The organism is Bradyrhizobium sp. USDA 3256 (assembly GCF_054058275.1).
On record NZ_JBSSAE010000002.1, the window covers coordinates 390,608 to 501,079 of the forward strand.

Sequence of the window (110,472 nt, forward strand, 5' to 3'; positions counted from 1 at the left end):
ATCTAGGGCGGAAACGCGCTGTCGTCTGACGGCTGTACGGGCAGGTCGCGAACGTCGGAATCTGTGGATGCGACCTTGCGCGAGAAATCATAGGGCCACGGCAGGATGTCCTGGCCGGCCAAGCTCTGGCGCAACACAAGGGCAGCTTCCGCAAAGCGCGCGCCGTCAGGCAGGCGGAACTGGCGGCTCCAGGCGGATGGCAGCGGTTCGGCGGCATCGCGCATCTCGAATGCCGGCCCCCACCACCAGGCCGGCGCGGGCGGCCGTTCCGGTTCCGGAATGGCGCGCCAGCGCACGAACTCGTCGACGATGCGGGCAAATTGCAGCTTGGCGGCGGGATGCATCGAAGGCCCTTCCTTGGGCCGGGATGATAGCATCGCTCCCACCTCGCGCAACGCGGCTATTGGCGGCCGTGCTGCCAATGCGCCGTCACATCGGAGCCCGATTTGTTGAGGTGGACATGCTGGTCGACATGATCGACCCAGGACAGCGGAATGAAGTGGTGGTGCTGACCGTCAGGCGAGCTTTGCTTGGTCAGCTTGATCTTGTCGGTGCCTTCCATGTGGTCGACCTTGCCGACCGTTTTCTTGTCCGACGAGATCACATCCATATGTTCCCGAATGTCGGCAGCGTTTGCCATGCGTCATCTCCTCGTCATGCTGATGAGGATGAAACGCCGCCTGGATGCAAAGGTTGCTAGCCGGTTCCGGCTACTTCTGCTCGACCTCGGTCGCGGTGGCCGGGCCTTCGCCCATGATCAGCAGCACGGCGTCCTCGTCCTTGGCGCCGTCCCAGTGCACCTGCTTGCCGAAATGGGTGACGAAGCTGCCGGCCGGCATCGCCACGGTGCCGTGATCGGGATCGAATTTCGGACCCGAGCCCACCCACCAGGTGCCCTTGAGCACCACAATGTAACGGTCGTTGGGATGGACGTGCGGACGGCTGAAGTGATTGCCCTTGGTCCATTTGGTGTAGACCATGTAGAAGCCGGGCTTCGAGGGATCGCCGACCACGACCGCATTCTGCGCGCCGCGTGCGTCGACCGGGCTCCAGGGAATCTGATCCGGCAGCTTGTAGGTGACGGCGGCCGGATTGAGCTCAGCCGCGGAGCTGACGCTCAGCATCCCGGCGAAGGCCAGCGGCATCATCAGGTATCGCCATGATCGGTTCGACGCCGTCATCGGTATGCTCCCAGATCGGATTTCTCGGGCGACTGCCGCGCCCGTATGCCGCGCAAGCTAGTCGCCCTCGCTTCCGCCGGGCAAGACGCGTCCGTGCATGTCTGATCTCAGGATTGCGACAGCGATCCGTGACACAACGCAGTTGCAATATGAAAAAGCATTTACGCCGCCGCAGACGATGATAGGTTGCGCGCCAACCAAAAGACGGGAGGATAACCTTGAAGAAGCATCTGTCGATACTGGCGGCGGGACTTGTGATCGGTGCGGCCGCGCTGCAATTTTCCACCGCCGCCTCGGGGGACGACGGCTGGGTCACGCTGCTCGACAGCTCCAAGAAGGGTGACTGGGACGAGGTCGGCAAGGCCAATTGGGCGATGAAGGACGGCGCGCTGGTCGCCGACAAGCTCGACGGCAAGGATCTCTCCTATCTCGTCAGCAAAAACCAATACAAGGATTTCCAGATCCGGGCGGAGTTCTGGACCGACGAGGATGCCAACAGCGGCATCTTCATCCGCTGCGAAGGCAACAAGGTGATCGACTCCAAGGTCTGCTACGAGGTGAACATCTTCGACAAGCGGCCGGACCCGACCTACGGTACCGGCGCGATTGTCGACGTCGGCAAGGTCGATCCGATGCCGAAGGCGGCCGGCAAGTGGAACGTCTACGAGATCACGGCGCAGGGGCCGCATTTCGTCGTGACGCTGAACGGCCAGAAGACCGTCGACGCCCAGGATTCCAAGCACGCCAACGGCTATATCGCGCTCCAGTATGGTTCGGGCGTGGTCAAGTTCCGCAAGGTGCAGATCAAGCCGCTCTGACGGCGTCGGTTGAGCGGGGCCTCGATCGCACTGCGACGAGGCCCCTCCTTATTGAGGAGCACTGTCGGTCGTAGAGACCTTCCGATCGTCGCCTTGCGTGCGCAGATGATGGCCGATCACGAGCCCGGTCAGGCACAGCAACAGCCCAAGTGCCGGCGGCGCAAACAGCGCCTCTTCCTGGAAGATGCCGTTCACCAGCACGACCATCGTGCCGAAGGCGGCGAGCCCCTGAATGAGGATTCCCGACGAGGCGTAGAGCCGCCAGGCCTTCAGCGCCATCGCCAGGAAGTAGCCAAGCGGCACCAGCGAGCCGATCCCCATCTGGTACAGCAGCACGCCGACGGCGCTCTCCACCGCGCCGTCCATCGTGCCGGCCGCCTGCGCGGCGTTCCAGTCGATCGAGAAATAACCTTCGGAGAGGTTGCCGCCGACGCCAAGTCCGCGGCCGATGGGATTCTGCCGAAAGCCGTCCCATCCGCCCATGAAGCCGATCACGTGGAAGTCGCCGATCTGGAGTCCGATATAGATCGCCGCGATGGCGTACAGCACGAGCCCGACCAGCGCGACGGCAAGGGTGACGGTTGCGCCGAGCAGCCACGTTGCCGTCCAGCCCAAGGCGACGAAGATGACCAGGATGAGCGCGCCTTTCACGCTGCAGCAAATCAGCAGCGGGATCGCAGCCAGCGCCAGCCAGCGATATCCGACCGCGAACAGGAACAGGATGGAGAAGGCGATTCCGTAACCGAAGCTGATCGGGCTCATATTCGGTCCGAAGATGCGCAGCAACGACGAGAGGCCGAGGTCCTCGAACAACGGGCTGTTGAGAAAACTGAAACGGAAGCGATCGATCAGATCCACCGGCACCCTGCCGGTTGCGCGCATCTCGGCTTCCCAGGATCCGGAGCGGCTCGCCTTGAGTTCGTCGAAGTGCCAGAACGTGTAGCCGTTGGTGATGGAGAGCCAGAAATCGCGGAACAGCAGTTCGACATATCCGCAGACGATCAACAGCGCGGCAACCGTCACCAGGAAGGACGTGATGCGGATCTCGAAGGTTGCGGCCGTCAGCAGCGATAGCTGAAACAGAAACAGCGGCAGCGCTATGTTGCGCAGATAGACGAGGGCCGCGTGCGAATCCTGCGTGGCGCCGAGCAGGAAATACGCCGTCACGGTTGCGAGCGTGATCAACCCCCATTTCATGATCCGGTCGATCTCGGCGGAATGTTTCCGCTCGTGCAGCGCATAGAGCGCCAGCGTGACCAGCCACATCACCGCGATGACCAGGAAATTATAGCCCTTGACGAAATCCATCTCCTGCTCGGTCGTCATGTAGGACGACAGGATCGAGACGAAGAGGTTCTGGAAGAAGATGATGAAGATGGCGATCGACGGCGCGTAGGCCGGCACCGCGAGCACGATGGCGCAGCCGATCAGACTTTCGACGACGATCGCGAGCCCGGCGTTGGCCGCCTGCATGATCGGCGCGAATGCGATCGATGCCACGGCGATGCCGAGTGCAGGAATCAGATCGCCGGCCAACAGCGGCCGCGGGGCTATCTCTGCTCGCACAGGCTCTGACCTAATGTGACCGGACGTGTGGGTGCCACACCGCATCGTCGATCTAGCCGCGCATTGTGTAAGAACCGGTTAACCAGATGGGTCAGCGTGTCCCGAGCAGGGCCCTCAGCGCCTCGCGGTCGACCTTGCCAGTGACCGGGTCGGCGAGGCCGAAGCCTTGCGACAGCTCCCAATGGGTCCAGCCCCAGCATTGTTGCCGGGCGTAGGCCGTCACGCCGGCGAGCCAGCGCAGCCGGCTGTCGCGCGGCGCTCCGGCCTTGAGCACACCGAATTCATTGATGATGATCGGCCGCGAATATTGCCGTTGCCAGGCGGCGGCAGGCTCGAGCCATTTGTCGATGCCGCGGTCGGGAATGGCGCGGTCCACCATCGCGAGCGCCTTGCGCTTGTCCAGCGCGGTGAGCTGATCCCGCAGCTGCTCAACCCTGGGATCGTCGGCGCGGACCGGATAGGGCAATCCGGTGACGTCGTGCAGCGGCTCACTCGGATCCCAATGGGCCTGATGGGTGAACACCATCGGATCATAGAAGTGGATGGCATAGACGACATTCGGATCGTCGAGCGGAGTGAAATCCGGCAGCGAATCCGCGCGCTGCCAGTTGACCGGACCGGTGACCAGCGTGGTCTGCGGCAGCAGGCCGCGAATGAAGCCGGCCAGTTCCCGGACTTCGCCCTGCCATTGCGCGGCCTCGACATCCGGCTCGTTCAACAGTTCCGCAAACACGCGGTCGGACGGATTGCGCTGCATGACCCGTGCGAGCTCGGTCCAGGCGCGCTTCATTTCGATCATCGCGCCGGGCGGATCGTCCTTGTGCAGCGCGTTGAAGCGCTCGCCGGAATGCAGATCGATCGACACCGCATAACCGAGCGCGAGCAGGGTCTTGAGCGCCGCATCGACGGTGCGCAGGCGGCTGTCGATCTCCGCTTTCGCGGCGAAGCGCGGCATGACGAAGTCGGCGGGCACCGGCAGCCGGATGTGGGTCATGCCGGCCTTGCGCAGCTCGAGCAGCAGGCCGCGGGGCGGCGCCGACCGCGGATCGGCGATCCAGCCGTCGGCATTGACGCCGCGTGACAGCGCCTCGAGCCGTTCGGCCGGGACACCTTCGATCAAGGCGGGGCAGGCCCGCGCGGCGACCGACAGCAGAATCGACGCGCTGACCGCGAAGGCAAGGATCGATGGCCGCGTCATGACCGATCAGCGTGCGATGGCTGTCGCGGGATCGTGACGGGTTGCGGGGCGCTCACGAATATACTGCCTGTTGTGTTCGAGTCGGCCGGGGTTGCGGGCGTCGTCTGAAAGATAGCTCGGCCAAGCAGCGATGCAGTAAAGACGTAACACGAAAGTTTAACTTATGCGCCTTCGGCGACTGTCCACGAGAATCGCAAATGCAGTGTTTGGTCGCGACCGCGCCGTGCTGGCGCTGCGTCACTCCGAAATTCTCAGCGCGGCTGAAGCAGGCGCTCGGCAAGGCGACCCCGTCGCGCGAAGAGGATTGAGCCGCCGGTGCGGCGCGCCGCTAAAGCGCGATGAGATTAGGTTGAATCGTCATCGCGCCTTAGCTCTTTGTTTGAGCATGATCTTTTCGGAAAACCGCTTCGCACTTTTCCGGATCATGCTTTAGATCCCTCGGACCATGCCCGGCTGGCCCGGTGCGCATTCCAGCGCAGCACGGTCCCAGTTCGCGTTGATGGCCGCGGCCTCATAGCTCGATTGCAGGAATTCGAGCAGCGCCTTGTCGGGGTCGGCAGCCGTCCGCACGGCGTCGTAGGGCAGGATGAATTCGCCAAGCGCCTCGCTGAAGAACGCAGCATCGGGCCGTACCGGCGTGCTGCGATAGCCCGCGGGTTCCGGATAGGCGTAGGAATAGAACGCGGGATAATCGATCGCGCCGCCGCCCGGCCAGAAGCCGGCGCTGCTGACCTCGTGCGAATAGGCTTCGTGCGCCACCTCATCGGGCAAATGGGGCACGCCGCCGGGATGCCGCGGAGCGGTTCTGCCGGAGAAGCGCGTCACCGCGAGATCGAAGCTGCCCCAGAAGAAATGCACCGGACTCGCCTTGCCGAGGAAGCCGGTCCGGAATTGCTTGAATACGCGGTCGCAGTTCACGAGGATCTGGTGAAACCTGTGCACGGCATCCGCGTCGTAGGACGCATGCTGCGTATCCTGCGAGAACCGGATCGGATCGGCGACTTCGTTCGGTATCTCGTCAATGGCGATGTCGATGCCGAGGTCCTTCAGATTGGTCATGACCGCCGCGTAGAAGCTTGCGACCGATTGACCGGCCAGCGTGAATTGCCGTTCGGTGCCGTCGCTGGTCGAGATGCGCAGCATGTGATCGATGAAATCGAAGTCGATCTGGAACGTGCGATCGCCGTCGGGGATCGGCGAGGTCGTCAGCCCGCGCGCCGTGACATAGAGCGTGACGTGCCAGGAGTGATTGAGCCAGGGCGACTTCACCAGCCGGATCTTGCCGGCGATCTGGGTGAAGAGCTGGAGCGTGGCACAGCTGTCGCGCCACGCCGCGGTCGGCAGTTCCGGCCAGCGGGTCTTCTGTGTGTTGGTCATGACAAAACCTCTGGGCTGCGCGACGTACAGTGTTTCTGCTATCACGACTTGATCGCGATGACCTTGGGGAACCGATCCTCTCGTTCCGCGCGACGTGCTCTGGTCGGCGAAGCGCACGAACGCGCTTTGCCGTCAAACCGCATGTAGGTTAGTTCGCGGCCCAAGCTCCGTGGCCCTCACCGGCGGCATATCGTCGAGGGCGGCAATCCGGCGGTCAATCTCACGGATCACGTGTTTCGAGAATGGCCCGAAATGCAAATACAGCGCCATCAACATCACGATGTAGCGAAGCGCGCCCGGATTGGACTTGGCGACCTCGACGAAGGTCTTCCAGAACGGTTCGCGGACCTCCGGCAAGGCACGCATGATCGTGTGCACGCCCTCGAGGCCGCCAAGCCTCTTGCGTATGTCGCCATCCGGCAGGTCGCGGCGCCGGTCGGACCGGTCGAGCATGGCGGCGAGCCGCGACAGCCGTCCTGCATAGGCCGTCGGGTTGAACACGTGCCCGAGCACGGCCTTGTAGTCCTCGAGGATGTCACGCAGCGGACGTATGGTGTCGAAATTGCAGCCGAGCGTGCATTGGTCGCCCGCCTGCTCGACCTTCATGAGATCATGGCCTTCGTGCAGGCGGCCTTCCTTCGCCAGCCGCCGCGTCAGCTGCGTGCCCGGCAGTGCATAGAGCAGTCCAACCATGCAGACTGGAATGCTCGCCTCCTCGATGAAGTCGATCATCGCGTGCCCCATCGAGGCTTTCTCGGTATCGAACCCGACGATGAAGCCCGCGGTGACGAACATGCCGTAGCCATAGATCTTGTGAATGCATTCGGCGATGTCGCGCCGGGTGTTCTGCTTCTTCTTCATCTGCACGAGGGTCTCCGGATCCGGGCTCTCAATGCCGACGAAAATCCCGAAGAAGTTCGCGTCCTTCATCGCCTGCAACAGCTCGCTGTCGTCAGCGATATTGATCGAGGCTTCCGTCGAAAACTCGAACGGATAGTCTCGCTCCTCCAGCCACGCTTTGAGCTGCGGCAGCAGGATGCGGAGGTTTTTCTTGTTCCCGATGAAGTTGTCGTCGACGAAATCGACATGTCCGCGATAACCGCGATCGTAGAGCGCTTGCAACTCAGCGAGAATTTGATCGGGGGTCTTGGTGCGCGGCACACGACCATACAGCTCGATAATATCGCAGAACTCGCAGGTGAACGGGCAGCCACGCGAATATTGCACGCCAATGAAGAGATAGTGGTCGAAATTGATCAGGTCATAGCGGGGCATCGGGCTTAGCGTGACGTCGATCTTGAATTTCTCGGCGACGAACACGCCCTTGCGCTCTCCACTTTCCCAGGCGGCGACAAATTGCTGAATGATTTGTTCTGCCTCACCGATCACCTGGAAGTCCGCGTCGGCGTAAAGATGCGGGCTGGAGGAGACGTCAGGTCCGCCGACACATACCGGCTTGCCGTGCCGGTGTGCGAGATCGATCAGGTGGAGAAAATCAGGCTGCTGGTTGAGCATGCCGCCGATCATGACAAGATCGGCCGAGTCGAGATCGGCGTCCGTCAAGGGCTCGGTGTTACGGTTGACGAGGCGAATATCCCAATGCTTCGGCAGCATGGCGGCGACGGTGATCAGTCCGAGTGGCGCCGCCGGATACTTCGCATCGACGAGTTCACAAGCTTCCGTGTAGTTCCAGAAGGAGTCTTGAACGAACTTCGGATAGATCATTAGGACGCGACAGGGAACCGTCATGTTGCTCCGGCCTGGATATTGACGCGCACGATGACACGCGGCTTGTCGCCGCTCAAGGGCTCGATTCGCGGCCAATTGTCAGGCGATCTTGGGCATGGACGCCTATTACGTCGATTATCGGCCTTTCTTGGCGTCTCTTGGCGTCTCTCGGCGTTCGAGCAGCGATCGCTCTTGCGCCGTTGTCCGGCAACGACGTCGCGACTTAGGTAGGGGCGGCAATCGCGAACGAGAATGCCGCCCCCATCGCATCAGCCGTGAAGTTTCCTCGCGGTCTCCGCGACCGCGCGGCCCTGATAGCGGGCGCCGGCGAGTTCGTTCTCGCTCGGCTGGCGGCTGCCGTCGCCGCCGGTGATCGTGGTTGCGCCGTAGGGCGCGCCGCCGGTGACCTCGTCGAGCTTCATCTGGCCGGCGAAGCCGTAGTTCAGCCCGACCACCGTCATGCCGAAATGCAGGAGGTTGGTGATGATCGAGAACAGCGTGGTCTCCTGGCCGCCATGCTGGGTCGCGCTCGAGGTGAAGGCGCCGCCGACCTTGCCGTGCAGCGCGCCCTTTGCCCAGAGGCCGCCGGCCTGGTCGAGGAAGTTGGCCATCTGCGAGGCCATGCGGCCGAAGCGGGTGCCGGTGCCGACGATGATCGCATCGTAATTGGCGAGATCGTCGATCTTGGCGATCGGCGCGGCCTGGTCGAGCTTGTAGTGCGAGGCCTTGGCGACTTCGGCCGGCACCAGCTCGGGGACGCGCTTGATGTCGACGGTGGCGCCGGCTTCGCGCGCGCCTTCCGCGACGGCATTCGCCATGGCTTCGATGTGACCGTAGGCGGAGTAATAGAGAACGAGAACCTTGGCCATGATGGCCTCCTTTGGGTTTGAGGTAGGGGAAGATGATTTGGGGAGGGGCATGCGCGGACGTCGGTCCGCGCATGCAGGGTGAGTGGTGATCAGGCCGCGTCGACCAGCACGAGCTCGGCATCCTCGAGCGCGGTGATCTTCAGCGTGGCTTCGTCGCGGATCGCGGCGCCGTCGCGCGCATTGACGCGCACGCCGTTGACCTCGATGCTGCCGGCCGCCGGCACCAGATAGAGGTGACGGGCCTTGTCGGCAGCGTATTCCGCGCTCTCGCCGGCCTTCAGCGTGGTGGCGAGCACCCGCGCATTGGCGCGGATCGGCAGCGCGTCATTGTCGCCGTCGATGCCCGAGGCGATGGTGACGAGCTTGCCCGAACGGTCCGCCTTCGGGAACGGCTTGGAGCCCCAGGTCGGCTGGCCGCCCGTCGTCGTCGGCTCGATCCAGATCTGGAAGATCTTGGTCTTCGCCGGCTCCAGATTGTACTCGGAGTGACGGATGCCGCTGCCGGCGCTCATCACCTGGACGTCGCCGGCTTCGGTACGTCCCTTGTTGCCGAGCGAATCCTGGTGCGTGATCGCGCCTTCGCGAACATAGGTGATGATCTCCATGTTGGCGTGCGGATGCGCCGGGAAGCCGGAGTTGGGCGCGATCTCATCGTCGTTCCACACGCGCAGCGCGCCGTGGCTGACATTGTCGGGATCGTAGTAGCTCGCGAACGAGAAGTGGTGCTTGGCCTTCAGCCAGCCGTGGTCGGCACCGCCGAGCTTTGCGAATGGTCTGAGTTCGATCATGGTCATTCCCCTTGATGTCGATGTTGAGGAGCGGGCCGGGCGCTCTGCGCCCGGCGTCTCCAGAAAATTTTGCGATCAGGCGCCGAAGCCGCCGTCGACGTTGAGCACGGTGCCGGTCACGAACGACGCTTCCGGGCTCGCCAGGAACACGACGCCTGCCGCGACTTCTTCGGGGCGGCCGAAGCGCTGCAGCGCATGCTGCAGGCGTTGCGTCTCGGCAAACTCGCCACCGTCCTTCGGGTTCATGTCGGTGTCGATCGAGCCGGGCTGCACCACATTTACCGTGATGCCGCGTGGTCCGAGGTCGCGCGCCGCGCCCTTGGTGTAGCCGACGACGGCCGCCTTGGTGGCGACGTAGTCGGCAAGGCCTGGGAACGAGGCGCGATCCGCCAGCATGGAGCCGACGGTGACGATGCGGCCGCCTTCGCCCATCAGCTTGGAGGCGGCGCGGATCGCGGTGATCACGCCGTCGATGTTGATCGCCTCCTGGCGGGCGAGCGTCGCAGTGTCGGCCTCGGGATCGTCGACCGCGCCGCCCGATGCGACACCCGCATTGTTGACCAGGATGTCAAGCCGGCCAAAATCCTTGGCGACAGTCTTCACCAGCTGATCGACATCGGATGACGAGGCCTGGTCGGCCTTGTAGGCGCGGGCGTTGACGCCCTTGCCCTTCAACTCGGCGACGACGGCCTCGGCCTTCTCGGGAGAGGCGACGTAGCTGATCGCGACGCTCGCACCTTCCGCGGCGAGTGCACGCGCGCTGGCTGCGCCGATGCCGCGCGAACCGCCGGTGACGAGGGCAACCTTGCCTGTGAGCTTCTTGGTCATTGGATTTCTCCATTGATTGAATTTCGATGACCCTTGGATATGCCTCCGGCTGTGGTATAGAAATAGAAACTATTGAAACTCATTGTTTCCAGTATTGAGCAATCAGGACAGCGGCCCATGTCGAAACTGCCGGACTTCGAGGCGCTCGCGATCTTCGCAAAAGTCGTGGAATTACGTTCATTTGCGGCGGCCGCGACCGAGCTCTCGCTGTCCAAGGCGACGGTGTCCAAGGCGGTCAGCCGGCTGGAGGAGCGGCTCGGCGCCCGGCTGTTCAACCGCACCTCGCGGCGGCTGGCGCTGACCGATGCCGGCCAGAAATTGTCGGAGCGCGCCGCGCGCCTGCTCGCCGATGGCGAGGCCGCCGAGAACGAGGCGCTGGCGCAATCGACCACGCCGCGCGGCCTGGTGCGGCTCGCGGTGCCGATGAGTTTCGGCATCAAGACGGTGGCGCCGCTGCTGCCGGAATTCATGGAGGCCTATCCGGAGGTTTCGATCGACCTGCACCTGAGCGATGCCACGGTCGACCTGATCGGCGAGGGCTTCGACGCCGGCCTGCGCATCGCGCGGCTGCCGGATTCATCGCTGATCGCGCGGCGGCTGTGCGGCATGCCGCGCTACACGGTGGCCGCGCCGTCCTATCTGAAGCGCCACGGCCGGCCGACCCATCCGATGCATCTCGCCGAGCACAAATGCTTCGGCTACGCCTATCTCTCGACCCAGGGCGTCTGGCACTACACCAATGCGTCAGGCGAGCAGGCGAGCGTGCGTCCCGCCGGCCAGCTCCGGGTCAACAACGGCGAGGCGGTGATGCCCGCGCTGCTCGCCGGTCTCGGCATCGCCGATCTGCCCGACTTCATCGTCGGCGATGCGATCGCGCGCGGCGAGGTCGAGGTGATCCTGAAGGGCTGGAAGCAGCCCGAGGGCGCCGTGCATCTCGTCACCCCGCCCGGCGGCCCGCGGCCCGCCCGCGTCGAGGTGCTGGCGGATTTCCTGGCGAAGCATTTCGCCAAAGGCCGCGCGCAGCGGAAATAGAAATCCGCACGCGGACCGGTGGAAGGACATCCGCCCCGCCCCGTCACATTCGTGTCATCCCTTTTAAATTGTATAACTTATGTGAACTAACCCATGATCGTGGGCTGCCGCGATCGTCTATTTCTGCGTCCTGGACCGGTGTTGCCGCAAAGCGCATTTTCGGAGGAACCAGATGATTGATCTGACCAAGCACGATTTCACGTCATTGTCGGTGAAGGACCTGCTCGATGCCCGCGAGGCCTATCACGTGCATCTGGCACATCTGCAATCGGTCTATGCCACGGCGATCGGCCGCTATCTGATCCGGGACAACGACCGCAACGCGACGGAAAGAAAGGCGCACTCCAAGCCGCAGGCGCTCGGTCCGCGCACGCTGTTCAATTCGTCGGTCAAGGATTGGTCGTGGCCCTGCATCCTCGTCTTCGTCCGCGACTGGATGAAGCGCTCCGAGCTGAAAAACCATCCCGAGAAGCAGGACCAGCTGGTACCTCCGTTCCTCTATCTGCCGGACGGTCGCGTCGTGCCCACCTGCGTCGTCAAGGTCGATCCGAACGAGGGCAGCCCCGGCACCGTCGATCCGCCGGTGTTCAGGAGCGATCTGGTCGGCGGCGGCTTTCCGGTACAGACCATGATCCAGGGCAAGATCCACCGCGGCTCGATCGGCTGTCTCGTCACCAACGGCGAGACGGTGTTTGCGCTCTCCAACCGTCACGTGGTCGGCGCCGCCGGCCGCGAGATCTTCGCCGGCTTCAAGAACACCGATCGCCGCCTCGGCGTCAGTGATGCGCTGCAACTCGGCAAGCGCGCCTTCAGCGAGGTCTATCCCGGCTGGCCCGGCTCGCGCGTGGTGGCCAATCTCGATGCCGGCCTGATCCGCGTCGATGACGTCAAGGGCTGGACCGCGCAGGTTTACGGCGTCGGCCAGGTCGGCGACGTCGTCGACCTCAATGTCGGCACCTTCCGTCTCGACATCATCAACCAGCCGCTGATCGCGTTCGGTGCGACCAGCGGATTGATGAAGGGCAAGATCCTCGGCCTGTTCTATCGCTACAAGACCGTCGGCGGCATGGAATATGTCAGCGATTTCGTGATCGGCCCGCGCGACGGCGACACGCCGCTCAACAATTATCCCGGCGACTCCGGCACGGTCTGGTTTGTCGACGATCCGGACGCCAAGAAGAACGCCAGCGGCGCGCGGATCCTCAGCCCCCTGGCGCTCGAATGGGGCGGCCAGGAATTGTTCGGATCGAGCGGCAAGGTCCCGATGCAGGTCGCGCTCGGCATCTGCATGTCGACACTGTGCCGCGAGCTCGATGTCGAGTTGATCGGCGACTGGAATGCCGGTCACACCGAGTATTGGGGCGAATGGGGCCACGTCAAGATCGGTGCCTACGCGACCGGTCTGATCGATGCGAAGCTGCCCAAGCTCGCCACCATGATGGACGCCAATTCCGACAATATCGGCCTCGACGACAAGCTGCTCGCCGACCTCAAGCCGCATCAGCGAGGCACATTCTCGCCGCTGGCCGATGTCGCCGACCTGGTCTGGCGTTTCACCCGGCACACCGACGAAAGCAACCACTTCGCCGACATGGACAAGCCGGGCAGGAACGGCAAGACGCTGCTCGATCTTTGCGCGGAGTCGACGCGCAACGTCGATCCGAAGGTCTGGAACGACTATTACGAAGGGATCGGCGAGGACCGGCGCGGCGCGCTGCCGTTCCGGGTCTGGCAGATTTTCGACGAGATGGTCGAGTACGCCGCCGCCAACAAGAAGCTGGAGTTCGTGTGCGCCGCGGGCATCGTCGCACATTACATCGGCGATGCCTGCCAGCCGCTGCACATCTCGCAATTCCACCATGGCCTCGATCCGAACGACAAGGCGCACGCCAAGGTGCACAGCGTGTACGAGACCACGATGATCGGCCGCCACGGCAAGGATCTCATCAAGATGATCCCTGACGCCAGGACCAGCGACGTCGCGGAGATTGCTCCGGGCGGCACGCCGACCGGCCGCGACGCAGCGGTTGCCGTGGTCGCACTGATGCAGCGAACCGTGAAGCGGCTGCCGCCGATGACCATCGTCAACCTGTTCAATTCGCATATGGGCAGCGGACAGGTCGAGGCGCTGTGGTCGAAGCTGAAGGACGCCACCGCGGCCTGCATGCAGGACGGTGCCAAGACCCTGGCCCGGGTCTGGGAAGCGGCCTGGCGCGCCGGCGCGGGCGAGGACCGCGGGCAGGGCGGCAAGTTCGATCAGGACAGTTTGAGCAAGCTCTACAACGACCCCAGCTTCCTGCCGGCGTTCCCGCTCCAGCAGCTCACACTGGATGCCGACGACCACCTCGTTCCGATCGGAGGCAGCAGCGGCGCCGCAGCGCGACAACCGCGCGACGCGCGCGTCCGCAAGCAGCGAAGAAGGCCGCCAGGAAAGCTGCGAGGGAAACGGCCAGGAAGGCGCCGAAGAAGGCGGTGGCGCGCAAGCGGCCGGCCGCAGCTGCTCCGGTCCGACGCGCAGCCGCCAGCAAGAAGACCGCGACCAAGCGCGGCGCGGCCAGCAAGCGGTCGGTCGGAAAGACCCGCAAGGCGGCGCGCAAGCGTTAGAGCAAGATGATTTACACCGCATCGCGCAGCGGATTCAGCTTTACCTCGCCCCGTGTGCGGGGAGAGATCGGAACGCATCGTTAGATGCGTTCCGGGTGAGGGGGAGCCTCCACAAGTCCAGCTGTCGCCGTTTACGCGGAGGCAGCCCCTCACCCCAACCCTCTCCCTGTAAGAACAGGGAGAGGGAGCACAGCGCCGTCGTTATTCGATCGAATCTCAGCATGCACTCGGCCCGACCCGCCCGGCTCGATCTTCCCCATAAGTCAGCCCGCGTCGGACGCGGCAGCGGGACGCTTGAGATCAGAGCTCCGCTCCTGCACGATGCGACCAAGCCGCGGCTCTGACCCCGGTATCGCGATCGGTTGCGATCGCCAAAAAAGATGATTGGGGAGAAACTCTCGATGAATCGCCGCGAACTCCTGCGCGCCGTTGCCGCATTGCCGCTTGCGCAGGCTGCGCTCGCCAAGCCAGCGTTTGCGCAAGGCGCCTATCCCAACCGCAACATCACGATGATCGTGCCGTTTCCGGCCGGCGGCCAGGCCGACCTTGCGGCGCGGCCGGTGGCGCTCGCGCTGGAGCGTATCCTCGGCAAGCCCGTGATCGTCGACAATCGCGCCGGCGGAGCAGGCGGATCGATCGGCAATGCGCAGGCAGCGCGCGCCGAGCCCGATGGCTACACGCTGCTGATGACGCTGTCCTCGCTCGCAGTGCTGCCGGAGGCCGACCGGCTGTTCGATCGTCCGGTGGCTTATGAGGTGTCGCAGTTCGCGCCGATCGCGCGCGTGCTTGCCGACCCGACGCTGCTGGCGGTGCCGGCCTCGGCGCCGTGGAAGACGCTGCAGGAATTCGTCGACGACGCGAAGAAACGCCCGGGACAGATCCCCTACGGCTCGTCCGGTCCGTACGGCACGCTGCATGTCGCGATGGAGATGTTCGCGGCGAGCGCAGGAATAAAGCTGCTGCACGTGCCGTTCCGCGGCGCAGGCCCGGCGCTCACCGCGCTGCTCTCCGGCACCGTGCAGGCATTGGCGTCGGCCCCGGGCACGCTCAAGCAGCAGGTCGAGGACGGCAAGATGCGCGTTCTCGCCAATTGGGGCGCCGAGCGGATCGCGAGCTTCCCCAATCTGCCGACCTTCAAGGAACTCGGCTACAAGGACGTCGAGTTCTACATCTGGGCGGGACTGTTCGCGCAGTCAGCGCTGCCGATGCCGATCATGGACCGGTTGCGCGCGGCGATGGCCGATGCCGTGAAGGCGCCGCAGGTAATCAAGACCTTCGAAACCGCGGGCAGTCCTGTCGCTTATATGGACGCGCCGGCGTTCTCAAAATTTGTTGCAGACGACAGCGCGCGGTTGATCGCGGCGGTGAAGAAGATCGGCAAGGTCGAGTAGGGAACTCCCGGGACAAACTCTCTTCACTTTTAGTTGTCCGCGCGAACGATCCTTGGCCGCATTCATTGGGCAGCTTTGGAGCAAATCGCGGCGCGGGAACATGCGCGCGCGGGCCAGTATCTGGAACAACGGGAGCCCGACATGCGATCGCAGCGGATCGTCATGAGCCTTGCAATAGCGATCGGCGGAGCTGTCACGGCAACGGCCGCCATCGCCGAGGAGTATCGGGGAACCTGGGAACAGCAGATGGCGTGCACACCGGACGTGTGGCGGCTCTGCAGCGACCAGGTGCCCGACGTGCAGCGCATCGTGGCATGCCTGCGGCAGAACACGCCGCAACTTTCCAACAGTTGTCGTGCCGTGTTCGAATCAAACGCGCAACAGTCGCAGACACAGGGGCGAGCCCAACAGCCGCAAGCGCAGGGCCGCGCGCCGCAGCAGCCGCAGATGCAGCAGCGGCCGCGCGCACCACAGCCGATGCAGCCGGCGCCATCGCGGCCGCCGTTCGACGATGAAGACTAGTCCCCAGGTCTGACTTCGCAGACGTCGACCCATTCGGCCGCAGTCAGCTCCGCCATCCTGTCGGGCGTGATGCGGACCGCGCTGTGGGTCGAGCCTGCCGCCGGCACCACGACATCGAACGCCTTCAGCGATACGTCGCAATAGACCGGCAGCGGCGTCTTCAGCCCGAACGGGCAGACGCCGCCGACCTCGTGGCCGGTGATGTCGGCGACCTCGTCGAGGCCGAGCATCTTCGGCTTGCCGCCGAACGCCGCCTTCACCTTCTTGTTGTCCATTCGCGCCGTCCCGGCGGCGACGATCAGCACTACGCGGTCGCCGACCCGCAGGCTCAGCGTCTTGGCGATCCGCGCCGGCTCGACGCCATAGGCCTCCGCCGCCAGCACGACGGTCGCGGAGCTCGTGGTGGATTCGATCACGGAGATTTCGGGCGCCTTCTCGGCGAAGAAGGCGCGGACGGACTCGAGGCTCATGTCGTTCAGGACCTTGCAGACACCAGGGCGGGAAGTTCGGAGAGACCGTGGATCCGGTGATCGGGCACGACGCCGAGCTCGTCCATCTGGGTACGTAGCGTCTTGAACATCGTCAATGGGGCGACCGTCTCGCTTTCGACGCAGGCCAGCGCCATCGCCTGCGGCGTCACCCGCTCGATCCATGCGACGTTGAGGCCGAACGACTTGGCACCGCAGGCGTCCCACGGATTGGAGGAGATGAACAGCACCTCCGCCGGCGGTACTTTCAGCACCTCCTCGATCAGCGTGTAGGCCTCGGGCGCCGGCTTGAACACCTTGTGGGCGTCGACGCTGATGGTCGCGTCGAGCACGCGGTCGAGCCCTGAATTGCGCACCAGCGCATTCAGCATGTCAGGGCTGCCGTTGGACAGGATCGCGAGCTTCTTGTCCTTCATCGCCTCGAGCGCGCCGACCGCATCCGGATACAGCGCCAGATGCTGATATTTGTCGATGATGCGGGCGAAGGTCGCCGCGTCGTATTGCAGGCCGAGGCAGCGCAGCGTGTAGGCGAGGGAATCGCGAGTCACGATGGCGAAATCCTGGTAGCGCCGCATCAGCGAACGCAGCCAGGAGTATTCGAGCTGCTTGATGCGCCAGATCTGAGTGATGATGTCGCCGTAGCCGGGAAACGCATCCTCGGTGACGTCGGCCACCGACTGGACGTCGTAGAGCGTGCCGTAGGCGTCGAAGACGATTGCCTTGATGGTCATTGTGATCTCTCTTGCCCGCCGATTGTCGCATACAGGAATTTCCTGAGTGCGTCGATGGATTGATCCCTGGCCACCTCGTTGAATTCGAGGTGATGACCCAGCATCTGCACCGGCGTGCTGTAATGCGGCACGTCGAAACCGTGATAGGCGCCGGGATAGACAATCAGCTCGATCGGGTGTCCCGCACTATTCTGCCGGGAGATGCCGTAGTCGTCGCGGCCCTCGGCCAGGGTCCGGCACTCCTTGGCCGGCGTCCAGTCGTCGAGCTCGCCGACCATGATCAGCGTCGGCACCGTCATGTCGCCCTTGATGCTGAGGCAGGGTGGGTAGAACGCGACGGCCGCGCGGAATTTCTCTGCCGCGTTATGTTCGATCGCGCCACGCTCGACCGAGAGCAGGGCGAGCCAGGCGCCTTGCGAGAACCCGACCACCGCGACGCGATCTGGATCGACCGCCGATTGCCGCGCGAGATAGCTCAGCGCACGATAGGCGTCATGGACGGTTGCGGCCGGCGCGCCGCCCGTGCAGGCGCTGGTGATGCCGCGCGGCCCAAACCGGTCGACCGTGAGCGTGACATAGCCCCAGGCCGCCAGCCGCTTGCCCCAGCGCTCGTCGAGTTGCTTGAAGAAGCCGCCGCAGCCGTGCAGCAGCACCACGGCGGGTGAGGGGCCCGGTCCATCGGGTGTTCGCAGATAGCCTTGCAGCGGCTGCGCACTTGCAAGCGGGCTCTCGAATTCGACGAACGCGGGCGGCTGCCCGCCGCGTGCCGCGCAGTAGAGCCCTGCGCTTCCGATCAGGAGTGCGGAGAGGGTGGCAAGTCCGGTGAAGTTCGTCATGAACCACCTCCGAAGCTTGCCGCCGACAATACTCCCTTAGATCCCCAAAATCTTCCGCGCGTTGGCCTTCAGGACCTTCGGCCGGATCTCCTCGCGGATGTCGAGCTTGGCGAAGTCGGCGAGCCAGCGGTCCGGCGTGATCACCGGCCAGTCTGAGCCGAACAGCATCTTGTCCTGCAGGATCGAGTTGATGTAGCGCACCAGGATCGGCGGGAAGTATTTCGGCGACCAGCCGGACAGGTCGATATAGACGTTCGGCTTGTGGGTCGCGACCGACAGCGCCTCTTCCTGCCAGGGGAAGGAAGGATGTGCGAGGATGATCTTGAGGTCGGGGAAATCGGCCGCGACGTCGTCCATGTACATCGGGTTGGAATATTTCAGCCGCATCCCCATGCCGCCCGGCATGCCCGAGCCGACGCCGGTCTGGCCGGTGTGGAACAGCGCGATCGCGCCGCCGTCATTGATGGCTTCATAGAGCGGATAGGCCATGCGGTCATTGGCGTAGAAGCCCTGCATGGTCGGGTGGAATTTGAAGCCGCGGACACCGTATTCCTCGATCAGCTTGCGTGCCTCGCGGACGCCGAGCTTGCCCTTGTGCGGGTCGATCGAGACGAACGGGATCAGCACGTCGAGATGGTCGGAGGCGACCTCGAGCATTTCGTAATTGTTGTAGCGGCGGAAGCCGGTCTCGCGCTCGGCGTCGACCGGGAAGATCACGGCGGCGATGTTCTTGGCGCGGTAGTAGGCGGCGGTCTCCGGCACGGTCGGCGGATGCTTGTGCGGCGACTTGAAGTAGTCGGCCATCTGCGCCTGGAAATCGTCATAGCCGTCGTCGCCATGCATGCCGCACGGCTCCTCGGCGTGGGTGTGGATGTCGATCGCTGTGACCTTTTCGATATCGGGCAGTTTGAGCTTGGGCATTCGGCTTCCCCGGCGGCGTGTTCATTGGTGATGGAAAATAATTATATGATATAACGATTTTCGCAAGCGCCGAGGGGATATGGTCGCGCGCCGAGCTCAAAACGACACGAGGTCCGGTCATGGGCGGGCGCGAGGAGGACGAAAGCGCGATTCGGCGGCCGTGACGCCATGGTCAAAGAGAGATGGCGGGTCGCGTCGTTGGTCCGGATAATTGTGGTCGTCGCCGTTTCCGAAGCGATCTCAATGGCGTGGCGCGGTGCCTTGGGCGGGTTCCCGGCCAGAACAGGCCCGAAAATCGGCCCGTCTCGGTTGACATTTAACGGTCCGATGGCTTAGAACGCGGCCGTCCCGGGCGGCAGGCCGCTTATCGGGATAAATCCCATTTTGCCAAATATTGGCATTGATCAGGTACGGCCTCCAACACGGGCCTTTCGAAGTAACAGGATTGTCCCATGAAGGTCCGTAACTCGCTCAAGTCGCTGCGCGGCCGCCATCGCAACAACCGTCTGGTTCGCCGCAAGGGCCGCGTCTACGTGATCAACAAGGTCCAGCGCCGCTTCAAGGCGCGCCAGGGTTGATCCGACAAATCTGATCGACAAGGCTGATCCCGCCCGGATCGCCGGCCGATTCCGATCACTCCTTCACAGGTCTTTGACGCCGCGCTGCTTTGCAGTGCGGCGTTGTGCGTCTAGACTTCGGCCATGGGATTAAAGCTCGGATTCAAGTTCCTGGGACCCACCAACCGCTGGCTGGCGATCCTGATCGCCGCGCTTCTGGCCATGCCTGTTGCAGCCGTCGCGCAGGACGATCCGCGGGTGGTCCCGCCGCCCAGGGCCCAGAAAAAACTACCTGAGGCTCCGACCAAGCTGCCGAAGGTGCCGGCCGACCGGACCCGCGGGCTGGATTTCCTGTTCGGCGCGCTGAAGGCCGCGCCCGACGAGGATAGTGCCCGGCATGTCGAGGCGCGGATCTGGGCGCTGTGGCTGCAAACCCCGAGCGATACCGCGGCGCTGTTGATGGTGCGTGCCAAGGCGGCGATCGACGCCCAGAATGTCGATGTCGCGCTGAAGCTGCTGGACGCGGTGATCAAGCTCCGCCCCGACTATGTCGAGGCCTGGAACCGGCGTGCGACGATCTACTACTTGAAGAACGATTACGTTCGTTCGCTGGGAGACCTGCAGCAGGTGCTGACCCGCGAACCCCGCCATTTCGGCGCGCTGGCGGGCGTCGGCATGATCATGCAGGACATGGGCGACGACAAGCGTGCGCTCGACGCCTTCCGCAAGGCGCTGGCTGTCGATCCCTACCTCGAGAAGGTGCCGCAGATCGTCAAGCAGCTGACCGAAAAGGTCGAAGGCCGCGATATCTGATTGCGTGCGATTGATCGCGATCGTGGGGCGATGGCCGCGAATGGGCACGTTGCGCGCGAGCCTGATGCTTGCTCGCGGTACGGTCCGGCGCAGGAGGCTAGTGCAAGAACTTGCCGCGGGACGCGGTGTCCTGGGCTACGGCAGCATAGAATTGCTGAAGCTCCGCCTCCAGGTGCTCATTCACCAGCAACAGTGCCTTCAGGGCGCCGCGCAGGTCGCCATTGCAGCTCGCCACGATCTGATCGATGGCCGCATCGCTAGGGTCGGAAATCATGGTACTCCTCCGATTACTTCCCGTTGAACTCGTCATGCGGACGCCGGTTCCTGTGGATACTGTGTACAAACCAGGAAGCGTTCCAGTGGCGTCCCGGTTTCGATGAAGCCTCGCGTCTGATGGCGAAATTGCCACCGCCAATCTATGAAATGACTAATGACGCAGGTATGAACCCGCTATCCACAGGCTGGGCGCATTGTGGACAACTCCGCGCCGGGACGCGAGCCGGAAAATCGACAATTGGCTTTCCATACAAGAGCATGCCCGGGCAGGGGGCACATCCGCGCGAAACCTGATTTCGGCTTCGTCGTAATTGTCAGGTGCCCAATCAGGTGCCTAAGACCTTTCGGATCTCCTCGATGTTGACCGCAATCATTGCGCTGGCGGCCGCAGGGCTCGCCCTGGCGCTGGCGACGCAAATCGGCACTCTGCTGATCCAGCGCGCCTTCCGGCCTCAGGGGCGGATGATCGATGTGGCCGGGGCGCGGCTGCATGTCGTCGAACTCGGCCCGCACGACGCGGTCGGGCCGCCGGTCGTGATGCTGCATGGTGCAAGCTCCAATCTGCGCGCGATGCAGCCGCTCGGCGATCGCGTTGCCAAAGCGCGCCGGGTGGTCCTAATCGACCGGCCGGGTCACGGCTGGAGCACGCGCGAGCGCGTCGCGGATTCAACACCCGCGATCCAGGCCCGGATGATCGTGGAGGCGCTGACCAGGCTCGGCGTCGAGCGGGCGATCGTGGTGGCGCATTCCTGGGCCGGCGCGCTCGCCTTGCGCATTGCACTGGATCATCCGGACCGCGTCGCCGGCCTCGTGCTGCTCGCCCCTGTCGCCTATCCGTGGCGCGGCGGCGCCGGCCGTTACAATGATGTGATCTCGACGCCGCTGATCGGGCCGTTGCTCGCGCACACGATCACGCTGCCGCTCGGTCTCCTCGTCGCCAATTCGGCCACGCGTGGCGTGTTCGCGCCGCAGCCGGTCCCGGCCGATTTCGTCCGCGACAGCGAGTCATTGCTCCTGCTGCGCCCGCGCGAGTTCATCGCCAATGCGCGCGACCTCGTCACGCTGAAGGCCGCCGTCATCGAGCAGGCGCCGCGCTATGCCGAGATCAGGGCGCCGCTGTCAATCATTTCGGGCGACATCGACAAGACGGTCTCGACCGGCATCCATTCGCGGCCGCTCGCCGCCACGGCGCTGAACGCCAAGCTCATCGTGCTGCCGGGCACAGGTCACATGGTGCAGTACGTCGTGCCCGACCTCGTGGCGTCCGAGATCGAGACGATGGCCGACCTGATGGTGCCGGACGTGGTGACGGCGCAATAGCTGCCGCGCGTTTGCGCCGCGCGAATGTGATCCGGCAAGGCTTGCGCCGCCGCGTGGCGCCGAACATCATGCGGCCCACGCGGTTTCGGATTGCATTAAAGGACACATCTCATGCGGATCGACAACATTGCCGACCTCATCGCTGAAACCCTTGCCCAGGCCGGCGTCAAACGCATCTACGGTGTCGTCGGCGACAGCCTCAACGGCCTGACCGAGGCGTTGCGCAAGCGCGGCACGATCGATTGGCTGCATGTGCGTCACGAGGAGGTGGCCGCGTTCGCCGCCGCCGCCGAATCCCAGATCACGGGCGCGCTCGCGGTGTGCGCGGGCTCCTGCGGTCCCGGCAATCTCCACCTCATCAACGGCCTGTTCGATGCGCATCGCAGCCGCACGCCGGTGCTGGCGCTGGCGGCGCAGATCCCGTCGGCCGAGATCGGCGGCGGCTATTTTCAGGAAACCCATCCGCAGGACCTGTTCCGCGAATGCAGCCATTATTGCGAACTGGTGTCGGATCCGGCGCAACTGCCCTACATGCTGGAGAACGCGATCCGCGCCGCGGTCGGCAAGCGCGGCGTCGCCGTATTGGTGCTGCCGGGCGACGTCGCGATGCGGACAGCGCCGAAGCGCGACATCGCGCCGAATGCCGGCCTGCTGCCGCCGGCGCCGGTCGTGCGTCCGGCCGATAACGAGTTGAATGCGCTGGCGGCGCTGCTCAATGGCGCGCGGCGCGTCACGCTGTTCTGCGGCCGCGGCTGCGCCGGCGCGCATGACGGCTTGATCAAGCTTGCCGAGACGCTGAAGAGCCCGATCGTGCACGCACTCGGCGGCAAGGAATATGTCGAATACGACAACCCCTACGACGTCGGCATGACCGGCTTCATCGGCTTCTCGTCCGGCTATGCCGCCATGCATGGCTGCGACGTGCTGCTGATGCTGGGCACCGATTTTCCCTACAAGCAGTTCTTCCCGACCGGCATCAACATCGCGCAGGTCGATATCCGCCCCGAAAATCTCGGCCGCCGCTGCAAGCTCGATCTCGGCATCGTCGGCGACGTCGGCGAGACCATCGCCGCGCTGCTGCCGAAGCTCCATGTGAAGACCGACCGCAAGCATCTCGATGCCGGCCTCGCGCATTACAAGGACGCCCGCGCCGGGCTCGACGATCTCGCCCGCGGCAAGCCGGGCCAGAAGCCGATCCATCCGCAATATCTAGCCCGTCTGCTCAGCGAGCAGGCGAGCGACGACGCGGTGTTCACCGCCGATGTCGGCACGCCGACGATCTGGGCCGCGCGTTATCTGAAAATGAACGGCCGCCGCCGTCTGGTTGGCTCCTGGGTGCACGGCTCGATGGCCAATGCAATGGCGCATGCGATCGGGGCGCAGGCGGCGCAACCCGGCCGGCAGGTGGTGTCGATGTCCGGCGACGGCGGCTTTGCCATGCTGATGGGCGATTTGATCACGCTGACGCAGGCCAAGCTGCCGGTGAAAGTCGTGATCTTCAACAACAGCGTGCTCGGGTTCGTCGCGCTCGAGATGAAGGCCGCCGGCTTCATCGAGACCGGGGTCGATCTGAAGAATCCGGATTTCGCTGCGATGGCCCGCGCCATGGGCATTCACGGCGTCAGGGTGGAGGATCCCGGCGAGCTCGAGGGCGCGATCCGCGACGTGCTCGCGCATGACGGCCCGGCCGTGCTCGACGTCGTGACCGCGACGCAGGAGCTGTCGATGCCGCCGACCATTACGCTGGAGCAGGTGAAGGGATTCAGCCTGTGGGTGCTGCGCGCGGTGATGAGCGGCCGCGGCGACGAGGTGGTCGATCTCGCCAAGACCAATCTGTTGCCGCGCTGATCGCGGTGGCGAGCATGATCCGGAAAAGTGCGTAGCGGTTTTCCTTCGCGACAAACGCGGAACGCGTTTGGGCGGAGATCATGCTTAAATCAGAGAGCCCGAAGGGGATGGCATTCGAAGAAAGGCCATCCCCTTCTGGCGTCCGCCCTGGCTTGCGCGCAGGACGGACGACGTCCGATACCGCCGATTACTGCTTCTGCTTGCCGTCCTTGTCGAACGACGAGACGTAGGCCCAGAGATTGTTGGCTTCGTTCTCGTTCTTGATCCCGGCGAAGGCCATCTTGGTCCCGGGGATCTTGGCCTTCGGATCCTTGATGTATTCGAGGAAGGTGGCCTTGTTCCAGGTGATGCCGGAATTCTTGTTGGCATCGGAATAATTGTAGTCCGGTGCGGAGCCGGAATGGCGGCCGTCGAGGCCGTTGAGCTCGGGGCCGACCTTGTTCTTGGCGCCTTCGCCGATTGCGTGGCAGGCGAGGCATTTATTGAACGAGGTCTTGCCGGCGGCGGCATCCTGCGCCAGCGCGGAGGATGCGGAAGCCAGCGATGTGACGACCGCCAGCGCGCTCAAGGTCTTTAGGTTCATGGGGTTCTCTTCGTTTCGTCCCGGGAGGTAGTGATCGTTTGTGGCATGTCCGGCTTGGACAGGACAAGCCACGAAACTTTGACAGGTTTCGCGGCCGCCCGCTTGTCCGAGAGAGAACTCGCCATTGCGGGGTGGGGCAATCCGACCTTCGGCCGGTGCACTGAAACAGGTGCAGACGTGATTGATTTGTCGTAACAAATCGGCGAAGGGCAAAAAGCCCACCGAGGGAACAACGATGTCCATCATGATGCCGGCGGCCGACCAGGCCGTCCTCGCTCGCCGCGCCGAAATCGTGGCCGCCTTGCGCGCGATCGTCCCTGGCGAGGGCGTGATCGACAGTGCCGCCGAGATGCTGGCCTATGAATCCGATGGCCTGACCGCCTATCGGCAGCCGCCGATGGTCGTGGTGCTGCCCGATACCACCGAGCAGGTGTCGAAGGTCCTCAAATATTGCCAGGGCCAGGGCATCAAGGTGGTGCCGCGCGGCTCCGGCACCTCGCTGTCCGGCGGCGCTCTGCCGCTTGCCGACGGCGTGCTGCTCGGGCTCGGTAAGTTCAAGCGGATTCGCGAGATCGACTTCGACAACCGCGTCGTTGTCACCGAGCCCGGCGTCACCAACCTCGCGATCAGCCAGGCCGTCGCCCATGCCGGCTTCTACTACGCGCCCGATCCGTCGTCGCAGATCGCCTGCTCGATCGGCGGCAATGTCGCGGAAAATTCCGGCGGCGTGCACTGCCTGAAATACGGCATGACCACCAACAACGTGCTCGGCTGCGAGATCGTGCTGATGTCGGGCGAGATCCTGCGCATCGGCGGCAAGTCGGCCGAGAATGCCGGCTATGATTTGATGGGAATCATCACCGGCTCGGAAGGGCTGCTCGGCGTCATCACCGAGATCACGGTGCGCATCCTGCAGAAGCCGGAGACGGCGCGTGCGCTGATGGTCGGTTTCGCCGAGGTCGAGGCGGCCGGCGAATGCGTCGCCCGGATCATCGGCGCCGGCATCATCCCGGGCGGCATGGAGATGATGGACAAGCCCGCGATCCACGCCGCGGAGGCGTTCGTTCACGCCGGCTATCCGCTCGACGTCGAGGCGCTGTTGATCATCGAGCTCGACGGCCCCCAGGTCGAGGTCGACGAGCTGATCAAGCGGGTCGAGGCGATCGCGCAGGGCTGCGGCTCGACCTCCTGCCAGATCTCGACTTCGGAGGCCGAGCGCAATCTGTTCTGGGCCGGCCGCAAGGCGGCGTTCCCCGCGGTCGGCCGCATCTCGCCGGACTATCTGTGCATGGACGGCACCATCCCGCGCGGCGCCTTGCCGAAGGCCCTGGCGCGGATCCGCGACCTCTCGGAGAAATACGGCCTCGGCGTCGCCAACGTGTTCCACGCCGGCGACGGCAATCTGCACCCGTTGATCCTCTACGATGCCAACAAGCCGGGCGAGATCGAGAAGGCGGAGGCGTTCGGCGCCGACATCCTGCGCTGCTGCGTCGAGCTCGGCGGCGTGCTCACCGGCGAGCACGGGGTCGGCATCGAGAAGCGCGACCTGATGCCGGACATGTTCACCGAGATCGACCTCAACCAGCAGCAGCGGCTGAAATGCGCCTTCGATGCCGGGGGCCTGCTCAACCCCGGCAAGGTGTTTCCGACCCTGCACCGCTGCGCCGAGCTCGGCCGCGTGCATGTCCACGCCGGCAAGCTGGCGTTCCCGGACATCCCGCGGTTCTAGAGCGTGATCCGGAAAAGTGCGAAGCGGTTTTCCGAAAAGATCATGCTCAAACAAAGAGCTAAGGCGCGATGACGATTCAACCTAATCTCATCGCGCTTTAGTACCGTCTGAGCAGCCCCGACGCCGCGCCGCTATCGCCATAGGCGGCGCAGGCCCCTTCCGGGTCTGTGATCAACGCCTCGCGGACGCGCATGAAGGTCCTGCCGGCCGCTTCGGATACCTCGGGGCGGAATTTGCGCGGATCGTAGTCATTGCCGTCGTGAGCCTTGATGGCCGCGTCGAACGCATTGATCATCGCCATCGCGGCGTCGGGGCTGCCGAGAAGTCTGGCGCCCGTTTGAACGCCGCCGGCACCATTGGCCTCATAGCCGGTGCATCGTTGTTCGAGCACCGCGGGCTGCGGTAGCGAGCTGGTCGAGGAACGATGCCTCGGCGTCGCTGAGCATGGCGGCACCCGCCTGTCCCGGCGCGATCACGGCGAGCAGCGCGATGGCTGTCAGTTTGATGTGCATCGTGGTGGTTCCTCCTGGCGGAGCCGCGATCAAAGCAACGGTTGCCGAATGACGATACCAAGTCTGCTTCTAGGGCATCAGGAGCCACGCCAGCTATTGGCCCCGACGCCAACATACGTGAGCGTGCGCCCAGGGCCACCAACGCGCGAGGACCAGTCGATACAATTCGACGCATCGCCCTAGCCGGCCGATAACCTTAACCGATCGTTGCGCGGTGGCTGCCGTCGCGCGTCGCTGCAATTACAGCGCGGACCCATTTACACGGCCTTAGACTGTTGCTCGGTATTTTCCGCAGATGCATGTCTTCGGGAGCACATCGATGCCCAGCCTGGCCGATCAGCTGGCGCTTTCGCGCAATCGGCCCGCGGGTTTCGACTACATGCGGATCGCGCTGGCGGCGTCGATCATTGGCCTGCACAGCACGAACGTGACGCTCGGGCTCGGCCGCGCGCTGGAAATCCAGAGCACGCTGCGCATCGGCGTCGCGATGATCCTTGCGCTGTTCTTTGCCCTGAGCGGCTTTTTGGTGACCGCAAGCCTGCTCCGGTGCAAGAGCCTGATTTCCTTCCTCGGCCTGCGCGTGCTGCGGATCGGGCCGGCGCTCGCGGTCGAAACCACGCTATCGGCAATCATCATCGGCTCGGTCTTCACCGAGCTGCCGTTGGCGCAATATGTCGCCGATCCGAAATTCCACGCCTATTTTCTCAATATCGTCGGCGACATCCATTACGAGCTGCCGGGCGTGTTCCTGCACAATCCGCTGCCGGATCTGGTGAACGCCCAGCTCTGGACCGTGCCGTATGAGCTGTGGTGCTACGTCATCCTGGCGCTGCTCGCCGTGCTCACGATTTGCTTCAACCGGGTGGCGTTCCTGGGCTTCATGGTGATCGCCCAGATCGGGCTCATCGCCTACGACATCTGGCGCTGGGACGAGGTACCGATCCAGCTTCGCCCGCACCTTCTGGTGTTCTGCTTCCTTGCCGGCGTCGGCTTCTACCTCTGGCGCGACAGGGTGCCGTTCAACCGCACTGTGTGCCTGCTGGCGCTGGTGCTGTGCGCCGCCGGCATGGCGACCGGACGCGGCGACGCGCTGGCTCCCGTGCCGGCCGCCTACGTCGCCTGCTATCTCGGCCTGATGAACCCGCCTCGGAGCTGGATTGTCTCGTCAGGCGATTACTCCTACGGGCTTTATCTCTACGGCTTCGTCATCCAGCAATGCGTCGCCACCTTCGGCCCGCCGGTTCAGCACTGGTATCTGAACCTCCTGATCAGCCTGCCGCTCGCCTTCGGCGTTGCCGTCGCGTCGTGGCATCTCGTCGAGAAACGCGCGCTTCGGCTCCGAACCCGGGTCGAGAGCCTCGAGGCGGCGGTGCTGTCGCGGATCTCGATCGTCGGGTTCTGGCGCAGGCCGCCCGAGCGGGCCGGCTTGCGCGCAACGCTCGGCAACAGCGGCGCGTCGATCTGACCCGCGCCGGCGGGAAGGATTTGCATCCTCCCCGCCGCGCTTTTCTTCACAGCAGCGCGTATTGCGACCGCTCGCGCTTGGCGAGCAGCGGCAGCGCTTGCTCCGCGATGTAGGTCTTGAAAGCCGCGCTGTCCTGATGTGCCTTGAACGCGGCTTCGTCCTGGAACAATTCGTAGAACAGGAATTGCGCCGGATTGTCCTTGCCGCGGCCGATCAGGAACAGCTTGGTGCCGGGGTCCTTCTGCGCCTCTGGCAGGAAGCCGTCGAGGATTTCCGCGACCTTGTCGGCCTGTCCCTCCTTGGCTTCCCATTGCGCCACAACCAGAAGGCCTGATGTGTTGATCGCGTCGCTGATGGTTCTCGTGCTCATCGCATAGTGCTTCATTGGCATTCCTCCGTTGCTGTGCTCCGATCGAGCTTGCGATCCGGCCCAGGGCGAGACGCCGGCGATCGCCATGATCGCGAACGAGCCGATGGCCGATCGTCGGGTGAGGATCATCGTCGTGGTCGAAACTTCCGAACGTTTCATGTTCGCCTCCAGATGATTCGCGCCAACCGTCCTGCCGGCCGAACCGCAACGCGAGAGATAATGGATCGTTCGGCGAACCGAGTTCGGTGATGATCGAAATGTCGATGTCGTGAACATTTCGATCATGATCGAAGCGTTGCAGCGGCGTGACGTGCGACAAGCGCAAGGGGCATATTTCGATCGATAGCGGAGCCGGCCATGCAGACCATCGCACCGGAGCTTGCCGAACTCGCCGGGCTGATCGCCGATCCCGGCCGCGCCAGCATCCTGTCGCGGCTGATGGACGGGCGGGCGCAGACTGCGAGCGAGCTGGCGCTGGTCGCGGGCGTGACGCCGCAGACGGCGAGCTGGCACCTTTCGCGGCTTGTCGAACGGGCGCTGCTCAAGGTCGAGCGGCGCGGCCCGCGGCGCTTCTACCGGCTGGCCACCCCGCTGGTTGCGCAGATGCTCGAGGGCATGATGACGGTTGCCGCGATCAATCCGGACCCGTCCCGGCCACCGCCGCGCATCGATCCCGAGATGCGCCGGGCCCGGACCTGCTACGACCACCTTGCCGGCGAGCTCGGCGTCGCCGTCACCGACGCGATGCTGGACCGCGGCCATCTCAATCTCGACCAGGAGGCCGGCGAGCTGACTGCTTCCGGCCGTGCTTTTCTCGGCGATCTCGGCATCGACCTGCGTTCGCCGGCGCGGAGCCGGCGGGTCCTGTGCCGGCCGTGTCTCGACTGGAGCGAGCGGCGTCCGCATCTGGCCGGGCGGGCAGGGGCAGCGGTTGCCGACCTTGCATTGCAACGGGACTGGATCCGGCGCCGGCCGCAGGGCCGCTCCGTCGAAATCACCGACGCCGGACTCCTCGCATTCAGAAATTTGTTCGGCGCGCGCATTTGATTTCGGAGCCAAATTTGGCTACCGGCTAGGGCGTGGATACGCTCAAGGTCAGAGACGCAAAAGACGTCGAGGAAGTGGTGCGCGCGGCGGTCGCCGGCGAGCAGCCGCTTGAGGTCATTGGACATGGATCGAAGCGCGCCATCGGCCATCCGATGGCAACCAATGCGCTGCTCGACGTCTCGGCGCTGAATGCGGTCACCTCCTATGAGCCGAACGAGCTGATCATCACCGTACAGGCCGGCGCGCCGCTCGCCGACGTGCAATCCCTGATCGATGCCAAGAACCAGCAATTCGCCTTCGAGCCGATGGACACGTCTGTGCTGTTCGGCACCGCGGGTGCCGGCACGATCGGCGGCATGATCGGCGCCGGACTGGCCGGTCCCCGCCGCATCAAGGCCGGCGGTATCAGGGATCATCTGCTCGGGGCGCACGCAGTGTCCGGGTTCGGCGACAGCTTCAAGACCGGCGGGCGGGTGGTGAAGAACGTCACCGGCTACGATCTCTGCAAGCTGCTGACGGGTTCCTGGGGCACGCTCGCGGTCATGACCGAGGTCACGCTTAAGGTCATGCCGAAGCCGGAAGCAGAGCGGACGCTGCTGCTGCGCGGGCTCGACGACGTCACCGCCAACAAGGCGATGACGGCGGCGCTGGGTTCGCCCTTCGACGTCTCCGGCGCCGCGCATCTGCCGGGTTCGGCGTTGCGGTCCGGGGGCGGTGCGCTGGCCGGCCTCGCAGCCTCAGGCCAGCCGGTCACGCTGGTGCGGCTCGAGGGGATTTCGGCGTCGGCGGCACATCGGGCGGCCTCGCTGAGCCAGACGCTCTCGTCCTATGGCACGGTCGACAGCCTCGCCGACGATGCGTCGGCCGCAATCTGGAGCGCGCTGCGCGACGTGGTGCCGTTCGCGGCGAACGGCGCGCTCGGGGCCTGGCCGGTGTGGCGTATCGTTTGCCCGCCGGCCTCTGGCGGCACGCTGGGCCAGGCGTTGTCGCGCGCCACCGGTGGCGACGTGATCTACGATTGGGGCGGGGGGCTGATCTGGGCCGCGGTGCCGCCGGGCGCCGACGCCCAGGCCACGCTGGTCCGCGGCCAGGTCGAGGCGATCGGCGGGCACGCTACCCTGATCCGCGCCACCGAGGATGTGCGCCGGGCGGTCGATGTGTTCCAGCCGCAGGCGGCCGGGCTTGCCGCGCTCGGTGAACGGGTCCGGGCGAGCTTCGATCCGAGGTCCGTCCTCAACCGCGGCCGGATGATGCGAGGCGGGGCTGCATGAAGACCGAGTTTTCCCTGGCGCAGCTCGCCGATCCCGACATCAAGGAAGCCGACAAGATCCTGCGCGCCTGCGTGCATTGCGGCTTCTGCACCGCGACCTGCCCGACCTATGTGCTGCTCGGCGACGAGCTCGATAGCCCGCGCGGCCGCATCTACCTGATCAAGGAGATGCTGGAGAAGGACAAGCCGCCGACGGCCGACGTGGTCAAGCATATCGACCGCTGCCTGTCGTGCCTTGCCTGCATGACCACCTGTCCGTCGGGCGTGAACTACATGCACCTCGTCGACCAGGCCCGGGTCCGGATCGAGCGGGATTACCGGAGACCGCTGACCGAGCGGCTGCTGCGGTCGGTTCTCGCCCTTGTGCTGCCGCGGCCGGGCCTGTTCCGAATCAGCATGATCCTGGCCGGGCTCGCACGTCCGTTCGCCGCACTGCTGCCGACGCCGTCGGTCGGAGCGTCGAGTCCGGGTCTGCTGCGGCGGATCAAGGCGATGCTGGCGCTCGCGCCGCGCGGCCTGCCGCAGCCGGGGCCGGCTGCGGGAACCGTGTTTGCGCCGATCGGCCGGCGGCGCGGCAGGGTCGCGCTGCTGCAGGGCTGCGCCCAGCAGGTGCTGGCGCCACGCATCAATCAGGCCGCGATCAATGTCCTGACCAGGCACGGCGTCGAGGTGGTGCTGGTCAAGGACGAGCAATGCTGCGGCGCGTTGACCCATCACATGGGACAGGACGGCGACGCGCTGGCGCGCGCGCGGGCCAACATCACGGTGTGGCAAAGGGAAGCGGACAGAGAAGGGCTCGACGCCATCCTGGTGACGACCTCGGGCTGTGGGACAGTTGTCAAAGACTACGGCTACCTGCTGCGCGAGGACAAAACATTCGCGGAGCCGGCCAAGCGAATCTCGGCGCTGGCAAAGGATATCACCGAGTATCTTGCTGGCCTCGAGCTCGCGCCTTCAACGCAGAAAGGCGACATCACCGTCGCCTATCACTCCGCTTGTTCGTTGCAGCATGGACAGAAAATCACTCAACTTCCGAAAGAATTGCTTTCCAAGAATGGATTCGTGGTGAAAGATGTGCCCGAGAGCCATTTGTGTTGCGGTTCGGCGGGGACCTACAACATTCTCCAGCCCGACATTGCGAGCAGATTGCGCGATCGCAAGGTCGCCAATATTGCGCTTGTCAAACCGGACATGATCGCTGCGGGCAATATTGGCTGCATGGTTCAGATTGCCGGCGGTACGTCAGTTCCTGTGGTGCACACGATTGAGCTTCTCGATTGGGCGACAGGAGGTCCCCGGCCAGGATTGAATTGATCGACTGCCACTCGAGCATGATCCGGACCTCAGCCTTGCCCTGACGCAACGTGAAAGGACCGGCGCTTCCTTGCCACAGACGCGAAGCGATCGCGCGGCCATCATGCCCGACAAGCGAAGTGGAGAGTGCCTCTCCTCGAGGTGCAGCCAACGTCCGGCAAGCGATCAGTTCAATACGCCCGGTGGACTCAGATAGCGGCAACAGGAGGACCACGATGGCGAAGTCGAAGAAGGCGAAGAAAAGCAAGAAGGCCAAAAAGGCCAAGAAGGTGGTAGCGGCGAAGAAGAGGTCCGCGAAGAAGTCGGCCAAGAAGGCTGCGAAGAAATCCGCCAGGAAGACTGCAAAGAAATCGGCGAAGAAGTCGGCCAAGAAAGCTGCAAAGAAAACGGCAAAGAAAGCTGCCAAGAAGGCTGCACCGAAGAAGGCCGCCAAGAGGGCTGCCAAGAAAGCCGCCGCCAAGAAGAGCGCGCCGAAGAAGGCCGCTGCTCCGAAGAAGGCTGCTGCGTCGAAGCCGGCTGCCCCGGTCGCGGCACCCCCGGCGCCCGAGCCCGAGCCGCAGCCGGCTCCGAGCTGGGCCACACCGAGCCACGAACCGGCGCCGGGCTGGATTGCCGGGTCGGCCGACGGGGGCGAGCACCACTAAGCCGCTGCCACATTGCCGAGGTTCAACTGATCGAAGCCGCAGCGCGCCACGCTGCGGCTTCTTCCGTAGATGCGATGACCATCCGTGCTTTTGCGGGCACGGCGATTCGCGCCGATGCTCTTCCGCCGAGCCGACTGTTGCTGTTTCCCTGTCCTGGTGACCCATTCAACCGGTGCGGGAGCAGAGGTCTTGTGGTGCAAATGCAACACCCGCAAATCAACATGCGGCAATATGGCTAGAACGCCTAAAAAGGCGGCACATGCATGTCTTTTTGGCTTCACGGTACCGTGCACGAGCCTCAGATTGGCCACACGCGATTTAGTTGCAGTCCGTTATCGCGCGCCCTGGGGGCCACCGGAGCCGGGCTGTCTGAACAAGTAGATGGGGATCGTCATGAAGAAACTGGCTTTGTTAGCAACGGCGCTAGCAATGATTTCGAGCTCGGCAATGGCAGCTGACATGGCGGTGAAGGCCGTCAAGGCGCCGCCGCCGGCTCCCTTCGATCCCTGGGATGTCGCCTTCGGCAGCGCCATCATGAGCGACTACATCTTCCGCGGCGTCACCCAGTCCAACCACAATCCTTCGGTCTCGGCCTATTTCGAGCCGCGCTACAACGTCAACAAGGACCTGCAGCTCTATGTCGGCGTGGCCGGCGAGAGCATTTCGTTCCCGAACCGCGCCGCGGCCGAAATCGACGTCTACGGCGGTATCCGCCCGACCTTCGGCGCGTTCGCCTTCGACATCGGTGTCTGGGGCTACCTGTATCCGGGCGGAACCTGCTACTACGGCGGCGGTGCGGTGGCCGACTTCGCCGGCAATCCGCTGAGCCCGGACTGCCAGGCCAACACCCTGACCAACCTCAACGTGATGAAGAAGGACGTCTCGTTCTTCGAAGTCTACGGCAAGGTGACCTACACCGTGAACGACAACTGGGCGTTCACCCTGAACGAGTACTACTCGCCGAACTTCCTCAACACCGGCGCCTGGGGCAACTACTCCTCGATCATCGGCAAGTACACCGCGCCGAGCACCGTGTTCGGCACCAGCGGCGTCGGCATGTACGTGTCGGGCGAGTTCGGCCGGCAGTGGTTCGGCACCTCGGACAGCTTCTACGGCGTTCCGGCATTCCCGGGCGGCATCAAATATGCCGACTACAACACCTGGAACATCGGCATCGGCTTCACCTACAAGGTGTTCACGCTCGATCTGCGCTACTCCGACACGGATATGTCGAAGGGTGATTGCAACGCCTTCACCAGCGACTACACCGCGGGCGGGACCGCCAATGTCACCCCGATCAATCCGTCGGGCCTCGGCTCCAACTGGTGCGGCGCGGCCGGCATCGCCAAGCTCTCGGTCGACCTGACCGCGATGTCCAACCTGAAGTAATCTCTCCTTCCGGGGATCGAGGGGCGGTAGAGCAATCTGCCGTCCCTTTTGTTTTTGCGGATAGGTCTGATCGGCGCAGAGCAGACAATAGCGAAAGGCGTTCGCGAAACCTGTGCCCCCGCCGGGGTCAGCCGCAAGCCGTGGCGGCTGACCTGTCATGCTGCTTACGACGCGGCGACCTTGGCCGCGTCGCGCAGGGTGAAGCGGTCGCCGTCGCGGACCAGCGTGACATTGCGCTGATGGAAGGTGTCGAGCGTCGAGCGGTGGCCGATCGAAACCACCGTGGTGCCGGGCAGCTTCTCGGCAATCAGCCTGTACAGCGCGGCTTCCGACGGCTCGTCGAGCGAGGCCGTCGCCTCGTCCAGGAACAGGAACTGCGGCGCATGCAGCAGCGCCCGCGCGATGCCGAGCCGCTGCTGCTCGCCGAGCGACAGCATCCGGTTCCAATGCGCCTGCTCCTCGAGCCGCGACGCAAGCTGCGGCAATCCGACGGCGGTGAGAACCTCGCGGACCCGTCCCGCATCGAATTGCGTGGCCTCGCCCGGATAGACGACGGCGTCATGCAGCGAGCCGATCGGCAGATAGGGACGTTGCGGCAGCATCATCAGGCTGGCATTGGCCGGGATATCGACCGCGCCGTCGCCGAACGGCCAGATGCCGGCGATCGCGCGGAATAGCGTCGACTTGCCGGCGCCGGAGGGGCCGGTCATCAGCGTGCGCTCGCCCTTGCGGAAGCCGAACCGGTCCGCGTTCAGCAGCGGCGTGCCGTCCGGCAGCCGCAGCACCAGATCCTGCAGGCTGACGGCGCCGTCGCCCGGCGTCGCCGTGACATGAATTCGGTCGTCGCGTTTGGCGAGCTTTGATGCCGCCGCGATCCCTGCCTCGAATCCATCGAGCCGGTTCACCACCGCCTGCCATTCGGCCAGTTGACGATAGATGGTGACGAAGTACGAGAACGCGCCCTGGACGTTCGAAAACGCCGATGCGGTCTGCATCATGCCGCCGAGCTGGATCTTTTGCGCAAAGTAGGCCGGCGCCACCAGCACATAGGGGAAGATCACCGAGGCCTGATTATAGCTCGCCGTGAACGCCGTGATCTTCTTGGTCCGGTTCATGAGGGCGATCCAGTTCTCCACCACGCGTCCGAAGCGAACGCGCAGGCGCTCGCGCTCGGCCGGTTCGCCCTGCAGCAGCGCGATCTGCTCGGAGTTTTCCCGCACGCGCACCAGGTTGAAGCGGAAATCGGCCTCGTATTGCTGCTGCTTGAAATCGATGCCGACCAGCGGCCAGCCGATCAGATGGGTCAGCACGGTGCCGAGCACCGAGTAGATCAGCGCGCACCAGACAAGGTAGCCGGGAATTGAATATTCCGTGCCGAACAAATGCAGCGGTGCCTCATTGGAAAGGCCCCACAACAGGGTGAGAAAAGACGCCAGCGTGACGACCGAGCTCAACAGGCCGAGGCCGAGCGTGAGCGTGCGATCGACGAACAGCTTGACGTCGTCGGTCATGCGCTGGTCGGGGTTGTCGGCAGCGTCGCCCTGGAGCTGCATCCTGTAGTGATTGGCCTGATGCAGCCAGTCCCCGAGATAGTGTGTCGTCATCCATTGCCGCCAGCGGATCTGCAGCCATTGATTGAGGTAGAGCTGGTAGACCGCCAGCAGGATGAAGAACGCGACGACGACGCAGAAATAGATGATCTCGCTGACGAAGGAGTCCCAATTGCGTTCCTGCAGCGCGTTGTAGAAGCGGTTGTTCCACTGCGTGATCAGAACGTTGATGCCCACGATCGCCAGTTCGATCGCGATGACCGCCGCAAGCAGCCCGCGGCCCGCCCATTTGTCCTCGGAGTTGAAGTAAGGCGAGGCGATGCGCCACACCGTCGCGAGCGTCGAGCGAATGTTGTTCACAGATTATCGTCTCCGGGGAAGGGGCCGCAAAGGCCTGAAGAATCGGGACAATCGGGGTAATCCTCGACTAAAGTCGTAGGTCTGGCATGCAAGCGTTGGCTTGTCCCGGCAATCGAGTCAACCCTAGCATGAGGACAACGGCGAGGGGCGGGGGACCTTCGATTTTTCGCGAGGATGTGAGCGATCCTTACCGATCGTTCATTCGCGAGCCGGGGCTGCAGCTTTTCCGACGGACTCCCGCAATCGCACCAGTCGCGCCTGCCCGCATGCAGGCCGGCGCGCTGCATAAAAATGTGGGAAGGATCCCGAGATGAACACCTGGAATCAAATCTACAACCCGCTGGGCAATGCGGCGCTGTCGACGGTCGCGGCTGCCATTCCCGTGGTCACGCTGCTGGTGCTGATCGCCAGCGGCAAGGTGAAGGCGCACATTGCGGCCATCATCGCCGTGATCGTGACCAACCTGATCACGATCTTCGTCTTCACCATGCCGGCCAACATGTCGATCCGCGCCACCCTGCTCGGCGTGATCACCGGGTTCTTCCCGATCGGCTGGATCGTGCTCAACGTCATCTTCCTCTACCAGGTCACGGTGAGGTGCGGGAAGTTCGAGCTGCTCAAGCGCGCGGTCGGCGGCGTCACCGAGGACCGGCGGTTGCAGCTGCTGTTGATCGCGTTCTCGTTCGGCGCCTTCTTCGAGGGCGCCTCGGGCTTCGGCACGCCGGTCGCGATCACCGGCGCGGTGCTGATCGGGCTCGGCTTCTCGCCGCTCGCCGCTTCCGGCCTGTCGCTGATCGCCAACACGGCACCCGTTGCCTACGGTGCGCTCGGCACGCCGATCCAGGGCCTCGCCTCGGTCACCGGGCTCGACCCCTATATCCTCGGCGCGATGGTCGGCCGGCAGCTGCCGCTGTTCTCGCTGATCGTGCCGTTCTGGGTGGTGTGGGCGTTTGCCGGCTGGCGCGGCATGAAGGAGGTGTGGCCGGCGATCCTGGTCACCGGCGTGTCGTTTGCGGTCCCGCAATTCGTGATCTCGAACTACATCAACCCCTGGATCGTCGACATCGGCGCCTCGCTGATCTCGATGGGCGCGCTGATCCTGTTCCTGAAGGTCTGGCAGCCGCGGCAGCTCTGGCTGTCGCCGGCGCTGCGCGGCCGCGATGAATCGGCGGCGACGATGGCCGCCGCACCGCCGCTCGACAAGACGCCGCTGACCCAGGGCGAAATGTGGAGCGCGCTGCTGCCGTGGATCATCGTCTGCATCCTGATGCTGATCTGGGGCAACGGTGCCTTCAAGGCTTGGGCGAACGCCAACTTCGTCTGGAACTATCCGGTCCCCGAGCTCGACAAGCTGATCTTCAAGGTGCCGCCGGTGGCCGCCAAGCCGACGCCGGAAGGCGCCGTGTTCGGCTTCACCTATCTGTCGTTCACCGGCACCGGCATGCTGATCGCCGCGATCATCTCGGGTTTGTTGATGGGCTTCTCGCCGCTCAAGCTGATCGCCGAGTATGGCCGCACCATCCGCATCTGCGCGATCTCGCTGATCACGATCTCGGCGATGCTGGCGATCGGCACGCTGACCCGGCTGTCCGGCGTCGACGCCACGCTCGGCCTCGCCTTCGCGGCGACCGGCGTGCTCTATCCGTTCTTCGGCACCTTGCTCGGCTGGCTGGGCGTGGCGCTGACCGGATCGGATACCGCGTCGAACGTGCTGTTCGGCAATCTGCAGAAGATCACCTCCGAGCAGCTCGGCCTGTCGCCGATCCTGATGGCGGCGGCGAACTCCTCGGGCGGCGTGATGGGCAAGATGATCGACGCGCAATCGATCGTGGTCGCCTCGACCGCGACCAACTGGTACGGCCACGAGGGCTCGATCCTGCGCTACGTGTTCCTGCACTCGATCGTGCTGGCGTGTCTGGTCGGCCTGTTCGTGACCCTGCAGGCCTATGTCTATCCGTTCACGACGATGGTGCTGAAATAGCGCCACGACGTGTCCGTCGAACCAGGGATCCCCGCGGGCGAACGGCTCGCGGGGATTTGCTTTTCAAGCCCATTTTCCGGCGATGCCAATCTGGCCAATCGAGTGCTGTTCCCATAGAAGGGGCCCGCAGTTGCGCGTCGCATTTCGAGGATTGGCATGATTTCGATGAGGCGAAATTGGAACGGCGGCATCGCCGCGTTGACGCTGGTTGCCGCGACTCTCGGCGCGGATGCGGCGCGGGCCCAGGAGGAATTCCCGTTCGGCTTCGTGATGACGCTCGATGCCGCGCGCATGCCGGGCTCCAAGCGGATTCCTTCGATCGAGGTCGGCGACAATGGCGAGGTGATCCTCGAGCTGTGGTGCGACGGCGGCAAGGGCCAGTTCTCGGTGGCCGGCAACACCATCGTCTTCGTTCCCGGCGCGATGGAGAATCGCACCTGCACGCCGGAGCGGGCGCAAGCGGACAAGGATCTGCTGGCGGCGCTCGGCGACGTGACGAGCTGGCGGCGGCACGGTGACGAGGTGACCTTCACCGGCAGCAAGTCGCTGCGTTTCGTGATCAACAGCAACTAAAGCGTTATCGAGCGAAGCAGACGGCGGTTCGCGTCAAGGAAACGCGTCAAGACAAAACGCTCAGGGCGTTGCGACCAACCCGCTCGCGGTGGCAACGATCCAGCGGTTGCCCCAGCGCACGATGGAATCGACCCGTCCAAGGCCGGGCACGACGTCGCCGCGCGCGGCCATCTTGACGCCCTCCGGCCCCTCGAGCACGGCGGTGCCGTCGCGGACTTCGACCACCGACCATCCCGGGATGGTGCTCGGCCGCGTTTCCGGCGCCGCCGCCGGCGGCTGCTTCGGCCCCAATGCGGCGGCCTGTGCATTCAAGGTCGTCGGCGCGGCGCCCAGGGCGAGCGGGCGCGGGCTGGCCGGCGCGGTCCTCGGAATGCTGCCGGTGACGAGGGGGTCGGCGTTGGACGCGGCCCGGCGCGGGCTCTCCTTTCGGCTCGGCGCCACCTCCGCAATGTGCGGGGCCGGCGCTTCCTTCTGGGCCACCGGGACCGGGGCGGGAGCTGCAAGGTCGTGCCAGTTGGCTCCGCCGGTCCATCCCAGTACGAAGCTTGCGGCGAGTGCGGTCGCTGCCAGGAGCGCGGTGCCGATGCGGTCGGCAAACGGCTCCCGCAGCAGCAGGGCGGCGTCGTGGTTCTCGCCGGTGACATCCCAGAGGTCCGCCGTCTGTGCCGGCGAATGACCCTCCGTCACATCTGTCGGCCAGATGCTCGCAGCGTTGATCGGCTCGCGGTCTTGCATGGCGTGACCTGTGTTCGATGGCGCGAAGCATGACCCTCGAAACTAAATCGAGCCTTAATTTTCGGTGACCGAACTGCGGCGGCACGAAGTCTTTTGGTCGCAGGCCCCCGTAGATGCCCGGGTATCTTCCGCATGCAGCGGTCGTTTTCGGACGTCGTCTCCGCAAAGCGGGTCGTCGCGGCGCGCGGGCGGGGCTATAGCGGTCGCATGCTCGAATTCGCCGCACAATATGCAGCCTTTCAGCGCCGCGACCCGGCCTGGGACGGCGTCGTGTTCGTCGCGGTCAAGACGACCGGCGTGTATTGCCGCCCGGTCTGCCGGGCGCGCACGCCGCTCGCGCGCAATGTGCGGTTCTATGGCAGCGCGGCGTCGGCCGAGCGTGCCGGCTTCAGGCCCTGCCTGCGCTGCCGTCCCGAGGCGGCGCCGTTCTGCCCGGCCTGGAAAGGCACCAGGACCACCGTCGAGCGCGCCCTGGCGCTGATCGAGGAAGGCGCGCTCGAGCGCGGCAATGTCGAAGCGTTGGCGGTGCGGCTCGGCGTCGGCGCGCGGCATCTGTCGCGTCTGTTCGCCGAGCATCTCGACGCCTCGCCGCTCCAGGTCGCGCTGTCGCTGCGCGTGCCGCGCGCCAAGCGCCTGATCGACGGCAGCGAGCTGCCGCTTGCGCTGGTGGCGCAGCGCGCCGGCTTCTCCAGCGCGCGGCGCATGAATGCCGCATTCGCAAAACTCTACGGCCGTTCTGCCGCGTCGCTGCGGCGCAAGCGGCCTGCCGTCACGATGCAATAAACCCCGGTGGAGATCGGCAATGGCCAAGAGCTACGGCACCGTCAGTGCGGAACAGAAGCTTAAGATGAGCGGCCTCGCATTCGTGCAGGGCCTCGCCAGCGGCGCATTGCCGCTCAACACGATCGCGCGGACACTCGGTTATGACGTCACCGAAGCCGAGCGCGGCCGCGTCGTCGTCACGCTGGTGCCGACCGACGCGCATCTCAATCCGGCAGGCACCGTGCATGGCGGCCTCACCGCGACGCTGCTCGATAGCTGCATGGGGCTTGCGGTGCAGTCGACGCTCGATGCCGGCACCAGCCAGACAACTCTCGAGTTCAAGATCTCGCTGGTGCGTCCGATCACGCCCGACACTGGTCCGATCAGGGCCGAGGGCCAGGTGCTCAATTGCGGCCGCCGCATCGGCACCGCCGAAGGCAGGGTCACCGACGGGAAGGGAAGATTGCTCGCGCACGGCACGACGACGTGCCTGATCTTTCCGGCTTGATACTGAGTTGCTGTGGAGAGAATCCGCCGGCACCGCCTCGCGAGATGCCGTGCGGGCGCGGCTACATTGGAATCTGTCCAGCGAGCCTGCGCGTTAGAGAGCTTCGATTTCACTGAGCTGTTCGATTGCGTTACCCGAACGCACGAAACGTGCGTTCGGGTAACCGTGATGCGATCGTCGATGAAGCCGCCGGTCAACCGGCGTAGCCGCTCTGTTCAGGCAAGCGAATGAGGCCGAGCTGAAACATGGCGGTCAGCGCATCTTCCTGGCCGAGCTCCTCGGCGATCCGTCCGTCCCGCACGCGTAGCACGGTGGTGCCGGCGAACGTCATCTTGCGTCCGGAGGCCGCCGGCAGCGAGCCGAGCCGGAAGTCGCTGAACGCAGGCCCGGTGTGGGTGCCGCCGCCTTCCCAGCGCGGCCGACCACGAGGTCGCCTTCCGCGACGAGATCGCCGACGCCCCAGAAATTCAGATCCGGAAACGCCTCGCGAAACTCGGTGATGAATTGCGTGACCGCGGCGCGGCCCTTCTTCGGTTCATGCATCGGGTAGTGCACGACAATGTCTGGCGTCGCGAGCTCTTCGATGATGCGCGGATTCCACGGGTTTCCCCAAAAGCCCTCGAACCAGCGGCCTACAACCTTCTTGTTTTCCTCTGACATCTCTTCGTCTCCATTTGCATGTTGCCGGCATCGCGACCGGCGTTGTGTCGATGCGCGCATTAGGCATTTTGAGACGCGTGTCGGACCACCCGATTCCAGATCGGGCGTGCAGCCGGCTTTCGGACGAGATTCCGCTTTGTCGATATGGCGCTTAGCGCCGCTTCTCGAACGTCGTCGCGCTATCGGGAAGCGGGTGGCCCGCGCAACACGCTCGCGAAAACCTGTTCGCGATCACACAGGAGACCATCATGCGCAACTTCGATGCGATCGCCGCGCTGCGCGGCGACGGACTTCGTCCCGAACTGCGGGCGTTGCTCGATCGTGCCGCGACCGATCCTCGTTCCGAACTGTTCGTCAGGAGCGACGGGATGCTTCAGTCCGGCCCGGACGCTGCTCCACAGCCAGTACGTGACAACGTCGTGCTGCTGAAGACGCGGGCGGCATGAAGCACCCCGGCGCAGGCCTTACCGCCACACCGACTTGTCGGCGTCCCAGCGCTGGCCCTTGAATTCCTTGAGCAGCGCGTCGATCGCGCCATTGTCGTCCCTGGTCTCGCTGCCTTCCTCGTCGCTGCTGGAATCGTCGGACAGGTTCAGCTTGGCGCCGGCGCTGTCGTCCGATGTCGAGACGGTGGGGCTCGAGACCCACAGCATCAGCCGGTCAGAGCTTCCGGGCTTGTCGGGCGAGACCAGGGCAGTGACCTCGTAATTCTGGGTGAGGCCGAGTGCCGGGTAGATCGTGCTGGGCCGCTTCAGCACCAGCTTGAGCTTGCCGGTGTTCGCGTTCCATGTCGCCGAGCCGGGCTTTGCGGCAAGCGTCTTCGCCAGCACGCCCGCGATCGCCGATGCCAGCTTGTCCTTGTTGATCTTGTCGCCCTCGCGCCAATCGGCGGCGGCAAAGCGGATGGTGCGGTCCATCTCGACCACGCCGCTGGTCCAGCCGGCAGCGGTGACGCCGGGCGCCGATTTCGCCTTGGCGAGCAGCGCGCCGGCGCGCTCGGGATCGACGGTGAGGTTGATGGTCTGCTCGCCGGAGCGCATCGCATCGCAGGTCACCGCGAGGCTGGAGGTGCCGATCTCGACGGCCTCGCCCTTCAGGCTCTTGAGGAAATCCGCCGCCGCATCGAGCTTCACCCGCACACCGATCGATTCCGGCGAAACGTCGGTGAAATCCTTCGGCTGCGGAGTGATGCCGTCCTCGGTGGCCTGGTTGTCCTGGAATTCCTTCTCGCTGAGATCGGAATTGTCCGTCGAGGCGACCTCGGTCACGGTCTGGCCGATCGTGATCTGGCCGCGGAACTCAAAGCCGTCGCCGGTTTGCTTGCGGTTCAGTTTGACGGTGACCGGCTGCTTGTCGGCGACGCTCTGGGCGGTGCCGGAAAGCGTCTGGCCGCTGACGGTCAAGTTGGCGACGAAGCGGTCTTTGCGGTCGGAGCTCTTGTCGGCGGGATAGCAGACGTCGAGCACGGCCGCGGTCACGGTCTTGCCCTGGCGGGTTTCCTTCAGGACGACGTCGGCATTGCCGTCCATCAGGCCGTCGATCGAGATGAAATAGCGCGTCTCGGGGCCGCTGGCGGGCGCCGCCTTCGATTGCAGCTTCATCTGGGCGAAAGCAGGCGCCGAGGCGACAGCAAGACCGAGCAGCAGGAGCGGGAGCGCGCGCATACGATAAGTCCTCGAAGGGCAGAATCGGTTCCGTCGTAACTAGCAAACCTCCATGTCATTGGCCAAAAAAGAAGGCCGCCTAACGGCGGCCTCGCGCCGCGATCGCGGTCATGTGCGTTGGTCAGGTTCCTCGCCGCTCTCCAGCCGGCCGCGCAGCACCGTCACGACCCGGCTCACGGTTTCGAGGTCCTTCATCGACAGCCCGTCGGCGAGGCCGTTCACCCAGGGCAGCTGCAGGCGCATGGCCGCGTCGAAGCTTTGCCGCCCCTTGGCGGTCAGCACCACGAGCTGGGCACGGCGGTGATGCGGGTTGGTCTCGAAGGCGACGAGCCCGTCCCGTTCGAGGTCGTTGACGATCCGCTGCACGTTCTGTCTGGCCGCGCCAAGGTCGCGTGCCAGCCAGGCGACCGGCTGTGGGCGCTCGGCGGCGACGATCGCGCCGAGGATCTGCCAGCGCGCGCTGGTCAGCCCGAGCCCGGCCACCAGCCGGTCGCCTGATGTGAACAGCAGGCTGTTGAGCCTGAACAGGTCGGGAATCAGGGAGCTCAGGGCTTCGCCCGCCGGCGTTCGTCTTGCATTAGGCATTTGTCACCATGTAAACGTGTTGACATCATAATGTCAATATCTATATGTATCGCATCAGCGCGAAATGACATCATAACACCATATCGAACGGAGCCAACCATGCCGCAGATGCGCCCCCTGGACCCCGCTTTCCCGATCGACCGCCAGCTCGCGGTCGATGCCAGCAACGTCGTGCTCGTCAACCTCTTCACCCTCGATGCGGCCGACGAGGACACCTTTCTCAAGGCCTGGCAGGACGACGCCGCCATCATGAAGCGGCAGCCGGGTTTCATCTCGACCCAGCTGCACCGCGCGATTGGCGACAGCCCGGCCTATCTGAACTACGCGGTCTGGGAATCCACCGCCGCCTTCCGCGCCGCCTTCATGAACCCCGAGTTCAGGGCCAAGCTCTCGGCCTATCCCGCCTCGGCGGCGGCCTCGCCGCACCTGTTCCAGAAGGTCGCGGTCCCGGGTGTTTGCGTGGGGTAACAGCCTGTCAGGCCGTCGCGTCAAGGATCGCTCAGCTGCGGACCAGCATGCCGACCCCGAGCGTGGCGGCAGCGGCCAGAAACGAGATGTCCAGAAACCGCAGCGGCGCCTTTGGACGATGACCGACAGAACCGGAAATGACGTAATAGACGCCATAACCCGCGCCGAGGACGGCGAACGTCAACGTTTGCTTGATCCAGAACGTCAGAACGACCGCAAAATCATCGATGCTGTTCGAGGAATAGGTGCCTAACGCAAGCAACGCGCCGATCGCGTAGAACAGCACAAGCGTCAACGTCAGTGATTTGGCGTCGCGGGACATCAGATGATCCTTGCACCCCGATCGTAATCAAACTGCAAAAAAGAAGGCCGCCCGGAGGCGGCCTTCGATTGCGATGCGGATTGCGCGGGTAAGGCTTAGAAGCCGCCCATGCCGCCCATTCCACCCATGCCGCCGCCGCCCGGCATTGCCGGCGCTGCGTCCTTCGGCAGTTCGGCGACCATGGCCTCGGTGGTCACGAGCAGACCGGCCACGGAGGAGGCGTCCTGCAAGGCGGTGCGCACCACCTTGGCGGGGTCGATGATGCCCTTGTCGACCATGTCGACATAGTCCTCGGTCTGCGCGTCGAAGCCGAAGGTCTCCGACTTGTTTTCGAGGATCTTGCCGACCACGATCGAGCCCTCGACACCGGCGTTCTCCGAGATCTGGCGGACCGGAGCTTCGAGCGCCTTGAGCACGATGTTGATGCCGGCTTGGACGTCGGCATTCGGGTTGGTGAGCCGGCCGACCGCCTTCTTGGCGCGCAGCAGCGCGACGCCGCCGCCGGGCACGATGCCTTCCTGCACCGCGGCGCGGGTCGCGTTCAGCGCGTCCTCGACACGGTCCTTCTTCTCCTTGACCTCGACCTCGGTCGCACCGCCGACCTTGATCACCGCAACGCCGCCCGCGAGCTTGGCAAGGCGCTCCTGCAGCTTCTCGCGGTCGTAGTCCGAGGTGGTCTCCTCGATCTGCGCCTTGATCTGGCCAACGCGGGCGTCGATGTCCTTCTTCTTGCCGGCGCCCTTGACGATCGTGGTGTTCTCCTTGTCGATCACGATCTTGCCGGCGCGGCCGAGCATGTTCACCGTGACGTTCTCGAGCTTCATGCCGAGGTCGTCGGAGATCAGCTGACCGCCGGTCAGGATCGCGATGTCCTCCAGCATCGCCTTGCGGCGATCGCCGAAGCCCGGCGCCTTGACGGCGGCGACCTTGAGCCCGCCGCGCAGGCGGTTGACGACCAGGGTCGCCAGCGCCTCGCCCTCGACGTCCTCGGCGAGGATCAAGAGCGGACGGCCCGACTGCACCACGGCTTCCAGCACCGGCAGCATGGCCTGCAGACCGGACAGCTTCTTCTCGTGCAGCAGGATGTAGGCATCCTCGAGTTCGGCAGTCATCTTCTCGGCGTTGGTGATGAAGTAGGGGCTGAGGTAGCCGCGGTCGAACTTCATGCCCTCGACGATATCGACCTCGGTCTCGAGCGACTTGTTCTCCTCGACGGTGATCACGCCCTCGTTGCCGACCTTCTGCATTGCCTGCGCGATCATCTTGCCGATCGCGGCATCGCCATTGGCCGAGATGGTGCCGACCTGGGCGACTTCGGACGAGGAGGCGACCGGCTTGGCGCGCTTCTCGATGTCCTTGATCACGGCCGATACTGCCGTGTCGATGCCGCGCTTGAGGTCCATCGGGTTCATGCCGGCGGCGACCGACTTGGCGCCCTCGCGGACGATGGCCTGCGCCAGCACGGTCGCGGTGGTGGTGCCGTCACCGGCGGTGTCGTTGGTCTTGGAAGCAACCTCGCGCAGCATCTGCGCGCCCATGTTCTCGAACTTGTCGTCGAGCTCGATCTCCTTGGCGACGGTGACGCCGTCCTTGGTGATGCGGGGAGCGCCGAAGCTCTTCTCGATGACGACGTTGCGGCCCTTGGGGCCGAGCGTCACCTTCACGGCGTTGGCGAGCACGTCGACACCGCGCAGCATGCGGTCGCGGGCGTCTCCGGCGAATTTTACGTCCTTGGCAGCCATTGATTTGAACTCCTGGAATGTTTCGGTGCGGGTGCCGGCATCTGCGATCGTCGTTGCCGGGCTTGACCCGGCAATCCATCGTCCTTGCGAGAATCTTGCGAAGATTGATGGATGCCCGGGTCAAGCCCGGGCATGACAGCTAGAGGGTGCGGCGGGTTCTGGAATTGCCGGCCTTATTACGCCAGCACGCCCATGATGTCGGACTCCTTCATGATCAGGAGCTCCTGGTTGTCGAGCTTGACCTCGGTGCCCGACCATTTGCCGAACAGCACGCGGTCGCCGACCTTGAGGTCGATCGGGATCAGCTTGCCGGCCTCGTCGCGGCCACCCGGGCCGACGGCGACGATCTCGCCCTGGGACGGCTTCTCCTTCGCCGAGTCCGGAATGATGATGCCGCCCTTGGATTTCTCCTCGGCATCGATACGCTTGACCACGACGCGGTCGTGCAGGGGGCGGAAGGTGGATTTAGCCATGACGTTCCCTCTTGGAGGCTCGGTTTCAGGTCCGGTTCATCGGGACCGGCGTTGGATGCCGGCCCGGTCGGCGCTGGGCAGGACGCCCGACGCTTTTAGCAATCGTGGTGCAAGAGTGCTAATTGTGGGCCGGGAAATATGGCTTGGCGCAGTTTCTGTCAAGCAAACGGGTTAAGGCCTTGGTGAGGCCAATATAGGATGGTGGACCAGAAACCAAATCGTAGCGATGACGTAATTTTGTCAGACGTCATTGCTCCGTCTTAAGTTTTACGCTTGGCTGCGGGACGGGTGCGGCCGGGACATAGTCGGGGGATGCATATGATCAGGTCATTCAACGCGCGATTGGTCGCACGGTTCGCGGCTGTTTCGGCGCTGACGACACTCTTGGGGGCGTGCGGCAGCATGAGCCTGCCGTCGTTGTCGTCGAACCCTGAGCCGGCGCCGGCCGAGCCGGGGGTCGCCCCCGAAATGCCCGCGAGCATCCGCGCCGACGAGATCGTCGGCCGCTGGGGTCTCGCCTCGTTCCAGAATCCCGCCGATCGCGCCCGCACCGAGGCCGCCGCGCGCGGCCAGTGCAAGCAGCCTTACGTGATCGGCGCCGGCCAGAACGGCGGCGTGATCATGCATCTGGCCGACCAGGCCACCCCGCAGGAACTGCGGCTGAAGGGTTCCCCGAGCGGCAAGAACTATATCGGCCCGCCAGGACCGACGCCCGGCGAGCAGGACCGCGAGATCGTCTCGTTCGACGGCCGCGTCATGATCACCCGCTTCGTCGACAAGGACGCCGGGGTCCGCTACGGCAACATGGTCTATGTCCGCTGCGCCCCGAGGGCGTGAAAGCGAGCGATCAGTTTTCGACCGATCTACGGCCGCACAGCCGGTTCGCCTCTTCCCTTGTGGGAGAGGCCGGATTGCATCGTCAGATGCAAAGCGGGTGAGGGTCTTCCTCCGCGCGTGACCCTCTCTCATTTGCTGGCTCGCGGATAGAACCCCTCATCCGGCGCGGATTGCGTCCGCGCCACCTTCTCCCACAAGGGGAGAAGGCAAGGAGACCCGCAACACTACCTTATCGCCGCACGCCAACCCGATTGACGCCGCCATTCAAATTGCCGCCCGCATTGTGGCGGACCGCAGCGCGCGCCACCGGACGAGGCCTGAGCACAACGCCTGCCCGCGCCACGCAGCCTGCCGGATAACCGACATACGTGCAGTAGATCACCGCGTTGGCCGGTGCTGGACTGAGAGCGGCGCCTGCAAACCCCAACATCAGGCTCGCTGCTATTCCCGCAAACGTCACTGACTTGGTCGAAACAATGTTCGTCCGACGCATGGTGATCCTCCTCATCGCACGTGAACCGAAGGTGATGGAGCCCGCTTCAGATGCGGCCCAAGGTATCGTCAGTGGCAAGGGGGGAGGCGATGTTGACGTAGATCAACGCCGCGCGCGACCCGTCGCCGCGTGAGATCGATCTGCTTCATCGTGAAAGAGGGCGGCTCGTTGAGCCGCCCTCTTGCGGTGGCGTTGCGCCGGTTTCACTGACAGACGTACATGCGGCCGTCAGCCATCTTGGTCATCGTGCCAGGCTCGCAGCCGATACCATTGGCTGCCTTGTACTCCGTCCATCCGGCATAGCCGTAATACGGGCTTATCCTTTGGTAGGCTCGTGCCGGATAGTAGGGCTGGCCAAAGTAGGGATCCGTCTGGGCGGCATACGAATTGGTCCAATCGTTTGTGCCCCAGCCGGAATAGGCCGGCGCAGTAGCGGCAGCCGCAGCGACAGCTGCCGTAGCGGCGACGCCCGCGCCAACCCCGTATCCGTAGGCGGCGCGCCGGGTTTGACGACGCGCAACGCCCGCGACGCTCACGGGCGTCAGCGGTCGGCCCACACGCGCCTGGGCGCTTTCGACCGAAGCCGAAATGCCGCCCTGCTCAGACCAGGTGACGGAGAACAGTGTCGCACAAACGAAAGTCGAGAGCGCAATTGCAGTATTCCTGACAATTCCTTGCGTCATGTTCAATCTCCGGTGTTGAGTACTCCAGTGGCTCCCCCCAAAATCAGTGATCTGATAACAAGGCGTACGCGATCGGCGCGAATGAAAGAGATCCGCCGCTGATCGTCACAGCTGCAAAAGGCGGCCTCGCGCTTCGGCAGCGTGCGAAAGATGGCAGTCCGCCCTCGTTGGATACGCACGGCGAATGGCTGCGAACCTGCGATTGTGTGATGAGTGGACGTGCAAGCCCCGCGCGGGGACGACCGGATTTACTCCGGAAGTCCCATGCAACCGGCACCCAATGTTGGCTCCCGGCATACGCATGACAATTTCCCCTCACGCACAGTATGCGTCAGCGATGCCAAAGCTGCCAGTAACTTTCCAATTGTCGCAATTGGCACAAACTGCATGTGGTGGCCGCAATTTGGTTGGTTCGTCTATCTCCGGTGACTCGCTGCGAGCGCTGGCCCATGGCTCAAACAAAAACGCCGGCCTGAGGGCCGGCGTTTTGTATTCTGCCGATGCGATCGCTCAGTTGAACATCGCGTCGATGTCGTCCTGCGAGGCGTGGCCGGCGTCGCCGTCGAGCTTCGGACCGTTGAGCAGGCGGGCATCGCCCTCGCGGGTGTCGACGATCGCCGGAACGTGCGACTTGATCGCGTCGACGCCGCCCCAGATGTTCATCATCTCGTTGATGTGCTGTTCGATGAACTTCATCGTCTGCATCACCTTGCTGATGCGCTGGCCGGTGAGGTCCTGGAAGTTGCAGGCCTCGAAGATCGAGACCACGCGCTCCTGAATATCTTCGCTGAGCCGCTTTTGCTGGTCGGGCGTGACGTTGTTGGCCAGCGCGGTCGCGGCCTGGTCGATCGCCTCCACCGCCTCGAGGATCTGCTGGGTGGCCTGCTCGGTGCCGCCGACCACGGCGCCGAGCTCGCCATTGACCTTGGCCATCTCCTCGCCGTTGAAGCTCTTGCCGTGCAGCACGGCGATCTCGCGCTTGGTGCGGCTGATCGCGTCGTGGATCAGGTCGAGCTCGACCTTGAGCTTCTCGCACTGTTCGACCTGCGCACGGTAGGTCTCGAGCAGCGCGTGGGTCTCGGCGACTTCGCGGGCGACCGCGGCATCGACGCTGTCGCCGGTGCGCTGTGCCGGTGCTGCGGCCATCTGGGCGCGGATCGAGCGAAGCTCGGCCATGATCTCGCGATGCATCGGACCGAGATCGGGGCCGCTGGAAACATCCGGCTCCGGCATCACAACCTCGCCCATCGCCTGCTCGACACGAAAACGCTTGCGCTTCACTGACATGATTTCATTCCCGCCCCTTCACTGAAGTCCGTTCTAGACGGAGCGGATTTAACGTCAGGTTCACGCCGGAACTGTTGGCGCGGATAGCGCGCAAGCGCGGCGCTACCGGCGATTAACCATGTCGCCGCGCCGTTCACGCAAAATAAACGCTGTCGGGGAAAACCGCGCTCCATTGCCGATGTGGTGAATCGAAACGGCCGATCCGTTTACCAAACCGATGCGGTTTTCATTGCTTATTGACCACGTGCAACGGCGCAAAGTCGGCGCCTCGCGCATCACGTCACGACGAAACCAGTACAGAGTACGTCGATGTTCAGGAAAACCACGCTTGCGCTGCTCGCCGGCGCGTCTTCGCTTATTGCCGTTCCCCATCACGCCATGGCGATCGACGCGGCAGCGCCCGCCGGGCCCGCCGTCATCTACGCCAATCAGGGCGCTCCGCAGCCGCCGATGCGCACCGCCTATGTGCAGCCGCAGCGCTCCAACATGGGCGGCGGCTTCATCGAATTCCTGTTCGGCGATGCGCCGTCGTCGCAGGGTTATTCGCCGCAGCCGATGTATCAGCAGCAGCCGGGCTATTACGGCAACCGTCAGCTGCCGCCGATGGATCCGCAGCAGCAGATGCTCCGGCAGCAGGAGGAGGCCGCGGGCGATCCGGCGCAGCGTCCGTTCGATCCGAGATACGAGAAGCAGCTGGTCGACTATAGCGGCAAGGAAAGCGCCGGCACCATCGTCGTCGATACGCCGAACAAGTTTCTCTATCTGGTGCAGGGCGACGGCCGCGCGCTGCGCTACGGCATCGGCGTCGGACGGCCCGGCTTTACCTGGGCCGGCGTGAAGACGATCTCGGCCAAGAAGGAGTGGCCGGCCTGGACGCCGCCGCCGGAAATGCTGGCGCGCCGTCCCGACCTGCCGCGGCACATGGAGGGCGGCCCGGAAAATCCGCTCGGCGCCCGCGCGATGTATCTGGGCTCCTCGCTCTACCGCATCCACGGCTCCAACGAGCCCTGGACGATCGGCACCAACGTCTCGTCCGGCTGCATCCGGATGCGCAACGAGGACGTCATCGACCTCTACGGCCGCGTCAATGTCGGCGCCAGGGTCGTCGTGATGTGAAGTTGTAGCCGAGCGCGAAGCGGGTACGACGATTACGAAATCTGCGTCGTCCCGGCGCAGGCCGGGACCCATACGCCGCGGCTTCTCGGCTCGAGGCGGTGTGGGTTGCCGATCGTGCGCAACAATCGAGATCGGTGGTTATGGGTCCCGGCCGGCGCCGGGACGACGTCGGAATCAAAACGGCCGCTCGATGAGAGCGGCCGTCTGTGTTTCAGGTGGGACGCTTACGCGTAATTGCTGTCGTCACCGTCTCCGCCGCCGTCGAAGCCGCCGTCATCGTCATCATTATCGAAGTCGTCGGAATCGTGGTCGTTGTCGTAATTGTCGTCGTTGTTGTTGTCGTTGTTGTTGTTGTTCTCATTGTTGTTGTTCGACGCCTGGTCGAACAAGCTGGAGCGCGAGCCGCTGTCGCGGTTGGAGCCGATGTCGTTGACCCCGGCGTCACGCGCGAGGTCGCTCGACGACTGGTCGCCGCCCCAAGGACGCGACCCGCCACCGAGGCTGCCGGAATCGGCCAGCGACTGGTGGCTGCCGCCACCCATCATGCCGCGTATGCTGGAGAGCAACAGTCCGCCGCCGACCACGCCGGCCGCGGCCGCCGCCGCGGTGCCGAGGAACGAGCCGCCACCGCCGCCCGGCGCGCCGCCGAACGCCGGCGGCTGCGGGCCGCCATAGCCCTGGCCGTAGGGTTGCGCGGGCTGGCCGTAAGGCTGGCCGTAGCCGCCGCCGGCCTGTTGCATCGCCTGGCCCGAGTTCCAGACCGGGCGGCTGCCCGGATCGCGGCCGCCCATGTCGGGCGCCCGCACCGGCGGCACCGAACCATGCTGCTGGCCCTGTCCGCCGAAGATCGCATCGCGCATCGAGTCGAGGAAACCGCCGCCCTGCTGCTGGGCTCCCTGCTGCTGGCCGACCGCGGCCTCGAGTTCCTGGATCCGGTCGTGGGCGCGCTTCAGCGCCTCGTCCTGCACCAGCGCGGTCTGCACCAGCGCGTAGACCGCATTCGGCGCGCTGCGCAGGCCCTGTATGATCGCGGACATGGCCTCGCCGTCGCGCGGGGCATTCTCCAGCTTGGCGAGCCGGTCGAAGAGATCGTCGATCAGTTGGCGTTCTTGCGGTGTCATGGCGTTCTCCATCGCGTCGATCGAATCGGCGCGTCCGAGATGTAGGACGGGGTTTGTGGCGCAAGGAGTGGGGGTCAGAATTAAATTTATGTATGCGACAATACGACCGGCGGCTTTTCGTGAACCTTGAGGGTTTTCGAGCGAAGCGGGGGGCCGGTTCGCGTGAAGAAAACGCGTCAAAAACAAGGGTCAGGCAAGTGTAACTTTATTCGAGTGTAACTTTATTCAGGGCCAGCAGCGCGGGGAAATCGTCGCCTGCAAGATAGGCATGCTCGGTCTCGCGCTGCGTTGTCAGGGGGTCGAGGCTCTTCAGCGTTTCATCGACGAAACCGGGATGGCACATCACGAGCCCGTCCTCCGGCATGCCGTCGAGGAAGCCCTGCATCAGCGCCGCGAAATCATTGCCGCGCGTAAAATCATAGGCGCCGGCGAAGGCCGGATTGAACCGCAGGCTTGCTCGCTGCGCCTTGATCCGGAACTGCGTGCTGAGCACGTTCAGCACCAGCGCCTTCGGCGCCGCCGCCAGCTGGCGCGCCAGCGGGCCTTCGCGGCCGCACTGCCGCACCCAGGCGTTGGGCGCGCGCTCCTTCACGGCGCGCAGGAAGCCGTCGCGCACCTGCGGGAACAGCTGCGCGTGCTGATGACCGTCGACGAAGTCGGGTGCGCGGCCGAACAGATCGTGGAAGGCGTCGAGCTGCGCCAGCACCTCGGCATGGACCAGTTCGGCGTCGAGCCGATGCATCAGGCCGGCGCGCAGCAGCCGCGGGAAGGGCAGGAACATGTCGCCGTCGAGCGGGCGGAAATGCATCGTCAGCGGCCGGAACGGTGCGGTCAACGTCACATGCAGCCCGATCGCGCAACGCGGGCTGCTCGCCACCGATGCCGTGAGTGCGCTGGCCGCATCGCGGCCGATCGCCGGCGTCACGGTCATCACCGACGTCGCATTGAGGCGGCCGCGCTCGATCAGGTCGCGGATCGCGCGGTTGACGCCGTCGCTCAAGCCATAATCGTCCGCACACAGCCAGATCCGGCGCGGCGTATCGGTGTTCATTCCGCGGCGGTCCGCTCGGAGGCATTTTGCACCGCGCCGCCGTCGGCGTGCTTCTCGGTGTGCTCGGCGACGAAGTAGATCGGCCGCGCCTTCAGCTCGGAGAGGATCTTGCCGATATATTCGCCGACGATGCCGATCATGATCAGCTGCACGCCGCCGATCGTCATCATGCCGATCATCAGCGACGGATAGCCGGGGACCTGCTTGCCGGTGGTCAGCACTTCCCACAGAATCGAGAGGCCGAACAGGAACGCCGCGCCGGCGAGCAGCGCGCCGAGCAGGCTGGCAAAGCGCAGCGGCGCCACCGAGAACGAGGTCAGGCCCTCGATCGACAGGCCGATCAGCCGGCCGGCGTTGAAGGTGGTGACGCCGTGCGCGCGCGGCGCCGGCTCGTAATCGACGCGGATCTGCCTGAAGCCGATCCAGCTGGCGAGGCCCTTGAAGAAGCGGTTGCGCTCCGGCAATTGCCGGAGGGCCGCGGCCGCGCGCGGCGACAGCAGGCGGAAGTCGCCGGCGTCCTCCGGGATCTGCTGCCGGGCGCCCCAGTTGATCAGCGCGTAGAAGCCGCGCACGGCCAGCCGCCGCGCGGCCGATTCATTGTCGCGATGCGCCTTCGCCGTATAGACCACGTCGTAGCCGTCATCGATCCAGTGTGCGACCAGTTGCTCGACCAGCGTCGGCGGATGCTGGCCGTCGCCATCCATGAACAGCACTGCGCCGCGGCGGGCGTGGTCGAGGCCGGCCATCAGCGCCGCCTCCTTGCCGAAATTGCGCGACAGCGACACCACCTGCAGGTCGAGCCCGTCGGCGGGCAGGCCGCGCGCGATCATCAGCGTGTTGTCCGCGCTGCCGTCATCGACATAGATCACCTCGCAGGCGAGGCCGTAGCGGGCGCGCAGCGTCTTGGCGAGATTGATCAGCCGCTCATGCAACGCGGCAAGCCCGGCCGCCTCGTTGTAGACGGGCACGACGATCGACAGACCCTGCCCGGCGGCGGTCTTGGCGGTCGTGGTCAGGCTGGAAACGTCAGAGCCCAGCATCATCGGTCAGGTTCCAGAACTAGAGCGTTTTCGAGCGAAATGGCCTTCCGCCTCGCACGAAGACACCGCGTCAAAACGAGAGATCCCTCGAACACAATATGGTACCGCAGGGTAGCTGTCGCCAACATGAACGGCGTGGCCGCCTCATTGTCGCAGGAACGCCTCGAGCCTGGCGAACAGCGGGTTCTCGCGGTCGAACACATAGTCCAGCGACACCACCGACACGGTTTCGGCGCCGTGCTCGCGCAGGAAGCTGCCGAGCGCGTAGAGCTTGCCCGGTGGGCAGTGCAGCGTAAGCATGCCCGACGAGGTCGGGCCGCCGAACGGGGCGACCACGCCGAAGCGGTTATGCGCCTCCGACAGCAGTGCATCGTTGCAGCCGGCGAAGCGGGTGCGGACCTCGCGATACTTGCTGGCACGGGCGCGCGCCGCGATATGGTCGAGGATCACGCGCGCGGTCTCGCGGGCGCCCTTCGACCAGTCGGCATCCTTCGACGCCACCAGATTGGCCTGGCTGCGCAGCATGACGCCGTCGTCGAGCACCTTGAGCCCGTTGGCGGCGAGCGTCGCCCCGGTGGTCGTGATATCGACGATCAGTTCGGCGGTTCCGGCGGCGGGCGCACCCTCGGTGGCGCCGGCGCTTTCGACGATGCGGTAGTCGCCGACGCCGTGTTTGGCAAAGAAGCCGCGCGTCAGATTGATGTATTTGGTCGCCACCCGCATGCGGTGATTGTGCTGCTCGCGGAAGCCCGATGCGACGTCATCGAGGTCGGCCATGGTGCGCACGTCGATCCAGGCCTGGGGCACCGCGACCACGACATTGGCATAGCCGAAGCCGAGGCCTTCGATCATCAGCACGCGCTTGTCGGCATCGGGAATGCTCTCGCGCACCAGGTCCTCGCCGGTGACACCGAGATGCACCGAGCCGCGGGCCAGATTGGCTGCGATCTCGCTCGCCGAGAGATAGGCGATCTCGACATTGTCGACGCCGGCGATGGTGCCGCGATAGTCGCGGGCGCCGCCGGCCTTCGACAAGGTCAGCCCGGCGCGGGCGAAGAAGCTTTCGGCGTTTTCCTGCAGCCGCCCCTTGGAGGGAACGGCGACGACGAAGGGCGTGCTCATTGGGCGGCTCCGAAGGAGGTGGCCTGGCCATGCCGGGTCATCGCCTCGATCCAGACCGAGAAGCCGACCGCAGGGATCGGGGCCGCCGAGCCGAGCTGCGTCATCAGCCCGTCATAGCGGCCGCCGGCGACCAGCGGTTCGGCGCCGTTGCCCTTGGCGTGCAGCTCGAACTCGAAGCCGGTGTAGTAGTCGAGGCCGCGGCCGAACGCGGTGGAGAACCGGGTCTTTCGGATGTCGATGCCGCGCGCGGCCATGAAGCCGATCCGGCTCTCGAGCTGGTCGATCGCGGCGGCAAGGTTCAGCTTGGCCTCGCCAGCTAGCGCGCGCAGCTGCGCGACCGCGTCGTCGGGATCGCCGGTGATCGCCAGGAAGCGCTTGATGGTCGCGACCGCATCGCGCGGCAGCGCGCCGCCCTTCAGCGTCGATTGCTCGAGGAAACGGTCGGCGATCTCGGCGACCGTGCGGCCGCCGACATTGGTGGTGCCGGCGATCGACATCAGATCGGTGACCAGCGCCAGCGCCGCCTTGCGGTCGGAGCCGGCCAGCGCAGCGAGCACGCCCTCATATTCGTTGCGGCCCGGTGCGGTCTTGAGCGTCAGCTGCTCGATGTCGTCGGTCAGCGAGACCTTGCGGTTGAAGTCCTTGATCAACCGGCGCCGCCACACCGGATAGAGGTCGAGCGCATCGATCAGCGCGTTGAACAGCGCGACGTCGCCGGTGCGGATCTCGACGTCCTTCAACCCGAACGCCGTGGTTGCCTCCAGCGCCAGCGCCAGCATCTCGGCATCGGCCGCGGCGCGGTCCTGCCGCCCGAACGATTCGATGCCGGCCTGCAGGAACTGGCTCGGCGCACCGCCGCGATAACGGAACACGGGTCCGAGATAGCTGAAGCCGGCCGGCTGGCCGGCGCGGGCAGAGGCGAGGTAGTCGCGCGCCACCGGGATCGTGAGGTCCGGGCGCAGGCAGAGCTCCTCGCCGCTCGGGTCCGTCGTCAGGTAAAGGCTCTTGCGGATGTCCTCGCCGGAGAGATCAAGGAACGGCTCGGCCGGCTGCAGGATCGTCGGCTCGGACCTTTGATAGCCGGCCTGCGCGAACGAGGCCAGCAGCGCATCCGCCCAAACGGCGGATCCGGCGGCGGATCGTGGTGCGGCAGCTTCGGTCATCTCGACGTCCAATAGGTCCGGACCAGGTTCCGGCGCGGGTTCCAAGGGTGGTTCGGGGCAGCCCTTACCATGGCCGGATCGGGGTTTCGACCGCGATCGGCCAAGTGGCTTAATGATTGCGTGCGTTAACGATTTTACGACGGCTTGGCTAGGCGAAACCGGAACGTTCGATGCTGATGGCAAATATTGCTAAAGTCTGTGGTCGCTCCCATAATTGGGGTAGGGAGAGTTCCACCATGAACATGAACGTCTCATTGACCGATGAGCTGAGCGAGTTCGTCAAAACCAAGGTTGCGAGCGGCCGCTACACCTCGGCAAGCGAGGTCGTGCGGGAGGCGCTGCGGATCATGGAGCAGACGGAAGAGGCGCGATTGGCGTTCCTTCGCAATGCCTGGGCGGCGGGACAGGCAAGTGGCGACGCTGGACCGGCTGATTTTGCCGAGATCAAGGCGCAGGGGCGAGCCCGGTTGAAGGCAGCGGGCAAGTAAATTGGGAGAGGTTCGCCTTTCCCGGCTCGCGCAGAGCGATCTCGCCGAAATCTGGCTTCTCATCGCATCCGACAAGGGGCCCGCGACGGCAGACCATTGGATCGATCGTATTGAAGCGCGGTGTGGTCAGTTGGCGCAATTCCCTGAATCGGGGCCGGCGCGTCCCGACATCGCCGATGGTGCGAGGATGCTGGTGATTTCGCGCTGGCTGGTGCTGTACGAGATGATGCCAGGCGGCGTGCGCATCATGCGCGTCATCGATGCCGCGCGGTCTCTTGGGGAGCTGGATTTGTCCGGCGAATAGACGGATTGCGGACCGCCATTCCGGCTAAAGCGCGATGAGATTAGGTTGAATCGTCATCGCGCCTTAGCTCTTTGTTTGAGCATGATCTTTCCGGAAAACCGCTTCGCACTTTTCCGGATCATGCTTTAGCCGTTACCTCTCCAGTCCCCCAGTGCGGCCTGCACCAGCGCAAGCGCGGCGACCGCGGCGGTGTCGGCGCGCAGGATGCGCGGGCCGAGGGCGAGGCGGAGGATCGCGGGCTGGCGCAGCAGCAGCGTGCGCTCTTCCTCGGCGAAGCCGCCTTCCGGGCCGATGAGGACATCGATCCCGGCATTCGCAGCCGTTGCCGCCGCCAGCGCCTGCACCGGGCTTTCGACCTCGGCCGCCTCGTCGCAAAACACCAGCAGCCGCGCCGGGTCGCGGCCCGCCAGGAAACGTTCGAGGGGCAGGGGGTCGGCGACCTCGGCAAGCGAGATGATCCCGCATTGCTCGGCGGCCTCGACCACATTGGCGCGCATCCGCTCGCCGTTGACCCGCGACACCTGGGTGAAGCGTGTCAGCACCGGCACCAGCCGCGCGGCGCCCATCTCGACCGCCTTCTGCACCATGTAATCGAGCCGCGCATGCTTCAGCGGCGCGAACACATAGGTGACGTCGGGCAGACGGTCCTGTGCGCGGGTCTGTGCCGCGACCGTCAGCGTGTCGGGGCGCTTGCGGCCGGAAATCCCGGCGCGCCATTCGCCGTCACGCCCGTTGAACACCAGCACGCTGTCGCCGGCGCCGAGCCGCAGCACGTTGCCGAGATAGTTGCTCTGATCGCGTTCGAGCGGAACGGTTGCGCCGGCGCCGAGCGGGGCGTCGACAAACAGGCGGGGGCTGCGGAAATCGAGTCCAGGCATGTCCGGCGGCTTCATTGCGGTGTGGCAAGTTTACCAAACTGCGCGACACCGTAATCCCGCGGACTCCTCAGGAACTCGCCAGCCAGGTAATATTGAGCGTCGATATATTGCTTCTGTCACCAAGTCATTTCTTTAGTCCAAGGGGCCGCTTGCACGCGGTCCCTTTTGCATTTCGGTCGCCCGCGGCGTGGGCCCATAAATCCAAACCGGGGCCTTGCCGAAAATCCTGTTCAGGCAAATTTGATGGTCCATTTTACCGCCGTTCGTAGCCTAAAGGCTTAGAATCGGGGAACAATTTAATGTGGCCGGTGTGGCCCTACGCCGCGCTGTCGCCCAAATCCACGGGTTGTTAAGGCCTCACAGGAATCGTAAAACGCCCCCAAAATTGGTTGCTTCGTTTTTGTTGCGCTGGGGTTGCCTGGACCTTTTGCCGGAGAAACACCCTCGATGATCCGCCGACTGATCGTGCTGACCGTTGCCGCGACCGCCCTGTCCGTGGGGCAGGCCGCCGCCCAGAGCGCCTTTCCGGCCCCGCTGCCCAATCAGCAAGGGAAGGCCGGCACCGCCTCGGATCCCGCGTTTCCGCCGGTCAATGGTATGCGTCCAAGCCAGGCCGGCACCGCCTCCGATTCCGCATTCCCGCCGGTCAACGGCGCGCCGGCGGCCAGGGTCGGTGCCACGCCCTCGGCATTTCCGAGCAATGGCGCGGCCCCCATCGCCGGTGGCGGGCTGTCGTCGCCGCCCCCGCCGGGTGCAGCTGGTGGTGCCGGCGATGCCTGCATGAAGAATTTCACTCCGCTGCGTGAGGATGCGGAGAAGCGCGGCAAGGCGATCAAGGCGGCGAGCGATCGCCACGCCAGCCCCCAGGAGGCCTGCAAGCTGATCGGCAATTACAGCCAGGCCGAGATCAAGATGATCAAATATGTCGACACCAACGCGGCGAAGTGCGGAATTCCGCCGCAGATCGCCGACCAGCTCAAGGCCGGGCACAAGAATACCGAAGCGCTGCTGAAGAAGGTCTGCAACGTCGCGGAGCAGGCGGCGGCGCAGCCGCGTGGGCCTGCTGGGCCGACCTTGAGCGACGTGCTCGGTTCGTCCGCCTCGCTGCCGGAAGCGACGCCGACCAAGAAGGGCGGCAGCACCTTCGATACGCTGAACGGCAACGTCCTCACCCGTTGATGGATCACCCATGAGCGATGTCTCCACCCGCGTTGCCGACTCCACAGGCAACTGGGTGGATACCCATGCGCCGGTCTGGACGCGGCCCTATCTGCGGCTTGCGCGCTACGACCGGCCGATCGGCTCCTGGCTGCTGCTGATGCCGTGCTGGTGGTCGGCGGCGCTTGCCGCCGGTGTCGCGCACGATGTGCGCTCGCTGCCGCTCGTGGTCCTGCTGTTCTTCATCGGCGCCTTTGTGATGCGCGGCGCCGGCTGCACCTGGAACGACATCACCGATCGCGATCTCGACGCCAAGGTCGAACGCACGCGGTCGCGGCCGATCCCCGCCGGGCAGGTCACGGTGACGCAGGCGGTGGTCTTCATGGTCCTGCAGGCGCTGATCGGGCTTCTCGTGCTGCTGCAGTTCAACCGCTTCGCGGTGTTGACCGGCATCGCCTCGCTTCTGATCGTCGCGATCTACCCGTTCATGAAGCGGATTACCTGGTGGCCGCAGGTCGTGCTCGGCCTTGCCTTCTCCTACGGCGCGCTGATGGGATTTGCGGTGACGCTCGAGCGCATCGATGCGACCGCGATTGCGCTCTACGCCGGATCGATCGCCTGGGTGATCGCCTACGACACCATCTACGCCCATCAGGACGCCGAGGATGATGCGCTGATCGGCGTCAAATCCACCGCGCGCCTGTTCGGTGCACGCACCCATCGTGCGCTCGTGATCTTCTATGGTCTCGCCGTGCTCTTGATCGGCGTGGCGTTCGCACTCGCGGGGGCGCGCTGGCCGGCCTGGATCGGGCTAGCGGCGTTTGCGATGCATCTCGCCTGGCAGGTCCGGCGGCTCGACACCAGCGATGGCGCGCTCTGCCTGCGCATCTTCAAGTCCAACCGCGACGCCGGCTTGATCCTGTTCGCGAGCCTGGTCGTCGACGCGGTGCTGCGCGCGGCGTGATGACTTCGCAGGATGGGTGGAGCGGAGCGATACCCATCATTCTCGCCGCAGGACAAGAGTTGATGGGTTTCGCTTCGCTCTACCCATCCTACGCAGCTCGAAAATGACGGCGAGAGGTGCGACAAATCACGCATGCGCGGATGATGACACCGCGTGGTGTGAGACGATGAATCGAGACCCATCCTCATCGTCGTCCCTGCGAAAGCAGGGACCCATAACCACAAATGGTTATTGGTTGACGATGCCGGAACGACGAGTCCCTTCAACAACGAAAGCCGCGGCGTATGGGTCCCTGCTTTCGCAGGGACGACAGCCGTTGTGAGGCAAGCTGCGTGCGAAGAAACGCCGAACTCAATCCCGCGCGATGATCTCGCGTTCGCCGCGATGTACGCTGGTGCCGTTACGGCTGACGCCGGCGCGGCGGCGGACCAGGAATTTCGGCCTCCGTGCGCGGATCGCGTTGCGGCGACGGCGGCGCGGGGAGGGCGTCCGCGGCGCCGGCTCGGTCAGTTGCGGGAGACGGAAGATGTCGCTCCACATCTGCCAGGCGGAGCTGATCTCCTCGGCGTCAGAACTGGAGCCGAGCGGAACGCTGAGCGCGGGATCGCGGTGAACCAGCACCAGCATCTGCGCGTCGTCGATGCCGCGCACCGCGACGCCGAGAAAGTCGCTGACGCGAACATTGACCGCCATCCGCATGCCGAGAACGGCACGGCGCAGCACGACATGTTCGCGATGAAGCTCGACCTGCCGCACGCCGCCATCCGCGCGCGCATCCTGCGCGTGGAAGCTGAGCGGAAGGGAAAGAGGGTCGAGCCGCAATGCGCAGCTCGACCCGGCGGAATTGATTCCGCTTGTTGGTGTTTGACGCCTCAAAGCTCTGTCTCCCCGCCGGGATTTTGTTCCCGGTCGTTGGGTGAGAGCCTAGCCGAGCGATGTCCGTTCCCCCTTAAAAAGCCTGGTTAATCCCTCCTCACCTCGTGCCATGATTGACAAGAGGTTGGCCCGCATGATTGACGAAGCCTTGCCCCGATCACTCAAATCTTTGTTGCCTGCCGGCGCAAAGTGCTTGAAATCCCTGTGAAACCGGCACATCTGGTGGATCTGTCGACCTCGTTCCGGGCCCCCCTCAATCCGCAGGAATTCGTTCGTGAACTCTTCACCATCTGCATCGCGACACGGCGATAGCTCCGATCTGTTCGACCAATCGGGCCTGAGCGACCTTGCACAGCGCCTGGTCGATGCCGCAAAGCGCGCGGGGGCCGATGCGGCCGATGCCATCGCGGTGCGCGGCGTCTCGCAGGGCGTCGAGGTGCGCGACGGCCGCGTCGAGGAAACTGAGCGCTCGGAAGGCGATGACGTCGGCCTGCGGGTGTTCGTCGGACACCGCCAGGCGGTGGTGTCGACCAATGACGTCAGCGGCGACGGGGTCGCCAAGCTTGCCGAGCGTGCGGTCGCGATGGCGCGCGTGGCGCCGGACGACAAATATGTCGGTCTTGCCGATCCGGCGCTCCACGCCCACGATTTCCCCGATCTCGATCTGCTCGATCGCAAGGTTCCGAGCACGGCCGAACTGGAGCAGCGCGCGATCGAAGCGGAGGCTGCGGCGCTCGCGGTCAAGGGTGTCACCAAGTCCGGCGGCGCGTCGGCCTCGACCGGCATCGGCGGCATGGTGCTGGTGACGTCGACCGGCTTCCACGGTTCTTATCTGCGCTCCAGCCACGGCATCTCGACGACGGCGATTTCCGGTGAGGGCACCGGCATGGAGCGCGACTATGATTTCACCAGCGCGCCGCATGCCTCCGATCTCGATTCACCTGCTACCGTTGGTCGCAAGGCCGGCGAGCGCGCAGTGGCGCGGGCCAATCCGCGCAAGGTCGAGACCTGCAAGGTGCCGGTGGTGTTCGATCCACGGGTCGCCGGCTCGATCGTCGGCCATCTGGTCGGCGCCATCAACGGCGCCTCGATCGCCCGCAAGACCAGCTTCCTGAAGGACAAGCTCGGCGAGCAGCTGTTCTCCAGGGATATCCGCATCATCGACGATCCCTTGCGCGTGCGCGGCCTGCGCTCGCAGACCTTCGATGCCGAGGGCGTCAGGGTAAAGAAGACGGCGCTGATCGATGCGGGCGTGCTCACCACCTGGGTGCTGGATTCTGCGACCGCACGCGAGCTCGGGCTTGTTACGACTGGTCATGCGCATCGCGGCGTGTCGTCCTCGCCGTCGCCCGGAACCTATAATCTGCATCTCGAGCCGGGTGCGATGACGCCGAAGGAGCTGATCTCCGACATCAAGCAGGGCTTCTATGTCACCGACCTGATCGGCTCCGGCGTCAACGGCGTGACCGGCGATTACAGCCGCGGCGCGTCCGGCTTCTGGATCGAGAACGGCGAGATCACCTATCCGGTCAGCGAAGTGACCATCGCCGGCCATCTGCTGCCGATGTTCAAGTCGCTGGTCGCAGCCAACGATCTGGAATTCCGCTACGGCGTCAATTCGCCGACGCTGCGCATCGAGGGCCTGACGCTTGGCGGACGCTGATACGGACGACTGGACCAAGGCGCGCGATGCCGCCTTGCTGACCAGATCGGTGCAGGAAGCGGGCCGGCTCGCATCGTCGCTGTTCCGCACCGAATTGAAGAACTGGATCAAGGGCGCGTCCTCGCCGGTCTCCGAGGCCGACATCGCGGTCAACGACCTGCTGGAGCAGCAGCTGCGTGCGGCAACGCCCGGCTACGGCTGGCTGTCGGAAGAGAGCGCAGACAACGACGCCCGCCTCGGCAGGCGCTTCACCTGGATCGTCGATCCGATCGACGGCACCCGCGCCTATCTCGCCGGCCGCGAGGACTGGTGCGTCAGTGTGGCGCTGGTTGAAAATGCATCGCCGGTGCTCGCGGCAGTGTATGCGCCGGTCAGCGAGGAATTCTTCTTCGCCGCCCGCGGACAGGGCGCCACCCTGAACGACGGCGCGGTGCATGCAACCGCAGGCAGCGATTTCAACTTTCCGCGGATGGCGGGACCGAAGCCGCTGGTGCAGCGGCTCAGCCCGACGCCGGACGAGATCACGCTCTATCCGCGGATCGGATCGCTGGCGCTGCGGCTGTGCCGTGTAGCACAAGGTCGACTTGACGCGGCCTTTGCAGGCGGGCAAAGCCGCGACTGGGATCTTGCCGCCGCGAATTTGATCGTGCAGGAAGCGGGTGGTAGGATGACTGCGCTCTCGGGGGACGCGATTGAGTACAATCGCCGGGAGGTGACGCATGGGGTGCTGGTGGCAGCAGGACGCGAACGTCATGCACGCATTGTCGAGCATTTTCGCAGCCGTCCTTTGCCGTGAGGCCTCGCCGATCCGCGCCGCGTTTCCGATTGTGACGACCAGACCTGTTGCGACAGCCTTGTGACGACCAGCCTTGTGACGACCAGACCTGTGACGACCACGACTTCATTTGTTTGCCGGGCATCTCGTTAGGAAAAGCACCATCATGTCAGACAATGCCCAGCCCCAGCTGCTTCACCTCGTGATCGGCGGCGAGTTGACCGATCTCGAGCACAACACCTTCAAGAATCTGGACGAAGTCGAGATCGTCGGCGTCTACCCGAACTATGCGACCGCCTATGCAGCCTGGAAGGCGAAGGCGCAGCAGACCGTGGACAACGCCCAGATGCGCTATTTCGTCGTTCATCTCCACCGGTTGCTCGATCCTGACACAAAGCATTCCCATTGAAACGACTTTTTCGCGATCTGCTGCGCAGCGGCTTCGTGCAGCGCGCGCTGGGTGTGCTTGCGGCCGAGTATCTGCGGCTGGTGTGGTACACCAACCGCTTCAGCTACCAGCCGCATGACGTGTACGGGATCGTCGAGCCCCTGATGCCGGCGATCTTCGTGTTCTGGCACGGCCAGCACTTCATGACGCCGTTCATCAAGACCAAGGAGAGCTACCGCGCCAAGGTGCTGATCTCCCGCCACCGCGACGGCGAGTTCAACGCCCTCGCGGTGGAGCGGCTCGGCATCGGCACCATCAGAGGTTCCGGCGATCACTCCGGCGCGTTCCATCGCAAGGGCGGTGTCGGCGCCTTCCTGGAGATGGTTCGGGCGCTGGAAGACGGCTGCAACATGGCCACCACGGCCGACGTGCCGAAGCGGGCGCGGGTGGCGGGCCTCGGGGCCATCATGCTGGCGCGGGAGACCGGCCGGCCGATCGTCCCCTTTGCGATGGTCACCAGCCGATTCATCCGGTTGAAAAACTGGGATTCGACCACCATCAATTTGCCATTCGGGCGCGGCGCAGTGGTAGGTATTGAGCCGGTCTATGTGCCGCCCGACGCCGACGCCGCGACGATGGAAAAGCTTCGGCAGCACGTGGAGGAACTTCTCAACGAAGCGACCCGACGTGCCTATGCAGCGGTCGGGCGGCCGGAGGCAGCGCTTGGCTAGCTCGCTACCGATGACGTTGCGTGTGTACCGCAAGCTGTCGTCCGCGATGGTGCCGCTTGCGCCTGCCCTGATCAAGCGGCGGCTCAAGCTCGGCAAGGAAGATCCCGAACGCGTCGGCGAGCGGCGCGGCGTGAGCGCCGATACCAGGCCGCAGGGCCCGCTGGTGTGGATTCACGGCGCCAGCGTCGGCGAGGTGCTGGCGGCGGCCGGGCTGATCGAGCGGCTGCGCGCGCTCAATTTGCGCATCCTGCTCACCTCGGGCACGGTGACCTCGGCGGCGATCGTCGCCAAGCGCTTCCCGCCCGACGTCATCCATCAATACGTGCCGTACGATTCGCCGCGTTATGTGACGCGCTTCCTCGATCACTGGCATCCGTCGCTGGCGCTGTTCATCGAATCCGATTTGTGGCCGAACCTGATCCTGTCGAGCGCCGCGCGGCGGCTGCCGATGGTGCTGATCAACGGGCGGATGTCGCAGCGCTCCTTCCCGCGCTGGCGCCGGGTCTCCAACACCATCGGCGCGTTGCTCGGCCGGTTCGACATCTGCCTCGCGCAGTCGAATACCGACGCCGAACGCTTTGCCGCGCTCGGCAGCCACAACGTCGTCGTCACCGGCAACCTCAAGCTCGACGTCGCGGCGCCGCCGGCCGATCCGGCCAAGCTGGAGCGGCTGATGTCGGTGACGCGCGGCCGCGCCATCGTGGTTGCCGCGTCGACCCATCCCGGCGAGGAAGAGATCCTGATCGAGGCGCACAAGTCGCTCGCGGGTTTCTTCCCCGGCCTGCTGACGGTGATCGTGCCGCGGCATGCCGCGCGCGGCGAGGCGGTGGCGCGGCTGGTGACGGAGGCCGGCCTGCGCCCCGGCCTGCGCTCGCACGAGGATCTGCCGGTCGCGACAACAGATATCTATGTCGCCGATACGATGGGCGAACTCGGCCTGTTCTATCGCCTCGCGCCGATCGTGTTCATGGGCGGCTCGCTGGTTGCGCATGGTGGCCAGAATCCGATCGAGGCGATCAAGCTTGGCGCGGCCATCGTGCACGGCCCGCACGTGTTCAACTTCACCGATGTCTATGAGGCGCTCGATCGCGCCGGCGGCGCGCGCCGCGCCGATGACCGGGAGGCGCTGGTCAAGCAGCTCGGCCAGTTCCTCGCGGATTCCGCGGCACGCGACAATTCGCTGGCGGCCTCCGAGCGCGTCGTCGAACAGCTCGGTGGCGCGCTGGAGCGCACGGTGATCGCTCTCGAGCCCTATCTGTTGCAGTTGCGGCTCGAGATGGGAGCCGCCAATGCGTGAGCCGGCCTTTTGGCACCGGCCGTCGTCTTGGACATCGCAACTGCTCCAACCGCTTGCCGCGCTTTACGGCGCGGTCGCCGCACGGCGGATGCGGCAATCCGGCGTCGATGCCGGCATTCCCGTGATCTGCGTCGGCAATTACCATGTCGGCGGCGCCGGCAAGACGCCAACGGTGCTGGCGCTGGCAAAATTGCTGCGCGAAATTGACGAGCGGCCGGTGGTACTCAGCCGCGGCTATGGCGGCAGGCTCGCTGGCCCGGTCAAGGTCGATCGCGACAGCCACACGGCGGCCGATGTCGGCGACGAGCCGCTGATGATGGCGGCGTGCTTGCCGGTCGTGGTGTCGCGCGACCGCGCCGCAGGCCTGGCGCTGGCGCGCGCGCAGGACGCAAGCGTGATCCTGATGGATGACGGCTTCCAGAATCCCTCGGTGGCGAAGGATGCTTGCCTGATCGTGATCGACGGCACGCGCGGCGTCGGCAGTGGCCGCGTGATTCCGGCGGGACCGTTGCGCGCGCCGCTGGTGCCGCAGCTGGAACGGACCGACGCGCTGATCGTGGTCGGCGAGGGGGAGCGCGGCGCAAAGGATTGCGGCCGATCTGGCGTCCCGCGGCAAGCCGGTGCTGTCGGCGCATCTGAAGCCGGACCAGGCTTCGCTGGCGGCGCTGAGCGGAACGCGTGCGCTCGCCTTTGCCGGCATCGGCGATCCCGCGCGCTTCTTCAACACGTTGCGCTCAAGCGGCGTCGACGTCGTGCGCAGCAAGGCTTTCGCCGATCATCACGCCTTCACGAAGGAGGAGATCGAAGCGCTCGTTGCCGAGGCGCGTGGCGACGGACTGACGCTGGTGACGACGGAAAAGGATCTCGCGCGGTTGCGTGGTCCGGACGGGATGCCGGCCTGGGCGCAGGCGATCGTGCCGTTCGCGGTGACGCTGCAATTCGACGATGGCGACGCGCTGCGGCGCCTGGTGGCCGATCAGCTGTTCAGGGCGCGGGACAGGAGGCTGCGCAAATGAACCCGGCGTCGAGCCTAGGCCTGCGGCTTGAGGACGCCGGGATGGTGGCGCTGCAGCACGGCCGTCGGGGTGGCGTAGGCTTCCTGCAGATCGACGCTCCAGTACTTCAGCTCGTCGAGCGGAATCCGGACGTCGGTGATGGCACAGCGCACAAAGGTGCCGGGCGAGATCACGCGGAAATCGCCGTCGAGATATTGCACCTGCGCTTCGCCATGGCCCGAGGGACCGAACTTGTTCAGCACGATTGAGCTCTCCGCCTTGCCTCCGACGAGGCCATCTGGATGTCGATGAAACCCTCTATCACAGATAGGGTCTCATGTCCGCCCGTTAAACCACCGACTTGTGATGATTTGGCGGCAGACGCGCATGGTAGCCTTGCGGCCGTGGTCCGCTATGTTTGCGGCGCCATAACGAGCCGGCCGGATCGGATGCGCCTCAAGCCAGTTTTCATGTGCCTCGCCATGCTTGCCGTGCCGGCCGCGGCCGCTTCGCCACTCCCGGCCCCGCATCAGGTCGAGATCCCCGAAGGCAATATCACGCTGCACGCGCAGCTCTACCGGCCCGATGGCGACGGCCCGTTCCCGACCGTGATCGCGCTGCATGGCTGCGGCGGTCTCGCCGGCCGGTCCGAACCGGTCCTGCCGCGCTATCGCGACTGGGCCGAGCAATTGCTGACCACCGGCCATGCGGTGCTGCTGCCGGACAGCTACGGCTCGCGCGAGCTGGGCCCGCAGTGCCGCATCAGGGAGCATCAGGTCCAAACCCGCCGCGCGCGGGTCGCCGACATCAACGCGGCGCGGCAGTGGCTGGTGCAGCAGAAATGGGTGGCGAAGCGCCGCATCAGCCTGATCGGCTGGGGCAACGGCGCCGCCGCTTTGCTGTGGGCGGTGCGGCCGCAGATGTGGTCGCGCAACGTCGAGCCGGATTTTCGCTCGGCGGTCGCATTCTATCCGGATTGCCGCGCCTCGTTCGGCCTCGGCTGGAGCGCGCGGGTGCCGACGTTGGTCCTGATCGGCGCGCGCGACGACGTGACATCGTCATCGGCCTGCCACCAGATGGTCGACGGCGCCCGCGGCCGCAGCGCGCTGGCGCGGATCGTGGTCTATCCCGAGGCCTATCACGACTTCGACCGGCCCAACCTGCCGCTGCACGCGGTCGCGGCCTCCGATGCCGAGATCGCCGAGCGTGGTCACATCGGCACCGATACCGGCGCGCGCAAGGATGCGCAAAAGCAAGTCGCCGAGTGGCTGTCGCGCTAGAACAGACTGCCTTGGTCCACCGGCTTGGTGACGCGCTTCGGCGCCGCCGGTTTCGCCTCGCGCGGCTGAGGCTTCGGCTGGCTCTCGGGCGCTACCGTTGCCGGAGGCTGATTGGCGTCAGCGGTGGCGGCGACGCGGCCATCGGCGAACTCGATCGACAGGCCGGCATTCGGGCCGACCGCCGCGGCGGAGTGCAGGGCGTGGCCGTGCGCGTCGCGCACCAGCGCAAAGCCGCGCGCCAGCACGCCGCGATAGGACAGCGCCGACAGCAGCTGGCCGCTATGGGCGACGCGCGCCTCGAGCCGCTGCATCGTCGTCACCAGCGCACGGCGGGCGCGCTCGGCGAGGCGGTGGGTGCGTTCGAGATCGCGGGCGATGGCGTTGCGCTGGGCCTTGGCGTTGGCGAGCTTCGAGGCCTTGAGCCGGATCTCGAGCCCGCTGAAGCGCTCGCGGCGGCGATGCAGCAGCGCGCGCGCCGATAGCGTGATGCGCTCGCCGGATGCGGTGAGCCGCTGCCGCGCATGCGCGATCTGGCCGCGGAGCACGCCGATGGTGAGGCGCGAACTGCTGGCGGCAAAGCGGCGGAAATGTGCGTGCGTATTGGCCTTCAGCCCGCGCGGCAATCCCGCTGCGAGATGATCGAGCCGCTGCCGCGGGATCGCCAGCAGTTCGTGCGCCGCCGGCAGCGCCCGCGCCGCGGCACGCAGCTCGTTGTGGCGGGCCTCCTGGGCGCGCTGCCAGCACACCATGGTGCGGCGGGCGAGCGCCTGAACCTCGACGAACAGCTCGCTGCGTACCGGCACCGCCATCTCGGCGGCCGCGGTCGGCGTCGGCGCGCGCTTGTCGGCGACGAAGTCGATCAGCGTGATGTCGGTCTCATGGCCGACCGCCGAGATCAGCGGGATATGGCTCTCGGCCGCGGCGCGGACCACGATCTCCTCGTTGAACGGCCAGAGGTCCTCCAGCGAGCCGCCGCCGCGCGCGACGATCAAGAGATCAGGCCGCGGGATCCTGCCGCCCTCCGGCAGCGCGTTGAAGCCGCGGATCGCGGCCGCCACCTGTTCCGCCGAACCGTCGCCCTGCACCTTGACCGGCCAGACCAGCACGCGGCGGGGAAAGCGGTCCTCCAGCCGGTGCAGGATGTCGCGGATCACGGCGCCGGTCGGCGAGGTGACGACGCCGATCACCTCGGGCAGCCAGGGCAAAAGCTGCTTGCGGGCCTCGTCGAACAGGCCCTCGGCGGCGAGCTTCTTCTTGCGCTCCTCCATCAGCGCCATCAGCGCGCCGACGCCGGCGGGCTCCAGCGAATCGATGACGATCTGGTACTTCGAGGAGTTCGGATAGGTGGTCAGCTTGCCGGTGGCGATGACCTCGAGGCCCTCCTGCGGCTTGAAGCGCATCCGGGCGTGGGCGAACTTCCAGATCACGGCCTCGATCTTGGCGCTCTCGTCCTTCAGGGCGAAATAGCAGTGGCCGGAGGAATGCGGGCCGCGAAAGCCGGAAATCTCGCCGCGGACACGGACATGGCCGAAGCGGTCCTCCACCGTCCGCTTCAGGGCGGAAGAGAGTTCCGAGACGGTGAATTCAGGCGCGTTGACGAGATTCGGAGCAGCGGTCATCTGATCTATAGAATCGGGGTTTTCGACCCCGTGTGCAAGGTCCGGACGCCGCGTTTCAGGCGTCGAATCACATATCCACATCTGATCGAACCGCGTGTTGCTGCGGTTCGGGAGCGTGCTAAACCGGACGAAATGGCGTTACAACCCCTCTGATCGGCGACACAGATGAACATCCTCCTGCTCGGTTCCGGTGGCCGCGAACATGCGCTGGCGTGGAAGATCGCCGCATCCCCGCTGGTGACGAAACTCTGGTGCGCGCCGGGCAATGCCGGGATCGCGCGCGAGGCCGAATGCGTTGCGCTCGATGTCGCCGACCATGCCGCGGTGATCGAATTCTGCCGGGGCAATGCGGTCGAACTGGTGGTGGTCGGTCCGGAGACGCCGCTCGCCGCCGGGATCGTCGACGACCTCGTCGCGGTCGGCATCAAGGCGTTCGGGCCGAGCAGGCAGGCCGCCCGGCTCGAGGGCTCCAAGGGCTTCACCAAGGACCTCTGCAGCGAGTTCGACATTCCGACCGGCGCCTATCGCCGCTTCGACAATGCGAAGGACGCGGTGGCCTATGTCCGCGCCCAGGGCGCACCGATCGTGGTCAAGGCCGACGGGCTTGCGGCCGGCAAGGGCGTCGTGGTGGCGCAGACGCTGCCCGAGGCCGAGGCCGCGATTGCGATGATGTTCGAGGGTGCGTTCGGCTCGGCCGGCGCCGAGGTCGTGATCGAGGAATTTTTGTCGGGCCGCGAGATCAGCTTCTTCGCGCTGTGTGACGGCGAGACCGCAATTCCGCTGGCCTCGGCGCAGGACCACAAGCGGGTGTTCGATCACGACAAGGGGCCGAACACCGGCGGCATGGGCGCCTATTCGCCGACGCCGTTCGTGACGCCTGAGGTGCACGACCAGATCATGGCGCGGATCATCCTGCCGACGGTTGCCGGGATGAAGAGCCGCGGCACGCCGTTCAAGGGAGTGCTCTATGCCGGCGTGATGCTGACCGCGCAGGGCCCAAAACTGTTCGAATACAATGTCCGCTTCGGCGATCCCGAGTGCCAGGTGCTGATGCTGCGGATGATGTCGGACATCGTGCCGGCCTTCCTCGCCTCGATCGACGGGCAGTTGAAGAATTTCGACCTGCGCTGGTATCCGGACCCGGCGCTGACGGTGGTGATGGCGGCGAAGGGCTATCCCGGCGACTACATCAAGGGCACGCGGATCGGCGGCCTCGATGACGCGGCCAAGGTCGAGGGCGTCGAGATCTTCCACGCCGGCACGGTGGCGAAGGATGGCGCAATCATCGCCAATGGCGGCCGGGTGCTGAACGTGTGTGCGATGGGCAAGACGGTCACCGAGGCGCGCGACCGCGCCTATCAGGCGATCGATCGCATCAAATGGCCGGACGGATTCTGCCGTCGCGACATCGCCTGGCAGGCGGTCGAGGTGGAGAAGGGTTGATCGATCCGGCCTCAGCGGCGACAATGGCGCGCCCCGGGGCCTTCGAATGACCGATTTCAGACTGCCCGAGACGCACTACGCGCAAAGCGCCGACGCGAGCATCGCCTATCAGGTGATGGGCGATGGCCCTGTCGACATCATCCTTGTCCCCGGCCTGTTCTCGCACATCGAGTTCATGCACGAGATGCCCGGCTACACCGCCGTACTGCGCCGCCTGTCGCGTTTCGCCCGGGTCGTGACCTTCGACAAACGCGGACAGGGATTGTCGGATCGGATGACCGGCGCGCCCTCCCTCGAGCAGCGCATGGACGACGTCCGGGCCATCATGGATGCCATAGGCTCCGCGAAGGCGGTGTTGTTCGGCTTCTCCGAGGGCTGTCCGATGAGTGTGCTGTTTGCAGCAACCTATCCGGACCGCGTTTCGCATCTCGTTCTGCTCGGCAGTTTTGCCCGCTCGAAGGACCGCCAGCCGGACGACGTGTGGCAGCAGCGCTGCGACGAGATCGTGCAGAACTGGGGTTCTGGCGACACGGTCAAGACTGTCGCGCCGAGCCAGGCAACGAATGCAGAAGTGATCGCGCAGATCGCGAAATTCGAGCGGCTGTCGAGCAGTCCGGGAGCGTTGCGGACGCTGCTCGTTCTCAATCGCGCGATCGACGTCACGACGATCCTGCCGATGCTCCAGACTCCGACGCTTGTCCTGCATCGGACCGGTGATGCCCGCGTTCCCGTGGCGCTCGGCCGTGCCGTCGCGCGCTCGATCCCCGGCGCGAAATACGTGGAATATCTCGGCTGCGATCACTACTACTGGGTCGGCGAGACCGAGGCGATGCTCGGCGATGTCGAGGAATTCGTCACCGGCCATCGCGATGGTGGTGATGCCGAACTCGACCGAGTGCTTGCGACCGTGCTGTTCACCGATATCGTCGATTCGACCCGCAGCGCCGCGACGATGGGAGATCATCGTTGGCGACGTCTGCTCGACGATCACGATCAACTCGCGCAGCAGATGGTCGGCCGCCATCGCGGCCATCTGGTGAAGAGCACCGGCGACGGCATTCTGGCGACCTTCGACGGTCCCGGCCGCGCCGTACGCTGTGCGCTGGCGTTCGGCTCGGCCGCGCGGCAGATCGGCCTGCCGGTGCGAGCGGGCCTGCACACCGGCGAGATCGAGGTGAGGGGGGCGGATATCGGCGGCATAGCGGTCCACGCCGCGGCGCGCGTGATGTCGCAGTGCGGCTCGAACGAGGTGCTGGTGTCGCGCGTGGTGACCGATCTGGTCGCGGGCGCCGGGTTGAAATTCGCCGAGCGCGGCGCGTTCGAGCTGAAGGGACTGCCCGGGACATGGGAGCTGTTTGCGGCGAGCGGCTAGGTTCGCCTTACGCGGTCATTCCGGATGACGCGCATCGCGCGTCGATCCGGAATCTCGATGTTGTGGGCGCCTTCTCACCTCATCTCGAGATTCCGGGTTCGGCGCGTTGCGCCGCCCCGGAATGACGAAGTGGGTCAGAGCAGATCCCCGCCCGCCGCTGACGCCGTGGTGCCGTGCTCGCGGAACGCCTTGATGACGTTCTTGCCGATCTTCCACTTGTGCACCTCGTCGGGCCCGTCGACCAAGCGCTGCGAGCGCACCTGGGTGTACCATTTCGCCAGCGGCGTATCCTGGCTGAAGCCGAGCGCGCCGTGCAGCTGGATCGCGGTGTCGATCACCTTGTGCACCATGTGGGCGTGGAAGATCTTGGCGATCGAGTTCTCCTGGCGGATGTCGAGGCCCTTCTCGGCCTTGTAGGCGATGTGCAGCAGCATCAGCCGGCCGATATAGAGCTCGCTCGCGCAGTCGGCGAGCATGAACTGCACCGCCTGGCGGTCGGCCAGCAACTGGCCGAAGGTCGAGCGCTTTGTCACGTGAGCGGCCGCCATGTCGAGCGCGCGTTGTGCCTTGGCGACGTTGTGCATGCCGTGGCGCAGCCGGCCGTAGGCGAGGCGGTGCTGGCCCATGTTGAAGCCGTTGCCTTCGCCGCCGAGCAGATTGTCGGCCGGCACCTTCAGGTCCTTGATCTCGATCTCGGAGTGGCCGCCGTGGATCACGTCGTCATGCGGACCCTCGATCGCCATGTTGGCGACGTTGCGCTTGATGCGGTAGCCGGGGTTGGGCAGCTCGACGATGAAGGTCGAGTATTGCTTGTGGCGCGGCGCGTTCGGATCGGTCTTCGCCATGACCAGCGCGAGGTCGGCGACGCTCGCCGACGAGGAGAACCATTTCTCGCCGTTGAGGATGTAGTTCTCGTTGCCGTCCTTCACCGCCGTGGTCTGCATGCCGGTGGCATCGGCGCCGGCGGCCTTCTCGGTCATCGAGAAGCAGATGCGCTTCTCGCCGTTCAGCAGCGGTTTAAGGAATTTTTCCTTCTGGTACTCGGTGCCGTGCGCCAGGATCGTCATCATCGAGGCGTCGTCCGGTCCCTGCGTGTTCATCGAGAGCGCGCCGAGCATGCTCTCGCCGAGCTCCATCTGCACCAGGGCGTTGGCGAGCGGGCCGAGGCCCATACCGCCATACTCCTTCGGCACGAACGGGCACCACAGGCCCTGCGCGCGGGCCTTCTTCCGCAGCGTCCCAGCACCTCGGCAAGCGGCTTGGTGTCGAGTTCCTTTTCCGCCGGAATGCATTCGTCGTGGACGAATTTGCGAACCTTCTCGCGGATCGCCTTGGCCTCGGCGGGAATTTCGAAATCGATCGACATGGCACTTCCTCGTTTCATGTTGTTGTTGGCAGGACTTGAGGATGGCATAAACCTGGCCTGAGCCAGCAGCAACGCCGAACAAAGTTTGAAGCAGCGCGGCCGCGACAGGGAAGGAGCTACCGATGCCTGATCTCGCCGATCTTTTTCCCGGCTATGCGTCCGAATGGATCAACACCTCGCAGGGCCGCATCTTCGCCCGCGTCGGCGGCAAGGGCCCGCCCTTGCTGCTGCTGCACGGCTTCTCCTCGACGCATGTGATGTGGCACACGGTCGCGCCGAAACTCGACGACAGCTTCACGCTGATCATCGCCGACCTGCCGGGCTACGGCTGGTCCGATATGCCCGACAGCGACAAGGACCATACGCCCTACACCAAGCGGGCGTGGGCGAAGACCATGGTCGAGGTGATGGAGCAGCTCGGGCACGTTCATTTCGCGCTCGCCGGCCACGATCGCGGCGGCCGGGTGTCGTACCGGCTCGCGCTCGATCATCCCGGCCGGCTGTCGAAGCTTGCGGTGCTCGATATCGCACCGACCTATGATTACTGGCAGAAGCTCAATCGCCTGTCGGCGCTGAAGATCTACCACTGGGCGTTCCTGGCGCAGCCCTATCCGCTGCCGGAGACGCTGATCTCCAACAATGGTGAATTCTTCCTCAAGGAAAAGATGGCGAGCCAGACCAGGAGCAAGACGCTGGAGGCGATCGATCCGCGCGCGCTCGAACACTACCTGGCGCCATTCCGCGATCCCGCGCGCATCCACGCGATGTGCGAGGACTATCGCGCCGGCGCCTATGCCGATTACGAGATCGACAAGGCCGATGTCGACGCCGGCAAGAAGATCACGATCCCGATGCTGGCGTTGTGGGGCGATGCCGGGGTTGCCAGCGCGGCAACGACACCGCTCGACACCTGGAAGACCTGGGCCACCAATGTCAGCGGCGCGCCGGTGGCGTCGGGGCATTTCCTGCCCGAGGAGGCCCCGGAGGCGACCGCGAAGCTGCTGCGGGAGTTTTTCCTGGCGGGGTAGTCACAAGAGAAACTCGTCTCACCCGCGAATGCGGGTATCCAGTACGCCGCGTCCTATCGAGCGATCATGGCCGTCTCTGGAATACTGGATCATCCGCTTTCGCGGACGATGACAGCGGTGGGGTCCGCGATCGCGTCACTTACCGTCGCTCCCTGAAGAACTCGCGCAGCAGGCGCGCGGACTCGGTCTCGCCGACCGCGCCATAGACCTCCGGCACATGGTGGCAGGTCGGCTGCGCGAAGAATCGCACGCCGGACTCGACCGCGCCGCCCTTGGGGTCGGCGGCGCCGTAATAGAGCCGGCGGATGCGGGCAAAGGAGATTGCCCCGGCGCACATGGTGCAGGGCTCCAGCGTCACGTAGAGGTCGCAATCGACCAGTCGCTCGGTGCCGATGGCCTCGGCGGCCTGCCGGATCGCCAGGATCTCCGCATGGGCCGTCGGATCGCGGTCGGTCAGGGTACGGTTGCCGGCGGTCGCGATCACCTCGTAGCCCCGCACGATCACGCATCCGATCGGAACCTCGCCAGCTTTTCCGGCATTTTCCGCGGTTTTTAGCGCCAAATCCATGAAAGAAGGGGCAGACATGCCTCGTATCATCGGAAGAAACCTGCTAGTAGCGTCGCCTTCAGCAGAAGTGGATGCCGGTTTTGCGCCAGTCGCGCCCAGATGGCGCGCGTATCGCCGGTTGCCCTGCGCCCCAATTGAACCTCCAGGCGAGAACATTCATGCCCCGCGACAGCGACAAAAACAACGATTCCCCGCGCGGCCGGCGGGACCGGGGGGCGCCCGGGAAGGGCCGTTCCGGCGGCTCCCGCGGATCGGACAAGCCGTTCGGCAAGCGCAGCTTCGGCGGCAAAGGTGGTGATCGCGACAAGCGCTCGTTCGGCGACAAGGGCGAGGGCCGCTCGTTCCGCCGCCGCGAGGACGGCGATGCGCCGCGCCGCGATTACGGCGACCGGCCGCGCTTCAAGCGCGACGACCGCGGCGGCGAGGGGGGCGGAAAGCGCCCGTTCAAACCGCGCGGCGAGCGCCGGGACTTTGATGCGGGCGATCGTCCGCAGCGGAGTGGCGCGCGTTCGGAGGGCCGGTCATCCGACCGCAAATTCGGCGAGAAGCGCCCCTACACGCCGCGTGGCGAGCGTGACGGCGAGAAGCGGACCTTTGCGCCGCGCGGCGAGCGCGCCGAGCGCAAATTCGACGACCGGAAGTTTTCGCGCGGCGATCGCGACAAGGGTTCGTTCCGCGACAAGGGCGAAGGCCGCCCGTTCCGCCGCCGCGAAGACGGCGATGCGCCGCGCCGCGATTTCGGCGATCGGCCGCGCTTCAAGCGCGACCGCGACTTCGAAGGCCGCGACCGCAGCGACGAGAAGCCCTGGCAAAAGCGGGATCGCAAACCGCGCGACGACCGCGGCGGCGATGAGCGCCCGCGCTTTTCGCGGTCGCGCGACGATCGCGGTGGTAGCGAACGTCCGCGATTCTCCAGGTCCCGCGACGACCGCGAGCAGGGTGATCGTCCGAAGTTCGGCCGGCCGCGCTGGGATCGTCATGATGAAGATGGTGGCCGCGACAGCCGGCGCCGCGAACGGCCCGAAGGTCGCACCGACTGGCAGGAGCACCCGCGCAGCGAGGGCCGCTTCTCCGACCGGCCGCGCCGCGACAATGAGGACGACAGCAGGATCTTTGCGAAGCGCCCGGCCTTCGGCGGCCGCGGCGCCTATCGCGAACGCGCCACCGACGATCGGCGCGAGCGTCCCGAGCCGAAGCCGAAGAAGACAGGCGAACGCATCGCCAAGGTACTGGCGCGCGCCGGTCTCGCCTCGCGCCGCGATGCCGAGGAGATCGTCACGCAAGGGCGCGTCACCGTCAACGGACGCGTGATCAACTCGCCGGCGCTCGATATCACCGACAACGATGTCGTGGCGGTCGACGGCAAGCCGTTGCCGCCGCGCGAGCGGACCCGGCTGTTCATGTATCACAAACCGCGCGGGCTGATGACGACGCATGCCGATCCCGAGGGGCGGCCGACCGTGTTCGACAATCTGCCCGAGGGTCTGCCGCGGCTGATCTCGATCGGCCGGCTGGATTTCAACACCGAGGGCCTGTTGCTGCTGACCAATGACGGCGGCCTGGCGCGGACGCTGGAGCATCCCGACACCGGATGGCTGCGCCGGTACCGCGTGCGCGCGCATGGCGAGGTGACGCAGGGCCAGCTCGACCAGCTCAAGGGTGGCGTCGAGGTCGACGGCGTCAAATACGGACCGATCGACGCGACGCTGGAACGCGACCAGAGCGCCAATGTGTGGGTGGTGTTCGCGATCCGCGAGGGCAAGAACCGCGAGGTGCGCAACGTGATGGCGCATCTCGGGCTCGAGGTGAACCGCCTGATCCGGATCTCCTACGGCCCGTTCCAGCTCGGCGAGCTCGAGGAGGGCAAGGTCGAGGAGGTCAAGACGCGGGTGCTGCGCGAGCAGCTCGGCGAGAAGATCGCCAAGATCGCGGGTGCCGACTTCACGCGGCCGGAGCAGCGTGACGCAGCCGACGGAGACGAGGCGCCCGCGAGGAAGCCGAAGCCCAGCAAGCGCGAAACCATCAACGATCGCAAGGGCCGCCGCGTGCTGGTGCAGCGCACCGGCAGCGAGGAAGCCCGTGCCCGCAATGAAGACGAAGCGAACGGCTACGGCCCGCCGCGCCGTCCCAAGCGCGGCTATCACGGCAAGCGCGATCTCAAGCCGCGGGACGAGTAACGGTCAATGCGCGTCGTCGGGGGCAGGCTGAAGGGCCGCAATCTCGCTTCGCCTGCGGGCCGCGAGATTCGTCCGACCGCGGACCGCCTGCGCGAGTCCGTGTTCAACATTCTGATCCACGCCTACGACAATCCGGTTGAGGACGCGCGCGTGCTCGACCTGTTTGCCGGCACCGGCGCGCTCGGCATCGAGGCGGTCTCGCGCGGCGCCAAGTTCACGCTGTTCGTCGACAATGGCGCCGAGGCGCGGGCGCTGCTGCGCAACAATGTCGAGTCGCTCGGCCTCGGCGGCACGACCAAGGTCTATCGCCGCGACGCCACCGATCTCGGACCGGCACATCCGGTCGAGCCGTTCTCGCTGGTGTTTCTCGATCCGCCCTATGGCAAGGGGCTGGCCGACAAGGCGCTCGCCTCGCTGCGCGACGGCGGCTGGCTGACGCCAGGCGCGCTGCTCGTGGTGGAGGAGGCAAAGGCCGCGGCGTTCACGGCACCCGAGGGCTTCGAGGAGCTCGAGCGGCGCGCCTATGACGACACGGAGTTCGTGTTTTTGCGAGCTGTCGCCGCAATCTAGTCTGCTAGGGCCCCGGCCTTCGTCAACGGAGGCATTTGTGGTTATGGGTCCCGGGTCGCGCGGAGCCTGTCATCGGGCGGCGCTTTGCGCCGACCCGTTGGCTTGCCCGGGACGACGGAATGTGTGGCCACTACCGCCGCCCGAACAGCTTCTCGATATCGCTCAGCTTCAATTCGACATAGGTCGGGCGGCCGTGGTTGCACTGGCCGGAGTTCGGCGTGTCTTCCATCTCGCGGAGCAGCGCGTTCATCTCTTCCGGCTTGAGGCGGCGGCCGGCGCGGACCGAGCCGTGGCAGGCCATGGTGGCGGCGACGTGCATCAGCCGGCGCTCCAGCGGCAGCGCCTCGTCCCACTCGGCCATGTGCTCGGCGAGGTCGCGCAACAGGCCCGCCGCATTGGCCTTGCCGAGCAGCGAGGGCGTCTCGCGCACCGCGACCGCGCCGGGGCCGAAGGATTCGATCGCGAGCCCGAATGACGCCAGCTCCTCGGCGCGGTCGAGCAGCTTCTCGACGGTCGCTTCATCGAGCTCGACGATCTCGGGGATCAAGAGGATCTGCCGCTGCACGCCGTTCTTCGCCAGCGAGGCCTTCAGCTTCTCATAGACGATGCGCTCATGCGCCGCGTGCTGGTCGACCACGATGAGGCCGTCGCGGGTCTGCGAGACGATGTAAGTCTCGTGGATCTGGGTGCGCGCGGCGCCGAGCGGCCGATCGAGCAGGTCGGGCGCGGGCGCGGCCTCGAAGCGCACATCGGCGGTCGGCGTGCCGACGTCGAAGGCGGCCTGTCCGGGCTCGGCGAAGGCGGCCGCCGCCGCGCCGTCGAACGCGCGCATCGGGCCAGCCGGATAGGACGGCGAGCCGCGCCAGTCCCAGTTGCCCGGGCGCGGCGGCGTGAAGGCCGGGCGGAAGGCCGAGAGCGCGGCGCCGTCGGCGGTATTGGCCGCGGTGCGCCTGCCTTCGCGCGCGAGACCTTCCTTCAAGGCGTGCACGATGAGCGCGCGGACCAGACCGGCATTGCGGAAGCGCACCTCGGTCTTGGCCGGATGCACATTGGCATCGACCTCCTGCGGGTCGCAGGTCACGAACAGCGCCACGACGGGATGGCGGTCGCGTGGCAGGTAGTCGGAATAGGCCGCGCGCACGGCGCCGAGGATCAGCTTGTCGCGCACCGGGCGGCCGTTGACGAACAGATATTGCCCGAGCGCATTGGCGCGGGTCAGCGACGGCGCGGCGGCAAAGCCTTCCACCACGACGCCCTCGCGCTCGGCGCGCACCTCGATCGCACAGCTACGAAAATCCGCACCCAGGATATCGCCGAGCCGGGTCAGCCGGCCCGCGGCGCCGGGCAGCGCTGCGGCCCAGGTGACCGGCGCGCGCTCTTCGCCGGCCAGCGTGAAGGCGATGTCCGGGCGCGCCATGCCGAGGCGGCGCACCACCTCGCGGATCGCCTCGGCCTCGGTGCGGTCGGTCTTGAGGAATTTCAGCCGCGCCGGCGTGGCGTAGAAGAGTTCGTTGACCTCGACGCGGGTGCCCTGGCCGAGCGCGGCCGGCATGACCTCCGACTTCTCGCCGCCTTCGACCGATAGCGACCAGGCATGCGGCTCGCTGGTATGGCGCGTGGTGATGCCGAGCTTTGCGACCGCGCCGATCGAGGGCAGCGCCTCGCCGCGGAACCCGAGCGTGCGGATGCGCAGCAGGTCTTCGTCGTCGAGCTTGGACGTGGCGTGACGGTCGACCGCAAGCGCGAGGTCGGCGCGGGTCATGCCGCCGCCGTCGTCGGTGATGCCGATCCGGCGCCGCCCGCCGCCATCGGTGAAAACGTCGATCCGGCTGGCGCCGGCGTCGATCGCGTTCTCGACCAGTTCCTTGACCACGCTCGCGGGGCGTTCGACCACTTCGCCGGCGGCGATGCGGTTGACGAGCTGTTCGGGAAGCTGGCGGACGGGCATGGATTGGACGTTCGGAGCGCGATTCGAGGCTGGCCGTTACTATAAGTCGCCGCGCCGGCAAATGCATGGGACCGATCTGGCGGCCGCAAGCAGGTTGGGGATTATTCCAGCCTATCGCCTTGAAGACGCTTGGCTTCGGCGGCCGGCGCGTTACGCCCTACGTCCCGATTGTGGGGCCGCGCGCACAGGTATATCGTTTAGAAAAATTATAAGTTCTCGCCGGAGGAACGCCATGTGCCATCTTTTCGCGCATCAGCCGCAACGCGACTATGAATCGCAGACCCGATCGTTGCGGATCGACGGCCATTGCACCTCGATCCGGCTGGAGATGTCGTTCTGGGATACGCTGGAGGAGATCGCGGCCAAGGAAGGCATGACGCTGGCCAAGTTCCTCACCACCCTGCACAACGAGGTGCTTGATCATCACGGCGAGGTGAACAATTTCGCGTCGCTGCTGCGCTGCTCCTGCCTGATCTATCGCGCCAAGGCGAATGCGCCGGCGGTCGTTCCCGACTATCGCGGGGCGGCGGCGATCATGGATGCCGCGGAATAGGCTTCGCGCAAGTCCATCGCGCAAAAGAAAAGCGGCCTTGTCCTGTTAGGCAAGGCTGCTTCAGTGAGAGGAAATCCGGAACACACTCCGCTTCGCCTCGCCCCGCTTGCGGGGAGAGGTCGGAACGCATCGTTAGATGCGTTCCGGGTGAGGGGGAGTCTCCGCAAACGCAGCTACCGCCGAATACGCGGAGACGGCCCCTCACCCCAGCCCTCTCCCCGTAGGAACGGGGAGAGGGAGCGCAGGGTCGTCGCGGCCGCTATTCGACCGAATCTCGCTTCAGATCTCCTTGCGCTGCATCGCGCCGGCGATGTGGTCGGCCTGGCGGATCGCCAGCGATACGATCGTCAGCGTCGGGTTGCAGGCCGCTCCGCTCGTGAATTGGCTGCCGTCGGAGACGAACAGGTTCTTGATGTCGTGGGTCTGGCCGAACTTGTTGACCACGCCGTCCCGCGGCTTCTCGCTCATCCGGTTGGTGCCCATGTTGTGGGTCGAGGGGTAGGGCGGCGTCGGGTAGGTGACGGTGGCGCCGACCGCCTCGTAGACCGCGGAGCCCTGCTTGTAGGCGTGATCGCGCATCGCGACGTCGTTCGGATGATCGTCGAAATGCACGCTGGCGACCGGCATGCCGAACTTGTCCTTGATCTTCGGATCCAGCGTGATGCGGTTGGTCTCCTGCGGCATGTCCTCGCCGACCAGCCACATGCCGGCCATCCGCGGATAGCCCTCGATCGCGCTTGTGAAGCTGCGTCCCCAGGCGCCGGGATTGAGGAACGCGGCCATGAAGGGCAGGCCGAGCGACAGCGTCTCCATCTCGTAGCCGCCGACGAAGCCGCGCTTCGGATCATTCTTGGCCTCGTCGCGGATGATGCCGGCCATGGTGGTGCCGCGATACATGTGCACCGATTTCTCGAAGCTCGCATACACGCTGCCGGTCATGTGCCGCATGTAGTTGCGGCCGACCTGGCCGGATGAATTGGCGAGCCCGTCCGGGAACATGCTGGAGGCGCTGTTGAGCAAGAGCCGCGGGCTCTCGATCGAGTTGCCGGCGACCGCGACCACGCGGGCCTTCTGGCGCTGCATCGCGCCGGTCGCATCGGCATAGACCACGCCGGTGACTTTGCCGGACTGGTCGTGCTCTATCTTGATCACCATGCTGCCGGGGCGCACTTCGAGATTGCCGGTGGCTTCGCCCTTCGGGATCTCGGTGTAGAGCGTCGACCATTTGGCGCCCGACTTGCAACCCTGGAAGCAGAAGCCGATCTGCTGGCAGGAGCCGCGGCCGTCACGCGGCTCGCTGTTGATCGCCATCCGCCCGGTGTGCACCTCCTTGTAACCGAGCTTCCTGGCGCCGGCTTCCATCACCTTGAAGTTGTTGTTGCCGGGCAGTCCGGGAATGCCGTTGGTGCGGGTGACGCCCATCTTGTCCTCGGCCTTGGCGTACCATGGCTCCATCTCGGCGAGCGTGATCGGCCAGTCCAACAGGTTGGCGCCGGGCATGTTGCCATAGGCCGACTTGATCTTGAACTCGTGCTCGTCGAAGCGCAGCGAGGCGCCGGCCCAATGCGTGGTCGAGCCGCCGACCGCCTTTACGATCCAGGCCGGCAGGCCCGGAAAGTCCTGGTGGACGCGCCAGCTGCCCGACGTCGAGCGCGCGTCGGACCAGGCGAGCTGGGTGAAGCTGTCCCACTCATCGTTGATGAAGTCCTGGTTCTCGATGCGCGGGCCGGCTTCCAGGATCACGACCTTGACGCCCTTCTGCGCCAGTTCATTGCCGAGCGTTCCGCCGCCGGCACCGGAGCCGATGATCACCACAACGCCGCTGTCATTCAGATCGAATTTTGCCATTGTTTCCTCCCGACCCGTTCAGACCTTCGGCAGCCAGTCGATATCGGCGAAGCCGCGCTTGATGTAGCCGCCATGCTCGGCCGAGGAGCCCTCGTAGCCGAACCGCGGCCACACCTCCTTGTTGTTGTAGATGAAGACGATGAGGTCGCCGCGGATCTTCTGGAAGAAGGCGCTCTGCTCGATCTGTTGCAGCAGCGCGACGCGATCGTTTTCCCAGGCGACCTGGACATAAGGCATCTTGTGGCGGTCGTTGGCCGCCTGATCGAGCCTTGTGACGCCGTCATTGATCAGCGATTTGACCGCCGGATCCTTCGCGGCCTTCTCATCATACGGCTTGACCGCCGCTATGTAGTAGCTGTCGCCGAGGAAATCGTGCGGATAGATGTCGCGCGCCATCTTGAGCAGCGTCTTCAGCGTGGCCGGCGTCAGCGTCGTGGTGCCTTCGGCCCACGCATCGGTGATGCCGAGCCCCGTCGAGGTCGCAATCGCGACTGCGGGTGCGGTAATGGCCGCGCCTTTGAGAAAGACACGCCGGTCATATTTGCTGCGTCGATCGATTTCTCTCATGGGTTCCTCCGTCAATTTTTGTTTGTGCAATTGCCTTGTTGTTCGAGCATGCTCTAGCCGAAGCGCCCGCCGCGCTGGATCACCTCGATCTTGTAGCCGTCGGGATCGGAGACGAAGAAGAAGCGCGCCAGCGTCTTGCCGTCATGCTTGAAGTCGCGCAGCGGCCCGGGCGACAGTTTCTCCTTTTCGAAGCGCGCGTGCTCGGCATCGACGTCATCGACGATGACGGCGAGATGGCCGTAGCCGTCGCCGAGCGTGTAGGGTTCCTTGCGATCGAAATTGACCGTGAGCTCGACCTCGAAGGGCGAGGAGGGATGGCGCAGATAGATCAGCGCGAAATCGGGAAATCTCAGATTGTCCGTGATCTCGAGGCCGAACGCGCGCTGGTAGAAGTCGAGCGCCTTGGCTTCGTCGAGCACGCGGATCATCGAATGCACGGGTTTCGCCATTCAATTCAGCTCCTTCAGATAGGCGATGATCATGGCGCGGGTTTCCGGTTTGGCTTGCCGGTAGGCCATCACGGCGCCGGGGATCACCTCCTGCGGATTGGTCAGCCAGGCATCGAGGCTGGCGTCGTCCCAGACGAAGTCGGCCTTGCTGAAGCCCGCGGAATATTTGAAGCCGTCGGCCTTGCCGGCGTGGCGGCCGACGATCCTGTAGAGCGACGGGCCTTGCCGGACGGCATCCGACGTGTTTGACGTGTGGCAGGTCGCGCATTGCTGCTTGAACAGCGTCGCCCCATCGGGCGGCCTGGCGGCCGGCAAGGGCATCTGTGCAGCCGTCATTTGCACTGCAAGCATTGCGCTGCAAAATCCCAGCCCCAGCGACCACCCTGCGCGCAGCTTTGCCATCTACGTCACCGCCTCTGTGCGGTGACTGTAGGAGGCTGAAATCCGCCGTTGGTAGTAGCGGGCTGTTTCACAGCAGAACAAAGCTGGGCGGTGATCTGGCGCGGAACCGATGGTTGCCGCATATGCGGACGACAATTTCGCAAAATGACCGCGAAATCCCTGCACGATCACCACACGACGCAGCTTGCATCTCGCGTGCGCCGTTTGCGGAAAATTCAGTCTTGCGCGATGGGGTTCAGGGTCGGCGCTGCAAACGGCGCACCACCTGTGCCGCTCCTCCATCGTCAATTAAAGTCCCAGGAGAAATGGATGACGTTTGCAAAAACCAGCGTGCTCGCCCTTGCCATCTCGGCCGCGATGGCCGGCCCTGTCCTGGCACAGGGAACGACTGCACCTGATACCCAGCTTCGCGGCGGTGCACAGGGCAGAGGTACCATGCAGCAGGGCGGCGGCATGTCCGGCAGCGGCGACGAGGAAATGGCGGCGCAACCTGGCGCGACGACGCAGAAGAGCGGTGCCGCCGCCAAGTCAGGCAGCAAGGGAACGGTCGGCAGCGGACGCACGGCACCGAAGTCGGGTGGTTCCGAGATGGCGCCCGCAACCAAGAAGTACTGAAGTACGAGAGCCTTCCCGGTTCTGATCAATCGGAACCAAGGCTCAGGCTTCCTGTTCTGACGCGTTCCTTCGCGCGAACCGACATCCGCTTCGCGCGAAAACGCTTCTGGTGACGCTGACCGGATCCCGGATGCAGTGCCGCGTGCGCTGCGTCCGGCGTTCCCTAAAGCGCGATGAGATTAGGTTGAATCGTCATCGCGCCTTAGCTCTTTGTTTGAGCATGATCTTTTCGGAAAACCGCTTCGCACTTTTCCGGATCATGCTTTAATCGTCGAAACGGCGCGCGCCGCGCCCCGCCTTGATGTGGCTGCGGCGCTTCTTGCCCTCGAGCCGGCGCTGCTTGGAGCCGAGTGTCGGCTTGGTCGGCCGCCGCGGTGTCGGCCGCACCATCGCCTCCCTCAACATCTCGAGCAGCCGGTCGATCGCATCAGTGCGATTGCGTTCCTGGGTGCGAAAGCGGAAGGCGTGGATCACGATCACGCCGTCCTTGGTCATGCGGCTGCCGGCGAGCCGCGCCAGCCGCTGCGCGGCGTCCGCCGGCAATGCAATCTTGTTGGTATCGAAGCGAAGCTGCGCCGCGGTCGAGACCTTGTTGACATTCTGTCCGCCCGGGCCGGAGGCGCGGACAAAGACGATCTCAATGTCGTTCTCGTCGATCGTAAGGTCGCGGGACACCCGCAGCATGACATCACCCGTGGAGGCAAGAATCGGCCGCCGCAGAATAGCGGGTTTGATCGTGCTTGGGTGGTGCTGATGCAGTGGTCGTTACGCCGGAGGTCGGAGTTCTTGGCTGACCCCTCTCCCCAACCTCGAGAGCGAGCTTCGCTCGCCTCGGACCCCCACACGGGGGGTGAAGAGAGGTGTGGCCACAACGGTAGTGCGTATGAAGGGAAGGTGGCGCGCCGGAACGCGTCAGTTCGCCTTCGGCGGCGCCGACACCGGCTGCGCCGCGGCCTGCGGGGCGCGGCCGACGATTGCGGTGAGCAGGCCGTTGCCCCAGAGCCTCCTGGCGACCCGCTTGGCGTCGTCGAGCGTCACCGCGTCGACGATGGCGTTGCGCTTCTCGATGTAGTCGATCGGCAGCTTGTCGAGCTGGTATTGCAGCATCGCCTGCGCGAGCTTGGAGGAGGTGTCGAGCGCCAGCATCTGCGAGCCCTTCAGGTAGGACTTCGCCTCGTCGAGTTCCTTCTGCGTCGGACCTTCCTCGGCGATGCGGCGGACTTCCGCTTCGATCGCATCGACGGTCTCGCCGGCGCGGTCGGCGCGGGTGCCGGTGTTGCCGATGAACAGCGCGGAGTGATCCATCCAGACCAGCGCTTCATAGATCGAGTAGGCCAGCCCGCGCTTCTCGCGCACTTCCTTGTAGAGCCGCGACGACAATCCGCCGCCGCCGAGAATGTGGTTCACCACATAGGCCGCCATGAAGTCCGGGTCGTGCCTGGCGATGCCGGGGCCGCCGAAGGTGACGACGGTCTGCGGTACGTCGAGCGGGACGAAGGCGCGCTGCGGCGGCCTGGTCGCCACGACGTCGGGGACCGCCGTCAATTCGGCTTTCGCCGGCAGGCCGCCGAAGGTCTTGTCCAGCAGCTTGCCGAGCGTGTCGGGATCGACGTCGCCGACCACGGCAACGCGCAGCGTATCCTTGGCGATGATGCGGCGGGTGTAGTCCTTGAGGTCCGGGATCTGGATGGCCGGCACGCTCTCCAGCGTGCCGGTGGCCGTCCTGGCATAGGGATGATCGCCGAAGGCGAGCTCGAGGAACTTGCGGCCGGCGAGCGAGGACGGATTGGTCGATTCGCGGCGCAGATTGGCGATCACCTGGGCGCGGATCCGTTCGACGTCCTTCGGCTCGAAGTGCGGCGAGGTCAGCGCCATCCGCAGTAGGTCGTAGGCTTCGTCCTTGTTGTCCTTGAGCATGCGCAGCGAGCCGCGGAATTGATCGCGGTTCGACTGGAAGCTGAGCTCGATGGCGCGGCGCTCGAGCCGCTCATGATAGGTTTTGGAATCGAGATCGCCGGAACCCTCGTCGAGCAGGTCGGCGACCAGATTGCCGACGCCGGGCTTGCCGGGCGGATCCTGGCTGGCGCCGCCGCTGAAGGCATATTCCATCGCGATCAGCGGCACGGTCGCGTCCTGCACGAACCACGCCTCGATGCCGCCGGGTGATACCAGCCGCTGGATCCTGGCCGCGGCCTGCGAGGGTGCCGACGTCACCGTCAGCAGCGCGGCGCAGGCGCCGCCGATCAGCGCCGCACGGCGGGTGAGGGAATAGATCACGAGCGCTTCTCCTCGCGTTTCGGCGCAGTATCCTTGATCAGATAGCCGGTCACCGACCGCTTCTTGTCGAGCCAGCTGGCGGCAGCAGTGCGCACCTGCTCGGCGGTGACGGCGCGGATGCGGTCCGGCCAGCTGCGGATATCCTCGATGCTGAGCCCGGTGGTCAGCGCGCCGCCATACCAGCGTGCCAGCGTCGCCTGGTTGTCCTGGGCGTAGATCGCCTCCGCGATGAGCTGGGTCTTGACCCGTTCGAGATCCTCGGCGCGCGCCGGGTTCTGCGCGAGGTCGGCGATCACCTTGTCGATCGCGTCCTCGATCTGTGCGAACTCGACGCCGGGTTTCGGCGTCACCGAGATCGAGAATTGCGACGGATCGAGCGAGGTGCCCTGATAGCCGGCGCCGGCCGAGATCGCGAGGCCCTTGTCGATCACCAGCGAGCGATAGAGATAGGAGTTGGCGCCGCCGCCCATCAACTGCGCGAGCACATCGAGCGCCTGGCTCTCGCCTGCAGCCGCGGTTGTCGCCGACGGCACCAGGTAATAGCGGCGCAGGCTGGGTTGTTCGACGCGCGGATCCGACAGCGTCACGGTGCGCGGCGCGGCAGGTGTGGGCTCCTGCGGCCTGACCCGCTTCTCCGGGATCGCATGCTGTGCCGGGATCGGGCCGAAATTCTTCTCGACCAGCGGGCGGATATCCTTGACGTCGACGTCGCCGGCGATGACCAGGATCGCGTTGTTCGGTGCGTAGAAGCGACGGTAGAAGGCGAGCGCATCCTCGCGGTCGAGCTTCTCGATCTCCTGGTGCCAGCCGATCACCGGCCGGCCATAGGGATGGTTGAGATAAAGCGCGGCCATGATCTGCTCGCTCAGCCTTGCATCCGGGTTGTTGGCAACCCGCATGTTGAACTCCTCGAGGACGACGTCGCGCTCGGGCAGCACGTTCTCGTCCTTGAGGATCAGGCCGGTCATGCGGTCGGCCTCAAACTCCATCATGGTGGGCAGCTGCTCGCGCGGCACGCGCTGGAAGTAGCCGGTGTAGTCAACCGAGGTGAAGGCGTTCTCATTGCCGCCGACGCGCAGCACGGTCTGCGAGAACTCGCCGGCCGGATGCTTGGCGGTGCCCTTGAACATCAGATGCTCGAGGAAATGCGCGAGACCCGATTTGCCGGGCGTCTCGTCGGCCGAGCCGACCTTGTACCAGATCATCTGCGTGACCACCGGCGTGCGGTGGTCGGGGATCACCACGACCTGCAAGCCGTTGTCGAGCGTGAAACTGGCGGGGCGTTCCGAGGTGACGGTGGTCTGGGCGCGGAGGCTGGCACCCGGCAGCGGGATGGTGGAAACGAATGCGGCAGCGAACAGGGCGATCGATCGGCGAGAGCGCATCATGGTCCTTATGAAAGCCCGGACCCACGGCCGGGGCGCGAAAGCAAGCCATCGTACACGGTCGTTCCCGTGCCGACGGTCACGAAGCGGAGAGACACCCGCCGCCCCGCATTAAGCTTTGCTCATGTCAGCCTTCGCGCGAGCAGGCCAAGCGTCACTGTACCGGTTTTCCGGACATGACGTCGTACTGGCCCTCGTTCACCTTCGGCGCCTGCGGCCCTGTGCCATAGGCATAGCCCGAGGACGGGGTCTGGTAGCCCGGCGGCGGCTCGGTCAGGGATTCGCGCGTCGGCTCACCCTTGAACGGTTTGGACTCGCTGCTGTTTCCCTTGAACATGCCGAGCAGGCCGCCGGTGTAACCGAGCTGGCTCGGCATCAGCGATGGATTCGTGCTCACGCCGGGCTCCAGCGGCTCCTTGCGGCCATCGGTGGCCGTCTGCTGCTTGCGGCCGGCCTCGATCTCGGCCGGCGTCAACGCCACCGCCGACTGCCACGGCTCCTTCTTGACGTCCTTCTTGCGCGCCGCGATCGCAGCCTTGCGCGCGGCGATATCAGGGTCCTTCGGCCAGTTCGGCGCGTTGACCTGGGCGGTCGATGCCGGCGGGGGCAAATCCAGCTTCGGCGGCACCACCAGCGGCGAGCGCTCGCGGTAGTCGATGCCCTTGCTGGCCGCGCTCTTGGCGCCGAGCCCGGTCATCAGATTGTCGACGATCCGCTCTTCGAAGGTCAGGCCATCGTCGCCGTCATCCTCATCGTCGCCGGCGCGCACCGGGCCGGCCGTCATGACAAGGCCGATCCCGGCTGCGACGAACGCCAGGCGCAGGCCGCGCATCAGCGGCAGCCGGGACGTCTCGATCAGGTAACCGCGGGCTTTGGTGTTGCGCATTGCGCCATTCCCATCTCAAATTTCGCCAAAGCGATCACTGGCTTAGGCACAGTTCCGCTTGATACAGGTGTGGGCCGCTGACCGGCTCGTATCGGCCGGGATCAGGGCGCTTTTACGGCGGGGGTCCCCACCACGGAATCATACAATAGGGCTGCCACGCCAGCAACGATGGCCACGTCGGCGAGGTTGAAGATGTACCAATTGAAGGTTTTTCCCCCGATCTCGGCATGAAGCAGGGCAAAATCGACCACCGCGCCATAGGCGAAGCGGTCGATGCCGTTCCCGATGGCGCCGCCGATGATCAGGCCGAGCGACACCGTCGCGAGCCAGGTCCGCGACCGCGCCATCCAGATCGCCAGCGCGATCACGGCCGCGGCCTTGATCACCATCAGCAGGATCTGGGCCGCCGGGGTCTCGCTCTGGAACCAGCCGAAACTGATCCCCGGATTCCAGGCCAGCACCAGGTCGAAGAACGGCGTCACCCGCACCGGGGCGTGATGCACGATGTCGAGGACATGGAGCAGCCAGAGCTTCGAGGCCTGGTCGGCGATCAGGGTGATCACCGCCGCAAGCACACCGGCGCGAACAGCAGAGGTCATCGGCTTGCCGCCAAAGGCGTCGTCCCGGCCGAGTGCGCCGTTGCGCACGGAGCCGGGACCCATACGCCGTGCCGGGTATTGTTTGAATGACTCGGGGTCATCAACTTCAGTCCATTTTAGACAGCGGTGGTTATGGGTCCCTGCTTTCGCAGGGACGACGGCTAGGCCGAGACCTCCAGCGCCTTCCATTCGCGCAGCGCTTGCGCGTCGCGCGGCGACACGTCGGGATATTCGGGGTCCTCGCCCACATCAGGCAGGATCTTCCACGAACGGGCGCATTTGGTGCCGACCGCCTTCTCGACCACGACGGCAACGCCGGGCACGGCGTCGAGGCGGAAGGCTGTGGCCGGCGCATCGCCCTCGCGCACCTCGTAGTTCGAGGTGATGCAGACTTCGGCGAGATCGATGTCGAACAGCGTCGCCAGCATTTGCCGGTCGGTGACGTAGATCACCGGCGATGCCTCGAGCGACGAGCCGATCCGCTTGGCGGCGCGTTCGAGCTCGAGCGCGCCGGTGACGACGCGGCGGACGTTGCGGACCGTTTCCCACTTCGCGGCAAGCGCGTCGTCGCGGAACTGCTCGAGACCTTCGGGGAACAACGTGAGATGCACCGAAGGCTCGGCGTTCGGCCGATACATCCGCCAGGCTTCGTCGGTGGTGAAGCTGAGGATCGGCGCCAGCCATTTCAGGATCGCGTCGCAGAGCAGGTCGATCGTGGTCAGCGCCGCCTTGCGCGCCACCGAGGACGGCGGATCACAATACAGTGTGTCCTTGCGGATATCGAAGTAGAACGCCGACAGCTCGGAGTTCATGAAGGCGGCGAGGCTTGCGACCACGGTCTTGTAGTCGAAGTCGGCATAGGCCTTGCGGATGGTCTCGGTGTGGCCGGCGAGCTCGTGCAGCATCAGCCGCTCGAGCTCGGGCATCTCGGCAAAGGCGACCTTCTCGCTCGGCTTGAAATGATGCAGCGTGCCGAGCATCCAGCGGATCGAGTTGCGCAGCTTGCGGTAGGTCTCGATGGTGTTCTTGAGGATCTCCGGGCCGATGCGCTGGTCGTCGGCATAGTCGGTGGCGCACACCCACAGGCGCAGGATATCCGCGCCGGAATCCTTGATCACCTTCTGCGGCTCGACGGTGTTGCCGAGCGACTTCGACATCTTGCGGCCGTTCTCGTCGAGCGTGAAGCCGTGGGTCAGCACGATGTCGTACGGCGCGCGGCCGCGCGTGCCGGCGCTTTCCAGCAGCGACGAGTGGAACCAGCCGCGATGCTGGTCGCTGCCTTCGAGATACATCACGGTGTCGTTGCCGCCATCGACCTTGCGCACGATGTTGCCGAGCTGCGGGAAGTTCTGGCGGTCTTCCAGCACGAAGGCGTGCGTGGAGCCGGAATCGAACCAGACGTCGCAGATGTCGTCGACCTTCTTCCAGTTCTCCGACGCGCGTGACCCGAGGAAGCGCTCGCGGGCGCCGTCCATGTACCAGGCGTCGGCGCCTTCCTCCATGAACGCCTCGGTGATGCGCTGGTTGACCACCTCGTCCTGCAGGATCTCGGCCGAGCCGTCGCTATTCTCGCGCACGAACACGGCGATCGGCACGCCCCAGGCGCGCTGGCGCGAGATCACCCAGTCGGGACGGTTGGCGATCATGCCGTTGATGCGATTCTCGCCGGCCGGCGGCACCCATTGCGTGACCGAGATCGCGTGCAGCGCGCGGGCGCGCAGCGTGTCGCCCTTCTTCGCATGGCCATTCTCGGCGATGGGCTTGTCCATCGCGATGAACCATTGCGGGGTGTTGCGGAAGATCACCGGCTTCTTGGAGCGCCAGGAGTGCGGATACTGGTGCTTGAGGCGGCCGCGCGCGAGCAGCTTGCCGGCCTCGATCAGCGCCTTGATCACGGCCTCGTTGGCATCGCCCTTCTCGCCCTTGTCGTTGAGCACGCGCTTGCCGGTGAAGCCCGGAGCCTGCGCGGTGTAGGCGCCGTTCTCGTCGACCGTATAGGGGATCGCGGTCGGGACGCCGCGCGCGTCGAGTTCGCGGGTGTTGGCCGTCCAGACGTCGAAGTCCTCGCGGCCGTGGCTCGGCGCGGTGTGCACGAAGCCGGTGCCGGTGTCGTCGGTGACATGCTCGCCGGCGAGCAGCGGCACGATGAATTCGTAGCCGCCACCGAAGCCGCGCAGCGGATGGGCGCATTCCACGGCGTCCAGCGTGTCGCCGGGAATATCGCGGACCTTCTCATAGGACGTGACGCGCGCCTGCTTGAACACCTCGGCGGCAAGCGCGTCGGCCAGGATCAACAGATCGCCGGTCTTCGCCCAATTGTCCGCCGGCGCGTCCGTTACCTTGTAGAGGCCATAGGCGATCTTCGGCGAGAACGAGATGGCGCGGTTGCCGGGCAGCGTCCACGGCGTGGTGGTCCAGATCACGACCGAGGCATTGGCCAGCGCGCCATGCGCCGGCGAGGTGACCGGGAATTTCACCCACACCATGTCGGAGGTGTAGTCCTCGTATTCGACCTCGGCTTCGGCAAGCGCGGTCTTCTCGACCACGCTCCACATCACCGGCTTCGAGCCGCGATAGAGCGTGCCGTTGGCGGCGAACTTCATCAGCTCGCGGGCGATCTGGGCTTCGGCCGGGTAGCTCATCGTCTGGTAGGGATGATCCCAGTCGCCGATGATGCCGAGCCGCTTGAACTCCTCGCGCTGCACGTTGATCCAGTGCGTCGCATAGGCACGGCATTCCTTGCGGAACGCGACCATCGCCGCGGAGTCGCGGAAGTCCGGCTTCTGCTTGCCCTTGGAGCGGTAATTCTCCTCCTCGATCTTCCATTCGATCGGCAGGCCGTGGCAGTCCCAGCCCGGCACGTAGTTGGAGTCGAAGCCGAGCATCTGCTGGCTCTTGGTCACGACGTCCTTGAGGATCTTGTTCAGCGCGTGCCCGATATGGATGTTGCCGTTGGCGTAGGGCGGGCCGTCATGCAGCACGAATTTGGCGCGGCCCTCGGCTTCCTGGCGGAGCTTGGTGTAGAGGCCGATCTCGTTCCAGTATTTCAGGATTTCCGGCTCGCGCTGGGGCAGGCCGGCGCGCATCGGGAATTCCGTCTGCGGCAGGTAAAGGGTCTTGGAATAGTCCCTAACGTCAGTCTTTTGGGCGTCGGTCTTTTGCGGCTTGTCGGACATGAAAGCTCTGATTTGGCAGGTGCGGGCGCGGATACGCGATCAATCGCGGGTGAAACGGCGAAGTCCCGGTCTTGCGCCGAGCCTTCAGGCTCAGGCGGAAGCCGGGCCGCTAATCCGTATGATGCGCCGCGAAAACATGGGGTTTCCATAGCAGCCGGACGGGGAAATCGCAAAGCCCCCCGGTGGCCGGCAAGGCCGCGCATGGCGGCTCAGGCCGGCCGTGCCCGGGCCGGATTTCCCGCCACGATCGCGCCGGGGGCGACGTTCCGTGTGACCACGCTGCCGGCCCCGACCAGGGCGCCGTCGCCGATCGTGATGCCGGGCAGGATGATGGCACCCCCGCCGATCCAGACGTCGCTTCCGATCCGGATCGGGCGGCCGAATTCCAGTCCGGCGCGGCGGGTTTCGGCATCGCGCGGGTGGTCGGCGGTATAGATCTGCACCGCTGGGCCGATCTGGGTCCGATCGCCGATCACGACCTCGACGACGTCGAGGATCACGCAATTGAAGTTCAGGAACACGCCGTCGCCGAGGCTGATATTGCTGCCGTAGTCGCAGAAGAACGGCGGGCGGATCACGGCATCCCTGCCGACCTTGCGGAAGCGCTCACCGAGCAGCGCGTGCAGCTCGGCCGCGGACGATGCGCCCGACGCATTGTAGCGCGCCATCCATTGTTCCGCCGCGGTATGGTCGGCGGCGAGCTCTGCATCCGGGCGATACAGCTCGCCCGCCAGCATTTTTTGCTTTTCAGTCCTGTTCAACCAATCACTCCGAGCTGCGGGAACGCGTCGGGCGCCGCGGCCAGCACCGCGCGCGCCTTGGCGCTGTCGTCATCCATCTGGCGTATCAACGCCTCGATGGTGTCGAATTTCAGCTCTTCGCGAATGAAACCGATGAATGCGACATCAAGGATCGCGTCGTACAGATCGCCCTTGAAGTCGAACAGGAACACCTCGAGCAGCGGCGCGCCGTTGTCGAAGGTCGGCCGGCGCCCGAAGCTTGCGACGCCGTCGAACCGTTGCGAGCCCTTGCCGACCCGCACCGCGTAGATGCCGTGCTTCAGGCCGCAATGCTTGTCGAGGCGGATATTGGCGGTGGGGTAACCGAGATCGCGGCCGCGCTTCTCGCCGTGGATCACCTTGCCGGTGACGAACCACGGTCCGCCCAGCATCGTGGTCGCATCTGCGATCTCGCCCTCGGCGAGCGCCATGCGGATGGCACTGGAGGAAACCGGGCGCTCCTCGATGTCGACATGGGCTTGCACATCGACCTCGATGCCGAGCCGCGGTGCTTCGCTGACGAGCAGGCTCGGCGAGCCGACCCGGCCCTTGCCGAAATGGAAGTCGTAACCGACTGCGATCCCGCTGATGCCGAGCCGGCCGATCAGGTCATGGTGAATGAAATCCTGTGCCGAGGTCCCGGCGCGCGCCTTGTCGAAGGTCATCACGACGGCACCGGCGAGCCCGGTGGCCGCGAGCAGCCGCAGCTTGTTGGTCTCGTCCGTGAGACGGAATTGCGGGGTGTTCGGGCTGAAGAAGCTGCGCGGATGCGGCTCGAAGGTCACGGCGAGCGCGGGCACGCCGCGCGCTCTGCCCATCGCAAGCGCCGCGCCGATCACGGCGCGGTGACCGAGGTGGACGCCATCGAAATTCCCCATCGCGACCACGGCGCCCTTCGGAATGGCGCTTGCGGGGGTGTTGTCGCGGATAACAGTAAAGCCGGTGCTCATGAGTGGTATTCTTCAAGGATTCTTAAGCATGATGGTGCGCGCCGGACCGTGACGCGGCGGCGGCGTGGAAGTCAAGGCTAACGAAAATCGCGTCAAATCCGTAACAATCCGGATTCAGCCGGTTAACGCGCTGTTTAACGCCTGCTGTTAGTCGTTGGCGGAAAGCTGCGTTTGTGCAGAAGCCAAGTTGCGTTTGTGGTTTTGGGGGGAAAGATGGCGGTTGATTTGTCCATGCCGGTTCTGGTGGTTGATGATTACAGCACCATGATCCGCATCATCCGGAATCTTCTCAAGCAGCTTGGATTTGAAAATATCGACGATGCCTCCGACGGCTCCGCAGCGCTGAACAAGATGCGCGGCAAGAAGTACGGCCTGGTGATTTCCGACTGGAACATGGAGCCGATGACCGGCTACGACCTGCTCAAGGAAGTCCGCGCCGATCCCAACCTTGCGACCACGCCCTTCATCATGATCACGGCGGAATCCAAGACCGAGAACGTGATCGCGGCCAAGAAGGCCGGCGTGAACAACTACATCGTCAAGCCGTTCAATGCGGCCACGCTGAAGACCAAGATCGAGGCGGTGTTCCCGGATATGGCGACGGCGTAACCGCCCACATCGATCGCATCAACTGAAATTCGCGTCATGCCCGGGCAGAAGCGCGTTTTCGCGCTAGATGTCCCGGGCATTTGCATTTGATCACGCTTCCCTTCACCCCGCCCCGCTTGCAGGACGAGGGGAGGGTGGTTGCACGATTTCGGAATATTAGAAGAATATCGGTGAGTTGCCCGACGTGTCAAGTCGGCTGTCGAAGGTCGGCCGCCGCCGGCTACTTTGCATGGGGTTGTTTTCGATATTTTTGGCGGCGCGCCCCTTTACCTCGCCCCGCTTGCGGGGAGAGGTCGGATTGCATCGAGAGATGCAATCCGGGTGAGGGGGACGGGTCTCTCGGCATCCAGCGCCTGGGGAGGCAGCCGCTCACCCAACCCTCCAAGAGGGAGCTTCGCTCGTCTCGACCCCGCACAAGAGCGGGGCGAGGGAGTCCGACGACCCTTTGGCTACCACTTCAGCTCGCGCATCAGCGCGCGCGGCGGATGGCCGAACAATTCCTTGATCGAGGCCGCATCGAGCTGTTCGATGCCCTCGAACTGTTCGGAATGGATGCCGCGCGTGACGAACAACAGATCGATGCCGAAGCCAAGGGCGCCGGTGAGATCGGTGCGCACGGAATCGCCGATCGCGAGCACCCGGCTGAGCTCGGTCGGACGCCCGCGGCGCTCGGTGGCCAGTGCCATGGCGCGCTCATAGATCGGCCGGTGCGGCTTGCCGTAGAAGATCACCTCGCCGCCGAGCTCGCGATAGAGTTCGGCGACCGCCCCGGCGCAGTAGATCAGCCGGTCGCCGCGCTCGACCACGATATCGGGATTGGCGCAGACCAGCGTGAGCTTGCGCTCGAGCGCCTTCAGCAGCGTGTCGCGATAATCTTCGGCGGATTCGGTCTCGTCGTCGAACAGGCCGGTGCAGATGATGTAGTCGGCCTGCTCCAGCGGCACCAGCGTGGCGTCGAGGCCGCGGTGGATCGAGCTGTCGCGCTCCGGGCCGATCCAGAAGATCTTCTGGCCGGGATGATCGGCCACGAAGTGGCGCGTCAGGTCACCCGAGGAGACGATCGCGTCATAGGTCTCGTCGGCGACGCCGAGCTTGCGCAGTTGTCGCTGCACGGAATCGGCCGGCCGCGGCGCGTTGGTGATCAGGATGACGGTGCCGCCTTGCTGGCGGAACGTGTGCAATGCCTCGCAGGCCTCGGGAAAGGACTCGAGCCCGTTGTGCACGACGCCCCAGATGTCCGACAGCACCAGATCGACGCCGCCGACGAGGTCGCGCAGCTGCTCCACGAAACGCAGTGAGGTCATGATGCAAATTGCCGGCTAATTTGGACCGAGGGCGCGGCGCGCCAGCGCGGCGGTGCCGGTTGCGCGCGGCGGAGCTGCGGGGCTGGAGACAGGGGCTGAAGTGCTGGCGCCATTAAGATCCTGGGGGTTGGTCTGCGGAGCCTCGGCGGTAGCAGATGCCCCCTCCGGCCGCAACGGCCGCGGCGGCGCGAACAGGAACCCCTGGCCGAACCGGACATCGTAATCGAGCAGGTCGACCACCGAGCGTTCGCCCTCGATCCGTTCGGCGATCAGGTCGATGCCGTAGCGGCCGAGCAGGTCGGACAGATCGGAAGGATGGATATCGGTGCTCGCGATCTGCTTGGCGTCGAGCAGCAGCGCCGCCGGCACCTTGATGAAGCGGACGCCGCGATCGGCGAGCTCGCGCGGCTCGAGGCGGAGGTCGCTGACATGGTCGATCGAGAACCGGTAGCCGCGTTGTGCCAGCGCCGCGAGATTCTCGCTTTCGGCCGGGCCGAGATTGCGGAAGGTCGCCTGCTTGAACTCGAGCACGAAGGACGGCGCCAGCGCACGGTTGGCCTCCAGGAAGTCGAGACATTGGGTGAAGTGCGCCGGGCTCGACAGCGTCGCCGCCGAGACGTTGCAGAACACGCCGACATCCTTGCTGCGGATCATCAGGCGGCGCAGCACCTGAACGCAGCGAAGCATCACCATGTGATCGATGCGGCCGATCAGGCCGCCGGCCTCGGCCGCCTCGATGAAATCCTCGGCGGCCAGCACCTGGTCGCGCTCGTCGCGCAGCCGCGTCACCGCCTCGTAGTAGCGCACCTTGCGCTGCGGCAGCGTCACCATCGGCTGCAGGTAGATGTCGAGGCGGTTCTCGTCGATGGCCTGCTTGATCGCGCCGATCAGCTGGGTCTGGCTGCGCGAGACCTCCGGCGGAGTCGCAGGTGTCGGCGGAGGCGCAACCACGACGGTCGGCGCCGGCGCAACCCGTTGCAGCACATCGTCGCGCGGGGAGGTGACCGGCTGCATCGCCGGAGCCGCTGCCAGCAGATCCTCATGATGGGCGACGGATGCCGCAAGCTGCCGCACCAGTCCGCCGAGCTCGCTGATCTCGCCGGCCATGCCCTGCATCCGGTCGGCGCCGGTGGAGTTGGCCGAGGCGACGCGGCCTTCGACCGCGGCCAGCCGGCGGCCGAACTCGGCGACCTGGCGGGCAAGGTCGGCGGTGCCGCGCGACAGATCCGCGATCTGGCCGCCGACGTCGCTGCGGTCGCGCAGCCGCATCGAGACCGCGTTGTAGAGGATCAGGCACGTGAGGGCGGTGAGCGCCACGATCGCCGATTCCGATCCGCTGATGCCCGCCACTGAATACAGCACGAAGCCGAGCGAGGCTGCGACCAGCACCATGCAGATGGCGATGAAGATCGTCGAAATGCGAATCATGTCGCGCGCCCGCGCCCTCTGTCCGAACGTCCCCGGACTGCGACCTTAGCACCATTGTTGATTCGACGGGCCAGCGATCTTCGGAACCGGCTGGAACTACGCACGATTTTCGCTTCGCCCGGATCGGGCTTCGTAAATCGCCGGAGCCGGCGGCGGCACGCCGGTCAGAGGTCCGTGGCGGCGATCCAGAACACCTCGCCCTCGGAGTCCTCGGTGTCGAGCCAGAGCAGCGGCAGGTTCGGATAGGCGGCCTCGAGATTGTCGCGGCCGCGGCCGATCTCGCAGAGCAGCCCGCCCTGCGGGGTCAGATGCTGCTTCGCCTCATCGAGCAGGCGGCGGACGATGTCGAGCCCGTCGGCGCCGCCGTCGAACGCGATCTTCGGCTCGGCACGGCACTCGCGCGGCAGCGCCGCCATGCCTTCGGCGTCGACATAGGGCGGGTTCGAGATGATGAGATCGTATCTGTTGTCGCCGAGCGGCCTGAACAGGTCGCCGCGATGCAGCGTCAGGCGATCGTCGAGGCCGTGGTCGGCGACGTTGCGCGCGGCGACCTCCAGCGCGTCCTTTGAAATATCGACGGCATCGACCGCGGCGTTGGGGAAATGCCGGGCCGCCAGGATCGCGAGGCAGCCGGAGCCGGTGCAGAGATCGAGCACGCGTTCGACCTCGTCGGGATCGCCGATCAGCGAGGTGCCCTCCTCGTCACCGCCGAAATGCGAATCCAGCAATTCGCCGATGAAGGAGCGCGGCACGATGGTGCGCTCATCGACATAGAACGGCAGGCCGCGCATATAGACCTTGTTGACGAGATAGGCGGCCGGCTTCCGCGTCGCGATCCGGCGCTCGATCAGGTCGAGAATCTGCTTGCCCTCGGCAATCGTGACGCGCGCGGTGGCAAAGTTCTCGAACTGGTCGGGATGCAGATGCAGCGCTTCGGAGATCAGGAACGCGGCCTCGGCCACCGGATCGGTGGTGCCGTGCGCGAACACGAGCTTGGCCGCGTTGAATCGGCTCGTCGCATAGCGCAGGAAGTCAAACAGGGTGCGAAGCTCGCCGGCGCCGACTTTCGGTGCTTTCGGCACGGCGGGGCTGCGTCTGGCCGGCACTTTGCTGCGCTTGGCCATCAGGATTTGGTCCAGCGCGCGGCGGCCGCGTCGTCGTGGTCCTGCGCCTCGATCCAGCTCGCGCCGCGCGCGCTTTCCTCGCGCTTCCAGAACGGTGCGTTGGTCTTCAGATAGTCCATCAGAAACTCGGCGGCCTCGAACGCGGCCTGCCGGTGCGCCGAGGCGGTCACGACCAGCACGATATTCTCGCCCGGCGTGATGCGGCCGAAGCGATGGATGATGGTGAGGCCCTGCAACGGCCAGCGCGACAGCGCCTCGTCGGCGTGGCGTCCAATCTCTGCTTCCGCCATTTCAGGATAATGTTCGAGCGTCAGCGCCGCGATCGGCTCGCCCTGCTCGCTGCCGCGGCAGATGCCGCTGAAGCTGACGACCGCGCCGACATCGGTGCGGCCTCGGCTTAAGGCCGCGATCTCCTGCGCGACGTCGAAGTCGGCTTGCTGGATACGGATGGTCGCTGCGACGGTCATGTCGGGATTTAGCCGCCGGTCATCGGCGGAAAGAACGCGATCTCACGGGCGCCGGAGATCGCCGCGTCCGATTTGACATGGGCGTGGTCGATCGCGGCGCGGATCACTGTCGGCTTCTCGAAGGCATAGGCATAGGCATCGTCGCGCGCGGCAAGCCAGCCGATCAGGTCGCCGACGGTGCGCACCTCGGCCGGCGGCTCGACGATCTCTTCAGCCTTGCCGACGCGTTCACGCACCCAGGCGAAATATTTCAGCTTCATCCCTCATCCTCCTTGATGAGGTGATGGATGCCGGCACGGAAGTAATCCCAGCCGGTGTAGATCGTGAAGATCGCCGACATCCAGAGCAGCACGATGCCGATCAGGGTGGTGGCCGGGAAGACCTGCTCGCCCGCTTCGCCGGCGATCAGGAAGCCGATCGCCACCAGCTGGATCGTCGTTTTCCATTTCGCCAGCTTGGTGACGGGAACGCTGACCCTGAGCCCGGCGAGATATTCGCGCAGGCCCGAGACCAGGATCTCGCGGCACAGGATCACGATCGCCGCCCACAGCGTCCAGCCATGGATCGAATTGTCGGCGGCCAGCATCAGAAGGCTGGAGGCGACGAGCAGCTTGTCGGCGATCGGATCGAGCATCCGGCCGAAGGCAGACTGCTGGTCCCAGATCCGGGCATAATAGCCGTCGAGATAGTCGGTGACCCCCGCCGCAATGAACACGGCCAGCGCCACCCAGCGCAGCCACAACGGGCCGTCCAGGATCGATTGCCAGTAGACGCAGCCGATCACCACCGGGATCGCGGCGATCCGGGCGTAGGTCAGGATATTCGGGAGGGACATGGTCTTGGTCTGTCCCCGGGTCGTGGCGATGTTCATCCGTTCTACCAATACCGCTGAAGCGAGAAGGTCAACCGTGCGGACGCGCAAAGCGCGACCAGATTGCGCTGCATCGTCATAGCGCCTTAGCTCGTTGTTTAAGCATGATCTTTTCGGATAACTGCCTCACACTTTTCCGCATCATGCCCTAGATGCCCTGTCGCAGGCGACGCCGTGATGACTCGCCTTTGGTTTAACCCGGCTGGGCGTGGAAAAACTCGAAAATCTTGCGGGCACTCTCGGCGCTGACGCCGGGAACCTTGCCGAGGTCGGCGATCGAGGCCCGCTCGATCTCCTTGAGCGTTCCGAAGTGGTGCAGCAAGGCACGCTTGCGGGACGGGCCGATGCCCGGGATCTCCTGCAGGCCGGCCTCGCGGATGTCTTTTTTGCGCAGCTTGCGGTGCGAGCCGATCACGAAGCGATGGGCCTCGTCGCGCAGCCGCTGGATGAAATAGAGCACCGGGTCGCGCGGCTCCAGCTTGATGGCCTCGCGGTCGGGCATGAACAGGGTTTCGCGCCCGGCATCGCGCTCCGGACCCTTGGCCACCGCCATCAGCGAGACCTCGGTCAGTCCGAGATTCTGGAAAATCTCCCGGACCGCGTTGAGCTGGCCGCGGCCGCCGTCGATGATGACGAGATCGGGCCATTGCGGAAACGAATCGTCATCCGCTTTCGTCTTGGCAGCGGCCTCGCCCTCCGGCGGCTTCAGCAGCCGCTTGAAGCGGCGTTCCAGCACCTCGCGCATCATTCCGTAATCGTCGCCGGGCGTCAGCCCTTCGGACTTGATGTTGAACTTGCGGTACTGGTTTTTCATGAACCCGTCAGGTCCCGCCACGATCATCGCGCCGACCGCGTTGGTGCCCTGGATGTGGCTGTTGTCGTAGACCTCGATCCGCTTGGGCGTGTGCGGCAGGCCGAGCGTCGAGACCATGCCCTCCAGCAGCCGGCTTTGCGTCGCGGTATCGGCGAGCTTGCGGCCGAGTGCCTCGCGCGCGTTGGTGAGCGCGTGGCCGATCAGCTCTTTCTTCTCGCCGCGCTTCGGCACGGAGACCTCGACCTTGGATCCGGCCTTGACCGACAGCGCGTCGGCGAGCAACGCGCTTTCCTCGATCTCGTGCGACAGCAGAATCAGCTTCGGCGGCGGCTTGTCGTCGTAGAATTGCGCAAGGAACGAGGACAGCACCTCCTCGGGCGTGAAGCTCTTCTCGGCCTTCGGGAAATAGGCGCGGTTGCCCCAGTTCTGGCCGGTGCGGAAGAAGAACACCTCGACGCAGGAATAGCCGCCCTCCTGGTGGATCGCGAACACATCGGCCTCTTCGACCGTGCGCGGATTGATGCCCTGCTGCGACTGGATCGCCGACAGCGCTGCGAGACGATCGCGGTACAGCGCCGCGGTTTCGAACTCGAGCTCGCCGGAGGCCTTCTCCATCTCGGCCGCGAGCAGCTCCTTCACGGCGTGGCTGCGGCCGGAGAGGAATTCGGTCGCCTCGCGCACCAGTTCGCTATAGCCGGGGAAGTCGATCTCGCGCGTGCAGGGACCGGCGCAGCGCTTGATCTGATAGAGCAGGCAGGGCCGGCTGCGGCTTTCGAAGAAGCCGTCGGTGCAGGAGCGGATCAGGAACGCGCGCTGCAGCGCCGTGATGGTGCGGTTGACCGCGCCTGCATTGGCGAACGGGCCGAAATAGCGGCCCGGCCGCGACTGCGCGCCGCGATGCTTGAGGATCTGCGGCGCCCAATGGTCGCCGGTGATCAGAATATAGGGAAACGACTTGTCGTCGCGCAGCTGCACATTGAAGCGCGGACGGAGCTGCTTGATCAGATTGGCTTCGAGCAGCAGCGCCTCGGTCTCGGTCATGGTCGAGACGATCTCGACATGCGTGGTCGCCGCGATCATGCGCAGGATGCGCGCCGGCAGCGGCGCGTTGGCCCGCGCATAGGACGACAGCCGCTTTTTGACGTTCTTCGCCTTGCCGACATAGAGCACGTCGTTGGCGGCGTTGAGCATGCGGTAGACGCCGGGCGAGGTCGGGGCGAGGCGGACCGCGTTCTCGATCGCGGCATGTCCGACCGAGAGCGTGCCCTCGGCGACCGCCTCGGCGGCGTCCTCCGAAGCCTCGGGCAGGCGTGCCTCGTCCTCCTCCTCGGCGGCGGAGGTTTCGGGATCGACGTCGCTTGTATCGAGCGCCAGATCGTCCTGTGGCAGGTCGGACTTTGAACCGCGCCGTGGCTTGGGGTCAGCCTTGGAGTCAACCTTGGGGGCCGGCGTCGGGCGCTCGGGAGAATCGTGAACCATGGGCCGTAAACTAAGTGCTTGGGCGACCGGTCGCCAGCGCTGACGGCACCAACAAAAAGCACCTCGATTGCAGGAGGTTACCGGCCCCGCGCGGGCGCCGGGAGGGGGTGCGTAACACCTTGTTAAGACTGATGAGCGGGCCGGTAACCGGGCTTAACAGCCCTTTAACTTAAAACTCTCGATAAACCTTAGCGAAAAGAGTGGAATTCCGTAACCACGCCGGCCCTGGCCGGCGGGCTGCGGCAGTTGCGTGGTGGAGAGTACCAATGACCCGGTTTGTTGCGCGTGCGCTGGCACTGATCGTTGCAGGCTGGACGACCTCGGCCGCGTCGGCCGACCTCAACTACGGATCGCCCTATACCGTCTATCAGCCGCTCAATGCCTATAGCTGGGCCGGCCCCTACCTTGGCGGCAATGTCGGCTATGGCTGGGGCTCGGTCGAGAACAACCCGACCAAGCCGTCCGGTTTCGTCGGCGGTGTGCAGGCCGGCTACAACTTCCAGAACGGCTCCCCCTGGGTGTTCGGTATCGAGGCCGATATCCAGGGCACCACTGCCGACGACCGCTTCGCGCCGTGGAAGTTCTCCAACCCGTGGTTCGGCACGGTGCGCGGCCGCGCCGGCTATGCGGTCAACAACGTGCTGTTCTACGCGACCGGCGGTCTCGCCTTCGGCGAACTGCGCGGCGAGACATTCGGCATCACGGAGAGCCACACCAATGCGGGCTTCACCGTCGGTGCCGGCGCCGAGATGGGCTTTGCCCCGCACTGGAGCGCCAAGATCGAGTATCTTTACGTCGACCTTGCCAACAGCAATTTCACGATCACCGGTGGCGTGTCGAACGGCTACAGCTTCAGCCTGGTTCGCGCCGGCATCAACTATCACTTCTGAGAACAAGAAAACGTCGACCATTAACTCCCGGCCGCGCCTTGCGCGGCCGGATTTTTCTTTGTGTTAATGATCTCAACGTCGCGCACGGCCATATACACGCCGCGGCGTCCGCGAATCCAATCGGTGGGCCGCACGTGTGGGATATGCGGCACCGCCAGTCGCGTCCGCATCATGCAGGTGGTCATCCAGCGAGCGCCAGCCACGCGCTCGGCAGTCAGCTCACACGCAACGCCTCATTCGGTGTTCATCCCGAGCCCGCGCATCGCGAGCGCTCGTCATGAGACCACCAGGTTGACCGCCTTCGGGCCCTTGCCCTTCTTGTCGGGCTCAACCTCGAACGTAATGCGTTGTCCTTCAGTCAGGTCCTTCAATCCTGCACGCTCGACAGCTGTGATGTGAACGAACACATCGCGGCCGCCATCATCAGGCTTGATGAAGCCGTAGCCACGCTCTCCGTTGAAGAACTTGACTGTCCCAGTCATGGCCATCGGGAAACTCCTCCCCCGTATTGCTCCACCGCCACGCGCACGCCGCGTAGCGGTTGACCGACATTCGCTTGTCGGAAGCTTGGCCACCTGAACAGCCCGGCGTCACGCCGCCGGTCTGCCTGGATTTTATTTCGGCCTTGTCACTCCGCCGCAACCATTCGCGGAAGCGGAACGTAAAGCCAGTCGTAACAGGATGAGCATAATACGGTTCCGCGCAAATTGCCTATGCTCAAAATTGAACTTTTTCAGTAGGAGGTGTCGATCATGGTTTGGGCGTCTCGAGTCTGAAGCGTCCCGCGCCGCCTTGACCGAGCGGCTTCTCGAGTTCGGGCAGGATGATCTTCAACTCATTCGCCAGCGTCCACGGCGGATTCACCAGCAAAAGACCTGTGGAAACGAGGCCTACGCCTGCTTCTTGCGGTGCCACACTGAATTCCAATCGCAGGCATTTGCCGGCAGGCCGGCTGCTTGCTGCTGCAGCAGCCACACTGCGCGCTAGCTCATCGGTGGCTCTCCGGGTTTTTACGGGGTACCACAAAAGATACGAGCCGGTCGGCCACTTCGCGTACGCTTCCGTGAAAGCACTGGCCAGCCGCTCGAACTCGTCCTTCGCTTCGAACGGCGGATCGATCAGCACCAGGCCGCGCCGTTCGTTCGGCGGCACGAATGCGGGCAGCGCCATCCAGCCGTCGAGATCGACGACGCGCGCTTGCGCGTCGCGTCGCAGCGCGTCGATCAGTTGTTTGCGCGCCGTCGGTTCGATCTCGCAGGCGGTGAGGCGATCTTGCGGACGCAGCAGCGCCCGCGCGATCAACGGTGAACCGGGATAGGCTTTCAGCTCGCCTTTCGGATTGAATGCTCTGACGATGTCGAGATAGGGCGCGATCAGCGGCAATGCCTTGTCGGAGAGCCGCGCCTGCATCAGCCGCGCGATGCCGGTGAGCCATTCGCCGCCGCGCTGCGCTTCGCTCGACGTCAAATCATAGAGACCGGCGCCGGCATGGGTGTCGATGACGCGGAACGGCGCCGGCTTGTCCTGCAGATAGGTGAGCATGCGCACCAGCACGATGTGCTTGATGACGTCGGCAAAGCTGCCGGCATGAAAGGCGTGACGGTAGTTCATGTGATGATCGTGCCGCGCTCCCAAAGGGTGCGCATGTTGTACTCGTCATGCCCGGGCTTGTCCCGGCCTTCGCTAAAGCTTCGGCGGGGTTAACGTCCGAGCTCGGCGAAGCCCGGCTCCCGGGCATCTGCGCCTTATCTGGCTTGTTTCGCGATGGCGCAGGTGGCCGGGACGTTCTGCGCGACGACGCGCGGCGCGGGTCTGCCGGCCATGACACAGAGCGTCAGCCGCCGCGAACCGGCGGCATCAGCACCTGATCGCGGCGGCAGGCGCGGCGATCGATTTCCTCGCAGGAGCGGAATTGCAGATCCTTGCTGAGGCAGATCCGCACCTCGCTGAGCCGCTTGCTGTCGCAGGTCACCGAGATCGCGGAGTTGCTGAGGCCCGGATTGACCTTGATGAACGCCGTCTCCAGCTCGTCGGGCGCGACCGTCTTCGGCTCCGACAATTGCAGGAATTCCTCGGGGATCTTCACCGTGGCGCGAGCCTTGCGGATGGCTTCGAAATAGGCGCGCTCGCCGAGACCGGAGCAGGTGCCGTGCTTGTCCCACTCGTTGTAGATCAGCCCGGGCGCCGGCATCAGGTCGAGCATCGAGCTCATGATGCTGCGGGCGAGTCGCGGGCGAGGGCCGCTGGCAGTATTCCGGAAAGCCCCGCTCATATTGCGGCCACAGGCCGTGCACCACGAAGGAATAGGGCCGTCCGCCGCACTGTGCCTGCGTGCCGCGGCCGTTGTTGCCGCGCTCGCTCGCCGCCTCGCAGAACGAGGGCGACCACGACAGCGACAGCACATAGAAATCGAACTCACCGGGCGCATTCTGGCGGCGATCCTGGGCCGAGGCTCCAACCGCACTGCACAGAATAATGGCAACCGAAATCAAAAATCGGGAAATTGTGTCCAACCGAGGCATCAACCCGCTCCCTCACTCGACCGCCCGGAGCCTAGCAGGCCGCGAGAACATTTCAAGAACAAAAAGCCGCCGTCCAAATGGCGGCGGCTCCTGCTTTAGCAATCTGGTCGGAGATCAGGGCCGCGCGGCCTTGCAGGACGGGTTATAGGCCCAGTTGCGGTCGAGCCCCGCGACGCACCATTCGACGCCCTGATTGATGCTGGCAAAGCCGCCGTCCTCGATGATCGAATAGTGCACCTTGCGCACCTTGCCGTCGCTCAGCATCGCCTCGCCCGTGCAATAACGGCGCGGAATATTGTCGGACTGCCAGGGACGGAAGGCGGTTTCGTGAATCCCGTTGAAGCCGGTGATCACGAGCGGCGAATTCCAGAAGGTGGCTTCCTTTTCCTGGAATTGCGTGCTGATGACCGTCAGGGCCTTCTCGCATGGGGCCACATTGCCGTCATAGCGCGGGCCGGACAGCCAGAAGTTCATTTCGAGCGGATTGGCGGCCTGGGCCGTACCCCCGAAAGCCAGCAGGCTGACCACGAGTGCGGCGCCGAGGCCGAGCTTGCGGCCGAGTTTATTGCGGGAGTTGAACAGGTTGCGCATGGGAATCCACCCGATTATCCGATGCCGCGGACGGTGCCGTGAAGCCCCGGCTAGGTCAAGTGCAGGGCGGCAACACCTGCGGAGAAGTCCACTTTGGGGAGCCGGCTCGTTCTTTTCACGGTCGCCGGCGCACTCTATGTTGGCTCGAAGCGAAATGGAGTCTGCGATGCGAAGGAAATTGGCCGCGTGCCTGGTTGCCGTTTGCGGGATGCTGGCCGTTGTGCCGGCGCGAGCGGATTGGATGCAGCCGGTGCCGCCGTTCAAGGGCAACGATACCGGCGGTATCATCGCCTATACGCTGGCGACCCAGAGCGACGCCCGGCAGCTCGCCGTCGATCATTGCGCCTCCTACGGCAAGGTGGCCAAGTTCCTTGCGATGCAGAACTATCCGGGCGGCTACATCTCTTTCGCCTGTCGCTGGGTGCCCTATGGCGCGGCCCAGAGGCCGCTGCGCACGCTCTACTGAGCGCGTACCAGATCTTTCGATCGTTCAGCCGGGAGCCGACCGCATGACCCGACAGCTTGCCTTGTTTGGTTCGGCTGTGTGCCTTGTCCTGTCCGCTGGCGCCGCAAGTGCCGTCGACCTGCCGATCCGCAAGGCCGGTCTGTGGGAGATGAAGATGGTGCGCACCGGCGGGCCGATGCCGGAAATCACCATGCAGCACTGCACCGACGAGACCACCGACAAGGAGATGAGCGCGGCGGCCTCGCCGATGGCCAAGGAAGTCTGCTCCAAGCAGGATATCCAGAAGACCGCGACCGGCTATGTCAGCGACAGCGTCTGCAGCGTCGCCGGCATGACGATGCAGAGCCATGCCGAGATCGTCGGCGATTTCAATTCCGCCTACACGGTGAAGAGCACCTCGCATGCCGAGGGCGGCGCGGCCGGCTCGCGCGATACCACGATGACCATCGAGGCGAAATGGCTCGGCGCCTGCAAGAGCGACCAGAAGGCCGGTGACATCATCATGCCCGGCGGCATGAAGATGAACGTCAAGGACATGGAAAAGCTGAAGGGCCTCCTGCCCAAGCAGAAGTAGCGCGCAGCGCATTCGGCCGTTGCGGCGCGCCTGAATGCATCGCCTCTCATGCTGAGAGTCTGTGACACTTCGCATCACCGTCATTGCGAGCAGTTCGCGACGAAAATGCGGAGCAATCTTGCGCCGAGGCGATGTGCAATCCATCCGATCCCTCCGCGTCACTGCGTTCGTGTGCTCCTCGGCGCGCGATGACGTCGACGGGATGCAACATCACTGAATGATCGCCGCGTGCCTCGCGTTCGAGACTCTCTGCGAGAGACGACGCGCATCGCCTTCGTCGTGTCGAACGCCTGACGCGCCAACATGTCGTTTTGAATCGTTCCAGCGTTGCGCATCTTGAATCACTCCAGTGTTGCGCTTCGTTGCTGCTTCCATCGATTCTATTTTGCACGTGTGGAATTTCGATCATCCCGCCGATAGAAGTCCGCCCCAATCGATGTCGGCCTTGTCGCAAACGCGGCTCGATCGATGTCGGCGCAAGGCAATGCGGGGATTTGTTCGGTGGGAATGGCTTCGTTGCGGAGCAAGCGCGGCTTGCTTGCATCAACGGCTGCGATCAACGCAGCGCTACTCGGTTCGGTCATACTTGTGCCAATGGGCACAGACGTCGCCTACGCTCAGGCGCAGACAAGTCCTCCGCAGAACAATGTCAGCGAACTTCCCGCAGTGACGGTGGATGAACCTGGCGCCGCAAAGAAGCGCGGTGCCGTCGTTTCAACTCAGAACACCAGGACTTCGCGCGCGGTCGCGGCGAACCGGCGCCGCAATGCGACTGCGCCCGCCCAGAGTCAGGCTCCGCGGTCGCAAGGCACAGGTGGCGCGATCGGTATGACGACCGGTTACGTCGCGACCGCCAGCACTGCCGGCACCAAGACCAGCACAGCGCTGATCGAAACGCCGCAGTCGCTTTCGGTCGTCACGCAAAAGGAGCTAAGGGATCGCAACGTTCAGACGCTCAAGGACGCCGTCAGCTATACGCCGGGCGTGACGACCACGGCGTTCGGCTATGATCCAAGGTTCGACAGTTTCTACATCCGCGGCTTCGATGCGACCTATACAGGCATCTATCGCGACGGCCTGCGTCAGGGCGGCGGCAACTTCGCCATTCCCAAGATCGAACCCTACGGTCTCGACAGCGTGTCGATCCTGCGCGGACCAGCCTCGGGCCTCTATGGCCTCGGCTCTCCGGGAGGCATCGTGGATGTCACGACCAAGCGGCCGCCGTTGACGGCATTCGATGAGGTGCAGCTGCAGGGCGGCACCTACGACCGTTACCAGGGCAGTTTCGATGTCGGTGGTCCGGTGCCCGGCAGCGATCAGCTGTACTACCGGCTGACGGGTCTGCTTCGCGACGCAAAGACCTGGTATCCGGGCAACGACGACGATCGCGCCTATATCGCGCCGGCGCTGACCTGGCGGCCGGACGCCGACACGTCCTTCACCATCCTGAGCGAATATCAAAGCAGCCGAACCGCCGCGAGCATCGGCAATTTCCGCACGCCCGACGGACAATTGACCAACATCTACTCGAATGATCCGGCGTTCAGCGCCATGGATCAGAAGCAATATCGCATCGGCTACGCGTTCGAGCACAATGTCGACGATGTGTGGACGGTGCGGCAGAACTTCCGCTTCTACCAGGTCGACGTCGACGCGAAATACACCCAGATCGATTCGATCGACAGCGGCACCAATCTGGCGTCGCGGTCCGCCTGGCGGATCCTGGACAGCTTCAACACGGTGACGCTCGACAATCAGGCCGAGGCCAAGTTCATGCTCGGCGCGATCAAGAATACCGTGCTGCTCGGCGTCGACTACGGCCACTCCTACTACAACGACAAGATCGGCTACGGGCCGGCGCCCGATCTCAATCTCCAGACCATGAACTACGGCGCCCAGGCGATCGCGACGCCGGCATTCTCGATCTTCAACAAGCAGTCGACCGACGAGGTCGGTGTCTATGCGCAGGACCAGGCCAAGCTCGGCGGCTTCATTCTGACGCTCAACGGCCGCCAGAGCTGGGTGTCGCAGACGACGACCGCGGGTCTCGACGGCGTGCCGTCAACGCAGAAAGCGACTGACTTCACGGGCCGTGCGGGCCTGAGCTACGTCTTCGACAACGGCATTGCACCCTATATCAGCTACGCGACGGCATTCGCCCCGCAGGTCGGCGTCGACGCATCCGGACTGCCGTTCAAGCCGACCACCGGCGAGCAGAAGGAAGTGGGCATCAAGTACCAGATGCCGCAGATTGCGGTGCTGTTGACCGCCGCGGTGTTCGACATCACGCAGGACAACGTGCTGCGCACCGATCCGAACAACATGGCGTTCCAGGCAGCGACCGGGCAGGTCGAATCCAAGGGCGTGGAGCTCGAGGCGAAGCTGGCGCTCAAGCAGGGATTTGATCTCACCGCCGCCTACACCCATCTCAACGTCGTGATCACGCAGGGCAATCCCGATACGACCGGCAATCAGCTTTCCGGCATTCCGAGCAATTCCTTCGCCGCCTTCGGCAAATATACGTTCCAGTCCGGCGTGCCCGTCGAAGGGCTCGGGCTTGGTCTCGGCGTGCGTTATATCGGCACGAACTTCGGCAACGACCAGAACACGTTCCAGAACGCGGCGACGACGTTGTTCGATGCGGTGAT

General features: G+C 65.0%; 112 protein-coding genes and 2 pseudogenes (2 of these 114 only partly in view). 48 read left to right on the top strand and 66 right to left on the bottom strand.

Annotation, left to right across the window (positions count from 1 at the left end):
• A protein-coding gene (locus ACVWY5_RS03495) for a GAF domain-containing protein (RefSeq protein WP_028332987.1) crosses the window boundary here: on the top strand, positions 1-29 show its 3' portion. The gene continues 4,087 nt to the left of window position 1, outside the view; the window shows 29 of its 4,116 coding nt (coding positions 4,088-4,116); its start codon lies beyond the left edge, outside the window; its stop codon occupies positions 27-29.
• On the opposite strand, the gene ACVWY5_RS03500 is transcribed toward ACVWY5_RS03495, so the two are convergent.
• From ACVWY5_RS03500 to ACVWY5_RS03510, 3 genes are all read right to left on the bottom strand, one after another.
• Complete coding sequence (locus ACVWY5_RS03500; RefSeq protein ID WP_028332988.1) at positions 3-344, bottom strand: hypothetical protein; 342 nt, start codon at positions 342-344, stop codon at positions 3-5. The two genes, ACVWY5_RS03495 and ACVWY5_RS03500, sit on opposite strands and share 27 nt — an antisense overlap.
• Positions 345-400: 56 nt before the next feature.
• Entirely contained in the window at positions 401-640 is a 240-nt protein-coding gene (locus ACVWY5_RS03505) for a DUF2171 domain-containing protein (RefSeq protein ID WP_016846164.1), read from the bottom strand.
• Positions 641-710: 70 nt separating this feature from the next.
• Positions 711-1,181, bottom strand: a complete 471-nt coding sequence (locus ACVWY5_RS03510; protein ID WP_028332989.1) for a cupin domain-containing protein — start codon at positions 1,179-1,181, stop codon at positions 711-713.
• A 218-nt stretch (positions 1,182-1,399) separates the two neighbouring features.
• Between ACVWY5_RS03510 and ACVWY5_RS03515 the strand changes: the two genes are divergently transcribed.
• Positions 1,400-1,999: a 3-keto-disaccharide hydrolase gene (locus ACVWY5_RS03515; protein WP_028332990.1), complete on the top strand. Its 600-nt coding sequence runs from the start codon at positions 1,400-1,402 to the stop codon at positions 1,997-1,999.
• Between the two features lie 48 nt (positions 2,000-2,047).
• On the opposite strand, the gene ACVWY5_RS03520 is transcribed toward ACVWY5_RS03515, so the two are convergent.
• The 7 genes from ACVWY5_RS03520 to ACVWY5_RS03550 all read right to left on the bottom strand — a co-directional run bounded on the left by ACVWY5_RS03520 (position 2,048) and on the right by ACVWY5_RS03550 (position 10,353).
• The gene (locus ACVWY5_RS03520; RefSeq protein WP_028332991.1) at positions 2,048-3,535 is read right to left on the bottom strand and encodes a hypothetical protein; all 1,488 of its coding nucleotides are present in this window, start codon (positions 3,533-3,535) and stop codon (positions 2,048-2,050) included.
• A gap of 121 nt (positions 3,536-3,656) precedes the next feature.
• On the bottom strand, positions 3,657-4,763 hold the full coding sequence (locus ACVWY5_RS03525) for a cellulase family glycosylhydrolase (RefSeq protein WP_028332992.1): 1,107 nt from the start codon (positions 4,761-4,763) through the stop codon (positions 3,657-3,659).
• 429 nt (positions 4,764-5,192) lie between these two features.
• Positions 5,193-6,140: a DUF5996 family protein gene (locus ACVWY5_RS03530; protein WP_028332993.1), complete on the bottom strand. Its 948-nt coding sequence runs from the start codon at positions 6,138-6,140 to the stop codon at positions 5,193-5,195.
• Positions 6,141-6,272: 132 nt separating this feature from the next.
• Positions 6,273-7,889, bottom strand: a complete 1,617-nt coding sequence (locus tag ACVWY5_RS03535) for a B12-binding domain-containing radical SAM protein (protein ID WP_028332994.1) — start codon at positions 7,887-7,889, stop codon at positions 6,273-6,275.
• A gap of 248 nt (positions 7,890-8,137) precedes the next feature.
• Positions 8,138-8,737 (bottom strand): NAD(P)H:quinone oxidoreductase, encoded by a 600-nt coding sequence (gene wrbA, locus ACVWY5_RS03540; protein ID WP_028332995.1) that lies wholly within the window; start codon positions 8,735-8,737, stop codon positions 8,138-8,140.
• 89 nt (positions 8,738-8,826) lie between these two features.
• On the bottom strand, positions 8,827-9,525 hold the full coding sequence (locus ACVWY5_RS03545) for a pirin family protein (RefSeq protein WP_028332996.1): 699 nt from the start codon (positions 9,523-9,525) through the stop codon (positions 8,827-8,829).
• A gap of 75 nt (positions 9,526-9,600) precedes the next feature.
• Complete coding sequence (locus tag ACVWY5_RS03550) at positions 9,601-10,353, bottom strand: SDR family NAD(P)-dependent oxidoreductase (protein WP_028332997.1); 753 nt, start codon at positions 10,351-10,353, stop codon at positions 9,601-9,603.
• Positions 10,354-10,470: 117 nt separating this feature from the next.
• Between ACVWY5_RS03550 and ACVWY5_RS03555 the strand changes: the two genes are divergently transcribed.
• From ACVWY5_RS03555 to ACVWY5_RS03570, 4 genes are all read left to right on the top strand, one after another.
• A complete protein-coding gene (locus tag ACVWY5_RS03555; RefSeq protein ID WP_016846155.1) occupies positions 10,471-11,385 on the top strand; it encodes a LysR family transcriptional regulator in 915 nt (304 codons plus the stop codon).
• Positions 11,386-11,557: 172 nt separating this feature from the next.
• On the top strand, positions 11,558-13,999 hold the full coding sequence (locus ACVWY5_RS03560; protein WP_051376053.1) for a Nal1-like putative serine protease: 2,442 nt from the start codon (positions 11,558-11,560) through the stop codon (positions 13,997-13,999).
• Positions 14,000-14,390: 391 nt separating this feature from the next.
• Entirely contained in the window at positions 14,391-15,380 is a 990-nt protein-coding gene (locus ACVWY5_RS03565) for a tripartite tricarboxylate transporter substrate binding protein (RefSeq protein WP_028332998.1), read from the top strand.
• 75 nt (positions 15,381-15,455) lie between these two features.
• The gene (locus tag ACVWY5_RS03570; protein WP_028332999.1) at positions 15,456-15,902 is read left to right on the top strand and encodes a hypothetical protein; all 447 of its coding nucleotides are present in this window, start codon (positions 15,456-15,458) and stop codon (positions 15,900-15,902) included.
• Here ACVWY5_RS03570 and ACVWY5_RS03575 read toward each other — a convergent pair.
• The 4 genes from ACVWY5_RS03575 to ACVWY5_RS03590 are packed head-to-tail and all read right to left on the bottom strand — an operon-like array spanning position 15,899 to position 18,878.
• Positions 15,899-16,372 (bottom strand): YbaK/EbsC family protein, encoded by a 474-nt coding sequence (locus tag ACVWY5_RS03575; protein WP_028333000.1) that lies wholly within the window; start codon positions 16,370-16,372, stop codon positions 15,899-15,901. The two genes, ACVWY5_RS03570 and ACVWY5_RS03575, sit on opposite strands and share 4 nt — an antisense overlap.
• 5 nt (positions 16,373-16,377) lie before the next feature.
• On the bottom strand, positions 16,378-17,121 hold the full coding sequence (locus ACVWY5_RS03580) for a haloacid dehalogenase type II (protein ID WP_028333001.1): 744 nt from the start codon (positions 17,119-17,121) through the stop codon (positions 16,378-16,380).
• Positions 17,118-17,957, bottom strand: a complete 840-nt coding sequence (locus ACVWY5_RS03585; protein ID WP_028333002.1) for a dienelactone hydrolase family protein — start codon at positions 17,955-17,957, stop codon at positions 17,118-17,120. The genes ACVWY5_RS03580 and ACVWY5_RS03585 overlap by 4 nt, the downstream gene beginning before the upstream one ends.
• A gap of 36 nt (positions 17,958-17,993) precedes the next feature.
• A complete protein-coding gene (locus tag ACVWY5_RS03590) occupies positions 17,994-18,878 on the bottom strand; it encodes an amidohydrolase family protein (RefSeq protein ID WP_028333003.1) in 885 nt (294 codons plus the stop codon).
• Between the two features lie 452 nt (positions 18,879-19,330).
• On the opposite strand from ACVWY5_RS03590, the gene ykgO reads away from it, so the two are divergent.
• Positions 19,331-19,456, top strand: coding sequence for a type B 50S ribosomal protein L36 (gene ykgO / locus ACVWY5_RS03595; RefSeq protein ID WP_002718645.1), 126 nt, complete (start codon positions 19,331-19,333; stop codon positions 19,454-19,456).
• A 123-nt stretch (positions 19,457-19,579) separates the two neighbouring features.
• Positions 19,580-20,248, top strand: a complete 669-nt coding sequence (locus ACVWY5_RS03600; RefSeq protein ID WP_051376054.1) for a tetratricopeptide repeat protein — start codon at positions 19,580-19,582, stop codon at positions 20,246-20,248.
• Positions 20,249-20,345: 97 nt separating this feature from the next.
• Here the strand turns inward: ACVWY5_RS03600 and ACVWY5_RS03605 are convergent, their stop codons facing one another.
• The gene (locus ACVWY5_RS03605) at positions 20,346-20,522 is read right to left on the bottom strand and encodes a hypothetical protein (protein WP_018269760.1); all 177 of its coding nucleotides are present in this window, start codon (positions 20,520-20,522) and stop codon (positions 20,346-20,348) included.
• A 359-nt stretch (positions 20,523-20,881) separates the two neighbouring features.
• On the opposite strand from ACVWY5_RS03605, the gene ACVWY5_RS03610 reads away from it, so the two are divergent.
• Positions 20,882-21,844 (top strand): alpha/beta fold hydrolase, encoded by a 963-nt coding sequence (locus tag ACVWY5_RS03610; RefSeq protein ID WP_028333005.1) that lies wholly within the window; start codon positions 20,882-20,884, stop codon positions 21,842-21,844.
• Between the two features lie 111 nt (positions 21,845-21,955).
• A complete protein-coding gene (gene poxB / locus ACVWY5_RS03615; protein WP_028333006.1) occupies positions 21,956-23,692 on the top strand; it encodes a ubiquinone-dependent pyruvate dehydrogenase in 1,737 nt (578 codons plus the stop codon).
• 187 nt (positions 23,693-23,879) lie between these two features.
• Here the strand turns inward: poxB and cycA are convergent, their stop codons facing one another.
• Complete coding sequence (cycA, locus tag ACVWY5_RS03620; RefSeq protein ID WP_028333007.1) at positions 23,880-24,275, bottom strand: cytochrome c-550 CycA; 396 nt, start codon at positions 24,273-24,275, stop codon at positions 23,880-23,882.
• Between the two features lie 235 nt (positions 24,276-24,510).
• Between cycA and ACVWY5_RS03625 the strand changes: the two genes are divergently transcribed.
• Positions 24,511-26,004 (top strand): FAD-linked oxidase C-terminal domain-containing protein, encoded by a 1,494-nt coding sequence (locus ACVWY5_RS03625; RefSeq protein ID WP_028333008.1) that lies wholly within the window; start codon positions 24,511-24,513, stop codon positions 26,002-26,004.
• 97 nt (positions 26,005-26,101) lie between these two features.
• Here the strand turns inward: ACVWY5_RS03625 and ACVWY5_RS03630 are convergent, their stop codons facing one another.
• Both ACVWY5_RS03630 and ACVWY5_RS03635 read right to left on the bottom strand, forming a co-directional pair.
• Positions 26,102-26,305 carry a hypothetical protein gene (locus ACVWY5_RS03630; protein WP_456671642.1) on the bottom strand — a complete coding sequence of 68 codons (204 nt, stop codon included), beginning with the start codon at positions 26,303-26,305 and terminating at the stop codon, positions 26,102-26,104.
• A gap of 61 nt (positions 26,306-26,366) precedes the next feature.
• Positions 26,367-26,516, bottom strand: a complete 150-nt coding sequence (locus ACVWY5_RS03635; RefSeq protein WP_456671643.1) for a hypothetical protein — start codon at positions 26,514-26,516, stop codon at positions 26,367-26,369.
• A 319-nt stretch (positions 26,517-26,835) separates the two neighbouring features.
• Between ACVWY5_RS03635 and ACVWY5_RS03640 the strand changes: the two genes are divergently transcribed.
• Positions 26,836-27,981, top strand: a complete 1,146-nt coding sequence (locus ACVWY5_RS03640) for an acyltransferase family protein (protein WP_028333010.1) — start codon at positions 26,836-26,838, stop codon at positions 27,979-27,981.
• Positions 27,982-28,027: 46 nt separating this feature from the next.
• On the opposite strand, the gene ACVWY5_RS03645 is transcribed toward ACVWY5_RS03640, so the two are convergent.
• The gene (locus ACVWY5_RS03645; protein WP_225162242.1) at positions 28,028-28,510 is read right to left on the bottom strand and encodes a putative quinol monooxygenase; all 483 of its coding nucleotides are present in this window, start codon (positions 28,508-28,510) and stop codon (positions 28,028-28,030) included.
• Positions 28,511-28,708: 198 nt separating this feature from the next.
• On the opposite strand from ACVWY5_RS03645, the gene ACVWY5_RS03650 reads away from it, so the two are divergent.
• The 5 genes from ACVWY5_RS03650 to ACVWY5_RS03670 all read left to right on the top strand — a co-directional run bounded on the left by ACVWY5_RS03650 (position 28,709) and on the right by ACVWY5_RS03670 (position 34,015).
• Positions 28,709-29,398, top strand: coding sequence for an ArsR/SmtB family transcription factor (locus ACVWY5_RS03650; protein WP_028333012.1), 690 nt, complete (start codon positions 28,709-28,711; stop codon positions 29,396-29,398).
• Positions 29,399-29,430: 32 nt separating this feature from the next.
• Positions 29,431-30,669 (top strand): FAD-binding protein, encoded by a 1,239-nt coding sequence (locus tag ACVWY5_RS03655; protein ID WP_028333013.1) that lies wholly within the window; start codon positions 29,431-29,433, stop codon positions 30,667-30,669.
• The gene (glcF, locus tag ACVWY5_RS03660) at positions 30,666-31,982 is read left to right on the top strand and encodes a glycolate oxidase subunit GlcF (RefSeq protein ID WP_028333014.1); all 1,317 of its coding nucleotides are present in this window, start codon (positions 30,666-30,668) and stop codon (positions 31,980-31,982) included. Before ACVWY5_RS03655 ends, glcF begins: the two co-directional genes overlap by 4 nt.
• Before the next feature lie 215 nt (positions 31,983-32,197).
• Complete coding sequence (locus ACVWY5_RS03665) at positions 32,198-32,626, top strand: hypothetical protein (RefSeq protein ID WP_028333015.1); 429 nt, start codon at positions 32,198-32,200, stop codon at positions 32,624-32,626.
• Between the two features lie 393 nt (positions 32,627-33,019).
• Positions 33,020-34,015, top strand: coding sequence for a TorF family putative porin (locus ACVWY5_RS03670; RefSeq protein WP_028333016.1), 996 nt, complete (start codon positions 33,020-33,022; stop codon positions 34,013-34,015).
• Positions 34,016-34,179: 164 nt separating this feature from the next.
• On the opposite strand, the gene ACVWY5_RS03675 is transcribed toward ACVWY5_RS03670, so the two are convergent.
• A complete protein-coding gene (locus ACVWY5_RS03675; RefSeq protein WP_028333017.1) occupies positions 34,180-35,925 on the bottom strand; it encodes an ABC transporter ATP-binding protein/permease in 1,746 nt (581 codons plus the stop codon).
• A gap of 310 nt (positions 35,926-36,235) precedes the next feature.
• On the opposite strand from ACVWY5_RS03675, the gene ACVWY5_RS03680 reads away from it, so the two are divergent.
• Both ACVWY5_RS03680 and ACVWY5_RS03685 read left to right on the top strand, forming a co-directional pair.
• A complete protein-coding gene (locus ACVWY5_RS03680) occupies positions 36,236-37,906 on the top strand; it encodes an L-lactate permease (protein ID WP_028333018.1) in 1,671 nt (556 codons plus the stop codon).
• 156 nt (positions 37,907-38,062) lie between these two features.
• Entirely contained in the window at positions 38,063-38,479 is a 417-nt protein-coding gene (locus ACVWY5_RS03685) for an META domain-containing protein (RefSeq protein WP_028333019.1), read from the top strand.
• Positions 38,480-38,539: 60 nt separating this feature from the next.
• Here the strand turns inward: ACVWY5_RS03685 and ACVWY5_RS03690 are convergent, their stop codons facing one another.
• On the bottom strand, positions 38,540-39,214 hold the full coding sequence (locus ACVWY5_RS03690) for a hypothetical protein (RefSeq protein ID WP_028333020.1): 675 nt from the start codon (positions 39,212-39,214) through the stop codon (positions 38,540-38,542).
• Positions 39,215-39,346: 132 nt separating this feature from the next.
• Here ACVWY5_RS03690 and ACVWY5_RS03695 point away from each other — a divergent pair, with 132 nt between their 5' ends.
• Together ACVWY5_RS03695 and ACVWY5_RS03700 are read left to right on the top strand one after the other, a co-directional pair.
• A complete protein-coding gene (locus tag ACVWY5_RS03695) occupies positions 39,347-39,997 on the top strand; it encodes a bifunctional transcriptional activator/DNA repair enzyme AdaA (RefSeq protein ID WP_456671644.1) in 651 nt (216 codons plus the stop codon).
• A gap of 19 nt (positions 39,998-40,016) precedes the next feature.
• Positions 40,017-40,484 carry a PaaI family thioesterase gene (locus ACVWY5_RS03700; protein ID WP_028333022.1) on the top strand — a complete coding sequence of 156 codons (468 nt, stop codon included), beginning with the start codon at positions 40,017-40,019 and terminating at the stop codon, positions 40,482-40,484.
• Positions 40,485-40,677: 193 nt separating this feature from the next.
• Here the strand turns inward: ACVWY5_RS03700 and ACVWY5_RS03705 are convergent, their stop codons facing one another.
• Both ACVWY5_RS03705 and ACVWY5_RS03710 read right to left on the bottom strand, forming a co-directional pair.
• Positions 40,678-40,839 (bottom strand): ester cyclase, encoded by a 162-nt coding sequence (locus ACVWY5_RS03705; RefSeq protein WP_456671765.1) that lies wholly within the window; start codon positions 40,837-40,839, stop codon positions 40,678-40,680.
• Complete coding sequence (locus tag ACVWY5_RS03710; protein ID WP_456671645.1) at positions 40,812-41,144, bottom strand: ester cyclase; 333 nt, start codon at positions 41,142-41,144, stop codon at positions 40,812-40,814. Before ACVWY5_RS03710 ends, ACVWY5_RS03705 begins: the two co-directional genes overlap by 28 nt.
• 248 nt (positions 41,145-41,392) lie before the next feature.
• On the opposite strand from ACVWY5_RS03710, the gene ACVWY5_RS03715 reads away from it, so the two are divergent.
• Positions 41,393-41,590 (top strand): hypothetical protein, encoded by a 198-nt coding sequence (locus ACVWY5_RS03715; protein ID WP_028333024.1) that lies wholly within the window; start codon positions 41,393-41,395, stop codon positions 41,588-41,590.
• An 18-nt stretch (positions 41,591-41,608) separates the two neighbouring features.
• Here the strand turns inward: ACVWY5_RS03715 and ACVWY5_RS03720 are convergent, their stop codons facing one another.
• Positions 41,609-42,808, bottom strand: coding sequence for a hypothetical protein (locus tag ACVWY5_RS03720; RefSeq protein ID WP_028333025.1), 1,200 nt, complete (start codon positions 42,806-42,808; stop codon positions 41,609-41,611).
• A 108-nt stretch (positions 42,809-42,916) separates the two neighbouring features.
• Positions 42,917-43,393: a MarR family transcriptional regulator gene (locus ACVWY5_RS03725; RefSeq protein ID WP_028333026.1), complete on the bottom strand. Its 477-nt coding sequence runs from the start codon at positions 43,391-43,393 to the stop codon at positions 42,917-42,919.
• 99 nt (positions 43,394-43,492) lie between these two features.
• On the opposite strand from ACVWY5_RS03725, the gene ACVWY5_RS03730 reads away from it, so the two are divergent.
• Positions 43,493-43,861: an antibiotic biosynthesis monooxygenase family protein gene (locus ACVWY5_RS03730; protein WP_028333027.1), complete on the top strand. Its 369-nt coding sequence runs from the start codon at positions 43,493-43,495 to the stop codon at positions 43,859-43,861.
• A 31-nt stretch (positions 43,862-43,892) separates the two neighbouring features.
• Here the strand turns inward: ACVWY5_RS03730 and ACVWY5_RS03735 are convergent, their stop codons facing one another.
• The 3 genes from ACVWY5_RS03735 to ACVWY5_RS03745 all read right to left on the bottom strand — a co-directional run bounded on the left by ACVWY5_RS03735 (position 43,893) and on the right by ACVWY5_RS03745 (position 46,398).
• Entirely contained in the window at positions 43,893-44,183 is a 291-nt protein-coding gene (locus ACVWY5_RS03735) for a hypothetical protein (RefSeq protein ID WP_028333028.1), read from the bottom strand.
• Between the two features lie 95 nt (positions 44,184-44,278).
• Positions 44,279-45,925, bottom strand: coding sequence for a chaperonin GroEL (groL, locus tag ACVWY5_RS03740; protein WP_050384228.1), 1,647 nt, complete (start codon positions 45,923-45,925; stop codon positions 44,279-44,281).
• Positions 45,926-46,101: 176 nt separating this feature from the next.
• Complete coding sequence (locus ACVWY5_RS03745) at positions 46,102-46,398, bottom strand: co-chaperone GroES (RefSeq protein ID WP_018269780.1); 297 nt, start codon at positions 46,396-46,398, stop codon at positions 46,102-46,104.
• Positions 46,399-46,716: 318 nt separating this feature from the next.
• Between ACVWY5_RS03745 and ACVWY5_RS03750 the strand changes: the two genes are divergently transcribed.
• A complete protein-coding gene (locus ACVWY5_RS03750) occupies positions 46,717-47,235 on the top strand; it encodes a hypothetical protein (RefSeq protein ID WP_026192247.1) in 519 nt (172 codons plus the stop codon).
• Between the two features lie 229 nt (positions 47,236-47,464).
• On the opposite strand, the gene ACVWY5_RS03755 is transcribed toward ACVWY5_RS03750, so the two are convergent.
• The 3 genes from ACVWY5_RS03755 to ACVWY5_RS03765 all read right to left on the bottom strand — a co-directional run bounded on the left by ACVWY5_RS03755 (position 47,465) and on the right by ACVWY5_RS03765 (position 49,698).
• Entirely contained in the window at positions 47,465-47,743 is a 279-nt protein-coding gene (locus ACVWY5_RS03755; protein ID WP_244978575.1) for a hypothetical protein, read from the bottom strand.
• 188 nt (positions 47,744-47,931) lie between these two features.
• The gene (locus ACVWY5_RS03760; protein ID WP_244481940.1) at positions 47,932-48,411 is read right to left on the bottom strand and encodes a hypothetical protein; all 480 of its coding nucleotides are present in this window, start codon (positions 48,409-48,411) and stop codon (positions 47,932-47,934) included.
• A gap of 510 nt (positions 48,412-48,921) precedes the next feature.
• The gene (locus ACVWY5_RS03765; RefSeq protein ID WP_028333030.1) at positions 48,922-49,698 is read right to left on the bottom strand and encodes a protein phosphatase CheZ; all 777 of its coding nucleotides are present in this window, start codon (positions 49,696-49,698) and stop codon (positions 48,922-48,924) included.
• A 309-nt stretch (positions 49,699-50,007) separates the two neighbouring features.
• Between ACVWY5_RS03765 and ACVWY5_RS03770 the strand changes: the two genes are divergently transcribed.
• Positions 50,008-50,814: a L,D-transpeptidase gene (locus tag ACVWY5_RS03770; RefSeq protein WP_028333031.1), complete on the top strand. Its 807-nt coding sequence runs from the start codon at positions 50,008-50,010 to the stop codon at positions 50,812-50,814.
• Positions 50,815-51,038: 224 nt separating this feature from the next.
• Here the strand turns inward: ACVWY5_RS03770 and ACVWY5_RS03775 are convergent, their stop codons facing one another.
• The 5 genes from ACVWY5_RS03775 to ACVWY5_RS03795 all read right to left on the bottom strand — a co-directional run bounded on the left by ACVWY5_RS03775 (position 51,039) and on the right by ACVWY5_RS03795 (position 56,311).
• On the bottom strand, positions 51,039-51,935 hold the full coding sequence (locus ACVWY5_RS03775) for a DUF2076 domain-containing protein (RefSeq protein ID WP_028333032.1): 897 nt from the start codon (positions 51,933-51,935) through the stop codon (positions 51,039-51,041).
• A 205-nt stretch (positions 51,936-52,140) separates the two neighbouring features.
• The gene (locus tag ACVWY5_RS03780) at positions 52,141-52,986 is read right to left on the bottom strand and encodes a ChbG/HpnK family deacetylase (protein ID WP_028333033.1); all 846 of its coding nucleotides are present in this window, start codon (positions 52,984-52,986) and stop codon (positions 52,141-52,143) included.
• Complete coding sequence (locus ACVWY5_RS03785) at positions 52,983-54,029, bottom strand: glycosyltransferase family 2 protein (RefSeq protein ID WP_028333034.1); 1,047 nt, start codon at positions 54,027-54,029, stop codon at positions 52,983-52,985. Before ACVWY5_RS03785 ends, ACVWY5_RS03780 begins: the two co-directional genes overlap by 4 nt.
• A gap of 141 nt (positions 54,030-54,170) precedes the next feature.
• A complete protein-coding gene (hisG, locus tag ACVWY5_RS03790) occupies positions 54,171-55,148 on the bottom strand; it encodes an ATP phosphoribosyltransferase (RefSeq protein ID WP_028333035.1) in 978 nt (325 codons plus the stop codon).
• Positions 55,145-56,311, bottom strand: a complete 1,167-nt coding sequence (locus tag ACVWY5_RS03795) for an ATP phosphoribosyltransferase regulatory subunit (protein ID WP_028333036.1) — start codon at positions 56,309-56,311, stop codon at positions 55,145-55,147. The genes hisG and ACVWY5_RS03795 overlap by 4 nt, the downstream gene beginning before the upstream one ends.
• Positions 56,312-56,481: 170 nt before the next feature.
• Between ACVWY5_RS03795 and ACVWY5_RS03800 the strand changes: the two genes are divergently transcribed.
• A complete protein-coding gene (locus ACVWY5_RS03800) occupies positions 56,482-56,799 on the top strand; it encodes a type II toxin-antitoxin system ParD family antitoxin (RefSeq protein ID WP_244481939.1) in 318 nt (105 codons plus the stop codon).
• A 1-nt stretch (position 56,800) separates the two neighbouring features.
• Positions 56,801-57,103: a type II toxin-antitoxin system RelE/ParE family toxin gene (locus ACVWY5_RS03805; protein WP_028333038.1), complete on the top strand. Its 303-nt coding sequence runs from the start codon at positions 56,801-56,803 to the stop codon at positions 57,101-57,103.
• A gap of 125 nt (positions 57,104-57,228) precedes the next feature.
• On the opposite strand, the gene ACVWY5_RS03810 is transcribed toward ACVWY5_RS03805, so the two are convergent.
• Positions 57,229-57,981: a 16S rRNA (uracil(1498)-N(3))-methyltransferase gene (locus ACVWY5_RS03810; RefSeq protein ID WP_028333039.1), complete on the bottom strand. Its 753-nt coding sequence runs from the start codon at positions 57,979-57,981 to the stop codon at positions 57,229-57,231.
• Positions 57,982-58,428: 447 nt separating this feature from the next.
• Here ACVWY5_RS03810 and ACVWY5_RS03815 point away from each other — a divergent pair, with 447 nt between their 5' ends.
• Both ACVWY5_RS03815 and ubiA read left to right on the top strand, forming a co-directional pair.
• Positions 58,429-59,160: a hypothetical protein gene (locus ACVWY5_RS03815; RefSeq protein ID WP_028333040.1), complete on the top strand. Its 732-nt coding sequence runs from the start codon at positions 58,429-58,431 to the stop codon at positions 59,158-59,160.
• 10 nt (positions 59,161-59,170) lie between these two features.
• On the top strand, positions 59,171-60,103 hold the full coding sequence (gene ubiA, locus ACVWY5_RS03820; protein ID WP_028333041.1) for a 4-hydroxybenzoate octaprenyltransferase: 933 nt from the start codon (positions 59,171-59,173) through the stop codon (positions 60,101-60,103).
• A gap of 351 nt (positions 60,104-60,454) precedes the next feature.
• Here the strand turns inward: ubiA and ACVWY5_RS03825 are convergent, their stop codons facing one another.
• A complete protein-coding gene (locus ACVWY5_RS03825; RefSeq protein ID WP_028333042.1) occupies positions 60,455-60,979 on the bottom strand; it encodes a DUF6101 family protein in 525 nt (174 codons plus the stop codon).
• A 274-nt stretch (positions 60,980-61,253) separates the two neighbouring features.
• Between ACVWY5_RS03825 and ACVWY5_RS03830 the strand changes: the two genes are divergently transcribed.
• From ACVWY5_RS03830 to lpxK, 6 genes and pseudogenes are all read left to right on the top strand, one after another.
• Complete coding sequence (locus ACVWY5_RS03830) at positions 61,254-62,642, top strand: TldD/PmbA family protein (protein WP_028333043.1); 1,389 nt, start codon at positions 61,254-61,256, stop codon at positions 62,640-62,642.
• A complete protein-coding gene (locus ACVWY5_RS03835) occupies positions 62,629-63,438 on the top strand; it encodes a 3'(2'),5'-bisphosphate nucleotidase CysQ (protein ID WP_028333044.1) in 810 nt (269 codons plus the stop codon). Before ACVWY5_RS03830 ends, ACVWY5_RS03835 begins: the two co-directional genes overlap by 14 nt.
• Positions 63,439-63,583: 145 nt before the next feature.
• The gene (locus ACVWY5_RS03840; RefSeq protein ID WP_028333045.1) at positions 63,584-63,826 is read left to right on the top strand and encodes a DUF4170 domain-containing protein; all 243 of its coding nucleotides are present in this window, start codon (positions 63,584-63,586) and stop codon (positions 63,824-63,826) included.
• Positions 63,823-64,536: a lysophospholipid acyltransferase family protein gene (locus ACVWY5_RS03845; RefSeq protein WP_016848022.1), complete on the top strand. Its 714-nt coding sequence runs from the start codon at positions 63,823-63,825 to the stop codon at positions 64,534-64,536. The genes ACVWY5_RS03840 and ACVWY5_RS03845 overlap by 4 nt, the downstream gene beginning before the upstream one ends.
• Positions 64,499-65,833: a 3-deoxy-D-manno-octulosonic acid transferase gene (locus tag ACVWY5_RS03850; RefSeq protein WP_038377297.1), complete on the top strand. Its 1,335-nt coding sequence runs from the start codon at positions 64,499-64,501 to the stop codon at positions 65,831-65,833. Before ACVWY5_RS03845 ends, ACVWY5_RS03850 begins: the two co-directional genes overlap by 38 nt.
• Positions 65,826-66,849 (top strand): annotated as a pseudogene (lpxK, locus tag ACVWY5_RS03855) (tetraacyldisaccharide 4'-kinase). Before ACVWY5_RS03850 ends, lpxK begins: the two are co-directional and overlap by 8 nt.
• A 14-nt stretch (positions 66,850-66,863) precedes the next feature.
• On the opposite strand, the gene ACVWY5_RS03860 reads toward lpxK, so the two are convergent.
• A complete protein-coding gene (locus tag ACVWY5_RS03860) occupies positions 66,864-67,091 on the bottom strand; it encodes a DUF2093 domain-containing protein (RefSeq protein WP_016848019.1) in 228 nt (75 codons plus the stop codon).
• Positions 67,092-67,277: 186 nt separating this feature from the next.
• On the opposite strand from ACVWY5_RS03860, the gene ACVWY5_RS03865 reads away from it, so the two are divergent.
• A complete protein-coding gene (locus tag ACVWY5_RS03865; protein ID WP_028333048.1) occupies positions 67,278-68,108 on the top strand; it encodes a dienelactone hydrolase family protein in 831 nt (276 codons plus the stop codon).
• Here ACVWY5_RS03865 and xseA read toward each other — a convergent pair.
• A complete protein-coding gene (gene xseA / locus ACVWY5_RS03870; protein ID WP_028333049.1) occupies positions 68,105-69,727 on the bottom strand; it encodes an exodeoxyribonuclease VII large subunit in 1,623 nt (540 codons plus the stop codon). The genes ACVWY5_RS03865 and xseA overlap by 4 nt on opposite strands.
• Positions 69,728-69,892: 165 nt before the next feature.
• Between xseA and purD the strand changes: the two genes are divergently transcribed.
• The gene (purD, locus tag ACVWY5_RS03875; RefSeq protein WP_028333050.1) at positions 69,893-71,170 is read left to right on the top strand and encodes a phosphoribosylamine--glycine ligase; all 1,278 of its coding nucleotides are present in this window, start codon (positions 69,893-69,895) and stop codon (positions 71,168-71,170) included.
• A gap of 46 nt (positions 71,171-71,216) precedes the next feature.
• Positions 71,217-72,542, top strand: a complete 1,326-nt coding sequence (locus ACVWY5_RS03880) for an adenylate/guanylate cyclase domain-containing protein (protein WP_028333051.1) — start codon at positions 71,217-71,219, stop codon at positions 72,540-72,542.
• 134 nt (positions 72,543-72,676) lie between these two features.
• Here the strand turns inward: ACVWY5_RS03880 and ACVWY5_RS03885 are convergent, their stop codons facing one another.
• Complete coding sequence (locus tag ACVWY5_RS03885; RefSeq protein WP_321176636.1) at positions 72,677-73,735, bottom strand: acyl-CoA dehydrogenase family protein; 1,059 nt, start codon at positions 73,733-73,735, stop codon at positions 72,677-72,679.
• Positions 73,736-74,030: 295 nt separating this feature from the next.
• Here ACVWY5_RS03885 and ACVWY5_RS03890 point away from each other — a divergent pair, with 295 nt between their 5' ends.
• Entirely contained in the window at positions 74,031-74,936 is a 906-nt protein-coding gene (locus ACVWY5_RS03890) for an alpha/beta fold hydrolase (protein WP_028333052.1), read from the top strand.
• A 139-nt stretch (positions 74,937-75,075) separates the two neighbouring features.
• Here the strand turns inward: ACVWY5_RS03890 and ACVWY5_RS03895 are convergent, their stop codons facing one another.
• Entirely contained in the window at positions 75,076-75,522 is a 447-nt protein-coding gene (locus ACVWY5_RS03895; protein ID WP_244978690.1) for a nucleoside deaminase, read from the bottom strand.
• Positions 75,523-75,662: 140 nt separating this feature from the next.
• Between ACVWY5_RS03895 and ACVWY5_RS03900 the strand changes: the two genes are divergently transcribed.
• Both ACVWY5_RS03900 and rsmD read left to right on the top strand, forming a co-directional pair.
• On the top strand, positions 75,663-77,681 hold the full coding sequence (locus tag ACVWY5_RS03900; protein ID WP_028333054.1) for a pseudouridine synthase: 2,019 nt from the start codon (positions 75,663-75,665) through the stop codon (positions 77,679-77,681).
• A 6-nt stretch (positions 77,682-77,687) separates the two neighbouring features.
• Positions 77,688-78,251, top strand: coding sequence for a 16S rRNA (guanine(966)-N(2))-methyltransferase RsmD (rsmD, locus tag ACVWY5_RS03905; RefSeq protein ID WP_028333055.1), 564 nt, complete (start codon positions 77,688-77,690; stop codon positions 78,249-78,251).
• Positions 78,252-78,381: 130 nt separating this feature from the next.
• Here rsmD and mutL read toward each other — a convergent pair whose 3' ends face one another.
• Positions 78,382-80,199 carry a DNA mismatch repair endonuclease MutL gene (gene mutL / locus ACVWY5_RS03910; protein WP_028333056.1) on the bottom strand — a complete coding sequence of 606 codons (1,818 nt, stop codon included), beginning with the start codon at positions 80,197-80,199 and terminating at the stop codon, positions 78,382-78,384.
• 232 nt (positions 80,200-80,431) lie between these two features.
• Between mutL and ACVWY5_RS03915 the strand changes: the two genes are divergently transcribed.
• Positions 80,432-80,752: a ribbon-helix-helix domain-containing protein gene (locus tag ACVWY5_RS03915; RefSeq protein ID WP_016848007.1), complete on the top strand. Its 321-nt coding sequence runs from the start codon at positions 80,432-80,434 to the stop codon at positions 80,750-80,752.
• Between the two features lie 279 nt (positions 80,753-81,031).
• On the opposite strand, the gene ACVWY5_RS03920 is transcribed toward ACVWY5_RS03915, so the two are convergent.
• Genes ACVWY5_RS03920 through ACVWY5_RS03935 form a run of 4 tightly spaced genes read right to left on the bottom strand, consistent with a single transcriptional unit; the run spans position 81,032 to position 83,937 of the window.
• Positions 81,032-82,600: a GMC family oxidoreductase gene (locus ACVWY5_RS03920; RefSeq protein ID WP_028333057.1), complete on the bottom strand. Its 1,569-nt coding sequence runs from the start codon at positions 82,598-82,600 to the stop codon at positions 81,032-81,034.
• An 18-nt stretch (positions 82,601-82,618) separates the two neighbouring features.
• On the bottom strand, positions 82,619-83,167 hold the full coding sequence (locus tag ACVWY5_RS03925) for a hypothetical protein (RefSeq protein WP_028333058.1): 549 nt from the start codon (positions 83,165-83,167) through the stop codon (positions 82,619-82,621).
• 53 nt (positions 83,168-83,220) lie between these two features.
• The gene (locus tag ACVWY5_RS03930; RefSeq protein WP_028333059.1) at positions 83,221-83,616 is read right to left on the bottom strand and encodes a VOC family protein; all 396 of its coding nucleotides are present in this window, start codon (positions 83,614-83,616) and stop codon (positions 83,221-83,223) included.
• Positions 83,617-83,937: a c-type cytochrome gene (locus tag ACVWY5_RS03935; protein WP_028333060.1), complete on the bottom strand. Its 321-nt coding sequence runs from the start codon at positions 83,935-83,937 to the stop codon at positions 83,617-83,619.
• A 390-nt stretch (positions 83,938-84,327) separates the two neighbouring features.
• Here ACVWY5_RS03935 and ACVWY5_RS03940 point away from each other — a divergent pair, with 390 nt between their 5' ends.
• A complete protein-coding gene (locus ACVWY5_RS03940) occupies positions 84,328-84,633 on the top strand; it encodes a hypothetical protein (protein ID WP_028333061.1) in 306 nt (101 codons plus the stop codon).
• A 264-nt stretch (positions 84,634-84,897) separates the two neighbouring features.
• Here the strand turns inward: ACVWY5_RS03940 and arfB are convergent, their stop codons facing one another.
• From arfB to ACVWY5_RS03980, 8 genes are all read right to left on the bottom strand, one after another.
• Positions 84,898-85,317, bottom strand: a complete 420-nt coding sequence (gene arfB / locus ACVWY5_RS03945) for an alternative ribosome rescue aminoacyl-tRNA hydrolase ArfB (RefSeq protein ID WP_028333062.1) — start codon at positions 85,315-85,317, stop codon at positions 84,898-84,900.
• A gap of 228 nt (positions 85,318-85,545) precedes the next feature.
• Positions 85,546-86,910 carry a M16 family metallopeptidase gene (locus ACVWY5_RS03950; protein WP_028333063.1) on the bottom strand — a complete coding sequence of 455 codons (1,365 nt, stop codon included), beginning with the start codon at positions 86,908-86,910 and terminating at the stop codon, positions 85,546-85,548.
• Positions 86,907-88,298, bottom strand: a complete 1,392-nt coding sequence (locus tag ACVWY5_RS03955) for a M16 family metallopeptidase (protein WP_028333064.1) — start codon at positions 88,296-88,298, stop codon at positions 86,907-86,909. The genes ACVWY5_RS03950 and ACVWY5_RS03955 overlap by 4 nt, the downstream gene beginning before the upstream one ends.
• Positions 88,299-88,449: 151 nt before the next feature.
• Positions 88,450-89,181 carry a hypothetical protein gene (locus ACVWY5_RS03960; protein WP_028333065.1) on the bottom strand — a complete coding sequence of 244 codons (732 nt, stop codon included), beginning with the start codon at positions 89,179-89,181 and terminating at the stop codon, positions 88,450-88,452.
• 101 nt (positions 89,182-89,282) lie between these two features.
• A complete protein-coding gene (lspA, locus tag ACVWY5_RS03965; RefSeq protein ID WP_028333066.1) occupies positions 89,283-89,780 on the bottom strand; it encodes a signal peptidase II in 498 nt (165 codons plus the stop codon).
• A 161-nt stretch (positions 89,781-89,941) separates the two neighbouring features.
• Positions 89,942-92,956: an isoleucine--tRNA ligase gene (ileS, locus tag ACVWY5_RS03970; RefSeq protein WP_028333067.1), complete on the bottom strand. Its 3,015-nt coding sequence runs from the start codon at positions 92,954-92,956 to the stop codon at positions 89,942-89,944.
• 209 nt (positions 92,957-93,165) lie between these two features.
• Entirely contained in the window at positions 93,166-93,717 is a 552-nt protein-coding gene (locus tag ACVWY5_RS03975) for a sugar O-acetyltransferase (protein ID WP_028333068.1), read from the bottom strand.
• Positions 93,714-94,685 carry a bifunctional riboflavin kinase/FAD synthetase gene (locus ACVWY5_RS03980; RefSeq protein WP_028333069.1) on the bottom strand — a complete coding sequence of 324 codons (972 nt, stop codon included), beginning with the start codon at positions 94,683-94,685 and terminating at the stop codon, positions 93,714-93,716. Before ACVWY5_RS03980 ends, ACVWY5_RS03975 begins: the two co-directional genes overlap by 4 nt.
• Positions 94,686-94,898: 213 nt before the next feature.
• Between ACVWY5_RS03980 and ACVWY5_RS03985 the strand changes: the two genes are divergently transcribed.
• Positions 94,899-95,294: a response regulator gene (locus ACVWY5_RS03985; RefSeq protein WP_016844467.1), complete on the top strand. Its 396-nt coding sequence runs from the start codon at positions 94,899-94,901 to the stop codon at positions 95,292-95,294.
• A gap of 449 nt (positions 95,295-95,743) precedes the next feature.
• Here the strand turns inward: ACVWY5_RS03985 and ACVWY5_RS03990 are convergent, their stop codons facing one another.
• From ACVWY5_RS03990 to uvrC, 7 genes are all read right to left on the bottom strand, one after another.
• A complete protein-coding gene (locus tag ACVWY5_RS03990; RefSeq protein WP_028333070.1) occupies positions 95,744-96,598 on the bottom strand; it encodes a TIGR01459 family HAD-type hydrolase in 855 nt (284 codons plus the stop codon).
• A 15-nt stretch (positions 96,599-96,613) separates the two neighbouring features.
• A complete protein-coding gene (locus ACVWY5_RS03995; protein WP_028333071.1) occupies positions 96,614-98,026 on the bottom strand; it encodes an EAL domain-containing protein in 1,413 nt (470 codons plus the stop codon).
• Positions 98,027-98,190: 164 nt separating this feature from the next.
• Positions 98,191-99,150 (bottom strand): 50S ribosomal protein L3 N(5)-glutamine methyltransferase, encoded by a 960-nt coding sequence (gene prmB, locus ACVWY5_RS04000; RefSeq protein ID WP_028333072.1) that lies wholly within the window; start codon positions 99,148-99,150, stop codon positions 98,191-98,193.
• Positions 99,150-99,617: a molybdenum cofactor biosynthesis protein MoaE gene (locus ACVWY5_RS04005; protein ID WP_028333073.1), complete on the bottom strand. Its 468-nt coding sequence runs from the start codon at positions 99,615-99,617 to the stop codon at positions 99,150-99,152. Before ACVWY5_RS04005 ends, prmB begins: the two co-directional genes overlap by 1 nt.
• An 8-nt stretch (positions 99,618-99,625) precedes the next feature.
• On the bottom strand, positions 99,626-99,877 hold the full coding sequence (gene moaD, locus ACVWY5_RS04010) for a molybdopterin converting factor subunit 1 (protein WP_028333074.1): 252 nt from the start codon (positions 99,875-99,877) through the stop codon (positions 99,626-99,628).
• Positions 99,874-100,488, bottom strand: a complete 615-nt coding sequence (pgsA, locus tag ACVWY5_RS04015; RefSeq protein ID WP_028333075.1) for a CDP-diacylglycerol--glycerol-3-phosphate 3-phosphatidyltransferase — start codon at positions 100,486-100,488, stop codon at positions 99,874-99,876. The genes moaD and pgsA overlap by 4 nt, the downstream gene beginning before the upstream one ends.
• A gap of 193 nt (positions 100,489-100,681) precedes the next feature.
• Positions 100,682-102,781, bottom strand: coding sequence for an excinuclease ABC subunit UvrC (gene uvrC / locus ACVWY5_RS04020; RefSeq protein ID WP_028333076.1), 2,100 nt, complete (start codon positions 102,779-102,781; stop codon positions 100,682-100,684).
• A gap of 266 nt (positions 102,782-103,047) precedes the next feature.
• Here uvrC and ACVWY5_RS04025 point away from each other — a divergent pair, with 266 nt between their 5' ends.
• Positions 103,048-103,671: an outer membrane protein gene (locus ACVWY5_RS04025; protein ID WP_016844476.1), complete on the top strand. Its 624-nt coding sequence runs from the start codon at positions 103,048-103,050 to the stop codon at positions 103,669-103,671.
• 275 nt (positions 103,672-103,946) lie between these two features.
• On the opposite strand, the gene ACVWY5_RS04030 is transcribed toward ACVWY5_RS04025, so the two are convergent.
• The 4 genes and pseudogenes from ACVWY5_RS04030 to ACVWY5_RS04045 all read right to left on the bottom strand — a co-directional run bounded on the left by ACVWY5_RS04030 (position 103,947) and on the right by ACVWY5_RS04045 (position 106,784).
• Entirely contained in the window at positions 103,947-104,159 is a 213-nt protein-coding gene (locus ACVWY5_RS04030) for a cold-shock protein (protein ID WP_016844477.1), read from the bottom strand.
• A 262-nt stretch (positions 104,160-104,421) separates the two neighbouring features.
• Positions 104,422-105,282, bottom strand: coding sequence for a 23S rRNA (adenine(2030)-N(6))-methyltransferase RlmJ (locus ACVWY5_RS04035; RefSeq protein WP_028333077.1), 861 nt, complete (start codon positions 105,280-105,282; stop codon positions 104,422-104,424).
• Between the two features lie 223 nt (positions 105,283-105,505).
• Positions 105,506-106,193 (bottom strand): annotated as a pseudogene (locus tag ACVWY5_RS04040) (ribonuclease T2 family protein).
• 114 nt (positions 106,194-106,307) lie between these two features.
• A complete protein-coding gene (locus tag ACVWY5_RS04045) occupies positions 106,308-106,784 on the bottom strand; it encodes a hypothetical protein (protein ID WP_028333079.1) in 477 nt (158 codons plus the stop codon).
• 166 nt (positions 106,785-106,950) lie between these two features.
• Between ACVWY5_RS04045 and ACVWY5_RS04050 the strand changes: the two genes are divergently transcribed.
• From ACVWY5_RS04050 to ACVWY5_RS04060, 3 genes are all read left to right on the top strand, one after another.
• On the top strand, positions 106,951-107,250 hold the full coding sequence (locus ACVWY5_RS04050) for a hypothetical protein (protein WP_028333080.1): 300 nt from the start codon (positions 106,951-106,953) through the stop codon (positions 107,248-107,250).
• A 43-nt stretch (positions 107,251-107,293) separates the two neighbouring features.
• The gene (locus ACVWY5_RS04055) at positions 107,294-107,824 is read left to right on the top strand and encodes a DUF3617 domain-containing protein (RefSeq protein ID WP_028333081.1); all 531 of its coding nucleotides are present in this window, start codon (positions 107,294-107,296) and stop codon (positions 107,822-107,824) included.
• 828 nt (positions 107,825-108,652) lie between these two features.
• Positions 108,653-110,472 carry the 5' portion of a TonB-dependent siderophore receptor gene (locus ACVWY5_RS04060; protein WP_244978689.1) on the top strand. The gene runs 160 nt beyond the window's last position, so only the first 1,820 of its 1,980 coding nucleotides appear in the window; it begins with the start codon at positions 108,653-108,655; its stop codon lies off the right edge, out of view.

Coding starts and splice junctions, on each gene's coding strand:
- ACVWY5_RS03710 (WP_456671645.1), bottom strand. CDS start 41,144: ATGTCAGAGGAAAACAAGAAGGTTGTAGGCCGCTGGTTCGAGGGCTTT.
- ACVWY5_RS03715 (WP_028333024.1), top strand. CDS start 41,393: ATGCGCAACTTCGATGCGATCGCCGCGCTGCGCGGCGACGGACTTCGT.
- ACVWY5_RS03795 (WP_028333036.1), bottom strand. CDS start 56,311: ATGACCGAAGCTGCCGCACCACGATCCGCCGCCGGATCCGCCGTTTGG.
- ACVWY5_RS03600 (WP_051376054.1), top strand. CDS start 19,580: ATGGGATTAAAGCTCGGATTCAAGTTCCTGGGACCCACCAACCGCTGG.
- ACVWY5_RS03760 (WP_244481940.1), bottom strand. CDS start 48,411: ATGACGCAAGGAATTGTCAGGAATACTGCAATTGCGCTCTCGACTTTC.
- ACVWY5_RS03730 (WP_028333027.1), top strand. CDS start 43,493: ATGCCGCAGATGCGCCCCCTGGACCCCGCTTTCCCGATCGACCGCCAG.
- ACVWY5_RS03695 (WP_456671644.1), top strand. CDS start 39,347: ATGCAGCGGTCGTTTTCGGACGTCGTCTCCGCAAAGCGGGTCGTCGCG.
- ACVWY5_RS03850 (WP_038377297.1), top strand. CDS start 64,499: ATGCAGCGGTCGGGCGGCCGGAGGCAGCGCTTGGCTAGCTCGCTACCG.
- ACVWY5_RS03955 (WP_028333064.1), bottom strand. CDS start 88,298: ATGATGCGCTCTCGCCGATCGATCGCCCTGTTCGCTGCCGCATTCGTT.
- ACVWY5_RS03560 (WP_051376053.1), top strand. CDS start 11,558: ATGATTGATCTGACCAAGCACGATTTCACGTCATTGTCGGTGAAGGAC.
- pgsA (WP_028333075.1), bottom strand. CDS start 100,488: ATGAACATCGCCACGACCCGGGGACAGACCAAGACCATGTCCCTCCCG.
- ACVWY5_RS03895 (WP_244978690.1), bottom strand. CDS start 75,522: ATGTCTGCCCCTTCTTTCATGGATTTGGCGCTAAAAACCGCGGAAAAT.
- ACVWY5_RS03635 (WP_456671643.1), bottom strand. CDS start 26,516: ATGCACATCAAACTGACAGCCATCGCGCTGCTCGCCGTGATCGCGCCG.
- ACVWY5_RS04050 (WP_028333080.1), top strand. CDS start 106,951: ATGCGAAGGAAATTGGCCGCGTGCCTGGTTGCCGTTTGCGGGATGCTG.
- arfB (WP_028333062.1), bottom strand. CDS start 85,317: ATGCTGCGGGTGTCCCGCGACCTTACGATCGACGAGAACGACATTGAG.
- ACVWY5_RS03775 (WP_028333032.1), bottom strand. CDS start 51,935: ATGACACCGCAAGAACGCCAACTGATCGACGATCTCTTCGACCGGCTC.
- ACVWY5_RS03985 (WP_016844467.1), top strand. CDS start 94,899: ATGGCGGTTGATTTGTCCATGCCGGTTCTGGTGGTTGATGATTACAGC.
- ACVWY5_RS03700 (WP_028333022.1), top strand. CDS start 40,017: ATGGCCAAGAGCTACGGCACCGTCAGTGCGGAACAGAAGCTTAAGATG.
- ACVWY5_RS03780 (WP_028333033.1), bottom strand. CDS start 52,986: ATGAACACCGATACGCCGCGCCGGATCTGGCTGTGTGCGGACGATTAT.
- xseA (WP_028333049.1), bottom strand. CDS start 69,727: ATGACCGCTGCTCCGAATCTCGTCAACGCGCCTGAATTCACCGTCTCG.
- glcF (WP_028333014.1), top strand. CDS start 30,666: ATGAAGACCGAGTTTTCCCTGGCGCAGCTCGCCGATCCCGACATCAAG.
- ACVWY5_RS03605 (WP_018269760.1), bottom strand. CDS start 20,522: ATGATTTCCGACCCTAGCGATGCGGCCATCGATCAGATCGTGGCGAGC.
- ACVWY5_RS03940 (WP_028333061.1), top strand. CDS start 84,328: ATGACGTTTGCAAAAACCAGCGTGCTCGCCCTTGCCATCTCGGCCGCG.
- ACVWY5_RS03915 (WP_016848007.1), top strand. CDS start 80,432: ATGTGCCATCTTTTCGCGCATCAGCCGCAACGCGACTATGAATCGCAG.
- ACVWY5_RS03925 (WP_028333058.1), bottom strand. CDS start 83,167: ATGAGAGAAATCGATCGACGCAGCAAATATGACCGGCGTGTCTTTCTC.
- ACVWY5_RS03685 (WP_028333019.1), top strand. CDS start 38,063: ATGATTTCGATGAGGCGAAATTGGAACGGCGGCATCGCCGCGTTGACG.
- ACVWY5_RS03510 (WP_028332989.1), bottom strand. CDS start 1,181: ATGACGGCGTCGAACCGATCATGGCGATACCTGATGATGCCGCTGGCC.
- ACVWY5_RS03900 (WP_028333054.1), top strand. CDS start 75,663: ATGCCCCGCGACAGCGACAAAAACAACGATTCCCCGCGCGGCCGGCGG.
- ACVWY5_RS03550 (WP_028332997.1), bottom strand. CDS start 10,353: ATGACCAAGAAGCTCACAGGCAAGGTTGCCCTCGTCACCGGCGGTTCG.
- ACVWY5_RS04055 (WP_028333081.1), top strand. CDS start 107,294: ATGACCCGACAGCTTGCCTTGTTTGGTTCGGCTGTGTGCCTTGTCCTG.
- ACVWY5_RS03785 (WP_028333034.1), bottom strand. CDS start 54,029: ATGATGCTGGGCTCTGACGTTTCCAGCCTGACCACGACCGCCAAGACC.
- lspA (WP_028333066.1), bottom strand. CDS start 89,780: ATGACCTCTGCTGTTCGCGCCGGTGTGCTTGCGGCGGTGATCACCCTG.
- ACVWY5_RS03935 (WP_028333060.1), bottom strand. CDS start 83,937: ATGCCCTTGCCGGCCGCCAGGCCGCCCGATGGGGCGACGCTGTTCAAG.
- ACVWY5_RS03810 (WP_028333039.1), bottom strand. CDS start 57,981: ATGCCTGGACTCGATTTCCGCAGCCCCCGCCTGTTTGTCGACGCCCCG.
- uvrC (WP_028333076.1), bottom strand. CDS start 102,781: ATGGTTCACGATTCTCCCGAGCGCCCGACGCCGGCCCCCAAGGTTGAC.
- ACVWY5_RS04035 (WP_028333077.1), bottom strand. CDS start 105,282: ATGAACTACCGTCACGCCTTTCATGCCGGCAGCTTTGCCGACGTCATC.
- ACVWY5_RS03735 (WP_028333028.1), bottom strand. CDS start 44,183: ATGTCCCGCGACGCCAAATCACTGACGTTGACGCTTGTGCTGTTCTAC.
- ACVWY5_RS03580 (WP_028333001.1), bottom strand. CDS start 17,121: ATGACCATCAAGGCAATCGTCTTCGACGCCTACGGCACGCTCTACGAC.
- ACVWY5_RS03545 (WP_028332996.1), bottom strand. CDS start 9,525: ATGATCGAACTCAGACCATTCGCAAAGCTCGGCGGTGCCGACCACGGC.
- cycA (WP_028333007.1), bottom strand. CDS start 24,275: ATGAACCTAAAGACCTTGAGCGCGCTGGCGGTCGTCACATCGCTGGCT.
- groL (WP_050384228.1), bottom strand. CDS start 45,925: ATGGCTGCCAAGGACGTAAAATTCGCCGGAGACGCCCGCGACCGCATG.
- ubiA (WP_028333041.1), top strand. CDS start 59,171: ATGAGCGATGTCTCCACCCGCGTTGCCGACTCCACAGGCAACTGGGTG.
- ykgO (WP_002718645.1), top strand. CDS start 19,331: ATGAAGGTCCGTAACTCGCTCAAGTCGCTGCGCGGCCGCCATCGCAAC.
- ACVWY5_RS03650 (WP_028333012.1), top strand. CDS start 28,709: ATGCAGACCATCGCACCGGAGCTTGCCGAACTCGCCGGGCTGATCGCC.
- ACVWY5_RS03725 (WP_028333026.1), bottom strand. CDS start 43,393: ATGCCTAATGCAAGACGAACGCCGGCGGGCGAAGCCCTGAGCTCCCTG.
- ACVWY5_RS03640 (WP_028333010.1), top strand. CDS start 26,836: ATGCCCAGCCTGGCCGATCAGCTGGCGCTTTCGCGCAATCGGCCCGCG.
- ACVWY5_RS03890 (WP_028333052.1), top strand. CDS start 74,031: ATGCCTGATCTCGCCGATCTTTTTCCCGGCTATGCGTCCGAATGGATC.
- ACVWY5_RS03590 (WP_028333003.1), bottom strand. CDS start 18,878: ATGCCCAAGCTCAAACTGCCCGATATCGAAAAGGTCACAGCGATCGAC.
- ACVWY5_RS03670 (WP_028333016.1), top strand. CDS start 33,020: ATGAAGAAACTGGCTTTGTTAGCAACGGCGCTAGCAATGATTTCGAGC.
- ACVWY5_RS04005 (WP_028333073.1), bottom strand. CDS start 99,617: ATGACCGTCGCAGCGACCATCCGTATCCAGCAAGCCGACTTCGACGTC.
- wrbA (WP_028332995.1), bottom strand. CDS start 8,737: ATGGCCAAGGTTCTCGTTCTCTATTACTCCGCCTACGGTCACATCGAA.
- ACVWY5_RS03930 (WP_028333059.1), bottom strand. CDS start 83,616: ATGGCGAAACCCGTGCATTCGATGATCCGCGTGCTCGACGAAGCCAAG.
- ACVWY5_RS03625 (WP_028333008.1), top strand. CDS start 24,511: ATGTCCATCATGATGCCGGCGGCCGACCAGGCCGTCCTCGCTCGCCGC.
- ACVWY5_RS04030 (WP_016844477.1), bottom strand. CDS start 104,159: ATGGCCATGACTGGGACAGTCAAGTTCTTCAACGGAGAGCGTGGCTAC.
- ACVWY5_RS03880 (WP_028333051.1), top strand. CDS start 71,217: ATGACCGATTTCAGACTGCCCGAGACGCACTACGCGCAAAGCGCCGAC.
- ACVWY5_RS03690 (WP_028333020.1), bottom strand. CDS start 39,214: ATGCAAGACCGCGAGCCGATCAACGCTGCGAGCATCTGGCCGACAGAT.
- ACVWY5_RS03500 (WP_028332988.1), bottom strand. CDS start 344: ATGCATCCCGCCGCCAAGCTGCAATTTGCCCGCATCGTCGACGAGTTC.
- ACVWY5_RS03995 (WP_028333071.1), bottom strand. CDS start 98,026: ATGATTCGCATTTCGACGATCTTCATCGCCATCTGCATGGTGCTGGTC.
- ACVWY5_RS03630 (WP_456671642.1), bottom strand. CDS start 26,305: ATGGCGATGATCAATGCGTTCGACGCGGCCATCAAGGCTCACGACGGC.
- mutL (WP_028333056.1), bottom strand. CDS start 80,199: ATGCCCGTCCGCCAGCTTCCCGAACAGCTCGTCAACCGCATCGCCGCC.
- ACVWY5_RS03750 (WP_026192247.1), top strand. CDS start 46,717: ATGATCAGGTCATTCAACGCGCGATTGGTCGCACGGTTCGCGGCTGTT.
- ACVWY5_RS03565 (WP_028332998.1), top strand. CDS start 14,391: ATGAATCGCCGCGAACTCCTGCGCGCCGTTGCCGCATTGCCGCTTGCG.
- ACVWY5_RS03765 (WP_028333030.1), bottom strand. CDS start 49,698: ATGTCAGTGAAGCGCAAGCGTTTTCGTGTCGAGCAGGCGATGGGCGAG.
- ileS (WP_028333067.1), bottom strand. CDS start 92,956: ATGTCCGACAAGCCGCAAAAGACCGACGCCCAAAAGACTGACGTTAGG.
- ACVWY5_RS03800 (WP_244481939.1), top strand. CDS start 56,482: ATGCTGATGGCAAATATTGCTAAAGTCTGTGGTCGCTCCCATAATTGG.
- ACVWY5_RS03770 (WP_028333031.1), top strand. CDS start 50,008: ATGTTCAGGAAAACCACGCTTGCGCTGCTCGCCGGCGCGTCTTCGCTT.
- poxB (WP_028333006.1), top strand. CDS start 21,956: ATGCGGATCGACAACATTGCCGACCTCATCGCTGAAACCCTTGCCCAG.
- rsmD (WP_028333055.1), top strand. CDS start 77,688: ATGCGCGTCGTCGGGGGCAGGCTGAAGGGCCGCAATCTCGCTTCGCCT.
- prmB (WP_028333072.1), bottom strand. CDS start 99,150: ATGGCCAAGCGCAGCAAAGTGCCGGCCAGACGCAGCCCCGCCGTGCCG.
- ACVWY5_RS03575 (WP_028333000.1), bottom strand. CDS start 16,372: ATGAGCCTCGAGTCCGTCCGCGCCTTCTTCGCCGAGAAGGCGCCCGAA.
- ACVWY5_RS03840 (WP_028333045.1), top strand. CDS start 63,584: ATGTCAGACAATGCCCAGCCCCAGCTGCTTCACCTCGTGATCGGCGGC.
- ACVWY5_RS03555 (WP_016846155.1), top strand. CDS start 10,471: ATGTCGAAACTGCCGGACTTCGAGGCGCTCGCGATCTTCGCAAAAGTC.
- ACVWY5_RS03680 (WP_028333018.1), top strand. CDS start 36,236: ATGAACACCTGGAATCAAATCTACAACCCGCTGGGCAATGCGGCGCTG.
- hisG (WP_028333035.1), bottom strand. CDS start 55,148: ATGAGCACGCCCTTCGTCGTCGCCGTTCCCTCCAAGGGGCGGCTGCAG.
- ACVWY5_RS03920 (WP_028333057.1), bottom strand. CDS start 82,600: ATGGCAAAATTCGATCTGAATGACAGCGGCGTTGTGGTGATCATCGGC.
- ACVWY5_RS03865 (WP_028333048.1), top strand. CDS start 67,278: ATGCGCCTCAAGCCAGTTTTCATGTGCCTCGCCATGCTTGCCGTGCCG.
- ACVWY5_RS03755 (WP_244978575.1), bottom strand. CDS start 47,743: ATGAGGAGGATCACCATGCGTCGGACGAACATTGTTTCGACCAAGTCA.
- ACVWY5_RS03525 (WP_028332992.1), bottom strand. CDS start 4,763: ATGACGCGGCCATCGATCCTTGCCTTCGCGGTCAGCGCGTCGATTCTG.
- ACVWY5_RS03645 (WP_225162242.1), bottom strand. CDS start 28,510: ATGAAACGTTCGGAAGTTTCGACCACGACGATGATCCTCACCCGACGA.
- ACVWY5_RS03720 (WP_028333025.1), bottom strand. CDS start 42,808: ATGCGCGCGCTCCCGCTCCTGCTGCTCGGTCTTGCTGTCGCCTCGGCG.
- ACVWY5_RS03530 (WP_028332993.1), bottom strand. CDS start 6,140: ATGACCAACACACAGAAGACCCGCTGGCCGGAACTGCCGACCGCGGCG.
- ACVWY5_RS03980 (WP_028333069.1), bottom strand. CDS start 94,685: ATGAGCACCGGCTTTACTGTTATCCGCGACAACACCCCCGCAAGCGCC.
- purD (WP_028333050.1), top strand. CDS start 69,893: ATGAACATCCTCCTGCTCGGTTCCGGTGGCCGCGAACATGCGCTGGCG.
- ACVWY5_RS03960 (WP_028333065.1), bottom strand. CDS start 89,181: ATGCGCAACACCAAAGCCCGCGGTTACCTGATCGAGACGTCCCGGCTG.
- ACVWY5_RS03745 (WP_018269780.1), bottom strand. CDS start 46,398: ATGGCTAAATCCACCTTCCGCCCCCTGCACGACCGCGTCGTGGTCAAG.
- ACVWY5_RS03815 (WP_028333040.1), top strand. CDS start 58,429: ATGATCCGCCGACTGATCGTGCTGACCGTTGCCGCGACCGCCCTGTCC.
- moaD (WP_028333074.1), bottom strand. CDS start 99,877: ATGAAGCTGAAATATTTCGCCTGGGTGCGTGAACGCGTCGGCAAGGCT.
- ACVWY5_RS04025 (WP_016844476.1), top strand. CDS start 103,048: ATGACCCGGTTTGTTGCGCGTGCGCTGGCACTGATCGTTGCAGGCTGG.
- ACVWY5_RS03610 (WP_028333005.1), top strand. CDS start 20,882: ATGTTGACCGCAATCATTGCGCTGGCGGCCGCAGGGCTCGCCCTGGCG.
- ACVWY5_RS03505 (WP_016846164.1), bottom strand. CDS start 640: ATGGCAAACGCTGCCGACATTCGGGAACATATGGATGTGATCTCGTCG.
- ACVWY5_RS04045 (WP_028333079.1), bottom strand. CDS start 106,784: ATGCGCAACCTGTTCAACTCCCGCAATAAACTCGGCCGCAAGCTCGGC.
- ACVWY5_RS03990 (WP_028333070.1), bottom strand. CDS start 96,598: ATGACCTCACTGCGTTTCGTGGAGCAGCTGCGCGACCTCGTCGGCGGC.
- ACVWY5_RS03535 (WP_028332994.1), bottom strand. CDS start 7,889: ATGACGGTTCCCTGTCGCGTCCTAATGATCTATCCGAAGTTCGTTCAA.
- ACVWY5_RS03665 (WP_028333015.1), top strand. CDS start 32,198: ATGGCGAAGTCGAAGAAGGCGAAGAAAAGCAAGAAGGCCAAAAAGGCC.
- ACVWY5_RS03585 (WP_028333002.1), bottom strand. CDS start 17,957: ATGACGAACTTCACCGGACTTGCCACCCTCTCCGCACTCCTGATCGGA.